Source organism: Gammaproteobacteria bacterium, from assembly GCA_013817245.1.
Classification (GTDB): Bacteria; Pseudomonadota; Gammaproteobacteria; order HTCC5015; family HTCC5015; genus JACDDA01.
This window is the reverse complement of record JACDDA010000003.1, coordinates 115,344-230,686: the sequence shown is the minus strand read 5'-3', so window position 1 is coordinate 230,686 and position 115,343 is coordinate 115,344. Positions and strand designations below refer to the sequence as shown.

Sequence of the window (115,343 nt, the reverse complement as noted above, 5' to 3'; positions counted from 1 at the left end):
TTCGGTAAAACGAGGCCAGGTGCCAAAGTGATGCAAAGCGGCGCCGCCGAGCCCAGAGCCCATGCTTAAATTATGACTGAGTGGATTTTTGCCTTCTGATAATACCGGTGCGCCACGCCACTTTAAGCGGCGCGCCCAAATTTGCGAACTATAAAGATCGGCTGTGCTCCATGCTGGTCCTGCTTCAAGCACAACGACAGTTTTGCCTTGTTGCGCTAGTTGTGCGGCATAAAAACTGCCCAAGGCACCCGCACCGATAATAACGGCATCAATTTTATGTTTGTTGAAAGCGGCTTGTGGCTCATTATTGATTTGATCCATACGTGTTATTCCTCGCCAAGTTTGCAACAATCCGTTGATATTATGATGATGTGGTCCAACAACGGCAGCTGCCTAAGACTACGGCGATTTTTAACACATGACCACCGTTTTTGGCTATTTTATTGCATCCCTGTGTTTCATGCGTTAAACACAAAACCGATATAGGATATTGATTATGCAATGGCGAAATACACCACAGTACTACGGCGCAGTCGCACAATTACTTCATTGGAGCATTGTGCTACTTATTATTAGCCAGTTTGTATTGGCGAATATCTTTGAAGGGATGCCGCTTAGTTTAGAAAAAATCAGTTGGATTGTGAAACACAAAGCGGTGGGCATGACAGTGTTAATGTTAGCGTTGATTCGGCTCGCGTGGCGATGGTCGAGCACGATACCCACATTGCCGAATACCATGAAAACGTGGGAACGTTATTTAGCGAATGGTTCGCATGTGATGTTATATGGGTTGATTTTTGCGTTGCCGATCTCCGGTTGGTTAATGTCATCCGCGGCGAATATTCCGGTGGATTATTTTGGCTGGTTTCATTTTCCTAACATTGTTGATGCTAACCAAGCTTTAGTTAAACAAACCAAGTTGTGGCATAAAATATGTGTGATCGCTTTGCAAGTCGTTGCATTTTTACATATTGCCGGTGCGCTCAAACATCATTTTGTTAGTAAAGATAATGTGCTAACGCGCATGTTGCCCAGTGTTTTATTGCGCAAATAATAACGGAGAGAATAACAATGAAAAATAGACGTGGTTTATCACGGAGCATACTCAGCATTGCCTGCTTGTATTTTATTTCGTCAGTGCACGCCACAACGCCGCCGAGCGCAAAACCTATTGCAGTAAAAAAAGCGGGGCAATGGTCAGCTGTGCCTGCGCAAAGTCAGTTGCAATTTAACTTCATACAAGCAGGTACTAGCGCGCAAGGTGTGTTTAAAAAACACACCGCCGATTTTGTTTTTTCGCCGACTGATTTAGCGAATGCGCGTATTGATGTCACGATTGATATGGCTTCAAGCAATAGCGGCGATAGCGAACGCGATGAACTGCTGCGATCTAAAGATTTGTTTGCGGTGCAGCAATATCCGCAAAGTCGTTTTGTAGCGCAAGGCTTTGAAAAAATCGGCGTGGATCAATATCGCACCCAAGCGCAACTCACCTTGCGCGGTGTTACTAAAACGTTGCCGTATACTTTTACATTGGTGATGGATCCAAAACAAGCCGATCAATTTCAATTAAAAAGTACAACAACGATTAAACGCCTTGAATTTGGTGTCGGTCAAGGCGATTGGAAAACGACTGAGTGGATTCCGAATGATGTGGTGGTGTTAGTGAATCTGCGAGCTAAACGAAATTAGTTATAAGCTTGTAGCCAAATAATCCTTTTCTTGTTTTATATCCATCGTTAGAGTGCGCGCACTTAAAGTGGGCGTGGAGTTATTGTGAAAATTAGAAGTGTTGAGTTATCTGACAGCGAGCTTAGCCAAGAACATGCAGCTTTAGGCTTGCCACCGGTTGAAGAAGTCATTGTTCATCCGGGTGAACATCCCATTTTACGCGCGGCTGTCTGGTTTACGGGCATTGCCTTGTTATTGATTACGATATTTTTATTAGCGCGTTTATTTTATCCGGGCAATACGGCTGGTGGCTGGCAAGCTGTGGAAGCCACGTTATTGGGTAAGGCATTTTGGATCGCAGTGGCGGTGGGTTTTTTTGCGCAAGTCATTGATGGTGCATTAGGTATGGCCTACGGCATTACGGCGACGACTTTTTTATTAAGCACCGGTGCAAGTCCCGCATTAGCAAGCGCCAGTGTGCATATGGCAGAAATTTTCACGACGGGTTTTTCAGGCATTGCACATGCCAAGTTAGGTAATGTGAACAAAGCTTTGTTTGGGCGTTTATTAATACCCGGTATTGTCGGGACCTTAATTGGTGTTGCGGTGGTGACGCAAGTGGATGGTAAGGTTTTAAAACCTTATATTTCGGCTTATTTATTATTGATGGGCATTTATATTTTAAGTAAAGCGTGGCGTAAGTTGCAGGTGCGTAAAGAACCGCCTAAACATGTAGCGAAGTTAGCGTTGTTTGGTGGTTTTGTGGATGCGGCGGGTGGTGGCGGTTGGGGGCCGGTAGTGACAACCACATTAATTAGTTCAGGGCATGATCCGCGTACTACGATTGGCTCGGTTAATTTTGCGGAATTTTTCTTAACCTTGACCGGCGCTGCGGCATTTGCAGCCGTGGTTGGAAGTACTGCCTGGCCATTAGTAATGGGTTTAGTGTTTGGTGGTTTGTTTGCCGCGCCGTTTGCGGCGGTGTTGTGCTCGAAAGTGAGTGCGCGCACCTTATTAATTCTGGTGGGTGTGATTATTGCGATAATTAGTACTTACAATCTTTATCGTGCTTTTGCGTAATCACTTTGCAGCATCGATATAAGTAAAACGTTGTAGGGTTTGGCCGTTGAGTTCAATGTGTTCAGTAAACATACTTAATGGCCGCACCCAATAACCACTGTCATTATAAAGCGGCTTGTAAACCACCAATAACTCGAATGTTTCAGAATGTTGGGCGACGCCAATGACTTCATAATCATTGCCTTTGTAATGTCGATACTTACCAAGTTTTAATTCGTTCATAAATAGTTCATTTAGTGTTTCAGTGTTAGGCAATACGAATTCTAACGACTTTCATGGTTTCAAATTCAAGACCGCCAATTAATTCCGTCTGCGGATAATAGGTTAAATTAACGCGCGCACCTTGCAGATTCTTGTAGCGTTTTTTGCGTTTGAATTTAAACGGCACCTGCCAATTTTCGATCATCACCGTATTCATAATCCATTCGTCTATTTCCCGTTGCACATGCGAGACTACTTTTTGGTCTGTTGAATGCGTCAGCGCGGGATTTTTGATTAGTAATTTATCAACGTCGGATTTCATCAGGAGGATCAGTCTGTCACATAGGGTGGTTAATTATCATAGCAGGCGGCTATGCAGGAATGGCTCAGATATTTCGCGTTTTCTTTTAAGAGAGTCTTGGATAGATCAAAATCAAATGGTTATACTGTGGCATCTTAGCCTAAACTTACCCTAGAACAGCCCACTTAAAGAATTGAGCCCTGTGAATTTTATAATTATCACTCCTTACTATAACGCAGGCGCCTTCATCGGTGAGGCGATTGATTCTATCAAGCAGCAGACCTATCCGCATTTCCGCTGCATTATTTTAGACGACATGTCGACTGATGATAGCGTACGAATTGTGCGCGAACATATTGGTGATGATGCGCGTTTTCAGCTGGTAGTGAATCAAGAAAAACGGTTTGCTTTAGGCAATGTTGCTCATGCTTTAGCGCTATTGCAGCCGCAACCCGATGATGTGGTCATGGTGGTCGATGGTGATGATAAATTGGCGCATGCCGGTGTGCTGGATGTAGTGAAGCGTGTTTATGAAGAAACCGGATGCTGGTTGACGCATGGCAGTTATGTTAATCAATATGGTAAACGTGACTCAATTTGTCGCCCTTACGCACAGTCCATTATTAAGCATAATACTTTTCGTGAGCATAAATGGTTAGCACAACATTTGCGGACATTTAAATATGGTTTATGGCAAAAAATAAAATCCACAGATTTCACAATTACTGAGTCAGAGTTGCGTCGTACTATTTGGCGTGCGTTGCTGAAGGGGCATTTGCGGTCTTGGTACTACTGGCGCAAAATTACACTTGAGCAGTTGTTAACTCCTTCTAAACAGTTTGTGCGGCGCTTATGTGATAAAACCGCTTCTTATTCTATGCTTGAAATGGCGGGGCCGAGAACTCAGTTTATTGAAGAAGTTTTATATAGCCATCGGGTTTATGATAAAACGCTGGATTATCGCGCGCCGCGTACAACAGCACAAATGAATCAAAAATGGTTTACGCGCTGTATCCGTGACATTGTTGTGCATAAACCAAAATATTCGCGGCTTTCGAATTTAAATACCTAGCACTTTGTTACCTATTTGCAATAATAAGCCGCTAATGCATGTCTTGCGGTTCGGTTTTATCGGCTCATTTCATCAAGATTACACTGCTGAAATCTCGTTTTAGGTTGTATTCATCGTGAATAGACACACAATAAGCCTTTGAAATCTGCGGTTTATTCCCCTACGCCTAATAAGGTAGAATACGCGGCCTAAGCTACCGCAAAGCGGGCATTCCTGAACTGTCTGGACGATAAGGACAACAGGTCGCTTTTGCTGGTTTTGTATTGAGCTTCAGTGTGTGAAGCCATTTTGGAGATTACCTAGGTCATGACAGTATCTGGCACTGCCAAAACCACGAATAAAAAATTACTTGCGTGGGTCGATGAGATCGCCGCTTTGTGCCAACCCACGAACATTCACTGGTGTGATGGTTCGCAAGCTGAATACGATCATTTATGCCAGCAAATGGTTACCGCCGGCACTTTCATCAAGCTCAATCCCGCTATTCGTCCTGATTCCTATTTATGCCGTTCCGATCCACGCGATGTTGCGCGGGTAGAAGATCGCACGTTTATTTGTTCCGTCAAACAAGAAGACGCGGGTGTTACCAATAATTGGCGTGATCCCGTCGAAATGAAAGCTGAGCTCAAACGCCTATTTAAAGGGTGTATGGCGGGTCGTACTTTATATGTAGTGCCTTTTAGCATGGGGCCGTTAGGTTCTGATATCGCGCACATTGGTGTTCAAATTACTGATTCGCCGTATGCGGTGGTCAATATGCGCACCATGACGCGCATGGGCACCCAAGTATTAGATGTATTAGCGAATGATGATTTTGTGCCTTGCTTACATTCAGTCGGCGCACCGTTAAAGCCCGGCGAAAAAGACGTTACGTGGCCGTGTAACACCGAAAAATACATTGTGCAATTCCCCGAAGAACATGCGATTTGGTCGTTCGGCTCGGGCTACGGCGGCAACGCTTTATTAGGCAAAAAATGCTTCGCCTTACGTATCGCGTCGGTATTAGCGCGTGAAGAAGGTTGGTTAGCCGAACACATGTTGATCGTAGGACTTGAATCCCCGCAAGGTGAAAAGACCTATCTCGCGGCGGCTTTTCCTAGCGCCTGTGGCAAAACGAATTTAGCCATGATTATTCCGCCTGCTGGTTTTGAAGGCTGGAAAGCGTGGACGGTGGGTGATGATATCGCTTGGATTAAACCGGGCAAAGACGGTCGTTTCTATGCGATTAATCCCGAAGCGGGTTATTTCGGTGTAGCGCCCGGCACTTCGATGAAATCGAACCCAACAGCGATGCACACCTTAGATAAGAACGTGATTTTCACCAATTGCGCGTTGACCGATGAAGGCGATATTTGGTGGGAAGGCATGACCGATGAAGCGCCCGCACATTTAATCGATTGGAAAGGCCAAGATTGGACCCCTGGTTGTGGTCGTCCCGCCGCGCATCCGAACGCGCGTTTCACCGCGCCCGTTGAAAACTGCCCAAGCTCAGATCCTGCGTGGAATGATCCTAAAGGCGTGCCGATTAGCGCGTTTATTTTCGGTGGCCGTTTAAGCAAAACCTTCCCGTTAATTTATCAAGCTTTTGATTGGGATCACGGTGTCTACTTAGCCGCGACCATGGGTTCAGAAGCAACCGCAGCAGCAGATAATCAAGCCGCGATTCGCCGCGATCCAATGGCGATGTTGCCGTTCTGTGGTTACAACATGGGTGACTACTGGCAACATTGGTTAAACATGGGCAAACAATCTAAAACCTTACCGCCCATTTTTCGCGTTAACTGGTTCCGCAAAGACGAGCATGGCAAATTCATCTGGCCTGGTTTTGGCCAAAACATGCGCGTATTAAAATGGGTTGTTGATCGCGTACATAATCGCGTTGAAGCTGTCGAAAGCCCGTTTGGTTTAATGCCGCGTTATCAAGATATCAATTGGCAAGGTTTAGATTTCAGCCAAGCCAAATTCAGCAAACTGATGGAAATTAATCGCCAAGAAGGTATCGCTGAAGCTGACGATCAAAAACTTTGGTTTAATAAAATTGGCTCGCATCTGCCGAAAGCCATGGAGCAACAACGTGAAGCCTTTAAATCACGCATGCAAAATGCACCTGCGGTGTGGGATTTGGCGAGTTAGTGATTTGAGTTTGATGTGTTAACAAAAAAAGCGACTCGATGTCGCTTTTTTTGTGCTTGCTATTATGAATTGTAATATGGGTGATCGCGATAACCTCATGTTGAGGTAGAGCGTCAATAAGCGCTCTGCATTACGCCTAATGTTTTTAGTTTAATTAAAAGCTAAAGTGTTTCGCTCGTCGCTATGCGACTACAGCGAGTAACTTTTTGTCGTAACAAAAAGTCACCAAAAAATACTCCCCTGATGTCTCGCTGCGCGTAAACCACACGCGCAGTTCCTTCGTGTTTGATCTGTTGTTGCGGGTCGCCACGACGCGACATCCCTGTCGCGGCGTGACTAAAACAAACATCCTGTTTGTTTTTCCCGACAACAGCTCAAACACTCGGCGAGCCATAGAGGCATGTGCTTTGTTCGGCTTTTGAAGTGAATTAATTCATAGAAGCGTTTTCAGTTATGAGAAATGCTAAACGAAGCAACCATGCCCGTTATGGTGTGCCGAGAAGTATTTAAGGGATAGCGACACATGAACATGGATGTTCATGTGAGCCGATCGCAACAGGATGTTGCGTGGAGGCGACGCGTTAGCCCTTAAACACTGCGAGGGAATACTTGAATGGAATCGTATTCCATTCAAGTGCACAACATCCGGGCGAGTACTTTTTGGTGACTTTTTGTTACGACAAAAAGTCACTCGCTGTAGTCGCGTAGCGACGAGCGAAACACTTTTATTTGTTATAAATAATTTATGGGAAATCCCCTTGATTTTGCCGAATGTATTCGGTTTCATTCGGGCTATATCCGATATATAAATTATCGCTCGCTAATAACGCTTAAGCTTTGGTGTCTGCTTCAAATAAACCGCGTAATTCCGCCGCGGCTTCTTTGGTAGAGGCGATAAGTTTTGTTTGATCGTCATGAATGGCGAGTTGTTTGTCTAATAATTTCTGATCGAATTCGCGGAAGTATTCCACAGCATCGCTTGCTTGGCTGAACGTTAATCCTAAATTCTGCAAGACTTCACCTGTCATATCTAAGCTAGATAGCAACGTTTCACGAATCACATAATCGACGCCAATGGTCATTAATCTTAATGCGTGTTGCCGATTTCGTGCTCGGGCTAGAATTTTTAATTGTGGAAAAGTTTGCGCGCTAATTGCGCGCAGCGCTTTTGTTGATAGCTCGCGAATGTTATGTTAGCGATCTTACCGATTGAGAGGATGGTTGTGATTACTTTACAGAATATTTTTCTGCAATACGCCAGTAATGCAGGTCAGGTAAATGCGTTGCGTGATGTAAGTTTAAACGTAGCCGCCGGCGAATCGGTTGCTATCGTAGGGCCGTCCGGTTCAGGCAAAACCAGTTTGTTAACTTTGATGGGTGGTTTGGAAAAACCCACGGCAGGGGATATCACAGTCGATGGCGTGAATATCTCTGCTTTATCAGAAGATGCTTTAGCGCAATTTCGGCGTGGCCGCATTGGGATTGTTTTTCAATCCTTTCATTTGATTCCTACTATGACCGCTTTAGAAAATGTCGCGGTGTCATTGGAGTTGATGGGCGATGCAAATGCTTTTGAAAAAGCTCAACAAGAATTGTACAAGGTCGGTTTGGCGCAACGCATCACCCATTATCCTGCGCAATTATCCGGCGGCGAACAACAACGTGTAGCTTTAGCGCGCGCGCTGGTTGCCGCGCCGCGCGTAATATTAGCCGATGAACCGACCGGCAATTTAGATAGTGAAACGGGACGACAAGTAACTGATATGTTGTTCGCATTACAACGCGAACGGCAAGCAACTTTAATCCTTGTTACCCATGATGAAGTGTTAGCTGCACGTTGTGATCGTACTTTGCGTTTAAAAGATGGACAGCTGAGTTAATGAAAATTCCCTTGTTCAATTCTTGGTTTAATAACTTAAGTTTACGTTTGGCATGGCGTGAATTACGCGGTGGACTCAGTGGATTTTATATTTTTTTATTAGCACTAGGTTTGGGTGTGTTTGGCATTGCCGCCGTTAGCGCAGTAACCACCGCCATTCAACAAGCTTTGCAAGAACAAGGTGTGGAATTATTAGGTGGTGATTTAGAAATACGTCGCGGCGGTGGTGATCTTGAACCGGCGGTGCAAGATTATTTACGCGCACATGGCCGCGTGGCAAAAGTCGAAGAATTATTAACCTTGCTGCAATATCCTGCGAAAACACAAATGCACTTAGTCGAAGTGCGCGCGGTTGATACTACGTATCCATTAGTAGGAAAGGTTCAATTTGTTGAACCTGTAAATTTAGTAGACGTATTAAGTTTTCGTCAGAATTATTGGGGTGCCGCGCTAGATCAATCATTGGTGGATCAATGGCAGTTAAAAATTGGCGATCAACTACGCATTGGTAATACGCTGGTAGTGTATCGTGCAACCTTGCTGCGTGAACCTGATCGCGCTTATGAAGGCATCAAATTTGCGCCGCGCGTGTTGGTGTTGCGTGAAGTCGCGACAGTAGCAGGCTTAACAATCACGGGCAGTTTAGTACGGCATCGTTATCGCGTCGTGTTGCCAGAAAAAATTTCAATAGATGAGTGGCAACAGTCTTTTGCAAAACAATTTAATGTGTCTGATTACCACATTCGAACGCGTGATGATCCTTCGCCTGGATTTCGTAATTTTATTGAACGCATTCAAGTGTTTTTAAGCTTGGTGGGTTTAACTGCGTTGTTAACCGGCGGGATTGGCATCGCTAACGCCATGCGCGCTTATTTAGAAAAACAACGCGCCACTATTGCCACTTTTAAATGTTTAGGTGCGAGCGGCGCTACTGTATTGCGGATTTATTTGTGGCAAATTTTATTGTTGTCGAGTTTAGCTATTATTGTTGCGGTGATCTTAGGCGGCACTGTGCCGTATCTGATTAAAGACATGGTGAATGGCGCGTTGCCATTACCGGACGTTATTCACTGGCCTGTTAAAACCAGTTTATACTCCGCGCTGATTGGATATTGGGTGGTTTTATTATTTTCTTTAAATGCCTTAGGCGCTGCGCAAGCAACGTCGCCTGCTACTTTGTTTCGAGTGTATGCGCAAGTGGATAGCAGCATTGCGCCGCGCCGTTATCAATTTTATACGGCTTTGTTGGCGGTTGGCTTAGTGGCGTTTATTTTTCTCACTACCGATTCGTGGCGTTTGATTTTAGGTTTTGTGTTGGGCATTGCAGTCGCTTATGTGGTATTTCGTTTGGCAGCAGCGGCTTTGATTAAAGCGTTGGCTTACATGCCTCATTTGAAATGGCCGTATGCACGTATTGCGCTACGCAACATTCAGCATCAACCGCGTACAAGCACCTTAACCTTGATGTCTTTAGGCATGGGTTTAAGCGTATTGGCGACGATTGCGTTAGTGCACGCGAATGTACAACGACAATTTAATGAAGATGTACCAAAAGACGCGCCGAGTTTATTTTTTATTGATGTGCAGCCCTTTCAAATAGAAGCCTTAAAAACTGCCTTTGCCGGCTTGGGCGGTATTGATAATGTAAAAACGGTGCCGATGATCAGTGGCCGCATTGTAAAAATAAATGATATCCCTGCAGAAAAATGGCCGGATGATAGCGAGCAATTACGCTTTGATCAGCGCATTGCTTTGCAAGCCGAGATGCCGGAAGGCAATACGATTGTTGAAGGCCTATGGTGGAGTGAAAATTCTGATCCGCAAGTGTCGGTGTCTAGTAATGTTGCAGAATCATTAGGCTTAACACTCGGTGATGTTTTAACGTTTAGTGTGGCAGGGCAAGAATATCCTTTGCGTTTAAGCAGTGTGCGAGAAGTGAATTGGGCTTCTATGGGGATTAATTTTCGTTTTGCAGTAACGCCAAATGCATTTCCGAATGCGCCCTATACGTTGGTTACCACAGTTCGTGCAGAGCTAGAAAAAGAAAAAAATATTAATCTATTACTTGCACGAGAGTTTTCGAATGTAGTGGTGATTCCGGTGCGTGACATGATGGCTTTGGCCAGCGAATTTATTGCGAAATTATCCATGGCCGTTAGCGGCGCGGGTTTATTAACTTTGGTGGTGGGTGTCTTAGTGCTGGCGGGCGCTTTAGCAGCAGGTCATCAACGACGTGTCTATGAAGCCGTGGTGTTAAAAGTGCTGGGTGCTAGAAGACGTGATTTATTAGGTATGTATAGTATTGAATATTTGTTATTAGGTTTATGTGCGGTCTTGTTATCTTTAGTCGTCGGTGTGTTAGCGTCGTATGGTGTTGTGGTTGGCGTATTAAAGTTGCAATGGCATTTCTTTTTGGATGTGGCAGCGAGCACGACACTCAGTGGTTTGTTGATTACAGTGGTATTGGGATTGTTTAATGCTTGGCGCGTGTTAGGCGAACGCCCTGCGATACGCTTGCGTGAAGAATAGAATTTTTTATGAAGAAAGTTAGTCAGGCTAATGAAGCGCATTTTCTGGAGCAAATTCCTAATGTAGGTAAGGCGGTGGTGCATGATTTGCATCTGCTGGGTATACAACAGCCGCATGATTTGAAAAAGCGCGATGCTTATCAGTTGTACGTTGCCTTATGTGAAAAAACGCGCCTTTATCATGATCCTTGTATGCTCGATACTTTAATTGCAGCTGTGTATTTTATGGATGGGAAAGGGGCAAAGAAGTGGTGGGATTTTACGATTGAGCGAAAAGCGCGTTTCCATGAAGTCGAAGCGCAAGTCAAAATATTTAAGCGTTAAATTATGAATTTATTTTCTATCTTTAATGAGAAAGCGCAATCTAATCTGGATCAGCCGGTTTTTTATACTGATGAAATTACTTGGACGTATGCTGATTTATATCAATGCGCTGCAAAATTCTCGGCGTGGCTAGCATTTAATAATATTCAAGCAGGCGCACGCGTCATGGTCTGCGCGGAAAAGCGCGTAGAATTAATTGCTTTGTATTTGGCTTGTTTGCAGCGCGGCATTATTTATGTGCCGCTGAATCCTGCGCTGACGGACACTGAATTACACTATTTTATTGAAGATGCAGAGCCTAGCGTGTTGTTGCTGGAATCTTCGCGCGCATTAAAAATTGATGCGCTAGCGTCGCGCATTATTAGCATAAACGAATTTTTAAATAGTCCCTTATCAGAAATAGTAGACAGCGATGTTGTCTTGGATGCGCAAGCCCCCGCCGTTATTTTGTATACCTCAGGCACTACGGGCAAACCGAAAGGCGCTGTGTTAACGCATGCCGGATTGTTAGCCAATGCGCAAGCGTTAACAAAAGTGTGGCGTTGGCGACAAGATGATGTGTTGCTGCATGCATTGCCAATTTTTCATATCCATGGTTTGTTGGTGGCTTTGAATATTGTTTTGTTGAATGGCAGTAAGGCTTATTTTTTGCCGAAGTTTGATGTGCGCAATGTGCTGCATGTTTTGCCGAAATGTTCGGTGATGATGGGCGTGCCGACTTATTATTCACGTTTATTAAATGATGCGATTTTCGGTCGTCAGCATTGTTTAGGCGTGCGTTTATTTATTTCTGGATCTGCACCTTTGCCTTTGTCGCTTCATGAAGCATTTATGACACGAACGGGTTGCGCTTTGTATGAGCGTTATGGCATGAGTGAAGCGGCGATCATTACTGCTCAGGCTTTGCACGATAAACGCAAAGTGGGCAGTGTGGGTAAAGTTTTGCAAGAGGTTTGTATAAGAATTAACAATGACGTCATGCAAACTTCGGTGGCTGATGTGGTGGGTGAAATTTACATTCAAAGTCCTGCGTTGATGCAAGGTTATTGGCGTAAACCAGAAGCTACGCAAGATAGTTTTGAAAAAGCGTGGTTTAAAACCGGTGATATGGGTTATGTAGATAAAGACGGCGATTTGTTTATTGTGGGTCGTGCTAAAGAAATGATTATCAGCGGCGGTTTAAATGTTTATCCTCAAGAAGTAGAGAATGCATTGTTAACTATACAGGGTGTACACGAAGTTGCGGTGTTTGGCTTGCCGCATGCCGATTTGGGTGAAGCAGTTACGGCTGCGATGGTATGTGATGACGCGTGTGATGAACAGCTTATCCGATCAGCATTGAAAGAAATCTTGACGACCTATAAAGTGCCTAAGCGTTTTCTGTTCGTTACAAGTTTGCCGCGCAATGCGCTGGGTAAATTGCAGAAAAATGTATTGCAGCAACAATATACTGATTTGTATCAGAATTTGTATCGACCATAGCATTTTAACAATATCATTATGTCAGGAGATAATATTATGAAGAAATCATTAGCCGTTTGGGTAATGCTCGCGAGTAGTTGGTTGGGATTAACGACTGCTGCGCAAGCGGCACCTGAAACCTATGTGTTTGATAAGTCACATACACGCATATTTTTTGATGTCAATCATTTAGGTTTTTCACAATATCGCGGTATGTTTCATGAGTATGACGGGACGTTTGTATTTGATGCTAAGAATTTGGCAAAAAGCAAAGTGGATGTCACCATTCAAATGACTAGCGCCGATATGTATCATGACAAAATGAATGAGCATTTAAAGGCTGATGACATTTTAGATGTAGCAAAATATCCTACGGCGCATTTTGTTAGTACCGCAGTTGAAAAAACTGACAAGGGTGCAAAAGTGACGGGTAATTTGACGTTGCATGGTGTTACTAAGTCAGTGATCTTAGACGTAACCTTTAATGAAGCTAAACCACATCCGATGAATAAGCAGTTCACCCGCGGATTTACGGCGTTGACGGTGCTGGATCGTGGCGAGTTTGGAATTGGTTATGCAGTGCCGATGGTTTCCAAAGAAGTAAATCTTTATATTTCCGTGGAAGCGCAACGTACGCCAGCTACGGGTAAAAAATAAATGTATTAAATTTATTGGCCGAGTGCATCGAGCAAGATGCGCTCGGTTAATATTTGCGGTAACACGGTGACGTTATCGTTTGCATCATAATAAACATACAACGGCACGCCACTGCGCTTGAATTCAGCGAGATACGCAGTAATCGCTGGATCGTAATTTGTCCAATCACCTATTAAATAAGTAATATTTTTTTCCACAAATATTTTATTCGCGTTATTAGTAAAAGCTACTTTTTCATTGACCATGCAGGTGATGCACCAGTCAGCGGTCATGTTGACGAAGACAGGTTGATGCGCTGCGCGTAAATCTGCCAAGCGTGCGGGAGTGTAAGGTTCAGTTTCAATGCCGGCATGCGCAGTATTAGATGATGTTGCATGTTCAAGCCCCGACGTTTTGCTGACAGAGTGTAAGGCCATAACTGCCGCAACGATGGCTAACACCATGAAGCTGATGCGTAAAAAAGTTTTCCATTGTTTAGTCATAACCCACGTAGCAAAACCTAGCGCCAAACAGCCTAATAAAATAATGCCGATAGCATTAGGCCCGCTTTGTCGTCCCAAGACCCAGATCAACCAGATGGCAGCGAGATACATCGGGAAGGCAAGCAATTGCTTGAAGGTATCCATCCACGCGCCAGGTTTAGGTAATAGACGTTGCGCAGCGGGAATTTGGCAAACTAGCCACAGCGGCAGCGCAAAGCCAATGCCCAATGCTAAAAATACGGCGAGTGCGATACCCATGGGTTGCGTCAGGGCAAAACCTAAGGCCGGCGCCATGAAGGGCGCGGTGCAGGGCGTTGCAACCATGACGGCGAGGACGCCAGTAAAAAAAGTACCCCACGCGCTGTTGTTATGAGCGAACTTTTGACCCACGCCTTGTAAGCCAGCACCGACTTCAAATACGCCCGATAAATTGAGCGCTACTAAAAACAGTACATATATAAGGACGCCAATGACGAGTGGGTTTTGTAAGTGGAAGCCCCAACCAATTTGCGCACCGGCGGCTTTGATAACTAAAAGCGCGCCAGCGACTATTAAGAAACTGATAATAACCCCGGCGGCAAACACCCAGCCTTGGGCACGAATGGCGGCGCGTTCGGCGCCTGATTTACGGGCAATCGCGAGTGCTTTAAGGGATAACACGGGCAAAACACAGGGCATTAAATTCAGAATTAAGCCGCCAAGAAATGCAAACAGTAGTGCTTCAAATAAACTGAGGCTATTTGCCGTAGTGGTAATAGCTACTAACGGTGGAAGTGCGGTATTTAAAGTGGGATTGATCGCCCACGCGGCGCGACCCGTCCCCGTTTCTATCACGACCACGCCGGCTAGATCGCGTGCATCTCGTTGTTTATTGAGTAAATCTTCTGCCACGGTGGGCAGTGTCGGAATTACCAGACCTAAATGGCTTTTCCCAATGGTTAAAGGTTGCGCCGCTGCGTTATTGATGATGTCGGATGCATAAGGAAAAAAGAAAGCTGCCGTAATATTGTTTAGTAATTGAGCGTCTGCCGAGATGCGCAAATCAATTTGGCTGCCTACGTGATCACCCGCATCAGGCGTAGCATGTGAACTTCCAAATTCACTGCTAACCGTTGCTTCTAATGGTGTTTGATGTAGCGCGTCCAGTATAAGGGCCGCATCCGCCGTGGGCTGGCCTTGTTTACCAACTCGAAGCGTTAGAATTAATTCAGCTTGTTCGGGAATACAGACATCTTTACAGACCAACCAACGCGCATGCGCTTTCAAAGTAACGGTATCGGTTTGCAAATCAGCGGGAACGGTAATTTGTACGGGTAATAAAACGTCGGCCGGATAACCAAAACTTACAACGGGTTCAGAAGGTAGTCTTGAAGGCGCTGGCCAATGAATGGCGCTGGCGGTGAATTGCGCGGGCAATGACCATTCAATACTGGTGGCCTTACCGGCATCACCGGGATTGCGCCAGTAAGTATGCCAATCCTCACTAGGTGTTAATGCCAAACCCACCCAAAATGTTTGGCCCGGACTAATTTGTGTTGTTTCACTCATTAACCGTGCATGGGTTAATTCGGTTTGAACTTCTACAGACGTTGTACTGTTTGCCGGAGTTGCCGCATTTGCCACATTTATTAGTGACGGCAGCACTCCTGCGAAAAACATGAATAAACTAATGAATAAGGTATTTGCGGATCGGTAACAATTCATAACATGCTCTTTAAGATTTGAATGAATCGAACCTGGTGCATCTGCAAGCCATGCTTTGGAATTGCTACAGGATCGTGCTTGAGTGCGCAGTACTTAATCCGCACAACATTAGTGCTATTGTAGCCCAGTGAGTTCCCTAGGTTAAAGGCGAAGTATCAGCCAGTGATGTAATTAGCACTTATGACAGGTCTTGCGTGACATGCAAAGCTCGCATGTTATTATAAGCCACCGCACATTCCTGAAGCATTTGTCGTAGCTGCAATGGAGACGTCATCACGATGGATTGATCCGATGATTTGTATTCCAATGTCGAGCGATGGTAGCTGCATTCTGCTATAGGATTATTTGCAGGTTTGAGATTGTGAATAGCGCCAGTAAACCTGTGGAGCTTAGAGCAGCATGATAAATACTTGTTTAGCTAGCAGGAGATAGAGTGAATAGTTCTGTAACTCGTCAGATAAAAATACTAATACCGATGACGGGTATCACAATAGCTTGCGGAATTTTAATATTCGGCTTAACCGCTTTTACAGTTAGCGCAGCTCCTGCGTCTGTTCTGGCACCTGAAGATAATTTAGAAAAATCAAAAGAAATAGTGAAAAGTGCGCAAAGTGAAGCGTCGGTTGATCAAGGGGCTAATAAATCTGTTATTGAAGCGTCAGTAGATGCAGGGATAGCACAAACGACGGCAGTGGATGCGCCACCGCGAATCCCGATTGAACCTCGGATTGATGCGCCGCTTAAAATGCAACAAAGCGCACCACCGCGTTTTGTAATGGATAAAAACTTTGAGCTTAAATTTCAAGAAATTGGTCAAGGAGACAGTAATCTTTTACCCATTGTTACCGTAGCGCCACCGTATCCAGAACGTGCGCGTAGTAAAGGCTTGGAAGGTTACGTGATTGTTGAATTTACCGTGGATAAATCCGGCAACGTCAAAAATCCGAAAGTACTGGAAGCGGAACCTGTGGATTACTTTGAACTTGTGACGTTAAGTGCGGTATTAACTTGGAAATACAAACCTAAAATAGAGAATGGTCAACCCGTGGATGTTGTGGGTGTGAAACAGCGATTTACCTTTAGTGTTGAGCAAAAAAATCAGTAAATGAATATCCCTTACACCGTGAGTGTCATGGGGTTTGATCAAGGAGAGAGAAATGATGTTTAAATTGAACGTTAATCTACAACATATTGCGAGCCTATTGCTGGCAATAATGTTGTGCGCGACTACTGCGCATGCCGCTGAAACGGAGCAATTTAAAAGCTTAGTGCGCGAGGCCTCACAAGATTGTCGTGCGGCAAAATCAGCCCGTCGTACTGACCTTGTATTAGCGAATAAACATTACGAGAGTCATCTTGCTAAAATTAATCAAGCAGCTCAATTGGATAATGCGGCTATTGCAACTGCTCCTAGCGAAGAAACTCAGCGAGTGTTGGATTTTTGCGTAGGCATTAAAAAAGATTTAGATCGAGCCGCTGCCTTACCTTTGTTTGAACAAGGATTGAAAGAATGTTCACTAGCGCGCATTGCCTTAGCCAATGGTGATTTTGATCAAGCGCGTGAAAAACGTAAATTGTATGATAAAAATAAAACCGACGCTTTAGCAATGAGCGGGTCTGTTTTAGATGTGCATGAAAATTCTTATGAAGTACGACTCTGTGATCGCTTAGGGCTGGACATTACGGAAGCGGTAAATAATTACAAACAACAATTAAATTACACCGTCAAAAATGATCGAGATGATTTTAAGCCGGCGTTAGATGCATTTAATCAAGCGTCCAGTCAATGTCGCGGTGCGCGTAACTTGATTAATGACAAAGATAATTATACCAATGGCACTGTGCAGCAAATAAATAAATTAGTCGCCAGCGCGGATAAAACTTACGACAAAGCGAAAGCTGAATTAGCAAAACTTAACGCTCAAGGATTGGCGCTGAGTGCACCACAAGCAGAACGGTTAGAAAAACTTAAAAAAGAATACAGCGGTTGCGTAGAGTCGATACCCGCAGGTCTTACAAAAGTTGAAGCGACTGTCGCAGAAATGGTGAAAACCGATCCTAAATTTAAATTGCTCGATCGTGATATTCGACAAATCGTAGGCGCGCCGGCGGATTATCCAAAACGCGCAGCGCGACGCGGCACTGAAGGCCACGTACTCGTAGAGTTTACCGTAACCAAAACCGGCGATACCGCCAATATTCGTGTGATAGAAGCCGAGCCTGCAGGTGTGTTTGACGAAGCTGTAATTGAAGCGGTGAGTAAATATAAATATCAACCCGCGACTAATAAAAGCGGTCAAGCTATTGATACGCCTGGCAACCAAAAACGCGTGGTATTTAAATTACAGTAGATGTTTGAATTGAGAATGACATGAGTAGATCACCAGCGTCTTTGCCGTCTCGCCTTCACAACAGGCGAGGACGCGTGGATTACATAAGATTTTTATTGCTCGGCGTGGTGTTCGGGGTGTATGTAATTGGAAATGCCCAAGCTCAACAAGTTTCTCGTAATAATACACAGTCCGTTAATCCCAAAATTTATCAAGGCTTAGCGATAGCAGCTGAGTCTATTGAAGCGGGCAGAACCAAAGAAGGCTTGAGTAAATTGCGCAGTATGTTTACTGACAAGCTAAATCCTTATGAAAGAGCGTCTATTTGGAGTTACATCGCGTATGTTTATACAGCAGAAAAAAATTATGGCGAAGCATTAAAATCGTATGCCAATGTAACGGAGCAATCTAATATTCCTGAAGGAATGGCGTTAAGCGCTATTTTTGCGCAAGCGCGCATTCATTTGTTTCAAGAAAACCATGACAAGACGGTAGAGTTAATGCAGCGTTGGTTTAACGTTGCAACGGAGCCGACGGTAGATGCCTATGTCGTAATGGCGCAAGCGCATTATTTTAAAGGTAATTCTGCAGAAGCCGTGGTGCAGCTTGAAAAAGCAATGGTGCTCGTCATTGAATACAATATCCAACCTAAAGAAGCGTGGCTGCAATTATTACGCGCCAGTTACTCTGATGTTGGCAATGTCAGCAAAACGATTGCTACGCTTGAACAATTAATTCGTTTATATCCTAAAGAAGAATATTTCACACAATTAGCGTCGATGTACAGTGAGCCAGGCCGTGAGCAACAGCAGTTGCAGGTATTAGAAACGGCGAACGATGCGGGTTATTTAAAGAATCCTAACGATTTGTTAGTGCTTGTTTCTTTGCTTATGCATAACAACAAAGCGAGCAAAGCGGCTGATATTTTGGAAAAAGCATTGCAAAATAAAACTATTGAAAGCACACCTGATAATTTGCGAAAATTGGTGCACGCGTACCTGCTCGCCAATGAGCCAGAAAAAGCCTTGCAGATATTAACCGACCTCCCAAAGCTTTCTACCGATGGCGAGCTCTATGTTAATTTTGGCGAAGCTTACACCGGTTTGAATCGGTGGCAAGAGGCCGTTGATGCTTTTAATCTGGCGCTTAAAGAAGAGAAGTTAAAACAGCGCGACTATGTGCGAGCATTATTGGCTCAGGCTTTGTTTTATTTAGGTCGTCATCAAGAAGCTGAGAAAATTTTCAAATCATTAACGAAATCGACAGAAATGCAAAGCGTCGCCACTGAATGGTTAAAATATTTAAATACACACCGTACTTAACACTTAGATAACAGCATTGCTGCAACAAACAAAGCGAGAATATAAAGTAAATGTGGAGTGGATTAATGAAATGCCCGAAATGTCATACGGGCGATTTGGCGCCAGTTAATTATAGCCGTGCTTACACGGTGCACCGCTGTAATAATTGTCACTGTTTATGGTTTCCCGAAGAATCTTATAAAGCCCTCAAAAAAGAATGGATGTCGCAAGCCGCGTTAGATATTGGCGACCCTAAAATTGGTCGCGAGTTAAACAAACTTAAAAATATTAAAAGCCCTGTTACTGGTAAGGTAATGAAAACAGTAATAGATGAGCGTCAGCCTCATATTCAATATGAAGTTGATGTTGATGGTTATGGCGCGCTGTTTGATCCAGGCGAATTTACCGATTATGTAGAAGAAAATATTTCTGATTTTTTTCAAAGCTTTATGGCGAATGTGAAGCAGCGCAAAGACAGTAAAGTGAAGTCTGATTCCGCAAGTGTTGTGTCTGTTGTCGTAAACGAAGTTGCTAAAAAAGCAATACGTAAAAAAATCGCTAAGAAGACTATTAAAAAAGTGGCTGTCGCAAAGAAAAAAATCACTAAGAAAAAAGCCACTAATAAAAAAACGACCAAGAAAAAGATAAATCAGAAAAAATCAGTAACCAAAAAGAAGGGTGCTAAGAAACTGCCCGCTAAAAAGAAAGTCATTAAGCAAAGATCAGTTGGTAAAATAATTGCCAAGGTTGCAAAAAAGATGATTAAAAAAACAGCTAAAAAACTCTCTAAAAAGCCCGCCAAAAATATCTCTAAAAAATCAGTGCAGAAAAAATCTAAAAAGAAATAATAAGTTTGTAAGAAAGTTATTTAAACGGGGCAATAATATCCCGTTTAAATATTGGTTGATTAAAGCAATGGTTTTAAAAGTGGCCAGATATTTTCCAGGATTTTGGGCTGCGCTGCGGCAGTAGGGTGTATGCCGTCGTTTTGCATCATTCCCGCATGGCCAGCGATATCTTTTAATAAAAACGGTAATACGCTTACGTGATAATTTTTTGCCAGCTTGTGATACATCTTGTCAAACTGATGAATATAAGCTGTGCCGTAATTCTTGGGTAAGGTAATGCCTAGCAATAATACTTTGGCATTGCTGGCTTGCGTCGTTTCTACCATATTAGATAAATTACGTTCAATCATCTCGACCGGTAATCCGCGTAATCCATCATTGCCACCCAGTTCGATAATTACAATGTTCGGTTGGTGCTGCGCCAGTAATGCAGGTAAACGAGAGCGTGCCGAAGAGCTGGTGTCACCACTGATGCTGGCGTTAATGACTGAATAAGCAGGCGATTGTTGGGCAAGGCGATTGCTCAAAAGATTTGCCCAGCTTGATTCTGTCGCGACCCCATACGATGCTCCTAGACTATCACCGACGATAAGTATTTTTTTGCTCGGTGTTAGTGGTTCTGCAGCCTGTGCGATAGTGCACAGGCCACACCATAAGCCTACGATGCCGATAAGAATATTTTGCCACAGCCCTTTGTTGGCTTGTTTGATGATTCTGTGCAGCTGATAATACGCTGGCCGATAAGGGTGATAATTGATCGAGTTGTGCATATGTCTGATCCGGAATTTGAAAAGAAAGATTTGTCACTTATTGATGTTGCAAAAAGTACCGCGATGTCATTTTTTGGTGTACAGCGTGGTGAAATACGAGAACGTGATTTTAATAAAGGTAAAATATCACATTTCATTATAGCGGGTTTGATATTTACTATTCTTTTTATTGTGCTTATCTATACCATTGTGCGTGTGATATTGCATAACACAGGTCTGTGAAGAATTTATATGCTGTCCGTGCCCCAACGGTTGAAAAGTGAAATCCTGGCGGTTAATGAGTTGCATCAGCAGCTTGCTAAGCAGCCACAATTGCATGCAACTTTTAATAAGTTACGGCATTGGCGCGGGCAGCGCTTTGAACAGCTGCATGCGGATTTACAAAAAGATAAACGTTATCAATTAGCTGTGCATTTTATTGCGCGGGATATTTTTGGCGCTGCGGATATTCAATTGCGTGATCAGCAAATGGCCACGGCATTTAATACCATGATAAAAGTTTTGCCTGAGAGTTTATTAAACACAGTGTTATTGGCGATGCGTTTAAATCATTTGTCGTTGAGTTTGGATGCGGAATTAACTCAGCATTACTTAGCGCAGGAGTATGCTCTAGCAGAGCCTGTTGCTATCAATGAAGCGCAATATTGTCAGGCGATGCGTCAGCTCGATAAAGCGCAGCAGTTACAGCGCATTGAATTAATTCAGCAAGTCGGTATGAATATTGATGCTGTGGTGCGTACGCCTTTTGTAGGCATAGCTTTGAAAATGTGTCGTGCACCTGCACGCGCAGCGAACATATGGGCTTTGCAATTGTATCTTGAGCGTGGCTTCGCTGCGTTTGAACCTCTGCGAGGCGCTAGTATTTTTCTTAATATGGTGCGTAGCCGAGAAAATACTATTATTGAAAATATTATGTTGGGCGCAGATGATTTTCGATATTAAATATTTTCCGAATCGTTAAATAATTAAACGTCGAGTTTTATTAGCTCATCCAAAATAGCGCGGGTCAGCTCACTCGTGCGTGGCTGCATGTTGGCGCTAAGGGCTTGATAATGGCGTTCACCGTTACGCATATGATGGAGCGCGACGCTGAGTTTGCGCATTTCATCGTTAACCATCATGTCATTCATAAATTGTTGCAATAAGCGTTCGCTGTTAGCGTCACCACGGCCGGCAGTGTGAATTAACTGGGCTAAAGAACTGGGTGCGCCGGCAGGATCTTGCGCGGTGTCGAGGCTCGGCAAAGTGTTGGGGTCTTGAATGCCACGTAAAATAGCGGCGACGATTACCGCATCGTCATGATCCATGTTATCGAGAATATCAAGACTGCGTTCACCGTCCAAAATTTTGCGAACCGCATTGGCTAATGCACCCCATCCATTTTGAGTTGCGATATCTAAACCCGAATACAGTGCAGGGCGTTTAGTGGGTTGAGTAATAGCCGCAATGACTTCATGAATTAAGCTGGCATGCAGTGCTACTAATTCACGATTTTTTGGATCATCAAAAATCATTTATAAATTTCGCTTCGTTAGTGTGAAAAGGTATCGTTTATTATTTTATAAAGCCGCTACTTTTTGCGCTTGTTCGCGCAGTAGTTGCAAGGACTGTTCTGCTTGTTGGCGTCTGCCGCGTTCGACGTCTACAACTTCAGCCGGTGCTTTATCTACAAAGCTGGCATTATTTAATTTGCCGTCTAATCTAATAATTTCATTTTGTAGTTTCGTCATTTCTTTATCTAAGCGCGTTAATTCTGCTTGTTTATCGATTAAACCCGCTAGCGGAATTAATATTTGCATTTGATTGACTAAAGCGGTTGCAGACTCTGGCGCTTTTTCTTCTTTACTTAATAAAGTAATATTTTCTAAACGCGCGATAAAACGCAAGCTGGCGCGATGGGTGTCAACGCGTTGTTGATCGGTAGTGTTATAGTTTTGCAACAGAATCGATAAGGGTTTGCCAGGTGAGATATCCATTTCTGCACGAATCCGCCGCACACCTAAAATAAATTCTTTTAACCATTGGATTTCGGCGCTGGCTGCCGCGTCGATTTTAGTATCTTCAGCTTGTGGGTAAGGTTGCAGCATAATGCTGCTGTTGGCGCTTAACGTTTTACCGGCTAAGGGTGCAATTTGTTGCCAAATTTCTTCGGTAATAAAAGGCATGATGGGGTGTAATAAACGCAGCAATGTTTCTAACACGCGCACTAAAGTGCGACGAGTGCCGCGTTTTGCTGCATCCGTGGCTTCTTTTTGTAATACGGGTTTCGATAATTCTAAGTACCAATCGCAGTATTCATTCCAAATAAAATCATAGATCGCTTGTGAGGCTAAATCGAAACGATAATGTTGTAAATGTTGATTCATTTGCTGTTCAAGAGTTTGCAATTCACTAATAATCCAGCGATCAGCAATTGATAATTCGACGCTGGCTTTTGGATCTAAACCAGTGTCTTGATCTTGGGCATTCATTAATACGTAACGGGTGGCGTTCCATAATTTGTTGCAGAAATTGCGATAGCCTTCTAAGCGATTAATGTCAAAACGAATTTCACGGCCCGCTGTTGCAAACGCGGCTAATGTGAAACGCAATGCGTCAGTACCATAATCTGGAATGCCATCGGGAAATTGTTTGCGTGTTGCTTTTTCAATCTGCGGCGCCATTTCTGGTTTCATTAAACCCGTCGTGCGTTTTTTTACCAGTGATTCAAGATCAATGCCGTCGATTAAATCTAACGGATCAATAATATTGCCTTTCGATTTAGACATTTTCTGGCCATTCTCATCGAGAATTAAACCGGTGATATAAACTTCTCGAAAGGGGACGTCGTCCATGAATTTTAAACCGAGCATAATCATGCGTGCGACCCAGAAGAAAATAATATCGAAACCCGTGACTAAAACGCTGGTGGGATAAAACGTTTTTAATTCAGGGGTTTTTTCGGGCCAGCCTAATGTCGAGAACGGCCACAGTGCAGATGAAAACCAAGTGTCTAATACATCGCTGTCTTGTGTCAGTGTAATATTCTCAGCAAGTTTATGCTGAGCGCGAATTTCATTTTCATCGCGACCGACATATACATTGCCAGCATCATCAAACCAAGCAGGAATTTGATGTCCCCACCAGAGTTGGCGCGAGATGCACCAGTCTTGAATATTGTGCATCCAGTGGTAATAGGTTTTTGACCAGTTCTCAGGAACAAATTTAATGCGACCGTCTTCAACAACTTTAATAGCGGCTTGTGCCATGGATTCGGTTTTGACAAACCACTGATACGTTAAATACGGTTCGACAACGGCATTGGTGCGATCACCACGAGGTACTTTAAGTTTGTGTGGTTCAATTTTTTCTAACAGATTTTCTGTTTCTAAATCGGCAATGATTTTTTTGCGCGCTACGTAACGATCTAAATTTTGATATTGCGCAGGCGCGTTCTGATTGATCTGTGCATCATCATTGAAAATATTTAATAACGGCAATTGATGGCGTTGACCGACGGCATAGTCATTAAAATCATGCGCCGGTGTAATTTTTACGCAGCCGGTGCCGAAAGCAGGATCGACATAGTCATCGGCGATAATGGGAATTTGACGATTGCACAAAGGCAGCGTAATCATTTGACCGATTAAATGTTTATAACGGGCATCGTTAGGATGTACAGCCACTGCTGCATCACCTAATAAGGTTTCGGGTCGTGTTGTTGCGACGACTAAATGTTCTTTACCGTTGGCGAGTGGATAACGGATATGCCACATGAAACCATTTTCTTCTGTCGATACGACTTCTAAATCTGAAATCGCGGTGTGTAATACCGGATCCCAATTCACTAAACGTTGACCACGATAAATTAAACCTTCGGCATGTAAGCGCACAAAAGTTTCGGTAACCGCTTTAGATAATTGCGGATCCATCGTGAAACGTTCACGCGACCAGTCGGGTGATTCGCCGAGACGGCGCATTTGTTTGCTGATGGTGCCACCGGATTGTTCTTTCCAAGCCCAGATGCGTTCGATAAATGTTTCGCGGCCTAAGTCGTGACGCGTTTTGCCGCTGGCATTGAGTTGGCGTTCGACGACCATTTGAGTTGCGATACCAGCATGATCAGTACCGGGTTGCCACAGTGTATTGTGACCTTGCATGCGATGATAACGTATCAGTGCATCCATCAAGGTATGTTGAAATGCATGCCCCATGTGCAAGGTGCCGGTGACATTGGGTGGCGGCAGCATGATGCAATACGGTGTGTTCTCGCCTTGTGGCGCGAAGCAGTGATGTTGTTCCCAGTGTTGGTACCAGCGTGTTTCGATCGCTTTGGGTTGGTAGGTTTTATCCATGATGTGAACAGTATCCGGCAAAAGGGGCGACCGCAGCGGGTCTGTAATAAGGAGCCGAATTATAACTGAATTACGCTACTAACTTGCGCGCTGTATAGCGTCGAAAGCGGTGTGATGAATGGGTCGGTAAAATGGGCGGGGAAAATGAGTAGTTAAGATGAGTGTTTATCTGCTTTCAGATCGGGCAAGCGTTCGTTGAGTAGTTTCCGGATATCGGCGATTAGTTCGGGCAACATTGCATCGACTTGTTGTTTAAGGCGTTTACGAATCACCGCTTCTAAGGCTTGATCTAAATCAGTCATTAACGCGTCATTGACCAATTGCGCAACTTCTTCAGGACGCAATAAACCCGCATGAGTAATTTCACTGCCAGCGCGAACCAAATCCGTAAGCGTTGGAATTTGTAACGGCGGTGTAAGATTGCTACTAGTGAGCGAGTTTTTTTTAGTTGTGGCACGCGTCATGATTAAAATTCCTTATGAGGGATTGGTTTACACTTCATGATGATGCAGTTCTACGGCTTGCTCACGATAAAATGCAAATCGTTGGCGACCGAGGGCTTTGCTTTCGGGATCCGCTGGAATTATTTCAGCTAAGCGTGCAAATTGCGCATAATCATCGAGCACGCCATGATGCAAATTAATACATAACTCAAAATCACCCTCGACGGCGGTCCAAGCAATAACCACGGGTACCTTGTTTAAGATCTCTGCACTCGCATTACCTAATTCATGTGGAATAAAACTACCGGGACGAAACGTCCACAGTTTGTCATCCATGCGCGCCGCTTGACGAGCATCACTGGTGCGCACGCAAGTGCGTACACCTTGTTGAAAAGCTTTTTCTATTAAACGACACGCGAATAACTCGCGATCGGTTTCAGTTTGCAAAATATAAAAATCGATTCTCACGCGCGGTCCAAAGTGATTCAGTATTAACTTTTAGTTGGATGATCGTGCACACGATCCAATAAATATTGAGTTAATAAAGGCACGGGACGTCCGGTTGCGCCTTTATCGTTGCCGCTATGCCACGCGGTGCCCGCAATATCCAAATGTGCCCACCGGTATTTTTCGGTGAAGTGCGCCAAAAACGCGGCGGCGGTAATAGTGCCGGCATCGCGGCCACCAATATTAGCGAGATCAGCAAAAGGACTTTTTAATTGTTTCTTATATTCATCCCATAAAGGTAATTGCCAGAGACGATCACCGCTGCGCTGACCTGCATCTAACAGTGAATCGATTAAAGCTTGGTCATTCCCTAAAACACCGCTGGCAACTTTGCCGAGCGCAATGACACAGGCGCCGGTCAAAGTAGCGATGTCGATGACGGTGTCGGGTTTGAAACGTTCGACATAACTGAGTGCATCGCACAATACCAAGCGGCCTTCGGCGTCGGTATTTAAAATTTCCACGGTCGTGCCGTTCATAGTGCGAACAATATCGCCGGGACGCGTAGCCGCGCCGCTCGGCATGTTTTCAGCAGCGGCAATGATGCCGACGACGTTTAAACCGATACCCATTTCACAACAAGCCACCATCGTGCCGAATACGCTTGCTGCGCCACACATATCAAATTTCATTTCGTCCATGGCTGGACCCGGTTTCAAAGAAATGCCGCCCGTGTCGAAGGTGATACCTTTGCCCACGAGGACGATGGGTTTGCGAGTTTTGCTTGTGCCTTGATATTCCATAACAATTAATTTGCCAGGCTGGGCGCTGCCTTGTGATACGGCGAGAAAAGCGCCCATGCCGAGTTTTTTCATTTCAGCTTCACTTAAAACCTGAACTTTGAGTTGTTTGCTGTAATGTTTTTGTAATTGTTGTGCGCGCTGCGCTAAATAACTGGGATGACAGATGTTGGGTGGCAAATTACTTAAATCGCGGGTCAGCGCCATCCCTTTACTAATCGCGAGGGCTTCGTCTAAACCTTGTTGTTGAGCGGCGCTGGGTTTAGTGAGGCTAGCAAATGTATATTTTTGCAGCGTGCTTTTATTTTTTTCACTTTTGTATTCTTCAAAACGGTACAACGCCTCTGCGCTGGCGATCATTGCGGCACGTAAAACAGTTTGTGCATCGTCATGTTCCGTACTTAATTCAGTCAGATAATTATGGGCATGTGTAATGGCGAGTTTGGCGGCTTTTTGTGCCGCCGCGCGATAAATTTTGCGAATGTCTGCAAGACTGAGTTGTTCGCGTTTGCCGCAGCCCATCAGTAAGACGCGCACTGCGCTGTTTTTAGTCGCCAGATTTTTCGTAGTCGCTTCCGGTAAATTATAAAATAATTGGCTGTCGCCGATTTTGCCTTTGAAGTCGCCGGTTTTTAGATAAGCACTAAAAATTCCGTGATGAGCTTTATCGAGTTCCGTGGCGGCCGTGGTTAAACTTAAGTCTTCATAAGCGCCAATAATCATCAAACCTTGGCGTACGGCGGCGGGCGATTGTTGCTTGAGCGTATAGTCCATTGAAGACTCCGAAAGTATGTTAGGCAGAAGTGTAGCAAGGTATTGGATGTGACGCGAAAGCCAGTTAAATTGCAAAAGAGCCGGATTGCAAAGCTGTTAAGATGCGCAATCGAGGCGTAAACACTAGAAGAGGTTTGAAGTGCGCAAATTGGATCGATATTGCTTGCTAGAGTGGTTGGGCAGCAGTGTGGCCGTCTTGGTAGTGTTGATATTGGTTTTAATGGGGACCGCAGCGCTTAAAGTATTGCGTGATGTTGTCGAGGGACGTTTACCCGGTGATTTATTATTGGTGATGATGGGCTGGAATATGGTGACGTCTTTAGATGTCATTTTGCCCTTGAGCGTGTTTCTCGGTGTGTTGTTAGGGATGGGCCGTTTTTATCGTGATAGTGAAATGGCAGCGATGTTAGCGTCTGGTATCGGTTTATCATCGTTATTAAGACCCATGCTGTATTTTGGCGCGTTGGTGTGTTGCGTTTCGATATTCGTGGCGTGTTTTGCGGCGCCGTATGCCTTGCAACAGCGGTATGAATTACAAAAAATAGCAAGTACCCGTTCGGCGTTGTCGGGTATTGCCGCGGGCCGTTTTAATGCATCAAGCGATGGTCAATATACCTTGTTTGTTGAACGCGCCTCAGCCGATAAAAAAGCGTTGGAATCGGTGTTCCTAAATAGTTTTTCAATAGAAGGTAATGGCTTAGTAACGGCAGATAGCGTGCAAGTGTTGCAGCAATCAGAACACGTGCGTTATTTAGTATTTGAACAAGGCCACCATTACCAATTTGATTCAAAAGGCAGCACTCGTGAAGCCGATTTTGCTCGTTATGGTGTCCGTTTAACAGAAAGTAATTCGCCCGTCGGCGAGAATGCACAAAATCAACTCAGCAAAAAGTCTATTAAGCGCCAATCCACTAATGACTTGTGGCGAAACGATAGTGTTATTGCGAGAGCTGAACTTTATTGGCGTTTAAGTACGCCATTATTTTGTGCGATGTTATTGATGTTAGCGCTGGTGTTGAGTGATGCAAAACCTCGTCAAGGACGTTATGCCCGTCTGGGTATTGCCATCTTGGTATACATTGTTTATTCCAATGTGTTGAGCATTGTTAGACTAACTGTAGAGCGCGAGCAGTTCTTAGGTGGATTTAATTTATGGATGGTGCACCTAGTGATGCTCGTTATTATTGGCGTGTTATTTTGGCAACTTGAAACACTAGATGCACCCGCTGCTGCTAAGGCTACTTCTGCATGAACCGTCTTGATCGCTACATTATTCGTGTTTTATTAAGTAGCACGCTACTGGTGTTGTTAGTGCTGCTCGCTTTAAATGTTTTTTTTGCGCTGGTGGGTGAGTTGGATAGCGCCGGTCAAGGTAATTATAGTTATGTTGATATTTTTATTTATGTAGCTTGTAGTTTGCCGCGCATGACTTATGAAATATTTCCTGCGGCGGTTTTAATTGGCGGGTTATTAGGCTTAGGTAATTTGGCGGCGCAACAAGAATTAACGGCGATGCGTGCGGCAGGTGTGTCGGTTCTGCGAATTGCGGGCGCGGCGGTGCAAGCCGGTTTACTAATGATTGTGTTTTCCGTGTTTGTCGGCGAAGTATTAATGCCATTTTCGGCTGAGTACGCTCAAAAAATGCGTCTGAGCGAACAAAACAAACAAGTCAGCGCAGGACGTAGTGGTGTGTGGATGCGCGATGGTAATCGTTTTGTAAATGTACGCGTCATCCATAATGATGGTTTGTTAGAATTTGTATCCGTTATGGAATTTGATGATCAATCTAAATTGCATCGTATGTTGAATGCTCATAAAGCCCAAACTAATAAAAATAATAACACGTGGGTTTTTTCAGGAGTGACGCAAACGCGCTTTGTTGGTGACCGCGTTGAAAAAACATCGTTAGATACTTTTGAATATGTAGATTTTATTAATCCGGATTTTTTGCGCGTGGCGAGTCTTGATCCTCGTTATATGTCGGCATTGGCATTGTGGCGTTATGTGCAATATCAGGAAACTAATCATTTAGATTCAGGTCGTTATCGTTTGGCATTTTGGTTGAAATGGGCGTTACCATTTTCGGTGTTGGCGATGTTGTTAATGGCGTTACCATTTGCTTTTGGTTCGACACGTTCCGGTAATGCAGGGCGCTTATTATTGTTAGGTGTGTTAGTTGGTTTAAGTTTTTATATATTGATGCAAATGACCGCGCATTTGGCGCAAATATATAACATGTCGCCATTTTGGAGTGCTTTTGGCCCGGTCGGATTAGTATTAGGCATTGCGCTGTGGCGTTTGCGAACAGTGCGTTGATTAACGTAATGAGGGAATAATGAAATTATGAATAGCATGCTGCAATGGTTTAGTTCGCGACGTTTGTTTGCGGGTGGTTTTTTGTTGTGTTTATTCTTGATGATTGCGGCGCTGTATATGGAACACTACATGGGTTTAGAGCCCTGTCCTTTATGTGCTTTTCAGCGTTTGTTTGTCATCGCGATTGGTGTTGTCGCTTTATTGGCTGCTTTACATAATCCGCAGCGTGTAGGCCAGCGAATTTATAGCGCGGTGTTGGCTTTATTAACCTTAGGTGGTTTAAGCGTAGCGTTGCGTCACGTATGGTTACAGCATTTGCCGCCCGATAAAGTACCTGATTGCGGGCCTGGCTTAAATTATATTATGGATACGTTTCCGGTTTTCGACGCATTGCGTTTGATTTTTAAAGGTTCGGGGGAATGCGCGGAAGTGTCTTGGCGTTTTTTAGGTTTGTTTAGTATTCCAGAATTAACGGCGGGGTTTTTTGTGGTGATGTTAATCGTGGAAATTTATATTTTCGCGCGTAAAGCCTAAACACGCGCGAGTTTTTATTAGACGTTATAGATAAGTGAGCGTTTAGGATTAGTTTTCGCTTCTTGTTGTGCTACTTTATCAAACGGAAAAACGGCTATACCGTGATTGTCTGGTGCACGTCGCCGAAGTTGTTCTAAGCGGTCATCACCAATCAAGCGTTCTAAGTAGCGCACATTATGTTCAACTTGTTGCATGTATAAATTATCACCATCAAAAAACGCCGCCGCGTAGTGATACAGCTTATTAAAATAAAAATCTAAACGTTTGCGCACATCGACTCGATAAAAGCTCGGTGTTTTGTAAAGTAAATCTAAGGCAGAAGCAAAAACAACCAACTCTTTCCCATCGCTCAAGGTACGGCAGGCAAGCCCGCCTAATACAAACTCTGGGTATAAGCGATCACGGCATTTTTCTAAGTAGCATCGATCCGCCATTTGCGTCATCAGATCCCCCGTGCCGACAATGCAACCAATCAATCGATCACGCGTATCATCGACGATGACCGCATCTGGTTCCATTTCATAACCTGTTAAATGCACGATTTGGCTGGCCACATTGACGTATTCGCCGAGACCTAATTGTGGAAAATGTTGACGCATAAATTGCGCGCTACGAGATACGTGCGTGCTGGTGTATTCGGCGCCATTACTTAAAGTATCGGTGCTGACTTTGCGAATATAGCCGGAGTCATGAAACAAGGCGGTAATGATTCCGAGTTTGGCGCGGCGTGGACCGAGTGCATCTTGTTTGTCGTGTTGTTTTTCATAGCCCGCAATCATGCGCGCAATGCTTAAGGTCATGTCTAGCGTATGTTGGATATCGTGATAGATCGTATCGCAAGCATGATAGCCAGGATAATGGCCTTCATACAGCGCTGCGAACGTATCAAATGCGACGGTAAGTTGTTGCGTATTTTCGGCTGGATAAAGATGGTTAAACAGTGCGATAACCTCACGTTTAACCGCTTGGGGATCGGTTACACGTACCTGCTCGGTGACATCATATTCGTTGAGTTTGTCGTCAATCGTCATGCGTGTACATTTCCCTGTGCGGGTCTATTGTTGTTCCTGATGAACAGTTGCCCGTCTGCTCATGGGCCTATGTTAAGCCCTGTTACGATTTAGCCCAAGCGCGTGACGCATCGCATGTCTTTTTTGTGACCCAGTTCCGTTTTTGGCTGTGTATAAGTTAAAAAAACTTAGCGTCGCAAAGTGCGTGTAGTCGAGATGCGTTCATGATAGGCAAGGCGAGCGCGATTACTGTACATGCTCAGATTCATTAGTCCGAGTAGCGCAAAACTTAAACGTAATATGATGCGCCACCAGCTTAACGTTGTTTGATTGTGGTGAACATAAATACCCCAGGTTTTCATGCCTAACGTTTGGCCACCGTGTCGCCAAAACCAGCCGTAAAACAGCACAATACAACTTAATAAATACAGACGAAATAACCAGAGCCAATACCCCGTAATGTTATTGTCGGTAAGCATAACTACCGGTGCAGCAGCGATAAATAAAATGGCTAATAATAAAAAACTATCGTAAAACATAGCAGCACAACGTCGCCATAGGGGTGCAACGTTGGCATGATGATCAGCTGGAAAAGAGTTCGGCATAACGCTCTGCATATTCAGGGAGTAAAGTGTAAGCGATGTAACGTACGAGTTCGCCGTGATCATTAAGATTTAAGCAATCAATATGATCGGGAAGAATTAAGGGCGAATCGCTCGCGACGGCAATAATCGACGCATCATTGCCAAACATTAAACGGTGATCGTGAGTAGGGCGATGCAGTTCAATGCGCGGGAAACGCCCCGGTGCATGGCTCGCGATTAAAATAAGATCTAAGGTATCGTGTTCAAAATGTGCCAGATGTTCTTCTAAACGCGGTTCATGTTCAAATTCACGCTCGACCAATAATGCCCAGCGCTGCGATGACGTTACCAATAATTGTTGCGCGCCAGCTTGGCGTAAGTCAAAACTATCGCGACCCGGTTTATCGAGTTCGAATTGCGGTTCGGTTTGCCACAGTACTCCTACACATAAACCCCGTTCACATAATAAAGGTAAAAGTGTTTTAACTAATTGGGTGCGATCGTTAGCGCGAGGCGCAGCGAAGCCGAGTACGGGTGTGATAAAAGGAGATACGGTCATGCGGATTCAAGTGGTAGCATGGGCGCTTATTGTAAAGCTTATATTGATAGCTGTCGCCTAATGAGTTTTATGGGTTCTGTCTTTTTATATGATTGATTATTTTATGACTGAAAATCAAACCATCAATCCACCTATTAATCCACACGATCAACAATTACTAGAGCGTTTTATTGATCAATTATGGATGGAGCGCGGCTTGAGTCGTAATACGCTGGATGCTTATGCCAGTGACTTACGTTTATTTACGCTTTGGTTGATGACGCAAAACAATCATTTATTGCAGGTAACGGCTGCTGATGTGCAGCAATATTTAGCATTGCGTATTATTGCTGTCGCGAGTAAACGCACCACCGCGCGTTTGTTATCTACTTTGCGCCGTTTTTATCGTTGGGCAGTGCGCGAACAATTATGCGCAGAAGACCCGACCGCGCGCATCGAAGGACCGAAACTGGGTCGTACATTGCCGCATAGCTTAACGGAGAGCGATGTGGAAAATTTATTAAACGCACCCAACGTGAATGCAGCACGTGGTTTGCGTGATCGTGCGTTATTAGAAGTGTTGTATGCCACTGGTTTGCGCGTCAGTGAATTAGTGACGCTAACGATGGGGCAAATTAATTTTAATCAAGGTGTCGTGCGTGTCATCGGCAAGGGTAACAAAGAACGATTAGTACCGTTAGGTGAAATTGCACAAATGTGGTTACAGCGTTATCGACAAGTCGCACGAATGGAATTGTTAGCAGGGCATGATAAAACTATCGATGCTATGTTTGTTACCCGTCGTGGTGGTGCGATGACACGGCAAGCGTGTTGGCATTTAATAAAGCGTTATGCACAGCAGGCGAATATTGATAAACATCTTTCTCCGCACACGCTGCGTCATGCATTTGCGACCCATTTATTGAATCATGGCGCGGATTTACGGGCTGTGCAGATGTTACTAGGGCACAGTGATTTGTCGACTACGCAAATTTATACGCATATCGCGCGCGCGCGCTTGCAGACCTTTCATCAGCAACATCATCCACGGGGCTGAAGCTCGCGAATTAAATCGGATATTGGGGAATGTTTTGTAAAGCAGCGGGTCTGAGCGTTTGGTTTGTAGTATTAACCTGATATTATGCCGCTATAGTTAGGCTCGCCACGTTAAGAGCATATTGTGAATTTCTTTTTTTGAATGTTGAGGCAAAACGTCATGCGTATGAAACAAAATGTATTACTGACTGTAATGGTCTTGTTGTTAACGGGTGTCAGCACTGTAATGGCAGCGGCTGATCCCAAAAAGACACTCAGTGCCTTATTGCCGGGTGTGCAATTGAGCTCCGTAGTGGAAACGCCAATTCCTGGTTTGTATGAAGTGATTGCCGATGGTGAATTACGTTATATGACATTAGACGCACGTTTTTTGATTGATGGTGTATTAATTGATCGCAAACTCGGTCAAAACTTGACCGCGAATAAACAAAATGAATTATTGCGCGTCGTCTTAAAAGATTTTCTGCAATATCCAAATGATAAAAATACCATCACATTTCAACCCGCAGGCAAAACCAAACACACGTTAAATATATTCACGGATATTAGCTGTGGCTATTGTCGGAAATTACATAGTGAAATGGCGGAGTTAAATAAAGCGGGCGTTAAAGTGCGCTATTTATTATATCCCCGTGCTGGTTTAAGTACCCCTTCTTCTGCTGAGTTAGAATCGGTGTGGTGTGCTGATAGTCGTACTAAAGCAATGGATATCGCTAAAACCGGCGGCAGAGTAGAAGCTAAAACCTGTAGTAATCCAATTAAAGATCATGTGGCTTGGGCCAACAAATTAAGCCTACGTGGTACACCTATGTTAATTACTGATAAAGGCACCGTGATTCCAGGGTGGAAACCAGCGGCTGAATTAATTCAGATCTTAGCTAACGGCGGTTAAACTTCGCTGCTCACGGCTAACGCTGTCCAAACAATTAAAGTTCGGACAGTTTTCGTTGGCCACAATTGCTGCACGCCTTTGGCATAGTGCCGCAATTGTGGTGCATAACGTTTAGCATTTTGAGCAAGGTGGGCAATATCAATATTTTCTTGAGTTTTGTAATCAATAATCCACGCTGTATCGGTAGTCATCACTAGACGATCAATAACCCCGTTAACCTGTTTGCCATCTTCTGAAAAGTAGGTGATCGGGACTTCTTTAAATGCTTTTTCATAGTGTGTTGGATCAAAAATAAAATTAAGCGCAGGCGTGCGAACCAATGTTTCAATTTCATTTTTCCACTCTTGAGAACAATTTAAAGTGTGTAAGTTTTTGTTAGGCGCATAAGGCTCGGTCATAACTTGTAATAAAGCATGTAAGGCAATGCCACGTTCACGTTGTGCAGCGTGTGCTGCAGAATCGTGAGTAGATTCATTGTCATCAGCGTTATTTTTGGAAGGGCTAATATGCGTTTCTATGTTAGGTATAAAAATAGCCGCAGGTTCTTCTTGTTTGTTGATGCTGCTGGGTTTGTGGGTAACTTGCGGAGTTAAATAGATAACTTCTCCTTGTTGAATATAACGCAGCGTTTCTTCATTCGACCAACGATTTTCAAAAGCCTGTTCAAACGCGGCGTACCAACTTTCGCCAAAATTACTGTTGTGTGATTCGCTGCCGCTGACGATTAACATATGCTGCGCGCGCGTTATTGCAACATAAAAAATATTGGCTTCCTCTTGTGTTTGTTGTTCTCGGTGCGCGTCTAAATAATGCAGCGTGGCATTGCATTGCAATGCACTTGGTAAATTTAATAATAATAAATTAGGTTGCGCGGCGTCAGTAGGCCAATCAACTAACACGCGATAACTGTCTTTGTTAGATCCGTTGAGATAACTGCGCGCACTGTCTGCTAAAATCACCAGCGGCGCTTCTAAACCTTTTGCGCTGTGCACTGTCATGAGCTGCACGCCGTCACGGCTGTTGTCGGTGGGAGGCGCATCTAGTTTTTCGTCTGATTCGCGCAAACGTTTTAATTCGGCGAGAAAATGTGTCAGGCTGGGATAACGACCAGCATCCATGCTGAGCGCTAATTCAATAAATTTATTTAAATTACTGCTGATGCGTTGTTGTAACGCTTGCGGTGTTGCGCGTCGATAACGTTGTATCACATCACCTTCGGCATAAATGCGATCTAATAAATCGTGTACCGGCAATAACCCTGACAAGTCATGCCATTCGGTTAGTTTTTGTGCGGCATATTTAAAAACATGATGGCTGTTTGGTTCTAACGCAGCAGCGTTTAATCGCGCTTGCCAAGTACTTTCCGTACGCAAAGCTAATATTTGTAAATCATTATCGTCGCCGCCAAATAAGGGCGATTTAATTAATTGCGCTAAAGCTAAATTATTGTAAGGCGCAATTAAATGATTTAATAAAGCGACCATGTCTTGTATTTCTAAACTTTCGAGCAGAGTGCCGCGTTGTTCGCTAACAAAAGGAATGTGCGCATCTTCTAACGCTTGTTCATAAGAACTCAAATGTGCGCGGCTACGAATCAATAACATGATGTCTTTGTATTGCAGGGTGCGGCTGCCATCAAAACTTAAGCCGGATTTTATTAATTCTTTAATGCGTTCGGCGATGGTTTGACCTTCAAAATAATAAAAATCATCCGCCTCTAGTGATTCGCGCAATGGATCTCGTAAAATTTCGGGGATTGCATTTTTTTCACTTTTGTCGGTCTCCAGTTGGCGCAATATGGGTAATAACTCGATGCGCCCCCAGAATTCTTTGTGCGTTTCATGATGAGCAAAATCGGATAAGTGCGTAGCCCACAGTGTATTTTTAAAAATGGCATTGACGCATTCAATAATTAAAGGCGCGGATCGCCAAGATTTATTTAAAGGAAAACGTTGGCCGTTGAGATGTTTAATCAACCATTCAGTGGCGGTATTTTGCAAAGCAGGATTGGCGCGCCGAAAACTATAAATAGATTGTTTAGTGTCGCCGACAATAAACACGCTGCGCGCGCGCGTTGTGTCGTCAAGATTATTATGTTGTGTGGCCATTTCTTCTAATAATGGTTTTAACAAATGCCATTGAGTAGCGTTAGTGTCCTGAAATTCATCAATTAATAAATGATTAATTTGTTGATCTAGCTTGTAATGTACCCAGGTCAGATTGTCGCCATGATTAAGTAATTGGTACGTGCGCCATTCTAAGTCGGCAAAATCCAATAAGCGTTGCTCTTGTTTAATGCGTTGATATTGTTCCAATAATGCGGTGCCAGCTAATAACCATGCTTTTTGAATACGATGATTGCGTTGTTGTTGGTGTGCGTCGGCGGCACGCTCTAAGCGAGCCACACAAAATTCTAAAGCGGCGTGATACTGCGGCGCTTGGCCACCTAAGTCTTTGAGAATTTTGGCTGCGTAAAACAGTTTTTTGGGCCTGCCTTCACCGGTAAAAAATACTGACCACAATAAATTTATTTTGTATTCAAGATGTTCGGTGGTGAAAGATGTTGCTAGCAAGTCTAATAACTTGTTATTGGTAGCGGTAGGGTTTTTTAATAGGCCTTGCACGACTACTCGCAATTCCTTATCGAGTTCACTGTTTAGATAAACTGCTAAAGGGTTTTCCGGATAATCGTAAATTTTTTGCAATTGTTGATAGGCGTATTCTAATGGTTCAGTTTGGTGTTCCACATAAGCCCACCAATCCGCGCGATGTTTTAAAAAACCATCTTGTAAAGCATTTTGAGTTTTGTCTAAATTACCGAGCGTAATAAATAAAGTGTGTAATGCTTGTGCAAGTTCGCTGCGCGGTTCGCGGGTGGTTAATAATGCCAAGGCATCCCATGCTTGCTCAATGATTAATCCATTGTTTTCGCGTAGCTCATAGCCGGGTGGAACATCGGCTTCTAATGGGAAACGCCGCAGTAATTCTTGGCAAAAAGCATGGAAGGTAGTGATGCGAATTGCGTAAGTAGATAATAGTACGCGTTCGTATAAATGCCGTGCTTGGGCTTTTAATGCGGGTGTAACAATACAATCCATGTCATGTAATAGTTTTTCTAATTCGTTTTCATCCACTGTTGCCAGTTGTTGCAATCTTAAGAGTAGACGCTCGCGCATTTCTGCGGCCGCTTTGCGGGTAAAAGTAACGGCTAAAATACTGGCAGGAGCGGCGTCGTTGAGTAATAAACGCACTAAGCGCGAAATTAGTAAATACGTTTTACCGGTACCGGCAGAAGCAGCAACGGCGGCATTGACGCGAGGGTTAATGGCGGATGGTTGGTCTTGTTGGTGGGGTTGATTTTGCATGTGTTGAGCTTACCGAAAAAATTAAATGAATGCGTGAAAAACTGGTCTTTAAAAAGCACGGTTTTATATTTTTGTAGAATCGTTTATAAAGTAGTTATGGATAAAGACTATTACTGGATTGTTGATATTGGTTCTACCAGCTTGCGTGTTTTTGCGGTGTATCTGGATGGCCGCATGCAGTTGCTCGCGAGTTATCCTTTGGTAACGGAGTTTAACGGTGAGTATGCCGAATATGATGCGCATACTTTGCAAACTATTTTGCAACAGACATTGCAGACATTTCCTAGCCAGGGCGTTGCATTAGCGGCGGGTATAGCGTGTCAACGCTCAACCGTAATGATTTGGAATAAACAATCCGGTCAGCCATTACATGCCGCCTTGAGTTGGGCGGATCGGCGGGCTCACGCATGGATGCAAACGGTCAGCGTTGACCCGCATTGGGTTCGAAGCATTACTGGCTTACGTTGGTCGCCTTATTATGGCATCGGTAAATTACGGTGGTTGTTGCAGCATGTGCCTGAAGCTGAAATTTTAAAGCAGCAGCAGTGTTTAGGCTTAGGGCCTTTAGTGAGTTTCGCTGTGCAACAGCTGACGGGGCAATACAGCGTGGATGAAAGTATTGCAGCGCGCACATTATTATGGAATGTAGTGCAGCGTGGTTGGGAAGCACCGCTTTGCGCATTGGCTCAAATTCCCATGGAATTATTGCCGCCCGTGAAATCCACATTAGCAGACTATGGTTATTTGCATGCGCGTAATATCCCGCTGAAATTAGTGATAGCCGATCAATCGGCCGCGCTGCATGCACTTGATGTTCCGGATGATGCCGTGTTCATCAACATTGGCACGGGCGCATTTATGTTTTGTCGCGCGCCATTAGCAACATGGAATGACGCGGCTTTGCTAAATAGTTTAATAAGCAGTGACGCGAACCAGCAATCATTTGCCATTGAAGCAACGGTTAATGGTGCGGGAGCAGCATTGCAATGGGCCGCGCAGCATTTAGGCCTAAGTGATGCAGAACTTAAAACTTGCACATCCAATTTTGAAAAAATTAAGGCGCCACCCGTATTTATTAATACCGTCAGTGGTTTGGGTTCGCCATGGTGGCAAGCAGGTGACGAAACGCGGTGGTTAGACGCTGAAACGATATCGACGGATGCAAAAATAGCTGGCGTAATAGAAAGTATCATATTTCTTATTGCGCACAATATTGAGCGTATGGCTCATCACCTTCGTTTGCGAGAAATTTATTTAAGTGGCGGCGTATCTAATATTGCAGGTTTTGCGCAATGTTTAGCGAATCTCACGGATATGCCAGTAAAGCTTGCGCAACAAAGCGAAACCACGGTGTATGGGGCAGCGCGTTTGTTGGCCAATAGCATCAATGCAGCATCATTAGCACCGTTGACTTTAAGCGCCGCTTTTATGCCGAGCACTGAATCTAATCAAAGAATAGCGTTACGTAGTCGCTATCATGTTTTATTAAAACATTTACCCGCTAGTGAGCCTGTCTTATGACGCACATTAATCCTAAATCTACTGCGGCGAAGTGGGTAGCGCATCGCGGCTATCCTTATTTATATCCGGAAAATACACGCATCGGTATAGACGCGGCTTTAGCGTTAGGTGCGCTGGCATTTGAGTGCGATGTGCAATTTACCGCTGATGGTGAGCCGGTTTTATTTCACGATGTTGATATGAAACGTATCACCGGTCACAAAGGGAAACTTCATGAACAACGTTGGGAAACTTTACAACATTTTGCGGTGGGCGAACCGAGTCGTTTAGGTCGTCGTTACGAGTCGATATTGATTAGTCATTTATCGGAAGTAGTGGGTTTGCTTAAACAATATCCACAAGCGTACGCTTTTATTGAATTAAAGCCGGAAAGTTTACCTTTGCACAGTGTTGCGTATTGCGTTGATAAAATAGTAGAAACGTTAGCGGCGGTGAAAAATCAGTGGCAGTTAATTTCTTATGCCGAAGTTGCTTTACGTTATGCACGTGAACAATATGATTTGCCAATTGGCTGGGTAATGGAAAAATATAATTCTGCATTTTTAGCTACGCTAGAAGAATTGCAACCGGATATTGCGATTTGTAATATTCGTAAGCTACCACCGCCGGAAAATTTATTACAAGGAAAGTGGCAATGGATGGCGTATGTGATTAATGACGAAGAAACTTTGCAGCACAGCGAGTCGTATGCATTAGCTTATCGTGAAACCGATAATATTGGGGGATGGTTAGCGTGAATGAAGCGCCGCAATTTGATGTTGTTGTAATCGGTGCCGGAATTCACGGCGCAGGTGTGGCGCAAGCAGCTGCGGCGGCGGGTTATTCTGTGTTGGTAGTGGAGCAATATGCTGCTCCTGCGCAAGGCACTTCGAGTCGTTCTTCAAAATTAATCCACGGTGGTTTGCGTTATTTAGAGCGCGGTGCATTGGGTTTGGTTTATGAATGTTTGCGCGAACGTCGTTTGTTGTTACGCAATGCGCCCACCTTAGTTAAAGCGATTCCATTTTATTTGCCTGTGTATACGCACAGCACGAGACCTGCGTGGTTACTGTATATCGGTTTATGGATTTATCGCGTGTTGGCAGGGTGGAGTGGTATTGCGAATTTCAAACGCGTTCCGCAACACGAGTGGTCGCAATTAGATGGTTTAAATACTCAAAATTTACGCGCGGTATTTCAATATTATGATGCGCAAACGGATGATGCGGCATTAACTGCGGCGGTATTAGCGTCTGCGCAAAGATTGGGAGCGGTGATTAAATATTCAACCGTGTGCGAGCGTTTGCAATTACAGTCTGCACATGTTGATGTTGCGATTCGCAATCAAGCGCAGGCTTTAATGGTGCTGATTGAAGCAAAAGTAGTGGTGAATGCAGCAGGGCCTTGGGTGAATCATGTTGCGCGCAAAGTGCAACCGACGGTGCCTGTACATGATATTGAATGGGTGCAAGGCGCGCATATTGTATTACCCAGTTTCTCTGGAGCTGCACAGCAAGGCATTTATTATGTGGAAGCACCTGATGGTCGGCCGGTATTTATTATGCCGTGGCGAGGAAACATTTTAGTCGGTACCACCGAAACCATTTTTCATGGTGAGCCAGCGAATGTAACGGCTACCGAGGTTGAAATTGATTATTTATTAAAAATTTATAATCAATATTTTGGTAAAACCCATCTGCGGCAACACAGTGATATTTTAGAAACGTTTGCGGGTTTGCGCGTGTTACCTAAAGATAGTATTGAAGTTAAAACGAAGAGCGTTGCGCACAATAATTTGAATGCACGTTCGCGAGAAACATTATTTGTGCAAGCACCTGTACAACAGCCGCGATATTTTGCTATTTATGGCGGTAAGTTAACGGCGTATCGAGCGACTGCGGAACAAATATTAAAACAACTTCGACAAACGTTACCGCGTAAATTAGCTAAAGCGAATTCACGTACGTTAACTTTGAATTAACGCCGTTTTTCGGGTGAGGTTTGTAGGAAATCACATTTTATTAATAAAAAAAAGCCCCAGCGGGTGAGCTAGGGCGAGTGTCGTTTCCGTCGGGTGGATCCTGGTGTGGATCCTGGTGTCGTTCCTTGGTCTTGGTGGTGCGTCCTTAGCCGTGAAATCCTTGTCGCCAAATCTAAGGCATGTCCAAAAAACGATTCTTTGTGAAATCCAAGCTAGTTCCATTAATCTCGTTAGTCCTTAACGAGCTGTGCAGAGAGTCGATGGTGAGCGTCCTTACTCAGCGATCCATCGCTGCTCCCTATCCTCGCGGGAGAACATCGGTCTCCATTCGCAGTAACAATCGCATCCATGCGTCCGTGTTATGAAGGAGATTAGCGGAGGCTCTTAGCTAGCGCAAAGGCCACAGGCGTTTACTGGAGTCAGTTTTTTGACGGTCTGATGTGTAGGATAAATCCTACAGCCGCGCTTTTGCGTGGATTTAATGTGAATTTAGCCGTCATGTCGACCTCTCCGAAAACTGACATTCGGCGTTCCTTTCGGCTTTGGGTACAATATATCGCGCTAAATACCTCTACCAAGCACAGCATATAGGGGGTAGGCTTAGCACCGTTAAATCTGTCGTGTAGGACAAGCATGAGCTCGAATTATCAAGCAGCCGATATTGAAGTACTCAGTGGTCTAGATCCGGTGCGGAAACGCCCGGGAATGTATACCGATACCACTCGCCCCAATCACCTTGCCCAAGAAGTCGTGGATAACAGCGTTGACGAAGCGGTCTCGGGTCATGCCAAGCGCATCGACGTCATACTATATAAAGATAACTCGGTAGAAGTCAGTGACGATGGTCGCGGCATGCCGGTGGATATTCATCCCAAGTTAAAAATGTCAGGCGTGGAAGTCATCCTGACGAAATTGCATGCCGGTGGTAAGTTTTCAGATAAAAATTACACCTTCTCTGGTGGTCTGCATGGGGTTGGCGTATCGGTAGTGAATGCTTTATCGAAGCACTTAGATGTCACGGTGCGGCGTAATGGCAAGCAATATCATATGAGTTTTGCCGATGGTGAAAAGAAAACTAATCTAAAAGAAATTGGTACCGTACCCCCTCGGACTACGGGCACCACTGTGCGTTTTTGGCCGAATCCAAAATATTTTGACTCGGCAAATTTTTCTATTCCAAAGTTGTTGCACCTATTGCGCGCCAAAGCCGTGTTGTGTCCTGGTTTGCACGTGACATTTCTCGATGAAAAAACGGGCGATAAAACGGAATGGCAATATGAAGATGGTTTGAAAGATTATTTATTAGAAGCATTGCAAGGTTGGACCTTGTTACCAGCGCAACCTTTCTTAGGCAGTTTGCGCGGCACTCAAGAAATGGTTGATTGGGCAGTGACTTGGCTGCCAGAAGGTGGCGATTTAATTCAAGAAAGTTATGTGAATTTAGTGCCGACAGTACAAGGTGGTACTCATGTGAATGGTTTGCGTACGGGTTTAAGTGATGCCATGCGTGAATTTTGTGAGCTGCATAGTTTGTTGCCGCGCGGTGTACGACTTGCACCAGAAGATGTGTGGGATCGTGTTAGTTATGTTTTGTCGTTAAAAATGCAAGAACCACAATTTGCTGGACAAACGAAAGAACGTTTGTCATCGCGGGAGTCCGCTGCATTTGTTTCGGGTGTAGTGAAAGACTCATTTAGCTTGTGGTTAAATCAGCATAAAGATATAGGCGAAAAACTTGCGCAACTCGCGATTGATTCGGCGCAAAAACGCCTTAAAGCGGCGAAAAAAGTTGAGCGCAAAAAAATTACGCAAGGCCCCGCTTTGCCGGGTAAATTAACCGATTGCACGATGCAAGATTTAAAACGCACGGAATTGTTTTTAGTCGAAGGTGATTCTGCTGGCGGTTCTGCTAAACAAGGTCGCGAACGTGAATTTCAAGCCATCTTGCCTTTGCGTGGGAAAATTTTAAATACTTGGGAAGTAGAATCCGATCAAGTTTTGGCTTCACAAGAAGTTCATGACATTGCTGTTGCGATTGGTGTTGATCCTGGCTCGAATGATATTAGTGGATTACGCTATGGCAAAGTTTGCATACTGGCCGATGCGGATTCAGATGGCGCTCACATTGCCACGTTGTTATGCGCATTATTCTTGCGCCATTTCAAACCTTTGATTAACGCAGGCCATATTTATGTCGCCATGCCGCCGCTGTATCGTATTGACGTTGGTAAAGATGTTTATTATGCGTTGGATGATGCAGAGCGTGCGGGCGTGTTAGATCGCATCACCGCTGAAAAGAAAACCGCCAAAGTACAAGTCACTCGTTTTAAAGGCTTAGGCGAAATGAATCCGCAGCAACTACGCGAAACCACGATGAATCCCAGCACCCGTCGTTTAGTGCAACTTACCTTAGATGAAAGTGAAGACACTTTTAAAATCATGGATATGATGTTAGCCAAAAAACGTGCGTCAGACCGGCGTGATTGGTTAGAAGCCAAAGGTAATATGGCGGAAGTTTGAAACTAATTTCTAACGTAATGTTAACTCCATTAAATAATGAAAGAGCGTAGTAAATGGATATTTTAATCCTGGTTTTATTAATTGTTATAAACGGTTTGTTTGCCATGTCGGAAATGGCAGTAGTGTCTTCTCGCAAAGCACGTTTACAACGGCTTATTGACGAAGGCAATCATCATGGTGCATTAGCCGCATTAAAATTACATGATTCGCCGTCGAGCTTTTTATCGACAGTGCAAGTAGGCATTACTTTAATTGGGATTTTAAGTGGCGCCATTGGTGAAAATGCACTGATTGACCCTTTGTCTCATTGGCTAACCTCTTTCCCTGTGTTGGAAAATTACAGTCGAATGATTGCATTGACCATCGTAGTGATGGGCTTAACTTATTTTACCGTCGTGGTAGGTGAGTTAGTGCCTAAACGTATTGGTTTGTTAGCTCCTGAAAAAATTGCTGCGCGAATTTCTATCCCAATGAATGTGCTTACTAAAGCGGTGCATCCATTAGTAGTGGTCTTATCAAGCTCCAGTAGTTTTCTGATGAAATTAATTGGCGCTCATTCCAAAGATGAGCCACCGGTTACCGACGAAGAAATAAAAGTGTTGATGGGGCAGGGCGCAGAGGCCGGTATATTTCATCATAGTGAACAACAAATCGTATCGAACGTGTTGCGACTCGACGATCAACGCGCCACAGCGATCATGACGCCGCGCGTGGATTTGTATTACATCGATCTAGAAGATGGCGAGGATGAAATTAAAAACGGCATCGTCGATAGTGTTTACTCGCGTATTGTGGTTTGCGCAGGCGGGTTAGAAAATATCGTCGGCATATTAGAGTTAAGCAATTTATTAAAAGCGTCGTTCCAAGGAAATGCTTTGCAAGTGGCTGATATTGAAGCTGTGCTAACACCGCCTTTATATATTCCTGAAAATGTAACCACCACTCAATTGTTAGAAAACTTTCGTCGCTCGCAACAAAATTTAGCCTTGTTGGTCGATGAATATGGCGAGCTGCAAGGTATTGTTACCATTGCCGATGTGTTTTCATCTATCGTTGGCGACTTAACCGCATTACCAGAAATAGAAGAGCAAGATGCCGTGCGTCGTGAAGATGGTTCATGGTTAATGGATAGCAGTATTTATATAGAACGTCTTAAAGCATTGCTTGATATCCAAGAAGGCTTGCCTGGCGAAGAAAAAAATTATTACCACACACTCAGCGGATTTGTTATGCACGTCTTAGGTAGAATTCCGCGTGTTTCCGATCATTTCAATTGCGCGGGTTACCGCTTCGAAGTATTGGATATGGATAAACACCGCATTGATAAAGTGTTGGTGGCGTCGTTAGATTTAAAAAATTATCAAAGTAAATGATCTTGGATGAATATGGCCTCGGCAAAGCAATCTGCAAGTAAGCTTTTAAAAACTTAAACGATTTTAAATATCGAAGAAATTGTATTTAATAAGTGTGAATTTAAAGAGACATTAGATGGCTAAGAAAAAAGATCCAACTATTGAAATAGATTATGAAGGCGTTGAAAAACTACCCTTAAAAGAATTTACTGAAAAAGCGTATTTGGATTATTCCATGTATGTGATTTTGGATCGTGCGTTGCCGCATATTGGCGACGGTTTAAAGCCGGTGCAGCGACGTATTATTTATGCGATGTCGGAGTTGGGTTTAAGCTCGGCGTCGAAGCATAAAAAATCTGCGCGAACGGTGGGTGATGTATTAGGTAAATATCATCCTCATGGTGACTCTGCGTGTTATGAGGCCATGGTGTTGATGGCGCAGCCTTTTGCGTATCGTTATCCTTTGGTCGATGGCCAAGGTAACTGGGGTTCGCAAGATGATCCAAAATCCTTTGCGGCGATGCGTTATACCGAATCGCGGCTGTCTCCGTTTGCAAAATTATTATTGCAGGAATTAGATCAAGGCACGGTTGATTGGAAGCCGAACTTTGATGGTTCTTTAGAAGAACCGATTGTAATGCCTGCGCGTGTTCCGCATGTTTTATTAAACGGCACTACGGGTATTGCGGTAGGTATGGCGACGGATATTCCGCCGCATAATTTAAATGAAGTCGTTGCGGCATGTATTGCGTTGTTGGATGACAGCCAGTTAGAGCTGGATGATTTGTTTAAATTTATCAAAGGCCCTGATTATGCGGGCGGTGCGGATATCATTACGCCGAAAAATGAAATTCGTGAAATTTATAGAACCGGTAATGGTTCGATTAAACAGCGTGCTGTTTATCACATTGAAGATGGCGATATTGTTATTACCGCTTTACCGCATCAAGTATCGGGCGCGCGGATTTTAGAACAAATTGCGCAGCAGATGGTGGCGAAAAAATTACCTATGGTGGAAGACTTGCGTGATGAATCGGATCACGAAAATCCTACACGTTTAGTTATTGTGCCTCGCTCCAATCGCGTTGATCTCGATGAGTTGATGGCGCATATTTTTGCGACGACGGATTTGGAAAAAAATCATCGGGTTAATTTAAATGTTATTGGGCTTGATGGTCGTCCTGGCGTTAAAGGTTTGCGTCAGATTTTAATTGAATGGCTGAAGTTCCGTGTGCAAACTGTGACGCGGCGTTTGCAATGGCGTTTGGATAAAGTTGATCGTCGTTTGCATATTTTGGATGGTTTGTTAATTGCGTATTTGAATATTGACGAAGTGATTCGGATTATTCGTACGGAAGATAATCCTAAGCCCGTTTTGATGAAACGCTTTAAATTGTCGGATACGCAAGCTGAAGAAATCTTGAATTTGAAGTTGCGGCATTTGGCGAAGCTCGAAGAAATGAAGATTCGCGGTGAGCAAGATGAGTTGCGCAAAGAAAAAGATGATTTGGAAAAAACCTTAAATTCTAAAACACGTTTAAAAAATCTCATCAAAAGTGAATTAGAAGCGGACGTGAAACAACATGGCGATGCGCGTCGTTGCAAAATCAAAGAAAGTAAATTGAGCGCACAAGCGATTGATGAAACGGCTTTGATTGCCGTTGAGCCGATTACGGTAATTTTGTCAGCGAAAGGTTTGGTGCGCGCAGGCAAAGGTCATGAAATGGATCCAGCGAGTTTGCCGTTTAAAGCCGGTGATAGTTTGTTGGGTTACGTGCGTGGTCGTAGTAATCAGCCGGTGGTGTTTTTAGATTCGACAGGGCGTTCTTATAGTTTGCCTAGTCATAATTTAGCTTCAGCAAGGGGTTTTGGTGAGCCATTAAATGGTCGTTTGAATCAGCCTTCCGGCGCAGAGTTTGTGGGCATTATGATGGGCCAAGCGGATGATCATTATTTATTAGCGACTGACGCAGGTTATGGCTTCATTTGTAAATTAGATGACATGATGGCGACCAAAAAGGCCGGTAAAGGACTCATTAGTGTACCAGCGGGCGCTAAAGTGTTACCGCCCGTGCCGGTACGTGATTTGCAAGCAGATTGGATTGTAGCTGTCACAGAAGAAGGGTATATGGCTGTTATCAGTCTTACCGAATTACCGCAAATGGCGAAAGGCAAAGGGGTGAAGTTTGTGAACATTCCACCGGCGCGTTCGAAAGATCATAGTGAATATGTGAAGTTTATTGATTTGTTACAAGACGGTGAAAAACTAGCGCTGTTTGCTGGTAAGCAACATAAGTTAATGACCGGCAGCGAAGTGGATGAATACGTTACAGAACGTGCGAAGCGCGGTGCAAAATTGCCTCGTGGTTATCAAAAGATAGACAAAATGGAAGTGCAGAAAAAGGCTTAAGCTGCCGCTAATTGATTATGACGACACCACTTAAAAAGAAACAAAAAATAGGTTTGATTTTATCCGGCGGCGGTGCGCGTGCAGCGTATCAAGTCGGTGTATTAAAAGCGATTGCGGAATTAGCGCCGCATCAATCATCGAATCCGTTTGATATTATTTGCGGAACGTCTGCGGGTGCGATTAATGGCGTGGTATTAGCGTCGCGAGCGGCGTCGTTTCGACCGGCGATTCGCAGCTTAGAAGCCGTGTGGCAAAACTTCACCACCGATCAAGTTTACGAAACTGGTTTGCGTAGTATCTTACACTGCGCTTACGAATGGTTAGGACCGATGGTGTTGGGGCGTTTGGTTAAAGTACATGATTCCGTGTCTTTATTTGATAACTCGCCATTGCGGCGTTTGTTGCGACGTGTAGTACCGTTTGAAAATATTGATTTAGCCATTGAAAAAGGTTATTTGCACGCGATTAGTATCTCTGCGTCTAGTTACACATCGGGACATTCCACTAGTTTTTTTCAAGCGACGCCTGGCACTGTGCAACCTTGGGAACGGGCGCGGCGAATTGGAGTGCCGGCAAAATTAAGTTTAGATCATTTGATGGCATCGTCAGCGATTCCGATATTTTTTCCCGCAGTGAAAATTGGCGATGAATATTTTGGTGACGGCGCGGTACGCCAATTAGCGCCGATCAGTCCGGCTTTGCATTTAGGTGCGGATAAAGTATTGGTGATTGGCGTGAGCGGTGATGGTCAACAATCGAGCACGGCGCCTAAGCGTGCAACCTATCCGACGTTTGCACAAATTGCCGGCCATATGTTGAATAGTGCGTTTATTGATAGCTTGGAAGGTGATATCGAACGTCTGGAACGAGTGAATCAGACAATTGATAAAATCCCCGCACATTTGATTAGTGAGTCCGAAACACATTTACGCAAAGTGGATGTTTTAGTGATTTCACCGAGTGAGGCTTTGGATAAAATTGCCGCCCGGCATGTTAAGGAACTGCCTAAAACCGTAAGGTTTTTCTTAGGCCGTGCGGGTGCTAACCGGACATCAGGTGCGAGCATTATTAGTTATTTGTTATTTGAGCGCGGTTTTACCTCAGATTTGATTAGTTTAGGTTATGCCGATGCTATGCGGCAAAAAGAAAAATTAATTCCTTTTATGGAGTTTCCTTCGGAAACCATGGTAGCGTCCCCGTCGAGTTCTAACGTAGAATCCATCGATCGTGCAAAAAAGCGTGATTTGGCACTTTAAATTCTCTGCACTGTCCATATCAATGAATCCAATATCCTTACAGGAGATCTAAACAATGCGCCGTATCCTTTATTTTGTACTCACCAACTTAGCTATCATGGTTGTGCTGGGTATTGTGTTGAGAATTTTTGGTATTGATGGCCGTATTGTTCAAGAAAGTGGCTTGAATTTAAAAGCCTTATTTATTATTGCTTTTGTGTTTGGTATGGGTGGCAGTTTTATTTCACTGCTGATTTCTAAATGGATGGCGAAACGCAGTACGGGTGCACACGTTATTACCCAGCCTAGCAATGCAACGGAAGTTTGGTTGATTAATACGGTACGTCGTCAAGCCGAAAAAGCCGGCATTGGGATGCCGGAAGTGGCCATCTTTCCAAGCCCAGATCCAAATGCATTTGCGACAGGCGCAAATCGTAATAACGCTTTGGTCGCCGTCAGTACGGGCTTATTAGACAAAATGAGTCGTGATGAAGTAGAGGCAGTATTAGGCCACGAAATTAGTCACGTGGCGAATGGCGATATGATTACACTAACCTTGATTCAAGGTGTGTTAAATACTTTTGTCATTGTATTAGCGCGCGTCATTGGTTATGCCGTTGATAAATTTGTATTTCGTCGCGAAGAAAGCGGTCCTGGTATGGGTTACTTCATTGTCAGTATTGTTGCCGAAATTTTATTAGGTTTCCTCGCAACAATGATTGTTATGTGGTTCTCACGTCAACGCGAATTCCGCGCGGATGCAGGCGGCGCTAATTTAGCGGGCCGTAGTAAAATGGTGAATGCTTTAAAACGTTTGCAAGCGCAACATTCGCCTGCACAATTACCAGAGCAGTTAGCAGCGTTTGGTATTGCAGGTGGTTTAGGCACCGGCTTAAAACGTTTGTTTATGAGTCATCCGCCGATTGAAGAACGCATCAAAGCCCTCGAAGGTTTTAATGCTTAATTGAAGATTAGTAGTTGTTAGAAAAAAGCCGCCGTTATATAAGTAACGGCGGCTTTTTTATTGCGTATAAATAAATAATAATGTTTAAGTTAAGCCAGAAGAAAAATCATAATCCATTGTGTCAGAAGGACCTTGGAAGAAGTTGCCTTGTGTGAAGTTTGCGCCAATGACCCATAACACTGACAAACTCGCCGCATCTTCAACGTGTTGCACGATAGTGTATTTTTTTAATTCTTGCGCTTTAGCCGTGATTTCTTTTAATGTTTCTTGGTTTTGCTCGTTGCGTGACAAGTCTTGCGTAAAGTCTTTATCAAATTTTAAAAACTGTGCAGGCACGAGCGTTAATAATTTAAAGGGATCAGGCCCTTTGCCAAAGTCATCAATAGCAAAACCACAGTGAATGGTTTTAAGCAAGGTCGCAAACGCTTGCGCTAATTTTAAATGGGTAATAACGGCTTCTTCTTTGACTTCGAAAATCAACCTGCCTTTAGGTAAATCAGCCGCTTTGGTTTTTTCACCAATCCAGCGGAATAACTCTTTATCTTCAAGTGAGCCGCCGGTGAGCTTCACAAAAAACACAGTATTCGGACGCGTTTTTAAACGATTGGTTAATTGACCGAGTGCATTACTAATAACCCAACGATCTAACACTTTCGACATTTTAGTGCGTTCGGCCGCGGGTAAAAAGTCGCCGGTAGAGACGCGCTCACCTTTTTCATTGCGCATTTCCATAAAAACTTCATAACGTTCCATTGTGCCGCCATCGAGCTGCACAATGGGTTGATACAATAAATGAAAACGTTTTTCATCGAGCGCAGCTTTGAGGCGCTTAACCCATGCAGCATCCATTTGCTTTTGAGTCATTTCGCCTTCTTTCGGACGATACGTTGCTAAGCGATTGCCGCCTTCTTCTACCGCCGTGTTATAAGCTTTTTCAGCACGCGCAATACCTTCGTTAACATCTAATTCTGCATCGTCCACAATGCTGGCGCCGAGTGATGCATTGATCGTGACAGATTTTGAACCTACCGAACTAATCTGTTCACCGATAACTTTGATAAGCTTGTCGCTGAGCATTTTTAGTTTTGCTTCATTGCCGTGTGGTAATAAAATTAAATATTTACCACCTTCGTGACGACCGGCTAAATCTTGTTCGCTGATATTTCTTTTAATTAAATCCGCAATATCGGATAAGACTTGATCGCTACCGACTAAGCCAATAACTTCTTGGATTTGTTTGAAGTTATCAATGCCGAGCAATGCAAGCGTTAATTGTTTGGTCGCAGTGACTTGCGGAATGACTTTGCCAAATTTTTCTAAAAATGCTTGGCGATTTAATAAACCGGTCAGTGGATCAAGCTTGCTGAGCTTATGAATTTGTTCTTCTAATTCTTTAGAGTCGGTTTGTTGCCGAATAATAATCTGTGTGCAAGGCTCGCCTTCAATGCTGGCAGGGCTGAATTCCATTTTGGCGCGGAACTCATTATTTTGGGTGTTCGTTAAACGTGTTTCGTATTCAATCGCTTTGTCGCTGTGTTCATCTAAACCGCGTAAGAATTTTTTGAAGGTTTCTTGTTGATCCGAAATTACCAAATCCATAATTGGTAAACCTTCGATATCATCAAAGGCGGCGAAGCCCAATAATTCTAAATAGGCTTTGTTTGCATAAACGTGCATACCAACGTGAACATAGGCGATAGCATCGCGAGAATTATCCATTAATGCGTGGTTACGCGCTTCGGCTTCTTTGTAAAGTTTTTCGACAACTTTGAAATCTTTTAATGCGCGTGAGCGTTCAAATTCGCGTTTGACGACCAGCGTTAGATGATCTAAGTCGCGACGAATTATGCGATCACAAGCGCCATTTTTGAGTGCATCAATAATGGATAATTGTTCGGGCGTATCACAAATTACAATGACGGACGCACTGGAATCAGTTTTTTCTAAAGCGACTTTTAACTCGGACAATGATGGAACTGTTTTATTTTTGTAACTGAAGAAAATAATATGCGGTTGATGTTGTTGCAGGACTTCTGCAATTTTATCTTCTGCTCGCAAGGACTGCGGACGCACAGCAAAGCCCACTGACCGTGCTGCTTTTAAAAAGTTTTCGGCTTCATTGGCAGAGTCTTCTATGACCAGTATTCTGACTGCGTTCTCTTTCGCCAACCTGGATTCCTCGAAGTCTTAATGGATGACTTATGAGTAATAAGCACATCTTAAATAGAATGGGTATTCTCTCAGCTTTTGAACATTTCGACCAGTTGGCCAATAGCTGAAGGGGTTTTTCAGCGAGCGACCCACGTTTTGGATAATTCACCCGGAATTTCGCGCACTAAACGAGGCAATAAATAACCGGGTAATTGTGCTTGTAGGTTTTGCCAGAGCGCCAGCGCCTCAGCTTCAGGCACTTCAAAATGTTGGGCACCCTGCACACGATCTAATAAGTGCAGGTAATAGGGCTGTACGCCGTGCGCGAATAGGTTTTCCGCTAAATTGACTTGTGCATCAATTGAATCATTAACGCCTCGTAATAAAACGGTTTGATTGTATAGATGCGCACCCGCATTGCGTAAAGCGCGCAAAGCCAGCACAACCTCATGATTGATTTCATTGGCATGATTGGCATGAATCACATGTACGTGAGTTTTTCCGCTCGCGGCGATCAATTGTAGTAACTCAGTATCAATACGTTCGGGTAACACCACGGCTAAGCGGGAATGCAGACGTAGGCGTTTGATATGCGGGATGGTGGCTAAACCTTCCAATAAAGGTGCCAGTCGTTGATTGCTTAAACTCAATGGATCGCCGCCACTCAGAATAACTTCTTCGATATCGTTGTGTTGCCGCAGGAAGGTGAGCGTGTGTTGCCACTGGGCTTGTGCTGCGTGCTGGTCGTTATAAGGGAAACTGCGTCGAAAACAATAACGGCAATGAATTGCGCAGGCACCGGTGCTGATTAATAAAGCACGACCGTGATATTTGCGCAAAATACCGCTTTGTTGCACTGCGGCTAAATCACCTACTGGATCATTGCTAAAGCCCGGCGTTGTTTCGCATTCGGCGGCCAAGGGTAAAACTTGGCGCAACAAGGGATCGTTGGGATCACCCTTACGCATACGGGCGGCATAGCCCTGCGGGACTAATAAAGGAAATAATTTGGCTGCTTGCCGTGCGGCTAATAAGCGGGCCGGGTCGTTTAATTGCACATAATTCAACAACGCTTCCGGATCGCGAAAAGCTTGATTGAGCATTTTCTGCCAAATAGGTAGTGCATGAGATGCGACGACAGACGAGGACTCAGGTATCATACCGCCCCTTAGAATCAACACCCAGTTGAGACGGAGTGATTGCGTGGCATCATACAGCACTAGTGAATTTAAGTCCGGCTTGAAAGTCTTATTTGATGGTGATCCGGCCAGTATTGTCGAAAACGAAATTGTGCAGCCGGGTAAAGGCCAAGCCTTTAATCGGGTCAAAATTCGTAATTTAAAAACCGGTCGTGTAGTCGAACGCACGTATAAATCTGGTGATTCTATTGAAGCCGCTGACGTGGTCGATACCGATTTACAATATCTCTATAACGATGGCGAGTTTTGGCACTTCATGGATACTGAAAGCTACGAACAATTAGCTGCAGATGAAAAAACCGTGGGTGACGCAAAAATTTGGTTGAAAGAACAAAGCACCTGCCAAGTGACATTATGGAATGGCCAACCTTTATGTGTAACGCCGCCTAATTTTGTGGTGTTACAAATAACCGAAACTGATCCTGGTGTGCGCGGAAATACCGTGCAAGGCGGTACGAAACCAGCCAAATTAGAAACGGGCGCGGTGGTGTATGTTCCGTTGTTTATCGATCAAGGTGAGCTGATTCGTGTGGACACGCGTAATAACAGCTACGTGTCGCGGTTTAAAGAATAAAAAGAATAATTAGTCATCTCAATGACTGAGCAATGGCAGCCCGGAATTACGCAGCACACATTGCGGATCCGGGCTGAATTATTAAAAACCCTTCGAAATTTTTTTGCGGTGCGTGATGTATTAGAAGTACAAACGCCGCTGCTGTCACGCAGTGCTAATCCAGATCCGAATGTCATTCCGCTCACGGCTAAATTGCATTTACGTGGCCAACCTACTGCGCACTATTTACAAACCTCGCCTGAATTTGCAATGAAGCGTTTGTTGGCAGCGGGCAGTCCTTCTATTTATCAAATCGTAACGGTATTTCGTGATTACGATTTAAGTGCGCGACATTTGCCTGAGTTTGCTTTGTTGGAATGGTATCGCATCGACTTTGATCATTACGCGTTAATGAACGAAGTAGAAATGTTGTTACATGAATGCCTGCATATTGTACAGCGTGATTGTCCTGCGGTGCCGCGTTATTCTTATGCGCAGTTATTTCAACAATATGCTGGTTTTAATGCTGATTTTGATCCAAATAACATCAGCGCGGCTACGCTGCGAGAACATTGTGTTGCTGCTGGTTTTGCTATTCCTGATAGCATGTTGGATGCAAATAATGTTTTAAATAATCGCGATGTTTGGTTGGATTTTATTTTGAGTTTGCATATCTTGCCGCAGTTACCCAAATCACCTTTATTTATTTATGATTATCCTGTCTCGCAAGCGGCCTTAGCGCAAATTGTAATGGCATCCGATAAGGTCACGCCGGTTGCCGCACGTTTTGAATTACTGTGGGGTGATCTAGAATTGGCGAATGGTTTTTATGAATTAACAGATGCGATCGAACAACGACAACGTTTTGAATCTGATCTACAACAGCGCGCACAGCGCGGCTTGTCTGCTGTGACGCTTGATGAAAATTTTTTAATGGCATTGCAAATGGGATTGCCGCGTTGTGCAGGTGTTGCTTTAGGCATTGAACGCTTGCTGATGGTGTTGTTAGACGCGACGCATATACGCCAAGTCACTGCATTTGCCGATGACTTTGTAAATGAATAACTGCTTAAAGTGAGGTTATGAATGCGAACAGTTTTTTTGTGCGTAACTATTTTGTTAGGTGTAATAACTTTTTTAGTGGTATTGAATACCCGCAATGAAAGTCGGATTTACGCGAGCATCAATATTCGATTTTTTGCAGCGTGTCCAGTCTTGGTTGTAATGTGGGCGGGGGTGTTTGCATTATTTCCGAATGAAGAGCAGCCGCTGTGGCATTGTCTGTTAATGCTCATTCCTATTTTATTATTTGCTTTATATGGCGCGTGGTTTGAAAGCTCTGCAGAACGCGCCGGCTTGAGTAAACGTGCATTTGCTATTGTGGTAGTCAATAAAAATGGCAAAACCCTTAGCTTTAAACAAGCATGGTCGCGCAATTTTTGGAAATTATTGTTGTTGCCGCTCGCGCCGTTGAGTTTGTATTTAGCGGGACGGGATGCGCGGCGACAAAGCTTGCATGATCGAATGGCCAATACCTTTGTAATGTGGAAAGACCCGCGATTTGATAATAAAGACCAGGAGAGTGGCTATAAAGTCGAATATAAATAGTCCATTGTTGTGCAAGATAAGGTTCTTATCCTCGGTAATTGCTGCAAAATGGTGCGTAGTTCACGGCTTTTTCGCAACCATTGACAGAGCAGCTTTCGCGTTTAAAATGTGCGGCCGCAAAGGGGTCTCTGCTTGTTCAGCGGAACACGTTAGAGCGCAGATTTCACCGCCAACTTAAGAAAAGTTGGGCTGGCAGGCACTTTGCCTTGCTGATGTTACGACCATATGTACGTTAAATGATTTGATTGCAATCCTCCAGGGGGAAACATGAGCGCTCCAACCGCACATATCGACACTTTTGTTCGTGATGGCTTACCGCCCGTCGCTCAGTGGCCAGAGTTTTTATTTGATTTACCCGAACTGCAATATCCTGAAGTGCTTAATTGTGCGACTGAGTTATTAGATAAACATGTGGCGGCTGGCAAGGCCAATAAGGTGGCTATTTATTCGGATAGCGGTAATTGGACTTATGGTGAGTTGTTAAAAAAATCTAATCAAATCGCCAATGTGTTAACGCAAGATTTAGGTTTAGTCGCAGGCAATCGCGTGATTTTACGCGCGGCTAATAATCCCATGTTAGTTGCTTGTTGGTTCGCAGTAGTGAAAGCCGGCGGTATTGTCGTGACGACGATGCCGATGCTGCGTACTTCAGAATTAGAAGCCATTATTAATAAAGGTAAAACCAGCATTGGTTTGGTTGATAGCCGTTTAGCCGATGATTTGCGCAAAGCCGCGCAGTCTTCCAAAGACCTCAAGAAAGTAGTGTCCTGGGGCGATGGTGAATTGGAAAAACTGATGGCGAGTAAATCGGATCAGTTTGAAAACGTAAAAACCTATCGTGATGATCCTTGTTTATTAGCATTCACCTCCGGCACGACGGGTGTACCAAAAGCTCCTGTGCATTTTCATCGTGATGTGTTGGCGATGGCCGATTGTTTTGCGCGTTACACTTTAAAGACCACTGAAAATGATATTTACGCCGGCAGCCCACCGTTAGCGTTTACGTTTGGCTTGGGCGCAGAGTTAATTTTCCCGCTGCGTTTTGGCGGATCCGCCGTCATGATTGAAGCACCTGCGCCAGGTGTTTTATTAGATTACGTACAAAAATACAAAATCACCGGCTTATTCACCGCGCCTACGGCGTACCGTGTCATGACCGCCGACGTGAAGAAATTCGATATTTCTAGTTTACGGTTCTGCGTATCAGCGGGGGAGCCTTTGCCCAAACCCACTTCTGATGGTTGGTTTGAAGCAACGGGCCACCGTATTATTGATGGCATTGGTTCTACTGAAATGATTCATATCTTTATTTCAGCCGCAGGCGATGAGATTCGCCCAGGTGCTACCGGTAAACCCGTGCCGGGCTATCAAGCCTGCGTGTTGGATGATGAAAATCAGCCTTTACCTGCAGGTAGTATCGGTAAATTGGCGGTTAAAGGCCCTACCGGTTGCCGTTATTTGAATGATGATCGCCAAGCAAACTATGTTGCGAATGGTTGGAATGTGACCGGCGATACTTATCAAATGGATGAAGACGGTTATTTTTGGTTTCAAGCGCGGGCCGATGACATGATCATTTCGTCTGGCTACAACATTGCAGGACCTGAAGTGGAAGTGGCGTTGCTAACGCATCCTGCGGTGAAAGAAACCGGCGTTGTCAGTTCGCCTGATGAAGATCGTGGCAATATCGTCAAAGCCTATATTGTGTTGCATGATGATCAGAAAGCGAGTCCGGAGCTGATAAAGATTTTGCAAGATCATGTTAAAAATACTATTGCACCGTTTAAATATCCACGGGCAATTGAGTTTGTAGATAGTTTGCCTAAAACCAATACGGGCAAAGTACAGCGTTTTAAATTGCGTGAAATGGAATTAGAAAAAGCCAAAGGCGCTGCCTAATTTTTTGCGCAGTTAATGTGGTTCAAGTATCGCCGGAGCTAGACTCCGGCGATTTTTTTATGCACGCTTAGTCTCATTATTGATTTAGCCAGGAAAGGAGCACCGCATGGTCAGCGCCGTTGTTTTAATTAAAGCCGAACCACAGATGATTAATGAAGTCGCGGAAAAATTGGCAGCGCTCGATGGTTGCAGTGAAGTATTTTCGGTTGCAGGACGTTATGATTTAGTCGCGATTGCACGTGTGACACGGAATGATGAATTAGCAGATTTAATCAGCGTGCGTATGGCAAAAGTGGGCGGTATCGTCAGTTTGGAAACCTTGATTGCTTTTAAAATGTATTCACGTGATGAATTGGAATCGGCTTTTTCTGTCGGTATGGAAGAATAAGCGTTTAGTAGTTCATTACTCCGAATTTTTTATGAATTAAACCTGCGCTGCTGAAGCGGCGAGTGTTATTACTTTAAGGAGCATCACCAATGACCGATTACATTGCCCCCGTGCGCGACATGATGTTTACCTTGCAAGAGTTGGCGGGTTTAGATGCCTTGAATCGTTTGCCTGCGTATGCAGAAGCGACACCTGATATTGCTGAAGCTGTTTTAACGGAAGCAGGTAAGTTAGCGAATGGTGTAATCGCACCTTTGAATGTTTTAGGTGATCGCGTCGGCGCGCGCGTGGTCGGTGATGCAGTGGTCGTCCCTGATGGTTTTAAAGAAGCGTACGATCAATACGTGGAAGGTGGTTGGCCTGGCATGGCGTTATTTCCAGAATTTGGCGGCCAGGGTTTGCCGCAAATTATTGGCGCGTCGCTAATCGAAATGATTTCATCAGCGAACTTAGCATTTTCATTATGTCCCGTATTAGGTCATGGTGCGGCAGAAACAGTAGAAGCCCATGCGAGTGACGCTTTAAAAGCAACCTATTTACACAAAATGGTTTCCGGTGAATGGACGGCGACGATGAATTTAACTGAACCGAGTGCGGGTTCGGATTTATCTGAATTAAAAACCAAAGCGATTCCGCAAGGCGATCATTATTTAATTACCGGCCAGAAAATTTTTATTACCTGGGGCGAACATCCGCTTACTAATAATATTGTGCATTTAGTGTTAGCGCGACTGCCTGATGCACCCGCAGGCACGCGCGGCATTTCATTATTTTTAGCGCCAAAATTTTTAGTTAATGCCGATGGTAGTTTAGGTAAACGCAATGATTTACGCGTGGTCTCGGTAGAACACAAAATGGGCATTCACGCGAGTCCCACCTGCATCATGAGTTTTGGTGATAACGGTGGTGCGGTAGGCTATTTAATCGGCAAAGAAAATGCTGGCTTAGCGTGCATGTTTACAATGATGAATCACGCGCGTTTGTCCGTAGGTTTACAAGGTATTGGCGTTGCGGAACGTGCTTATCAAAGCGCCGTTGCGTATGCCAAAGAACGTCGTCAAGGTCGTGTGCCGGGCGTTGAAGGGCAAGTCAGCATTATTAAACATCCCGATGTGCGTCGTATGTTAATGACCATGCGTGCATTAACGGAAGCGAGTCGTTCTTTAGCGTATGTGGCGGCAGCTTCTTTGGATTTTGCGCATCATGCCGACGATGAAAAAACCAAAGTCTTTCATCAAGCACGCGTCGATTTATTAACGCCCATCGTTAAAGGTTGGGCCACAGAAATTGCACAAGAAGTTACTTATTGGGGTGTGCAAGTGCATGGCGGTATGGGTTTCGTCGAAGAAACCGGCGCTGCGCAATATTCTCGTGATGTGCGCATTACCGCTATTTACGAAGGCACTAATGCAATCCAAGCCGCCGACTTAATTCGCCGCAAAATTTTTATGGATAAAGCGCAAGCAGTGAATCAATTGCTTGATGATATGCAAAAAACGGTTACTGATTTAGCGCAAGCTGGCAGCAGTTTTGCAGCGACGCATACGGCTTTGAAAAAAGGCGTTGAAGAATTACAAGCCGGCGTGCAGTGGGTTATACAAAACTTTGAAAAAGATCCTGCTGCGATGGGTAATGGTGGTTGGAATTTCTTGATGTTGATGGGCACCGTTACCGGTGGTTGGTTGTTAGCAAAAGCTGCATTAATAGCCGAGCAAAAAATGCCGAATGATAATTATGCCAAAACCAAAAAAATCACCGCACGTTTTTATGCTGATCAAATAATGCCCAGAGCTAATGCCTATTTAGCGGCCGCACAAGCCGGTGCAGAAAGTGTAATGGCGTTTACAGAAAGTGATTTTTAATATTTTTTTAATCTTGATGATTCACGTAGGTGTGATGTAGTTATGTCAAAATTTATCACTGAAACTGTGTTGCATGTGCAGCACTGGAATGAAACCCTGTTTAGTTTTTCTACCACACGGGATAGTAGTTTTCGTTTTGAAAATGGTCACTTTGTGATGATTGGTTTGGAAGTAAATGGTAAGCCCTTAATGCGCGCTTATTCTATTGCCAGTCCCAATTACGCTGAGCATTTAGAGTTTCTCAGTATTAAAGTACCCAATGGCCCATTAACATCACGTTTACAGCATTTAAAAGTAGGCGACAAAATTTTAATGAGCACCAAGCCTACGGGTACCTTGGTCGCACATGATTTATTGCCGGGTAAAAATCTTTATTTGTTTAGCAGTGGTACCGGCTTAGCGCCGTTTATTAGCATTATTCAAGATCCGGATGTGTACGAAAGTTTTGAAAAAATTATTATGGTGCACGGTGTGCGTTATGTCAGTGAATTGGCGTATCACGATTTTATTAGCAAAGAATTGCCCGATAATGAGTTCTTTGGTGAATTAGTCCGCGAAAAATTAATTTATTATCCTACTGTTACGCGCGAGCCCTTTAGAAACCAAGGCCGCCTTACGCAACTAATTGAGATTGGTAAATTATGTAAAGATATTGGTTTGCCGCCACTCAATCCGGTTACTGATCGTGCCATGATTTGTGGTAGCCCTGCCATGTTACAAGATACGCGTAATTTATTAGATGCGCGTGGCTTTAAAATTTCGCCGCAAACCGGCGTGCCGGGCGATTATGTGATTGAGCGTGCGTTTGTTGAAAAGTAGTGCTTACAATGAATTGAAATTTATTTTTTGATTTTTTGTAGGTTTTTTTAACTGGCGTAGTCACGATAATTTTTTAATAAATGTTCGACGCTGCGTGCAGCTAACGCATATAAACTAAACGTCGGACTGACCGCTCCTACGCTAGGAAATAATCCGCCACCCGCAATAATTAAATTAGGAATGTCATGCGTGTGTCCGTAACTATCAGTTACGGAGCTGCGTGGATCCTTGCCCATGATAGTGCCGCCGAGTACATGCGCGGTGACGAGTGGGCCATTCCAACTTTGTTCAGACCCTGCTGCTTTAAAAATTTCTAAACCTTGTTGATTAACTGTTTGCCACAAGTTGGCGCTGTCTTTATGCAAACTGTGCACAACATGCGCACGCGGTATACCAAAAACATCGCGTTCTTTACTGAGTTCCACGCGATTATCTTTTTGCGCAAGCGTTTCATTCACGGAGCTCATGGTGCCCATGTGTTGCGCGGCTTGTTGCATGAAAGTGTGTAATTTTGCACCAAACAAATCTGGCCGTGTCATCGCAATGCCTAATATATCGTTAGGTTTTAATGCGGTGCCAATGCCCCACATGTAACTACCGAAACTATTTTTTTGTTTTTTATTATCGTAATGATCTTGGCAAATTAATTGGCCGGTAGGTACACCCAGATAATTATGAGTTTCATCAGTAAAAATACCGTAGACACTACTAATGCTATGACAACTAAAATAATGGCCGACTAAACCACTGCGATTCGCTAAACCATTAGGAAACTTGTTGTTAGCGGAGTTGAGTAAAATGCGCGGATTTTGAATGGCAGAGGCGGCGAGTATCACGAGTGTTGCGTTAATGTTATGTACGTTGCCGCTAGCATCAAAATATTCTGCGCCACTGACGCGATTTTTTTTATCCATCAAGAGTCGACTAACCGTTACGCCCGTAATAAATTGCGCACCGGCTTTGCGTGCTTGTGGAATATGCGTAACTAAAGGATTCGCAAGCGCTTGAATAGGGCAACCTGCATCGCACCAACCATCATAAATACACGCAGGCCGATCATTATAAGTAGTGGTGTTAATGGCGGCGGGAGTTGCCGCCGTGTGTAATCCTAATTTATTAAAACCACGCGCGATGATGGCGCTGTGCGGAAAATTCGGCATCGGTGGCATTGGATAATCCGCTGCAGGCGGACGCCATGTTTCAGCTTTACTATCACCACTGACACCAATTTCAGTTTGAATTTTATCGTAGTAAGGACGCAGATCTGAATAAGCAATAGGCCAATCTAAACCGCGACCATACGCACTGTGCAAATTAAAATCATTTTCGTGTAAGCGCGGCCAACCTGCGTAATGATGTAATGCAGCGCCTCCTAAACCCCAACCGGTTGCCATGTTATGACCAATCGCATGAGTGCCGCTGCGTTCGACTGCAGGACCGCCCCATTTCAAACGTCGCGCCCAAATTTGTGAACTGTATAAATCACGTAACTCCCACGCCGGACCTGATTCCAATACCGTAACCGTTTTACCTGCACTCGCAAGTTGTGCAGCGTAATACGCACCCGCGGCACCGGCGCCAATGATTAATACTTCGGTTGCTGCTGGATAGAGTGAGGATTCGTTTTTCATGGATCTCTACATATTGTGAGTGGTCTGCACTGACCAAAAAGCGTGTGTCTGTTAAGATAAGCAACGCATATTCGTTAAGCTTGCATCATGCCATGAGTTGATAATGCACTAATCCACTCACCGACTAAAGAGCGTAATTCAAAGAGGAATTGTTATGCCGCATACCGTATTAATTGCAGGAGCAACAGGTCGTTTAGGTGAACCCGTCGCGCGCCGTTTATTGGCCGATGGTTATGCTGTGCGTATTTTAGCGCGTAATACTACACAGGCACGGCAACAATTAGGCGAAGGTTTCGCGTATGTGGCAGGAGACGTAACACAAGCAGAAAGTTTGCCTGCGGCGTTGGTCGGTGTGGATTCAGTTTATATTAGTTTGCGCGGCACCAATACGATTGCCAGTTATGAGCAGAATGAATTATTAGGCACACAAAATTTAGCAAAAGCAGCAGCGCAAGCGGGTGTGCAAAGAATAGTGTATTTATCCGGCGCAGGTGATTTGGCCGCGCATGCCGATTTTCCTGTGGCACGTATTAAGTTGGGCGCAGAGCGTGCGTTAATAGAATCAGGTGTACCTTATACTATTTTACGTGCCACCCATTTCATGGAATTTTTGCCGATGTTTGTGCGTGGCAAACGCGCAACAGTGATAGGCCATCAACCACATGCTTATCATTATTTAGCCGTCGATGATTATGCTGAAATGGTCAGCCAAGCGATAAAAAATAGTGCGGCCGCCAATACAACATTAACCGTGTATGGTCCTAAAGCGTACACTATGCAGGCGGCGTTAGAAGTGTACAAACAAATTTGTGCGCCCAATATAAAAGTAGATAGCTTACCGCTGCCACTATTTAAATTTATTGCGTGGTTAACGCGCAATCCCGATATGCGCTGGGCTGCGATCTTGTTCAGTGGTTTTCAACGGATTGCTGAATTAGGTGCGGCGCAGAGTAAAGAAGCAAATGAATTATTGGGTGAGGCCGGCACGACATTAGAGCAATGGTGCGAAAATTATAAAATGCATTTAAAGCCATAAAAATATTTGTAACCTAAATGTTTTATTCGCGTTACGATATAGTATAAATTAAGCCTATGGGTTACCCGCTACAGAGACGTTCTAACGTCCCGCTTAAATTTGCGTACGTTTATAAAGAACTTCTGCTTAGCATAATTTAACTAATATAAAGCCTACTGTGAATTTTAGGCTAAATAACCGCCACTATAGGGATTTATTAATGAGCGTAGAACGATTGGCCAGTGCTTTGCGAAAAGCGTATCAAAAACGGGAAGCCTTTGAGATAACACCAGAACATATTCCTGCTTCTTTAGAAGAGGCGTATGCAGTGGCGGATGCTCTAGTAGAAGATGCAGTAGTAATCGGTTGGAAAGTAGGTGCGACCACCATTGAAGGCCAAAAATTTCTCAATATTAAAGCTCCCTTTAGTGGCCGCATTTTTGCTCGCACGCTATACCATTCTCCGGCGGTATGGCCCTTGCGCCATGAACCTATCAGTGTCGAACCTGAAATCGGTTTTTTGCTAGGTCAAGATTTAGTAGACCTAGGACAACCTTATGATGTGCACACTATTTTGCCAGCGATTAAAGCCGTAGTGCCAATGTTAGAAGTGAATTGGTCTTGTTATATAGATCCTTTTAAATTTGGTGGTTTGCCCTTAGTGGCCGCCAATGGCGTGAATGTAGGCGTGATTGTTGGGCCAAGTGTTTTTGATTGGGGACCTGAAACCGCGAAACAAGCGAAAGTATTTGTGTCGTGTAATAACAATGTCGTTGAACAAGGCCAAGGCAGTATTGTATTAGGCGATCCTTTGAATGCCTTAGTTTGGTTGGCTAATCATGGCGTGCAAAATGGTCAGATCTTGCGTGCAGGTCAATATATTGCACCAGGCGCGTTAACCCGGCTGGTGCATGTACAGTTAGGTGATCAAATCACCGCCGATTTTGGTGCGTTAGGTAAAGTCAGTGTCACGATCAGTAGTGCACCTTAAATGATGTAAAAGATCACACCGACGATCTTGAAGATCGGCGGTGTGTTATCCGTAATTTCAAAAAGAAAAATACACGTGCTGCAATCTTATTAACGGATCATGTTGTGCGTTGATCGAATAAGGGTAGCGTCTCTTTATTATTACTTTTCCCCGTATCGCCTTCACAATCACCATAAAGACCTGAATTCCGGGGTGGAATACGTGGATTAAGGTGTTTTGTATTGTGCTCCACACTGAAAGTTATGGGGGGCATTCCAAAAAGCATTAGCTATTCGGTCTAGTCGAGACCACCATTTCCTTTAGTATTTGTCCCTTATTGCGGCGCATTGTGTTTCTTAGCCGATATGCCTACGTTTGTTTTCTAGGAGTTCCGTAATGTTGAAAGATCGTATTGAAGGCAAATGGATTGATAGTTTTGTTTACATGTTTGAATGTTGCAACGTCAAAAAAGGCGATGTGGTAGCGATTTTGTCGGAAACCCAATCGCGTGAAATTAACGTGCATTTATCTGAACTCGCTTTATTGCGCATTGGTGCGCGTCCTTTCCATATTATCTTGCCGACATTGCCGCAGGATGCACCCGTGCCGGTGCGTTCAACGGGTTCATCGTATGTGATTGGTGAATTGGAACCAGTATTAAAAGCGTTAACCAGTGTGGGTTTTATTGCTGATTTAACGGTGGAAGGCGTGATTCATTCGCCTGAAACACCGATTATTTTAGGTTCCGGTGCACGCAGTGTTTATATCAGTAATGAGCATCCTGAAGTTTTAGAACGTCTGCCGCCTAATCCTGCATTAAAACCAAAAATTCAAGCCGGCAAAGAAATGATGCAAAAAGCCAAATTGATGAAAGTCACATCAAAAGCGGGTACTGATTTAACCGTTACCATGACGGGTGCACGTGTGGGTGGCAATTTTGGTATTTCAGATAACCCGGGTCAGTTGTCTAGTTGGCCAGGTGGCATTAATAGTTGTTTTCCTGCGGTGCATTCTACTAATGGTGTGCTGGTATTAGATCGTGGTGATATCAATTTAACCTTTAAGCGTTATTTAGAAAATCCTATTAAATTAATTATCGAAGATGATTTTGTTGTCGATATTCAAGGCGATCATTTTGATGCAGAAATCATGCGCAGTTATTTTGCGGCATGGGGCGATAAAAATGCGTACGGTGTATCACACGTTGGTTGGGGCATGAATCCTGGCGCGCGTTGGGATGCGCTGATTATGTATGACAAAGGCGAAGTAAATTGCACTGAACAACGCGCATTTGCCGGTAACTTTTTATATTCCACGGGTGCGAATCCTTCAGCGGGTCGTTACACCTTGGGTCATTATGATTTGCCTGTGCGTAACACCACGATTGATCTCGATGGCAAGATCATTATTAAAGATGGCATATTGCAAGGCGAATTGGCTTAATCCTTTTTTAACTTATCATTGCCGTGTTTAACGCGCGGCAATTTTTTTATTGGCATGGATGTCTTGCGTACCCAACGTATTCAGCGTACGTGTTCTTGCAATCATGACACGAGTTACATCATGCAAAATATTCAAACAATTAAAATTGCCGGCCAGCCACAGATCGCGGTGGATGTTGCAGGTGCTGGCCCTTTATTAATTATGATGCACGGCATTGGTGGTAATAAAACTAATTGGCGCGCGCAAGTGAGTGCATTTAGTGAATTTTTAACGGCGGTTGCTTGGGATGCGCGTGGTTATGGTGAATCAGATGATTACGCTGGCCCATTAAATTTTGCAGATTTTAGCCAAGACTTATTACGCATCATGGATCATTTTGGCGCTCGTAAAGCACACATTATGGGATTGTCGATGGGCGGGCGCATTAGTTTAGATTTCTATGCGCGTTATCCAGAAAGAGTCGCAACATTAACGTTGTGTGATACCAGCGCAGGCTCTAAAAAAGTTGCAAGCGCAGAAGAAGTTGATAAATTTTTAGCTTTACGCAAACAACCTTTATTAGACGGTAAAACGCCGGCCGATATTGCACCCGATGTAGCAAAAAGTTTAGCTGGCGTTTCAGTGACACCGGATAAGTTTCAATTGTTAGTTGATAGTTTGGCCGAGTTACACGCCGAGTCGTATATGAAAACCTTAGACTGTGTAACACGTTATACGTCATTCCCCGAGTTTAATACGATCACAGTACCCACTTTATGCGTGGTGGGTGAAGAAGATCGGATTGCTTTGCCGGAATACGTTAAACATATGGCCGATAATATTCCCGGCGCTATTTTCCGCGAATTACCAAAAGCGGGACACGTCTCAAATGTAGAACGGCCTGAACTTTTTAACGCGGCGGTTTTACCTTTCTTGCAACAACATCGCACATTAGCTATTTAAAATATTTTCCATTCACGCGTTTTTTTATCAGGGATGATGTCTCGTTATGTCTGATACCTGCGATATTGCAATTATTGGTGCGGGTGCTGCTGGCTTGATGGCGGCGATTTGGGCGGCGCAAACTTCGCCTAATGCAAAAATTTTGGTGCTGGAAGGCGCCAAAAAAACCGGCGCTAAAATCTTAGTTGCGGGCGGTGGTCGTTGTAATGTGACACATTGCGAAGTGAATGCTGAAGATTATGCGGGCGGCTCACGCAATATTATAAAAAAAGTGTTACGTCGTTTCGATGTCGCCGCCACCGTCGCATTTTTTAAACAACATGGCGTGAATTTAAAAAAAGAAGAAACGGGAAAATTATTTCCGGTCAGTGATAACGCGCATGATGTGTTAGCGGCTTTATTGCAAGCGCTACAAAAATCGAATGTTAAATTAATTAATCAATACCGTGTGCAAACCCTTATTCGTAATGATAAAGAATTTATTATTACCGGCACCGGTAATTCCGTGCATGCAAAAAAAGTTATTTTAGCGACGGGTGGAAAAAGTTTGCCGAAGTCAGGCTCTGATGGCGCGGGTTACACCTTCGCGCAAAGTTTAGGTCACAGCCTTACGCCAGCCATCTTGCCCGCTTTAGTTCCTTTGTTATTACCTAACACCCATTTTCTGACTACATTGTCTGGACTGACATTGCCGGCAAATTTATCTTTAGTAAATACGGCGGGGAAAAGCGTCATTAGTTTTACCGATTCATTATTGTGCGCGCACTTTGGCTTGTCGGGACCCGTAGTATTGGATGTCAGTCGTTACTGGTTAGCCGCGCAACACGCGCAAGACAATTTAAATTTGCATATCAATTGGCTGCCGCAGATGACGATAGAAAATTTTTCGGCTGCATTACGCGAAGGTGGCCGCAAAACAGTGCGTAATTTTTTAAAAATATATTTACCCGCGCGCTTAGCCGATGCGCTTTGCGAAGAAAGCGGCATTGCTCTTGAAGAGCCCTGCGATCAATTACGCCGCGATGCTCGCCAAAGGTTAACGAATAATCTTTTTACAATGACCGTACCCATTACCGGCAGTCGTAGTTTTACTCATGCGGAAGTTACCGCCGGTGGTATTCCTTTAACTGAAATAGATGTTGCGCGAATGCAGTCGAGGGTATGCCCGGGTTTATTTTTGTGTGGAGAAGTTTGTGATGTAGACGGTCGTATCGGCGGTTTTAATTTTCAGTGGGCATGGGCGAGTGCTTATATTGCGGGCATTTCAGCTGCGGCATTAGAAGCGCCACAAAATTAATGCAGTAGCAATTGCGAGTCTTGCGTTGCTTCTGGCTTTCGCACAGAATGCCTCTTAGTAAAAAGACTTAATGGATGGCGGCTAAAGTCAGGTACTAAATTAACGAGCATGCAGGGAGTCAGCTTGAATATCAAAGTAGTTATTATTCCGTGGATAATTAAAATTATTGTTATTACCGCTATTTACTGCATCTTAGCGGCCTTGTGTTTAAATATTAATATTCCTTTTTCTTATGCTACGTTGCCGTGGTTACCCGTCGGTTTGGCGCTGGGCGTTTTATTAATTTATGGTTATTCCGCTTGCGCGGCGGCATTCTTAGGTCAGTTTTTAATCAGTCTTTATACTTTTTCCAATGCTTCAATTCCTTTGTGGTTGTTAGTGCTTGCTGCGAGTGTTATTGCATGCGGCACAGCTTTACAAGTAGGTGTAGCCGGTTATTGGATTCAGCGGCGTTATGTAGAAACGCCCGCATATTTACAAAGCGAGCGTCAACTCGCTTGGCTCATGTTGGTGTGTGCGCCGGTGACCTGTCTTATTTCGGCGGCATTTGGCACGTTCGGATTATATTTGGCGGAAGCCTTACACGGTAAAGATTGGTTTTATACAGCCATCACTTGGTGGTTTGGCGATAGTTTGGGAATCGCGATTGTTACCCCTTTAATATTGATGCTGTTTGATAAACGCGTGCAGCGTTATCATAAAGCGGCGGTGGTGTTAGCAACGTCAATAGTTTTTGTAGCGGTTATTTTATTGTTTCAAGCGGTGAACAGTCGTAATCAAACGCGCGAAAGCGTGTTGTTTCAACAATGGTCGCAACAAGTAGCCAGCGTACTTGAGCGGCAATTAGATTTATATTTAGAACATGTTTCAGCGGTGGCGAGTTTTTATAATGCTTCCGATCAGGTTACGGCGGATGAATTTAAAGTATTTACAGATTCTTTTGTTACTAAGTATCGCGGCATACAAGTATTAAATTGGGTACCTTTTGTTCGTTTTGAACAGCGTCGTGAGTATGAACGACGCAGACAAATGGAAGGCGTAACCGATTTTGTTATTTGGCAATTCAATGAAAAAGGTAATCGCGAGATTTCTCATAAGCAGCCTTATTATGCCCCTCTCTATTTTACTAATTCAGCCCTTGATACTTCGGCGACCTTAGGCTTTGATGTTTTAAGTGATAAGCGGAGAAGCCGAGCTTTATTACGAGCCGCTACTACGCGAGAAGTTATTATTTCGGAAAAAGTACAGCGAGTTTTAAATCCCAATGAATCAGCAGTTTTGGTGTTCAAAGCGATTTATAAAGGCAGCAGTACTGTTTCGCGTATCAAGCCCGCACTTCCTGATAGCTATTTTCCTGCCAAAGATTTTCAGGGGTTTGTTGTGGGAGCCTTTTATTTAAAAGATACTTTTGCGCCGGTCATTGAGTTGTTAAAAGAGCATAATTTGGTGTTAACAATTACCGATGCAGAAAATGCCGAGTTTATTTTTAATTCTACGGAATATGTTAAAAACCAACCGGTAGTTTTTTCTAGTGGTTATCTAATTAACCACAAAAAATTATCAGTTGCTAATCGAGCATGGATTTTAACAACTAAGCAAGCACGGGTGTGGAGTGAAAATACATTAGAAGCCTGGGGTATTTTGTTGGTTGGTCTGGTGTTTACGGTAGTGTGGGTGTATGTATTATTGGTTTTTATTGTGCAAGGGTTAATTCGTAATAGTTATTCAAATTCTTTAGCTGAAAATAATGAAAAGCTACAACAGCTAGTGTCTGGCTTGGAGCAGTCCAATAACCAGCTCGAGCGTTTTGCTTATATTTCTTCGCATGATATGCAAGAGCCATTGCGCACGGTGGGTATGTACGCCGATATTTTGGCTGAGCATTTGGACGGGAATTTAGACGCAGATGCAAAACGTTACATTGGTTTTATTGTTAAAGCGGCGCGACGTTCGCGTGACATGATAGAAGATGTATTGATCTACGCTAAGCTAAAATCTGTGCAGGATTTTTCTGCGATTGATATGCAAAAATTAATGTACGATGTAATTGATAGCATGCGCTTAATTGTGCAAGAACGATTGGCGATTATTACGTTTGAGAATTTGCCCGTAGTGGCGGGGAATACGACCCAAGTAGGACGTGTGCTGTTAAACTTGATTAATAACGCTATTAAGTTTTGTCCGCACAAAAATCCTGTGATTAAAATAACGGCCAGTCCATTATCACTTTCTCATTTTGAAAATAAAAAAGCCATGAAATACTGGCAGTTTGCGATTACTGATAATGGGATTGGGATTCGGCAGCAAGATTTCGCTAAGATATTTGCTATTTTCGCGCGATTACATGGGCGTGATGAATTCGCAGGTACCGGTATAGGCTTAGCGTTGTGTAAAAAAATTATCGAAAATCATGGCGGAAAAATGTGGGTTGAATCCGAATACGGCAAGGGCAGCACATTCTTTTTTACCTTGCCGCAACATACTTAAATGAGTTCACGTTACCAAGCCGTTGGCGGCATGATATGCGGCATATAAGGCACGCCTAATTTTTCAAAACCTTCAGGGGTGCCGTACACCACGTCCACCGCATCTGCACGCATCACAAAATAAGCAAATGCCGATGGTGGTGCTTGCCAGCCTTCCGGATTTTGTTGCGCAATTTTTCCGACAAAAGCTTCCGCTTCTGCAGCCGTGAATTTGCTCAGTGGTTTTTTTAATTGTTGGCGCGCTGCAAGATCCAATGCATTTAAACAGGCTTTATAAAAACCAACATAAGGCGGCGGTACGTCCATATAACGAATCATTAATAAACAATCTGCGGGTGCGACGGCCAACTGTTGGTCGACAAAATGCGCAATTCCCGCTTTTGCCGCGCCGGGCAGCAGTGCCTCACCAAAAGCCGCTAAGGTATCGGCTTCGCTGTTACTGAGAATTTTGAACGGTAATTTTTTGGCCTGCGCTTCAGCGGGCGTAAGTAGCATCGGTAAGCCGCCCACGGTAAAAGTAAGAGCGCCAATAGCACCCGCTTTTATGCCGGTTTTGAGAAATTCGCGTCGATCAATAGACATGGGTGATTTCCTTGTCGTCTAAGTAAATATCGTCAGGGTTTACGTGCGTATTTTTGCGGCTAAAAGCACCATCAACATTGGCCATCATTCGCTAGCAAGGCTAGTATATGCCCCTGTCGAAGGCAATCCAAAATGTACGTTGAAATCATTAATTGGGGATAACTATGGTCGATTTTACCTTAAGTGAAGAGCAGCTCATGCTGCAAAAAACCGCTAGAGATTTTGCGCAGAAAGAAATTAAACCGATTGTGGAAAAGCTTCATCATTTAGGCGATGACACCGACCCATGGCCTTTATGCAAACCGATGGTACAAAAAGGTGTAGAACTGGGCTTTACTAAATTATTTGTGCCGGAAGAGTATGGCGGTATTGGCGCCACATTATTTGATACGACACTGATTCTTGAAGAATTAGGCGCTGCTGATGTCAGCATTGCCGCCGATTATTTTAGTTTAACGGCGAGCATGGCTTTGTTGCTCATGGTTGGCGGTAACGACGAACAAAAGAAACGTATTTTTGGTCAAATCGATGCATCCGATTGTTTCATGTTTAGTGGTGCACAAAGTGAACCGAACGTGGCGGGTTCAGAATTATTTTGTCCATATCCCGATGCTAAATTTGGCATGAAAACCCAAGCGAAGCGCGAAGGTGATCATTATATTTTAAATGGTCAAAAATCGGCATTTATTACCAATGCGGGTATTTCCGATGCGTATTTTATTTTAGCGCGCACTGATTCAAGCAAACCACAAGTTGAAGGCGTGTCTATTTTTTATGTGCCTGCGAATGCGCCCGGTTTACAAATTGCTAAGCGTACTAAATTAATTGGCTGGCACACGTCTTATCACGCTGAAGTTTATTTGGATAATGTCAAAGTACCTGTCACTGATCGGATTGGTGAAGAAGGTGGCGCATTGATGTTATTCGCGCAATTACCACAAATGCCGGTTTGTTTAGCGGCGTGTTTTATTGGTTTAGCACGTGCGTCGTATGAATATGCACTGCAATACGCAAAAGAACGTAATAGCTGGGGTCAGCCGATTATTGAACACCAAGCAGTTGCGTTGAAATTAGCGGATATGTATTGCGACTTACAAGCTGCACGTTTAATGGTGTGGGATGCGGCAAAAGCGGTGGAAACAAATCCATTTGAAGCCGGTACGTTAAAAGGCCCTGCGGCAAAAACGATGGCGGTAGATGTTGCGATTAAAAATGCAGAACGTGCCATGCAAATTTTAGGCGGTTACGGTGTAGCTAAAGAATATTCTACCGGCCGTTTCTTAAATGATGCATGGGTAGGTTATGCCTGTGACTTTACGCGCGATGTTTTGCGGTTAGGCATGGTGGGTTTTTTGAAGTAAGCGTTTTTTATTTTTCTTAGAATAAAATACAGCACCTTAGTTTAAGCTAGGGTGCTTGTTCTGAAAAACAACATGAACAAGGAGTTTAACAATGAGAGTAATTGTAATTTTTTGGATTATTTTTTCGTCTTGTGCATTTGCTAGTGATTGGCAAGATGTTCGGTTTGTGTCGAATGTTAATCAAGAAAACTGTAAATTTATTAAACAAAATGTGTGTAGTAGCATTAGAAGAAATGGTATCGCAAAATGTCATAATTGGCACAAAAAGAAAGCATATGAAGAAGGTGCGAATGCTTATGTAATATTAAGTTCCGCAAGCGATAAAAATATAACTGCTGCAAATGGCAATATTTATACGGACAATGATACTTCTGTAGTTGCAGACTATTACAAATGTCCCATAGAAAGTAATTAAGAAAAAGATTAGCGTTTTTCTACTGCATTTTTTACTGCTTTAATCAGTGCTTGCGTTGCTGGCGATAACATCGCGCGACTACGATAAGTCGCCGTCACATGAATATCTAAACTTAATGCTTTAACCGGCAATGTTACTAAGCCACTGTCTTTGTCATCCGGTAAGACTTGTTCGGGTAAAAAACTTAAGAAGTCATTGCCCATTAATAAAGACCAGATTAAGGTTGATGAGTTAGAAGTAACATCAGCACGCGGCGGCGTAATACCTTGCGCGATAAAAGTTTCTTCTAATAAACGTCGCCAGCGTTGTGTTTCCGGCGGTAACGCCCACGGATAATTTAGCAATTGCGTCAGCTCAACACTCGTTTGTTTCGCTAGCGGATGATTTTTTCCTGCGACCACCGATACTTTGTCGCTCAAAATAATATCAGCTGCCAAATCAGGATCAGAAACCTGTGGCCATGAACCAATCGCCAAATCCAATTCACCGCGCCGTACCGCAGGAATAAGTTCATCCACTAAACCTTCGCGAGCAGTGATCATGATGTTGGGATGTGTTTTATGTAACTCGAGTAAAGCATGCGGCAATATATTAGTAGCAACGCTAGGGCCTACACCAATTCTGACTTGGCCTTTAGCAGCGCCGCGTAAAATAGCGATTTCATGTTCGGCATTGCGCATTTCTGCACGAATAATTTTAGCGTGTTGCGCAAGAGCATCGCCAAATACAGTGGGAATAACGCCGGTGGGCGTGCGTTCAAATAGTTGCACCTGCAAGTCTTCTTCCAGTTGGCGTATGCTTTTGCTCAGCGCGGGCTGGGTCAGAAAAAGTTTTTGTGCGGCCTGCCCAATGCTGCCCACATCATAGACCGCTAGAAAATTGCGTAAACGTCGAGAATCTAATAAATCCATATCGCTAACTCTCTCGCGGGCTCAAACAGGGTTATCGTTAATAACCCTTATAAAAGTAGGTGTTTTAGCAGCAAATTTGCATAATGTAAAGTTATGTATAGGGCTTTTTGCCTAGCTTGAAATTTATGCTGGCATGCGCGAATATCAACCCATTCTGCGCCACACAGCGGTAGCCAGTATTGTAAATAGTAAGATCCCGCGCTGATTACCATGAGGAATAATGAATGCTCGCTTTGAATGCAGAACACAAAACATACCTCATCAAGGAATTAATTCTCGGCATTTTTATCAACGGCGGGATTAGTGCGAGTTTGGCGTGGTTGAACTTTCATAATCACCCCATGATTTATTTATGGAATGGGTCACAAGGTATAACGCAGGATTTGTTGCCGACCATATTCATGATTACGTTTATGTCGACGATGGCGGTTACCTTAACAACGCGTGGACGTTTAGCAAAAAGCCAAGTAACGCCGCGTGCTTTATTAGCCAGCGAAGCATGGCTGGCAAAATTTCCACGCAATGTTGTGTTGCGCAGCATTAGTTTTGCGCTGTGTTTTGAAGTGTTGTTATGGCCTGTCACAATTGGCTTGTTATATTTGTTTAATATCCACGCGTTATCGTTTATAGATTTTTTTATTTTCAAAATAGTATTTGGCGTAGTGTTAGGTTTATTAGCTACCGTGCCGATTGTGTTGTGTGCTTTAGCTGATAAATATCATTCGCAAACCTAAGAGACAGTCCTTATATGAAATTAGCGCGTTTTACTTATCAAAATAACATTGGCATCGGCGTGGTCGAAGGCCAGCAGTTGCGTAATTTGTCAGCGGTGTGGTCGCAAGCGCAAGGTGATGTCAGCAGTATTTTAAGTGTCTTAGACCAAGTTCCTGCGCACAGTGAAACGGCACCATTAATACCTTTATCGGCAGTAGAATTATTAGCCCCGCTTGCAAATCCGCAGCATTTTTTTGCAGTAGGATTAAATTATGCTGATCACGCCAAAGAAGTCGGCGTGGAACTACCGCAACGGCCTCGTTTGTTTAACAAATTTAATTCTGCAATCAATGCGCCTAGAGGTTATATCGCAAAACCAAATTTTTCCGATACCTTAGATTACGAAGGCGAATTGTGTTTAGTTATCGGCAAACCTTGTTTTCAAGTCAGCGCGACACAAGCAAATCAATATATTGCAGGTTATGTAGTATTGAATGATGTTTCTTTACGCGAATATGTAAATCCTGATTTATTGCCGTTAGGAAAAAACTGTCCCACCTTTGCGCCATTCGGTCCTTGGTTAACTACTGCCGATGAAATTGAAAATCCCCATAATTTAATTATTAAAACGTGGGTTAATGATGAGTTACGCCAACACTCCAATACGCGCGAATTAATTTTTAATTGCTACCAACTGATTGAATGGATTTCACGCGCCATTCCACTGATGCCCGGCGATATGATTACCACCGGCTCACCGCATGGGTCAGGCATTGGTTTTGAACCGAAACGTTATTTACAAGTCGGCGATGTAGTCCGTGTAGAAATTAGCGGCTTAGGTATGATTGAACATACCGTGTGTGGTTGAGTCTAAAAATTTTATATTTTATTAAAGTGGTGCCCCGAACACGATTTGAACGTGTGGCCTTCCCCTTAGGAGGGGGATGCTCTATCCAGCTGAGCTACCGGGGCGTTGGAAGTACGTGGTTAAAGCCAACATCGTTTTGTCAGTATAGCGATTCATTTTGTAAGCTCAAACCTTATGCACTGGTTTGTTGATCCGATGTTTAACTTTAGGAATGTCACATGTCTTATACGCAACACATTATTTTTTCTTTATTGATTTTCACGATAGCAGGTTGTGCATTAAACAGCGCGGATACGCAGCGTATATTGCAAACGGCGAGTGTGGTGATGGGTGAATCGCAAAGCGGGTTGAGTCGTGAAGAAGTTGTTGCGGGTTTGAAACAAGCCTTATCAAAAGGTGCCGATTTAGCGATTCAACAATTAGGTCAACCAGGTGGATTTAATAATGACAAACAATATCGTATTCCTTTGCCCGCACCGTTGCCGGAGTGGCGTGAACGTTTGGCGGTGTTAGGTTTAAGTAATGAATTAAACAAATTAGAGTTAACGATGAATCGTGCGGCAGAGCAGGCAGTTGCGGATGCTGTGCCTATTTTTGTTGATAGCATTACGCAGATGACGATTAATGATGCGCTGGGTATTTTGCGTGGTTCGCCGACGGCGGCAACAGATTATTTTCAGCGTACTGCAGGTGCAAAATTACAAACGCGATTTCGTTCGGTAGTATTAAACGCGACCGCGGATACCGGCGCGGCTGAGCATTACGATAATGTGGTCACGGTGTTCAATCGTGTGCGGCAGTTGCAAGGTGCGCCCGCATTGCCGAGTTTAGATGAGTATGTGGCCAACAAAGCGGGTCAGGCTTTATTCAGTAAAATTGCCCTCGAAGAAAAGCGCATTCGCGCCGAACCTGCAGCTCGCACTACGGCTTTATTGAAACGGGTTTTTGCACCTCAATAACCTTTCTGTTAGATCTCACAAATCCCTCCTAAATGCCTGTGGTATATTTGGCACCGTACTTGCAATATCACCTGTAAGTTTTTGTTTTCTTAGGTAAATTTGGTGCTGATTCGTGTTTTCTGCGATGGTCGGCGCCACTCGGCTGATAAAAGGAATTGAGCCGGAGTCTGTCAGTTTTCTTTATGAGCATGTGCTGCTTTGTATGGAGAAAACTCGACACAATTTGTCATCAGCGTAACGATGTGTATGGAGATACAAGCCTGATGATGCCACGTAACCGTGGGGGAACACGGTTGTGGGGTAAGTCATCCGCGAATTCATAGCGGATCACATTGGGAAGTTAATGACGACAGCAAGCTCGCGATGGGGCGCTGATCGAGTGTTGGACATTGTGCTGTCGAATGCTTCGATCAAAACTACAAATCACGCAATGTGGTGGGTAGGATTTTTGTCGTCTGCGTTTTTCTATTTATTTCTTGGTCAGATTTCAACTGCACATGCTGCCAATATTTGTAACACCAATGGTGGTGCAGGTTGGACGTTAACCACTGGCGCACCGCCCAATAGTGCAACCGTAAATCTTCCTGTCACGGGTGGTAACAGCGGCTACGTGATTGACGCGAATGTGTCCGTCAATGCCACTCACACATGGGTCGGCGATTTGTATGCACGTGTTACATCTCCCACATCAACGAATGTAATTTTGTTTGATCGCCCTGGTGTTGCAACAGATGGTCAAGTGGGTGGCCCGCCATCGGGTTGTGCTCTCGATAATTTTACTACTACATTTGATGATGCTGGCGCACAAACCCTTGAAGCCGCAGCCTGCGCAGGTGGCCCACCTGTTTACAACGGTACTTATAAGCCGCACGCGACACCTGTAAGCAATTTGTTGTCGCTAGTGAATGGCCAAAATCCGTATGGTACTTGGCAAGTATTAGTGGATGATCGCGCCAACAATGACGGCGGAAATGTTAGTCAAGCTTGTTTGAATTTATCGTATGCCGGTGCGCAGCTCGATACATGGGTAAGTACTAACGCGAGTTGCAGCGATCAACAAACTAATCTAACCGTGCAAACTGGCGAAAATGTTTATTACTGTTATCGTTTAACGAATACGGGCGAACAAGCGTTTCAGCTTAGCAATGTTGATGTCAGCAACACTTACACATTAGATTTATCCGGTCTCGCAGGCACCTACGCATTAAATCAAAGTCGCACAGTCAATCGCGGACCGTTTGCGGGTGGTACGGCGAATGCGCCACAAGGTGTGACGACGCCAAGTGCCACGCTGACGATTCGCGGTAACAGTATCCCATTTCCGGTCTCGCAAAATTTTATTGCTACGCGCAATGCAGCGCTCAACGTGATGCCAACTACACCGGCGGGCGGAAACAAGCCTTTATATTTTAATTTGGATGGCGCGGGTTCGCCGTATGATATGTCACGTGTACCGCGGACCAGTGCGAGTACACCTGCAAGCATTAGCATTGCTCGCAACGCAACACCGGTTAGTTGGGAAATTACACCTGTGCTGCAAGCCTCCTTAAGTTTAGCGACAACCCCGATTCCTGTTGTGTTGCAAATGCGTCGTGATAATAACGGCAGCAATCGCATTGTGCGTGCCATTGTGTCGTATACCGTAGGCGTAACAACAACCAACATAGGGTGTACAGATTTAACCATTGCGGGCGCGTCTTTGAGTACGACGATAAGCAATGAATTCACTATTAATGTAGTACAAAACGGCAGCGCGACGAATTGCGCAAATCCTGCATTAGGCACACCGTTTACGTTACCCGCAAATGCGGTTGTGCGCGTTACGATTGATAACTCTCCTGCCGGTGGCGGTGGTCAAAATATTTTGATTTATCCTTACGACACGGTAACGGCGCGCACCTCGCGCATTGTTTTGCCAGCAACCACCGTTATTAATGTTGATAGCGTTAATACTTATAACGCGGCGTATGCCGGTGGTGTAATTACCGGTACATTTTTACTGGGCAGCACCGTGTATGTGCGTGCAGTGGTGAGCGATCCTTTTGGTCAAAATGATGTGAGTGCCGCGCGCGTAGTGATTACCAATCCTAGCGGCGTCACGCAGTTATCGATTGCGATGAATGAAGTTGCGCCTTTATCACCACCTGCGTTAGGTGCAGTAAAAACATTTGAACGTAGTTACACCATTCCGTTGAGTGCGCCGAGCGGTACATGGGGCGTGCGTGTGATTGCGGATGAAGGCACAGAAGGCACAGTATCGGATATTGCTTTAACAACTTTCCAAGTACCAGGACCGATTTTATCTATTTTAAAATTAGTCTCAACGCAAAGCGATCCTGTGAATGGTGTGAGTAATCCCAAAGCCATTCCAGCGGCAATTATGGAATACCGCGTACGCGTAACGAATAGCGGCGCCGCTGCGGATACTGATTCCATTGTTATTACAGATCCGATTCCGTCAAACAGTCGTTTTTATTTTGGTGCGCCATTAAATCCAATCAATTTTATTAATGGCACGCCCGTGAGCGGATTGACGTTTACGTTTACCAGTTTAGCGAGCGTAACTGATGACGTAGCATTTTCTAATAATGGTGGTACTAGTTACGTAACTCCGACGATTGATGGTTTTGGTTACGATACAACAGTACCGCCGATTAATTTCATTCGGATAAATCCTAAAGGCGTATTAAGCGGTGATACCGGAAGTGGTGCACCTTCGTTTGATATTCTGTTTCGAGTACGTTTGCAATGATGCGTCATTTACTCCGCGTGAGTAGTTTGTTGTTACTGAGTGTAACGACAATGCATGCGCATGCACTGGGTACCAAAGCGAATACGGTGGTGAGTTCAACCGCTACTGTGGATTATGTTGCGCAAGGTCAGCCTGGCACTGTTTCGGCGTCAGTGGATTTTTCTGTTGATGAGTTATTGGATGCGGTAGTCGTGTCGTTAGATGCGAGCAATGTAGCGGTGTTGTCGCCCGACACACAACGCGTGTTAACTTTTAGAGTAAGCAACATTGGCAACGGTGATGAATTATTTTTATTGTCCGCCAATGCAGCGTTAATCACCGATGATTTTGATCCTATTAATGTCGCTATTTGGATTGATAGTGATAGTAATGGCCTTTTTAATAATGCGATTGACGTTTTATATAACGGCAGCAATGGCCCATTGTTAGATGGCGCCACCGGCGGTAATGATGACGTCGTGGTGTTTGTCGTTGCGGATATACCGGCAAGCCGCATTGCTGCTGACATTGCTCAAGTGCAATTAACTATAACGTCCGACACTGCAAACACCGCTGGCGCAGTGGGAAATGTTGGCGCTGTTTTAAATGGCGCGGGTGATGGTGGTGTGGATGCTGTCGTTGGTTTTAATGGCGGCACCTACGCACAAACGCATGCGTATGAAGTGATTAACTCGGCAGTCAGTATTGTTAAATCAGTAACTGTAAATGATTTAGTAGGTGGCAACGTGCCGAGTACCGGTGCGACCTTGCGCTACCGTTTAGACGTGTCCGTGAGCGGCGCACAAGCCGTAGATAATTTAATCATTGTGGATGCCATTCCTGCCAACACGACTTATCAGGCGAATAGCTTATTGCTCAATAGTGCCGCGCAAACTGATAGCGTGGATGCGCCGCTGGATTACGCTGATTTTAATATCAGTAACGCGGGCGCTATTACTGTCGATTTAAGCGCCGCTGGCAGCATGAGTATTTCTCCACCTGCAAATTTTGTTATTGAATTTTATGTCGTTATTAATTAAGAGGAAATGTTATGAATAAACTATTGCTTCAAGTAGTAAAAACAGGATTTTTTTTAATGGGCACGTATGCCGTCACTGTGTTAGCGGCTGATAGTGCGATCCAATTAAAAAATGAAGCGTTTAAAGAAATTAAAGTAAATGAAAAAGGTAAAGAAGTTATCAAGCTGGTGCCGCCCGGCGTGGCGTTGCCGAAAGATGAAATTTTTTACATCACGACATTTAAAAACATTAGCAATAAAGCGCTTAGCGATATTGTGATTACTAATCCCATTCCAAATAACTCTGTGTATAAAAAAGATAGCGCTGTTGGTGCCGGCACCGTTATTGAGTACTCGGTTGATGGTGGCAAACGTTATGACAAGCCTGAAAATCTTAAAGTGAAAGACGGCGACGGTAAATTACGTGCCGCCACTATTGAAGACTACACCGACATTCGTTGGCGTTATACGAATGAGTTAAAGCCGCAACAGGAAGCAAACGTAACCTTTAGAACACTTGTTAAGTAGTTTTAGGGTTAAGTAATTTTATATTTAAGTAATTTTATATTTAAGTAATTTTATGCAGTAAGTTTGTTCCGGGGGGAACATGAACCTATTCAAACCACAGTTGCGGCGAATGCTGCAACGCAATATTAATTATAAAAGTCGTTCTCGTGATGGCCCATTGTTTTGCTTACAGGCGAGACACGGGCCTTTATTGTTTTTTGAAAGGGGACCGCCATGAACGCCAGAAATTTTTTAACTTCGGTCTGGGATGACTGCGGTGATTTGAGTGAAGGAAATTTTAGCAATAATCTCCCAAGGAGAAATGTTATGAAAATGATTCAACCCATAAGACAAATAAGTCTGATGTTATGGGGTTCATTAGCGTTTTTGGTTAGCCCATTAGCATTAGCGAATGCTGGCGACACCATTGCTAATCGCGCCACGGTAAATTTTTCCGCGGGTGGTGTAGCACAAACGCCGATCGAATCCTCGCCTACAGGTAATCTTACTGCGGGTATTGGTAATGGTGTAAGTACCACGTTTGTTGAAGATCGCTTGGTTAACTTCGCAGTACTAGAAAGAATTGGTACTTATGTGAATGTGGTGCCGGGACAGAACAACGCTAGCGTGATTTTGACCTTTACTGTTACTAACAATGGTAACGCGGTACAAGACTTTAGTTTGTCCGCATTATTAAATGCAACCGATCCATTCGGTGGCGCTGATAACTTTGATGCAACGGCGGTACAAGTCTTTGTTGATAGCGGTGCTTACACCAATGATGGTTCAGTAGCGGTTAGTGGTTATGTGCCTGCCAGTGATACAGCAACGTTTGTAGATGAGTTAGGCCGCAATCAAACGGCTACTGTCTATATCCGTGCGCAGATTCCTATTGCGCGTCTCAATGGTGATATATCAGCACACACATTAGTTGCGCAAATTGCACAAGGTGGAGCCGCAGCAGTACAAGGCGCAAATATCACTAACGACAATAATGGCAACATTAGTCCTGGTGGTGCCGCGTCAAACATTGCTGACAATACGGCAACAGTACAAGTGGTGTTCAATGATCCTGTTGGTGATTTGAATAGTGCGGGTGCTGCTGATATTGCGCGTAATGGCCAACACTCTGATAGCGGTGCATTTCGTGTGCAAACCGCCACGTTGACAATTTCCAAAGTGATTGATGGAACGTTGGCAACACCGGCGAATTTGGGTGGTGTGATTTGGGATCCAGTGAATGCAAATAGTAATCCCAAAGCAATTCCTGGATCACATATGCGTTATGTTGTGCGCATTCGCAATACGGGCGGCGCTTCCGCAACCTTGACGACTATTTCGGATATTTTGCCAGTAACGTTGGTATTTGATCCGAATTTAATTGCGGCAGGTTGTGTTAGTCCTGCACCTGTAGGTCCCGCTGCTTGCGCTACTGTGAGTGGTGTTGCAGGTAATGGTGTACGTGTGCAATACAACAATGATGGTGCCGGTAATGAACGTGCCACGGTTAATTTTAATTTAACCACTGCCGCAGTTATTATTGGCAATACCTTTAGCGTTGATTTAAGCACGGTATTACCAGCTGATGTGCCAAACAACTATACGGTTGGCGAATTAAAAGCCGGTGAGTCAGTCGACATTATGTTTAATGCGGTTGTGCAATAACGCAACGCTTTATGCAAATGTTGTTTAACAGCAAAAGAACAAAAACAGCGTTGCAAAATGGATTGCAACGCTGTTGGCGTTCGCTTGTGTGCGTTATGCAAAGTAACGCGCGCTTTCTAATGAGCAATGTGCAAGTAATGCGCATTGTTCATTGGAAAGCCCTGTTGATTAAATGTGTGGGATTTATCGCATGTGTTGTATGCGTGAATGCTGCTTGGTCTGTACCCAATGGCACCGTGATTAATAATACTGCGCAAGCGCAATACGACATTAGTGCCGCGCCATTTTTAAATAATAGTAATACCATTTCATTAATTACTAGCGCACCTAGCACAGTTGCCGCGATGGATTTATTGCAATATCGTCCAGGCGGCACAATCAATCAAGCCACGCCGAGTCAATGTCGCAGTGGCGCAGGTGGACCGTTTGTTGTTTCCGCAGATCCCACGTACGTTGATCCAGGCGCAGGCGTTTTAACCTTAGATCCCAATACCGCATTGCCACTCGCAGTGAATAATTTGTTTGCTGCGAATGCACCAATTTTTGTACGCGTGACCGATGCTGATCAAAATGCTAATGCGGCGATTGCGGAAATAATTAATGTAATTGTAACTAGCAGCGTAGGCGATACCGAAGAAATAGAGTTACGTGAAACCGGTGTAAACACGGGTGTGTTTATTGGCTATGTGCAAACCGCAAATGTGGCGGTAACACTGTTTGATTGCGCATTATCCGTGGCCGCTGATAGCGGTGTGAATTTTTCTTACACCGATCCTAATGATGCCAGTGATGTGATTAGCGTGAATACGCTAGTGGATCCTTTTGGTGTCGTGTTTAACAGTCAAACCGGTGCAGCAGTCGATGGTATCGTGGTACGTTTAATTGATAATGCGACGAATCAACCAGCCATTCCGGGCGTGGATATTTTTGGTGATGATGGCGTTAGCGCATTTCCAAATACCTTAGTCACGGGTGATGTGGCAACTGATTCTGGCGGCACGGTTTATAATTTTCCTACGGGTCGTTATCGTTTTCCTTTAGTAGTGCCGAAAAGTTATCGTTTGCAAGTGTTGTCGAGCAGCACGTATTTGGCGCCGTCGCAAGTTGCTATTACTAGTTTGCAAGCCTTACCCAATGCGCCGTTTGCTTTAAATGCTAATGCATCGTACGGCAATAGTTTTACTGTGAATCCAGGACCGCCGCTGCGCGTGGATATTCCGGTTGATCCTTTAACAACGCAACTCGTAGTACAAAAAACGGTTAATAAAGAACGCGTTGAGCTCGGTGATTATCTGCAGTACAACATCAGCGTGCAAAATACAGCGGCTAGTGCTGCATTAGAAGTTGTATTGTTTGATCGCATGCCAAAAGGTTTTCGTTATCAAGCCGGTTCTTTGCGTATCAATGATCAAGTAGTTACGGATCCCATCATTGATAATAAAGGCGAACAGTTACAAATTTTATTGCATGATTTGTCTGCAAATAGCCAAACCCAAGTACGTTATGTTGTTGAAGTAGGCGCTAGTACAATAATTGGTAAAGCGGTTAACAGTGCGTATGCGCAAATATTAAGTACCGGCATTCGTTCTAACCTAGGCCAAGCCGCCGTTAGCGTGACGGATCCTTTCTTACGTAAAGATGGTTATATCGTCGGGCAAGTGATGACGGGTGCTTGTCCCGATGGCATGCCCGGCGATGGTGAGTCACAGTTACAAATGCGCAGTCATTTATCGAATGATTTGGTTGTGTACGAATTAACGGCTACGGTAAAAAAAGTTGCATTAGAAAAAGCGTGGCTTGAATTACGTTTGCCTAGTAATCAAAAATTACAAACAAATTCGGTTAGTGTTAATGACGTTGCATTGCCAGTCACTCAAGTAACGCAAAAAAATGAAGTGTGGTTGTTAGAAGTACCGGCTGCTGCGATCAGTGATAAATTAGCAAACATTAATTTTAGTGCAGCGCTTGATCGTCAACAAGCGGGGCGTTTTGTTGCGGAGGCTAAACTTTTAATAAACACAGATTTACAAAAAAATGCAGAAGGCGCCTTGGCGAAAAATGTGATGCGTCGTCAACCCACACGTTTTGCAGAACGCGAATACGTTTTCAGACCTATATTTGAAACGCTAACTGCGGAATTAGATAATTTAGAACGTGAACAATTGCAACGCATCATTGAAGTCATGCAAGGCAGTGAAGTGGCAACTGTTAGCATCAAAGGTTATGCCGATGCGCGTCCTATAAAAGCCTCGCCACAAGCGGTGTTTGCCAATAATCAAGATTTATCGCGCGCACGCGCAGAAGCCATCGCACCGTATATTCGAGTTGCCTTAGGTTTAAGCGATCAACAAGTGCGCATCGAAGGATTTGGTACGCGTGATCCGGTTGCGGATAACGTCAGTCAAGATGGTCAAGCGATGAATCGTCGCGTGGATATCACAATACGTGCGCGTGTCCCGGTTGAACCTTATGTTGAAGAAATCATTTTAGCCGATAGCGGTGTTGTCACAGGTCAAGTGCGCGGTTATAACGAAACCAGCAAAGTAAGCAATGCGGCAGATTTACCGCAAGGTGTCGAAGGCGTGCGCATTTATATGGAAGATGGTCGTTATGTTACGACCGATGCTAAAGGTCGTTATCATTTCGAAGCAATTCCCGCTGGCACGCATGTTGTGCAAATTGATACTGAAACTTTGCCCGCGCATTATCGTATCGCGCATTGTGGCGGTAATACACGTTTTAGCGGTCGATTACATTCGCAGTTTGTAGAATTACGCGGTGGTGATCTATGGGCGGCCGATTTTTATTTACAAAAAGATGATAAAAGCATTCAGCAAGTATTAGGAAAATTGCATACCTCGTTAAATAACGACGACATAAGTTATACGCTGGATTTTGATAATGCGGGCGCCACTTTAAATAACGTACGGATGACGCTCGTTTTACCTGAAGGCGTGCAATATTCAGCGCAATCGGCTAATTGGAATAATAAAGCGGTAACACCAGAAATAATGGAAAACATGCTGATTTTTCGCGCGGGTGATGTCAGTGGCAAAACACCGCACACATTAACTTTTTCAGCAAAATTATTAGACCTTGCTGCGCAACAAGCCAGCTTGACCAGTCGTGCAAGCATTGTGTTTTCCGCTAATGAACAAATGATTAATATGCCACCTTTAAGCACGATGTTGGTTACTAAGCCCGAAGCGATTAAGCAACAGTCCGTAGAGATCCCATTGAATTTTTCGGCGGGTAAACCTTATTTAACGCCTGATGATAAAAAACGCTTAGATGAAAAATTACCGCTGTTGTTAGAGTTGCATCCGGGCAAAGTCATGTTCTCCTTAAGAGCACCTGCGGATGTTTTATTGAATGCGCGTATGCAAGAAGTACAGCGTTATTTGTCAGAAGGTTTAGGCGTTGCGAATGAACGCGTCATTGCACGTGCTATTACAGAAAATGTTGATCCGCAACACGCATGGTTAAGCATTGCCGTGCAAAGCACTCAAAGTCAAGCATTTTCATTTGCGGCCGTTCCTGATAGTGCGCCAGTGAGTGTTGCGTTAACACCGATTAAAGAACAGCCTAAAAAATTACTTGAGAAAAAAGGCATTGAACAATTCGATGAAGCATGGTTGCAACAAGCAAGCCCTGGCGTTGAATGGTTGTTGCCAGAAGAAAATTTCCAGCCTGCAATACCGGCGTTGAATGTCGCGATTAAGCATCAACCCACAGATCAAATCAGCGCGTTTATTAATGGTGAGCCTTTAAGCGGATTATTTTTCTTTGGCAGTTTAAAAAATACTCAAGGCACCGTGGCGCGTAGTTATTGGCAAGGCATTCATTTGCAAGAAGGTGATAACACTTTGCGTTTTGAAATACGTGATGCCAATGCGAAAGTGATTGTCTTAGAAAAAACTTACCACTTTTCAGGTTTGCCGGTACGGGTTGAATGGGTAGCAGAAAAATCTAGATTGTTGGCGGATGGTCAAACACGTCCGGTGATTGCAGTGCGCTTATTAGATCGTTGGAACAAGCCCGTGCGTAGCGGTCTACGCGGACAGTTTATGATTGCTAAACCTTATTTAAGCGCGCAACGATTTGATGCAATGCAAGCTGATCCATTGGCGGCTTTTGATACTGACAAAGCTTATTATCAAGTGGGCGAAGAAGGTATTGCTGAAATTGAATTGGAACCTACTACTACAACCGGCAAAGCCACTTTGCAATTTGCTTTTAATCAAGCGCAAACTCAAACCAAAATTCAAACGGTCGATGTCTGGTTAAGTGCCGAGCCGCGCAAGTGGATTGTGGTTGGTTTAGCCGAAGGCACGACGGGTGAGAATCATACTAGCGGCGACGATGAAGCGTTAACCTTGCATAACTTACACGATGACGATTCAGCGCGTTTGGCATTGTTTGCTAAAGGCACGCTGGCCAATGATTGGTTGTTGACGACGGCTTATGATTCTAATCGTGATATGGAACAAGCTTTCGGTTGGGAATCAAATCCAGAAGATCATTTTGCTTTGTATGGTGATAAAGCGATCGTGCGCCATGAAGCATCGAGTAGCGATCCTTTGTATTTAAAATTAGAAAAAAATCAGTTTTATGGCTTATATGGCGATTTTGAAACGGGTTTAAATGAAACCGAGTTAACTAAATATAATCGCGCAGTCACCGGTTTTAAATCCGAGTGGCGTGCCGATCAGTTGGGTTATACGGTGTTTGCTACTGAAACCAAGCATCGCTTCATGCGTGATGAAATTCAAGGTGATGGCACGTCTGGCTTATATCATTTAAGTCAAAATAACATTGTGCTGAATAGTGAAACAATTGTTATTGAAGTACGTGATCGTTTTCATTCTGAACAGGTTATTAGTCGCGAAGAATTAAAACGGTATTACGATTACAACATCGATTACTTTGACGGTACGATTTATTTCAAACAAGCCATCGCGAGCCGCAGTGTTAATTTTAATCCTATTTTGATTGTTGCCGAATACGAAACAGAATCGCCCATAGAAGGCGACGTCACCGGTGGTGGTCGTGTGACTTGGTATAGTTCCAATAAACAATTTGAAACAGGCTTGTCACATATTGAAGACGGCACCTATGGTGCGAGCGGACAATTAAGTGGGGTTGATATCACGGTGCGTGAGATTGTCGGCGGTGAATTAAAATTGGAATATGCAAGCTCCGAACAAGATGAAGCAGGTGATCTGCGTGAAGGAGATGCAACTACTGCCGCGTATACATGGGATAACGGCAGTGTGACGGGTCGTACTTATTGGCGCGATCAAGATGCAGGTTTTGGTTTGGGTCAACAAGCGGGCAGTGAAACGGGTTTAACAAAATACGGTGTAGAAGCGCGTTACAGAATTGATAATGCATGGCGCATTGATGGTCAGCATTTTAATGAAACGAATAAAAACACCGATGCTGAGCGTCAAGTCACTGAAGCGTTGGCTCATTATCAATGGCAAACCTATGAAATAAGCACCGGCTTGCGTCAATCGATTGATAAAACAGTATTAGGTGATGAGTATCTATCCGAACAATGGTTAGCCGGTGTGCAGTCACGTTATTTACAAGGTGCGCTACGTTTGCGTTATAACGCAGAATTAGGTTTGAATGGTAAAGATGCAAACCCTGCTTATCCTGATCGTCACATCATCGGCGCTGATTTTGATGTGTTACGACAAGTGACCTTGTATGCAGAACATGAAATTGCGCAAGGTGAAAATTTAGATACACAAATGACCCGTGCCGGTGTGCGCAGTACGCCGTGGCAAGATGCACGACTCAACACCGGCGTAGAACGCGACACTAACGAATATGGACCACGAACTTTTGCCGTGATGGGTTTGATCCAAGGCTTCCGAATTAATGCAGCATGGAGCGGTGATGTACAAGTAGATCGTACTAAGACGATTGAAATGCCGGCATATCAATTTAATCAAAATGCAGTGCCCGCGAGTGGTGCAACAGAAGATTTCACGGCTTATTCAACCGGACTTACGTATAAAATTGACAACGCAACGTTAGTGAGTCGTCTTGAATATCGTGAGGCGGAGACTAGCGACAAACTAGGCGCGCGCATCGGTTGGTTGCACGATAAGCAACAGGCTTTTGGTTATGCGCTGGAAGGTCGTTGGGATCGTACGGATTATGCCGACGCGCGTTTTCAATTAGATAGCTTGGCGCGGTTCTCACTCGTGTATCGTCCCGATGATCGTAGTTGGGTGCATTTAAATCGCTTGGATTATCGTTACAACGAAACTGGTAATCAAACTGGTAATCAAACTGGTAATCAAACTGGTAATCAAACTGGTAATCAAACGGGTGACGATTTAGATAATGTACAGCATGAAAGTAAATTGGTTGAAAATTGGAAAGCATATTGGCGCATGAGCGCACGTAATGAAATGAGTTTGCGTTATGGTTTGAAATGGACTTTGGATCGTTTTGATAACGAAGACTATAGCGGATTGACTCATTATGCCGGGGTTGAATATCGTCACGATCTTTCTGAGCGTTGGGACATCGGCACGCATGGCGATATCTTGTATGCAGATACCGCGAATAACCAAGAATATTCATACGGCGTTTCCACCGGCTGGAATGCGGCGGACAATTTATGGATGACCTTGGGTTATAACGTTGCCGGTTTTAGTGACAAGGATTTTTCATTAGCGGCTTATACGGCGCAAGGTCCTTATGTAAAATTACGCTGGAAGTTTGATCAGCACACCTTACGTTTAGACGATTAATTATTCCTGATACTGCTATCAATATTGACAGTCACTGTGACTGCCGTATAGTCGCCTCGCCCTCTTGTTGAGAACCTCGCATGTCATATTCACGTCTGCAATTAGTTAAAAATAGTGAACGCCGTTTACGGCAAGGTCATTGTTGGATTTATAGCAACGAAGTTGATCGCAAAATAAATCAGCTGACTTCTTTTAGCGCGGGACAAACCGTTGAAGTGATGGACAGTGAAAATCGTTTTCAAGGCATGGCAACAGTCAGTCCGAACAGTTTGATTTGTGCGCGGGTTTATAGCCGTCAAGCGCAACAAGCTTTTGATGCTGAATTTATTAAAATAAAATTACAACAAGCCCACGCTTTGCGTGAGCGGTTAGGCTTAAGTGAATATGGCAGACAATGTTTTGGTGATGCCGATGGTTTATCGGGTTTAGTGATTGATCGTTTTGGCGGCACCTTGATGGTGCAAATCGGCACTGCGGCAGTAGAACAACAGCGCGATATTTTATTACCGTTATTAATTGAGATTTATAAACCCACCGGTATTTGGTGGAAAAACGATTCCGGCGTACGTGAAGTAGAGGGCTTACCTTTATATAGTGAAAAAGCCTGGGGCGACGTGCCTGATATTTTGCCCGTGCGTGAAGGCAATGCCATTTTTGAAGCGTCATTAAGCGATGGCCAAAAAACCGGCTGGTTTTATGATCACCGTGATAACCGCCAATACCTTGCGCAATTTTGCCAAGGCAAACGCGTGTTAGACGTATTTTGTTACGCAGGCGCGTGGGGCATACAAGCCGCATTAGCAGGCGCAAAAGAAGTAGTGTGTGTTGACAGCTCTGCACAAGCATTAGAATTTGTACAACGTAATGCTGCGTTAAACAATCTGAGTGACAGTGTAAAAAGCTTACGAGGCAAAGCCTTAGAAGTACTACGTCAACTGCGTGATAATAATGAAATGTTTGATGTGATTATTTTAGATCCACCGGCATTTATTAAACGCAAAAAAGATCACGCAGAAGGTTTGCAAGCCTATCGCCGTATTAATGAACTCGCGATGCGTTTATTACCCGAAGGCGGTATCTTAGCCAGTGCATCGTGTTCCATGCATTTAAGTCGCGATGAATTAACCGATGCCGTACGTCATGCTGCGGTGCGCAGCCAACGCCAAGCACAAATTATAAAATTTGGCGGCCAAGCACCCGATCATCCTGTGCATCCGGCGATTGCTGAAACCGAATATTTAAAATGCGCGTTTGTACGAGTTTTGTAAATTTTAAGAGTAGGTTGTTTAGCATTTAGCACAGACTAGTCATCATTATAAAAAAACCCCGGCATGCCGGGGTTTTTATTGTTCAGTAATAAAAAATTACTTAACTTTCATGACTAACTTGCCACGCGTACGAGCAGATTCTAATTGTTCGTGAGCTTTGGTGAGTGATGCAGCGTTAAACGGAACCACTTCGTGATGTACTTTGAGTTTACCGGCTTCGTACAATTTATTCAGTTCATCTAATGCGGCGGGCTTGTTGCTGAAAACAACGGTGTGTACATTCACGCCATGTTCTTGGGTAAGACGTTCGCGGTTTTGCATATCGGCTAAGTCGTAACGTAATACGCACAATAAAGTACCGCCACGTTTCAACACTTTATAGGTGTTGAGGTTGGCGTCGCCGCCTAATACGTCAATGGCCACGTCGATGTCTTTGAGTTCTTTACTGAAGTCTTGTTGGGTGTAATCGATGACTTGATCTGCACCTAATGATTTGCAGAACTCAACATTGCGTGTGCTGCAAGTAGTCGCAACCCATGCGCCCATCGCTTTCGCGATTTGAATACCATACATGCCAACACCGCCGGCGCCAGCGTGAACTAATACGCGATCACCTTTTTTGATTTTGCCGAGGTTGACTAAACCAAACCAGGCGGTTTCGGCTGCCATTGGAATGGCGGCTGCTTCTTCAAAACTCATTTTGGCAGGCATAACGCGTAAAAATTCGGATTGTACTGCTACGTATTCTGCTGCAGAACCCGGACGAATCGGTTGAATCATGCCGTACACACGGTCGCCAACTTTAACTTCGTCAACGTCGAAGCCAACTTCAGTAACAACACCGGCAACGTCCCAGCCGATGATTAAAGGTAACTTTAAACCAAAGAAAGGCGCTAATTTGCCGACCCGCATTTTGGTGTCGAAAGGATTTAAGCCCGCCGCGTGGACTTGGACAATGGCTTCATTGTGTAGGGGTTTAGGTGCGTCAACGTCTGCGTCTTTGAATACGTTAGGACCGCCAAATTCATTTATAACAATTGCTTTCATATTAGTTGCTCTCTTTGTTGCTTGTTTTCGCCATACAGGCGGCCAGCCTCCTTGCTAAAGGCTATTTTTAAGCGTCCACGCTCGCCACCTTCCTGTGAATATCCAATAGTAGATATTGCGGCGCCATCTTCCCAAAGCGGGGCATAAGCCGCAACTAAATTCTGGGGTTTGTGCCATTACTTGCTGCTATGGGTGGAGATTAAAACCAACCGAGGATGTCGTGAAAGACGAAGGCAAAAATTTCTAAAGCAATTAGCCAGATGATGATCCATTCTAAAAATGCGGAGTGTTGGTGTTTTTGTTCATCGGCGAGCATTTCTAATAATTCGTGAATGGTGCCGAGTTTTAGCGTCAGCACTTCAATGCGTTGTTTAAGTTCGAGATAACGTGCGGGGATTTCGTAATAAGATTCGAGTTCGGGATATTCCCAGAAAAATTCGGGTGTATCGAGTAAGTCATAGTTCAGCATCACATCCGCTTTTGTTAAAAATAAGCGACCACGAATTTTTGCGATGGCGCGTCGGCTTAAATGTGTGCGACCCGTGCGCGCCAGTGTTTCAGGAATGCCTACGGTGCTAGTGATGGTGTTACGCACGCGCGTTTCGTATGTATTAAGTTTGACCGATTGCGCCAGACCATGTGATAAGGCCAGTCTTTCTTGCACGGTGTCAGTCGTGAGCGTGATGACATCGCTACTCATATGCGTGCGTTCGCCTAATTGAAAGCTGTAACTTTCGCGTTCGGGTTCTGCTAAAGGTTGATCGGTAAAAAGATTAACTTCGGACAATAAATCATCCAGTGCCGTTTTGTTAAGACCCCATGTGACTAAGACACCGTAATGAAAAATAAAAACTGCGCCGTTGGGGACATCAAGATGCAGTGCATCGCGATAACGAGTGCCGCGATGATAACTTAATAAATGTTGGCATAGTGATTCAAACTGAAAACGCTCAGCGATGCATAAAGCGCGACAAATTTGTTGGTTATCATTGTTCATGGCAGATATTTTTTATTGTTGTTGAGATTAAAAATAAACCTGTGCGTTGATTAATTTAGAGTGTGAATAAAATCAGCGATGCCGTTCATAAACATTTGTACTGCAATGACCGTTAACAACATTCCCATTAAACGTTCCATTGCCATTAAACCTTTCCGTCCTAAATAACGATGAAACGCAGTGCTGAAATATAAGATAAGCGCGGCGATGCCCCAAGCAATAATCAACGCGGTTAACCAAATAGTCCATCGCTCGGGTGATTGTGACATAACTAATAAAACCGTCGCAATCGCAGAGGGCCCTGCAACCAAAGGAATCGCTAAGGGTACGATAAAAGGTTCGTCGTCGTTAGTGTCGGGCATATCTTGCAGATGAGGAAATGCCATACGGATTGCAATAAGAAATAACACGAGGCCACCCGCGACTGATAAGGCGGGTTCGCTAATATGCAGTAATTGTAAAAAATATTTCCCAAGTGCCATAAAAAGTAATAACACGAGTAGCGCGATTAATAATTCACGCACAATAATTTGGCGCTGACGGTCAGGCGGTAGATTTTTCAAGATGCTAAGAAACATCGGCACATTGCCTAAAGGATCCAGCACCAAGAAAAACAAAATAATGGCAGCGGTCAGTGTCATGTGCAAAATACTCGTTATTTATATTATATATAGAGTGTAGTTGGTCTAAAGCTTTTCGGCCAATCGCCGCCAACGAATGCAGAAGATCTGGTTTCAAGGAAAGGAATCGTATATGCCAATGGGGCACAGCAAGGACACGCCTGTTAATCAGCCTATATTGTCGGATGCCATGGTGGCGCGCCAACCTATTTATAATAAACAAATGGGTGTGTATGCCTATGAATTATTATTTCGTGGCAATGGTTATGGCATGGAAGATGTAGGCTCAGATACCGCGACGGCACAAGTGATTTTAAATGCATTTATGAATATGGGTTTAAAAAACTTAGTCGGTGATCGTTTGGCGAGTATTAATTTAACTGAACGTATGTTGCCAGAAGCCATTAATTTGCCACTGCCGCCCAAACAAGTCATTTTAGAAATTCCTTGTGACATCGAAATTAACCGCGAAGTAATTGACGTCTGTCGCAATCTACGGAAAAAGGGTTTTACCTTAGCGTTAGATAATTTTAATGGTCGTGAAGATTTAAAAGATCTGTTGCCAAATATTAGTTTGATTAAAGTTTGCGCCGAAGGTTTGAGTGATAGTTATTTACGCACGTTTGTGGCTAAGTTTCGCAAATACAATCATATAAAATTATTGGCGTTACGGGTTGAAAGTTTGGAGCAATATAAATTGTATTGCGACGTAGGCTTTGATTATTGCCAAGGTTTTTTACTCAGCAAGCCACGCGTGTATGCGACGAAAGAAATGCCGGGCAATAAATTAACGGTAATGAATTTGTTGGCGGTTTTGTATAACCCTGATTCTGAATTAATCGATATTGAAAGAATCATTAGTCATGACGTAGCCATGAGTTTCAAGTTGATGCGCTTAATGAATTCCGCATTTTTTGGTTTGCCCAGTCCGATTGATTCTGTTTCGCAAGCGGTGGCTTTGTTAGGTAAAAATCCATTACGTTCGTGGACGTCTTTAATGGCCTTAAGCAGCATGAATGATTGTCCGAAAGTGATGATCGAGCTAGCGTTGATGCGCGCCAAGATGTGCGAAGGATTAGCGCGTGAAGCCCAGCTTAAGCCTTATGATAGTTATTTTACTGCCGGTCTTTTTTCAGCATTAGATATGTTGATGGAATATCCGCTTGAGCGTTTGTTGACGCAGCTGCCGCTGAATGATGCTATTAAACAAGCTATTTTGCAGCATGAAGGCAGTATGGGTGAGGCCTTATGTTGCGTGTTAGCGTATGAAAAATCGGATTGGGACGGTTTGCATTTTGCGGGCTTGGCCCCTGGCGATATTATGGTCGCAAATATGGAAGCGTTTGAGTGGACTCAAGGCATGACAAATATGCTTTAAGCCACTAATAATTTTTGTAGAGATCTCTGCTTAGTTCTTTCCGTCGTGTCACAAAATAGGGTATAAACCTGTGTCATTAACGCTCATTGATGAGCGCTTGCTGCAGGTTGTTTTACGTGAGTGATAATAAGCGCGACCCTTCTAAAAAAAACCGTTCACGCCGTGGCATCGGCCGCGCACGCTCTAGTGACGCCAATGCTTCTGCTGCTAGCCGCAAACGTTCTGTTTGGCCTTTATTTTTAATTACGGCTTTTATTTGTTTGGCATTAGGCGCGGGCTATATCGTTTGGTTAGACGCTTCATTACGCCAAAAATTTGAAAGTCACCGCTGGACTTTACCTGCTCGCGTTTACGCAAGACCTTTAGAATTATTCGTTGGCCAAACGCTTGGCTTGGAAAACTTACGTAAGGAATTGATGCGTTTGCGTTATCGACAAGATGCGCAAGGCCCCGGCAGTTATCGGATTCAAGGTCAGCAAATTATTTTTCATACGCGTGGGTTTACTTTTTGGGATCAGCAAGAAACGCCTAATCAATATCATTTGGTGTTCAATGAAAAAAAAATAGCATTCATGCGCGATGCAAATGGAAAAGCACAATCTTTGTTGCGTTTGGAGCCCTTATTAATTGCTAATATTTACCCTGCGCATACGGAAGATCGTAATTTGGTGCGCGTACAAGATGTGCCGCCAGTATTGCTTGCAAGTTTGTTAGTCGTTGAAGATCGATATTTTAAAGATCATCACGGCATTCAAGTGATGGCTATTGTACGTGCCATGTTTGCCAATTTAAAAGCGGGTGGAACGGTGCAGGGTGGTAGCACTTTGACGCAGCAATTGGTAAAGAATTTTTTCTTGAGTAGTGAGCGCACTTTGCGCCGGAAAGCGTTAGAGGCTTTGATGGCGATATTGTTAGAACTGCACTATAGCAAGTCTGAAATTTTAGAAACGTATTTAAACGAAGTGTATTTTGGACAAGATGGTGAACGTGCGATTCATGGTATTGGTTTAGCAGCTGAGCATTATTTTGGACGAGATTTAAATGATTTAAAAACCGAACACATTGCATTATTAGTTGGGTTGATTAAAGGTCCTTCGTATTATGATCCACGACGCAATCCCAAAGCAGCATTAGAACGGCGGAACGTCGTTATTAATTTAATGCTGCAAGAAGGCTTGGTTGATGCAGTAGAAGCACAACGTGCGCGTTTAAGTTCTCTCGATTTAATTGACAGCAATGATATTCAGCATACGCGTTATCCCGCTTTTATTGATTTGGTTAAGCGTCAATTACAAACGGATTATAGTGATGATGCATTGCGTAGCGAAGGTTTGCGGATTTTTACAACGTTAGATCCACAGGTGCAAGCGGTGACGGAGCAAGTGTTGAGTCGCGGCATTGCTACGCTTAATAAAACCAAACATTTAAAAACTAAAAATCAGTTACAAGCGGCGGCTTTAGTCACCACGGTCAATAACGGTGAAGTGCTTGCGATAGTGGGCAGTGCGCAACCTAATTTCCCGGGCTTTAATCGTGCGCTGGATGCAAAACGTCAAATTGGTTCTTTGATTAAACCGGTGGTGTATTTGGCGGCATTAGAGACGGGACGTTATCACGCCGCTTCGATGTTGCAAGATCAACCGGTTAGTTTGCGAGGTCCGAAAGGACAAGATTGGTCACCACAAAATTATGATAAACAATTTCATGGTGAGGTGTTGTTATATAAAGCATTGGCGCAATCGTATAACGCCGCGACAGTGCAATTGGGCATGGGTTTAGGTGTTAAACGAATCGCAGATTGGATGCACAAGTTAGGTGTGCAATCTAACATACCTTTATATCCTTCTTTATTTTTAGGTGCGGTTGATCTTTCGCCGTATGAAGTTACGCAGATGTATCAAACATTTGCGAGTAATGGTTTTTATACACCTTTGCGCGCGGTGCGCGAAGTCGCCACCGCGAATGGTGCGCGCTTGAAACGTTATCCTTTAGCGTTAAAACCGGTAATTAAAAGCGACGTTGCTTATGTGTTGAATCATCTAATGCAGCGTGTGTTTACAGAAGGCACTGCACAAAGTGTTTATGCGCGCATGGCGGCATTACAACCCGCCGGTAAAACCGGCACCAGTGATACTGCGCGAGATGCGTGGTTTGCGGGCTACACTGGCGAACATTTAGCGGTGGTGTGGGTGGGACGTGATGATCATGGCGCCGCTAATATTAGTGGGGGCAGCGCTGCGTTGCCGCTGTGGACTTCCATTTTTGAGCAGGTAGATTCGACGCCTTTGGAGCGTGCGATGCCGGCCAATGTGCAAGCGCTCTGGGTCGATGCACAATCCGGTGGCTTGAGCGCTGCTAAATGTGACAATGTAGTACAATTGCCCTTTATAATAGGTGTCGCGCCGATAGAAGAAGCGAAATGCCAAGGCCAATCATTTTGGCAACGTTTGTTTAATTGATATTGAATTGATTTGGCGCGAAATTGTTGATGTTATTCGTAAAGTAAAAATAGCAGAATTATTGTGATAATCGGGAGGAAGCGTTTTATGAAGAATGTACTGAAATTCGGCTTGTTGTTCGCAGTGGCGTTGGCATTGGTCGCGTGTGGTTCGCCTCGTAAAAAAGCACCAGAACCGGTGGATTTCGGTCAATCATTACCAGAACCCATCGTCATACAGCCCACGATGACGCAAAATGTTAAACATAATATTGGTAATCCAGCGGTAATGGATTTGTGGAAACAATCAGAAACCGCTCGTAAATCAGGCGATAATGCCGCTGCTGTTATGTATTTAGAACGTGCTTTGCGCATTGAGCCCACCGATGGCGTATTGTGGAGTCGCTTAGCGGAATTGCAATTGCGTAAAGGTGATCCTGCACAAGCTGAAAGCGCGGCTATGAAATCGAATGATATGGCTGGGAGCGATGCAGCGTTGACGTATCGTAACTGGTTAATTATTGGCCGTGCGCGTGAACAAAAAGGTGACATGATCGGTGCTGAAGAAGCGCGTGGCAAAGCCAGCGATGCGCAAACTAACAGCGCACCCGCAGTCGATGCAGGCAATGCGCCGATGGATTTTGAGCCAGCCCCTGAACCGGTTGCTGGTGTGGAAGCAGCGCCATTACGTTAATTATTTTATTGATTGTGAGAGGGTAAGAAGACCGTGTGTTAAAAACGTCTGCGTCTTTATTGCCTTCTGAACTATTGGGAGCCGCTGGACCTTTTCAGCGGCTTCCGCATTTTGCGCCTCGTGCAGTGCAGCAAGCGCTGGCCGATGCGGTCGCCGAAACGCTTGATAATAATAATGTCTTAGTCGCGGAAGCAGGCACCGGCGTTGGAAAAACATTTGCGTATTTAGTGCCAGCGTTGAGTTCGGGTTTGCGCATTATTATTTCTACGGCAACGCGCCATTTGCAAGATCAACTCTTTCATCGTGATTTGCCGAATGTTAAACGTATGTTAGGTGTTAGCGTTGATGCTGCACAACTCAAAGGCCGCGCCAATTATATTTGTTTGCAACGTTTAGAAATGCCCACGCTGGGACGTGATACAGCGGAAGAAACCGCACAGTTATCCACGATTCGCAAATGGTTACCGTTAACGCAACAAGGTGACATTGCCGAATTAGAAAGTATTCCAGAAGCTGCAAGTATTTGGCCGCGTGTTACTTCCACCGCTGAAAATTGTTTAGGCAGTGAATGCCCGCGTTTTAATGATTGTTTTGTTGTCAAAGCGCGTCGTCGCGCGCAAGAAGCAAATATCGTCGTGATTAATCATCATTTATTATTTGCGGATATGGCGTTAAAGGAAGAAGGTTTTGGTGAAGTGCTGCCGAGCGCACAAGCGTTTATTTTAGATGAAGCGCATCGCTTGCCAGAAATTGCCAGTCATTTTTTTGGTAGTAGTTTAAGTACACGCCAATTTAGTGAATGGACCAATGATATTGTTGCAGCGCAATTAAAAGACGCACCGGATGCAGGTGAGCTGCGCGATCATGCGCAACAAGCGATGACGGCGATGCGTGATTTCCGTTTAAGTTTTGGTGCTGAAGAACAACGCGGTTATTGGCAAAGTCCCGCTAAAGGTGCGCAAGCCGATGCGTTGTTACGTTGGCAAAATGCATTGCAAACGTTGGATGATAGTTTGCAAGCGTTTAGTGAGCGTAGCGAAGCGCTGCAAAAATGCGCGTCACGTAGTGATGCTTATTTGCAAAGCCTTGCGGCTTTTAATGCGCCTGCTATAGACGCAGTGCAATGGTGGGAAACGACGCGCCAAGGTATTACCTTGCATCAAACGCCATTAGAGATTGGCGAGATTTTTAAAAACCATCGTGAACGTTATCAAGCGGCTTGGATATTAACCTCCGCGACCTTATCCGTCGCCGGTGACTTTCGACATTTTAATGCGCGTATGGGATTACAAGAACCGCGTTGTGAAAGTTTTGATAGTCCATTTGATTATCCGCAACAAGGTTTGTTATACGTCCCGGAAGCTTTACCGGAACCTAATGATCCGACTTTTTCGGATGCGTTTATTGAGGCCATTGTGCCAGTCATAGAAGCGAGTCAAGGTCGCGCTTTTGTTTTATTTACGAGTCATCGCGCGTTAAATTATGCGGCGCGTGTATTAGCAAAGCGCATTGATTTTCCATTATTCGTGCAAGGCGAAATGCCACGCGGTCAATTGTTGGATGCCTTTCGTGATGCGGGTAATGGTGTGTTGTTAGGAACGGCGAGTTTTTGGGAAGGTGTGGATATTCGCGGTGAAGCTTTATCTTTAGTCATTATTGATAAATTACCGTTTGCGGCACCCGGTGATCCAGTGTTGCAAGCGCGTTTAGAAGCGATTAGACGTAAAGGCGGTGATCCGTTTAATCAATACCAATTACCGCAAACAGCGATTACCTTAAAACAAGGAGCGGGACGTTTGATTCGTGATGTGCATGATTCGGGTGTATTAATGTTATGCGATGTACGCTTAGTGCAAAAAGGCTATGGCAAACGTTTATTAGCTGCGTTGCCTCCTTTTCGCCGCACGCGTTCTTTAACGCAAGTCACGCAATTTTTTGCAAAGTTGAGCAATGAAACTGTTAGCGTTTGAAACCAGCACCGAAGCGTGCAGTGCGGCGTTGTTTGTTGATGGTGTAAAAACCTCAGTATTTGAGCATTGTCCGCAACAACAAGCGCAACGTATTTTGCCGATGATTGATCAGCTGTTAGTCGCAGCGAAGATTAAAGCCAGTGAATTAGATGTGATTGCGTTCGGTGCAGGGCCGGGAAGTTTTACGGGGATACGGATTGCAGTAGGTGTTGCACAAGGTATTGCGTGTGCGTTTAATATTCCTTTATTACCGATTTCAACTTTAAAAATCATGGCAGAAACCGCGTATTTGCAAAATACAGCGCAGTATTCTGCGCGTCACTCTATTTCTTTATTAACGGCGTTAGATGCGCGCATGCAAGAAATTTATTGGGCGGGCTGGCAGTGGCAAGAGAATGATTGGGTAGCCGTGATTAATGAAACGGTGGCGTTGCCTGAGCAGGTGGTTTTACCGAATGCACAAAGTGGTGCTTGGTTAGCGGTGGGCAATGCGTGGTCAATTTATCCAAGCTTGACTTTGCGCGCTAATTCATTGGTTTCAATGATCTCGGTAGATACGCAGACATTATGGCCACAGGCTGAAGCTTTGTTGAATCTGGCTCTGGCGGATTTTGCTGCGGGCAAAGCCCTGCCCGTGCAAGCAGCACTGCCGACCTATTTGCGTAATAATGTTGCGAGCCCGCCGAAAGCGCTTTAGATTTTCCTCAAGTCAGCCTTCAAGATGCCGTTAGCTTGGCTAGCAATTTAATAATTAACTGATACGGAATCCACCATGGACCAGGTGATCGTCGATAGTTTAATGTCGCGTAACATTCGTCATATAACGCCTCAAACTAGCTTAATTGAAATCGCCCGTACGATGCGTGAGCATCGTTATTCGTGCATGGTGGTAGTAGAAAATAATAAACCAGTAGGTATCGTCACTGAACGCGATATGGTGGCATTGTTAAGCGATGTTTTAGAAAAAAAATCGACGGATGTTCTGTGCGCGGGACAGTTTATGTCGAGTCCGCCCGTCACCATTATGCGAGATTGCACGTTGTTTGATGCGTTGGTTATTACTAAATCACGTCATATTCGTCATTTGCCGGTAGTGGATGAGCAGGGCGAGTTATGCGGTTTATTAACATACACCGATTTAGCGCATGCCTACGAAGCGATTATAGAAAAACAACGCGTTCTTATTGAAGGTGAAATAGAAGTTAAAACGCGCGACTTAGAAGAAGTTAATCGTCAATTAGTTGCCTTGTCGATGGAAGATGCATTACTGAATGTAGGTAATCGACGCGCTATGGAAGTTGATGTTGCGTATACGCACAATGTAGCGTTGCGTTATGCGCGACCTTATACTTTGGTGTTATTTGATGTGGATTGTTTTAAACAATATAACGATCACTATGGCCATCAAGCAGGTGATGAAGCATTAAAAGTAGTGACGAATCATATACGCGCTTCTATTCGTAAAGCGGATCGTTTATATCGTTATGGCGGTGAAGAATTATTGTTGCTGCTGCCAGAGACGAGTAATGAAGGCGCGGCAATTTTAGCGAATCGAATTGTTGAGGAACTAGCAGCGCGCAAAGTGCCGCATATAAAAAGTCCGTACTCGGTTTTAACGATGAGTGGTGGTATTGGTTCTTTATATATTAACGATCCCAAAGATTTAGGGTGGCAGATGATAGTCGAGCGAGCCGATCAAGCGTTATATAGCGCGAAACACGCGGGGCGTAATCAAATTGGCGATTACGCCACGGCGCATGCATCCATCAAAGGTGATAATGTCCTAAGGTCTGACCTAGTTTTATAGACTGTCCTGCTTGCAATGCTTCCCATTGTAATTTTTCGTTGCTCAATAATATAACGGTGGAGCCCATATTGAAGCGGCCTAATTCATCACCTTTATTCAGTTGGATATTTTTATCACGATAATTGTAATGTTGTATGCGATTACGATGTGGCGGTGTGACTAAACCATGCCATACCGTTTCAATTGCGGCTACATTAATGGCGCCAACTAAAATAACTGCTAAGCGACCTTGAGCCGTATCAAACAAACAAACCACGCGTTCATTGCGCGCAAAAATACCGGGCAAGGTATTTACCGTAAAGGGCGCTACGCTATATAAACGTCCGGGCACATAAATCATGTCGGTTAACGTGCCATCAATGGGCATATGAATCCGATGATAATCACGCGGTGATAAATAAATAGTGGCGAAATTACCATTTTGAAAGGCTTGTGCATGTTGTTGATTGCCGCCAATTAATTGCAGCAGTAAATAATTAATGTGTTTAGCTTGAATAATACGATCTTCACTAATTGCAGCTACTTCGCTAATAGTGCCGTCTACGGGGGAACTTAAAATATTCGGCGCTTTGTCAAAGTGACGTAAACCTGGTTTTAGTTCCCGGGTGAAAAATTCGTTAAAACTAGCATAGGCATTGATGTCTTGATGTAACGCTTCCGACATGTCGACTTTAAAACGTTTAATGAACCATCGCACAAAAGGATTTTTCCAAGGGCTCTTTATACGAGTGACTAGAAAAATAAAACGAGAAACAAGATGTTGTGGCAAGGAATATACCAGCCACATTTTTAAATAATCACGATTTGTGGGAGTGGGCATATAAATCCTGAGTTATGCGAAAAAAATCGAGTGCTGCGAATCTGCGCGTTTATTTGTTGTGAGCGCCAATACGTTTAACCTGTGCATCAATGAGATGAGTGGTGTTGTTTTGTTCGGTAAATAATATTTCTACGGAGTCGCCGGCTTTAAGTGCGCGTTTAGGGTTAATCAACATAATGTGCAAGCCGCCGCTTTTAAGAATGACCTCGCTATTGGCAGGAATGCTTAAATTTTTCTGCTCCGCCATATGCATAACCCCGTTTTCCATAGACATGCTGTGAATTTCTACTTTTTCAAAATCTGGGCTGCTAACGCTAGCAAGTGCCGTATCATTATTGCCCAGGTTTTTGATTTGCACGTAGGCTGCTAATGCTTTTGCATTAGGTGGTGCTTCTGCTACGTAAGGATTGATAAACCCCAGCGGTAAATTCAGCGCGTAACTGTTAGTGATAAATCCTATGCCGACGATGCTAACTAAACTTAATAAAATATTTTTCATGGCTGCTCCAAAATGGTGAGAATGTTGTGCGTGAGTTGGGTGGCATCATGTGGCGCTTGTAGTAAAGCGTAAGGTTTGCCTTTCGGATTAATCATAAAAATGCCCGCTGAATGATCCACATTATAAACATCCGGATTTTCGCCGATGGATTCGGTGTCTTCTTCTGCAGGTGCAAAATAGGCGCCGACACTGCGAGCAAGTTGTTGCAGTTGCGTAAGATCGCCAGTGAGACCGATAAAGCGCGGATCGAAATAATTTAAATAACTGCTGAGAACCACTGGCGTATCGCGCTGCGGATCGGCGCTCACTAAAATGATTTTTACGTTCGCGTTTAATTGTTGCGCGTCTAATTGAGTTTGGACTTCTTTTAAAACATGCAATGTCATGGGACACACGTCAGGGCAATGTGTATAGCCAAAAAATAATAAATGCCACTGACCTTGTAATTGTTTTTCGGTGAAAGCTTGTCCGTGTTGATCAACGAGGTTAAACGCCGGTATCGCAGGATATTCTGCGGGGTACCACATGGTTTGAGCTAATTCGGGCGGTGCAGTGTTGTGCTGTAAATAGCTGAAGTAAACGCCACTGGCCAGGGCTATAATGCCAACGCTGGTAATTACTAAGACAAGTATTTTTTTCTGAATATTGAACAACATGAAAGTGCCTACGCATGAAACCAAGCAGGTGCGCATGATCGCACCCGTGTTGGTATCCTGCAAGGCGCAGTAATCTGAATAGCTAAATTAAGTGTGGATAGTGTGAGCGAAACAAAAACATTAAATGATTGGGTGCAAACGGTAGCCGCGGAAATGGTGGCTGCCCAGTTATATTTTGGACATGGTACGGATAACGCCGTCGATGAAGCGTTTTGGTTGGTGCTGCACGCCTTGCAACGTTCGCCGCAAGAATCGGTAGAGGATTTGCACGAAGCATTAAGTGCCGCACAAGGCGCGGCGATTCAGGCTTTATTGCAACAGCGAATTAGTACCCGTAAGCCTTTGGCGTATTTAACCGGAACGGCATGGTTTTGTGGCTTGCCTTTTCAGGTGGATGAGCGTGTCTTGGTGCCGCGTTCGCCTTTAGCAGAATTAATTATGGTAGGTTTTGAGCCGTGGCTATTAGATGTGCCTAGCCGAATTTTAGATTTGTGCACAGGCAGTGCTTGTATTGCCATTGCCTGTGCGTACGCCTTTCCGGAAGCCTTCGTTGACGCCACTGATATTGATGCGGGAGCTTTGAGTGTGGCGCAGGCCAATGTGCAGATGCATGATCTGCATGATCGTCTGCGCTTATATCAGGCCGATGTGTTCACAGGTCTGCCGCCTCAACGTTATGACTTAATCGTTAGCAATCCACCGTATGTGGATGAAGACGACTTTGCCCAGATGCCGACTGAATATCATCAAGAGCCGGTGTTGGGTTTGATTGCTGGCGCCGATGGTTTGTTGATTGCACGGCAGATTTTGCAGCAAGCGAGTGATTTTTTAACACCGGAGGGTTGGTTGGTAATGGAAGTGGGTAATAGCATGGAGGCTTTAATCAGGGCTTATCCGGATGTGCCTTTTATATGGCCGGAGTTTGCTGAAGGCGGGCATGGTGTCTTGATGATCTCTGCTGCTGATTTGATGACTTTTTTTGAATCCTCATATTCGTAAAATTATTTTGCTGCCGCTAATCGCAAAGATTTGAAAATACCTCTGAACGAGCCGTTTTTCCTTGTTTTATTAGGTTTTGAATCCCCATCCACGCACTCATTTAAGGCATTTTTGCTTGCGTACAGCGCAAAGATAATTGGCTTATCCTGTCTGACCGACGACGACTGCTTTGTTCGGGATACGCGCTATGGTTATATCAAGGTAGGTCTTCGCAGGTGAATAACACTCAAGTTGCCGCCGGTGATGCCGTTATGTTTGATGTTTTCAGCGTTTGTACGCCAAGGATCGGCTTATGTTGGGGAGTATTTTAATGGACAAACAAGTACCCATAGATTCCGTCACCATGTCGGTGCAGGAGTTTTGTCAGCTGGCGAATACGCTGGATGCTGATGATCTCGCGGCGATTCCGATTGATGCTTTACCTGAATTAATGCCAGAAAATATTCTCGATTTAATTCCTTCGCATAATCGTTCGGTCGTGGAAAATATTTTATTTGAAATTAATGCGCGTGAATTAGATCAGCGCGTGGAAATGACGGTTTTGTTTAATGAAGAAGTGGTTGAGGCCTTGATGGCCAGTAAAACCCATGGCGGCCATATGCCCGCGTATAAAAATTTTAAACAACGCGTTGCAGAATTAATTGTTTTATACAATCGCTGGGAAAAAGGCCGTGATGCGCAAGTGCGGCAATTTTTATTACCTAAAATTCGTGAAGTGGATGATTTAGTTAAAGAGTTTCGCCGTGAAAGCAAACATGTGCTGCATGGTAAATTAATTTTAGAAGATTGGTTGGAGCGAGCTGAACAGTACCGACCGCAATTTGAACATGCGATTGAACGGCTAGCTGCACAATGGAATGAGCTTGAAGGTTCGTTGGCGCGGTATTTTTATTTGCGCTTAGCAATTGTTGGTACTGAAATGGAAGCCATCGAAAAACGCATCGTCGAAACCAAACAATTAACCGAACAAGTGCAAGCTAAAATTGATAGCGTGCATCGTGATTTAAATGCGTTAACCGCAGCCACCGGCGGGAAAGCGCAGCTATTATCACAAGCCGCACAAATAAAAGTTGAACAATTTAGAAAACAAATCAGTTCTTTATTAGAAGATAAACGTGCAGCCGAAGTATTGATTTCTGAAACCGATTTAACTAATTGGCTAGACGTAGTAGTGGACGCGAGCATCAGCCCTACATCATTTAAATACGTCAGCAAATATATGGATCAAGTACGCACGAGTTTGTTTGGTTTGTTGAGTCATTATTGTTTATTGCAAGAAAGCTCCGCATTGCAAATTGCGCGTAATCCCTTTTCGCAAATAGATCCACAAAGCACGATTCGTTTCATGATTAAATCAGAACAATTTATTTTGGATTATTTTGCGAAAAAGAAAAGTCAGTTGATGGGTTGGTTGGGGCAGGCGGCGGCTGATAAAATTCAAGGTTTGGATGGTATTGAAAAAGAATTATTAGCCGAACTTAAAAAACATATGCCGATGCACGATACACCTTTAAAGCGTCCGTAGTTTTTTAAAACTCTATAATTGCAATCGAAGCATTGTCACAGTAAGCGCCGGTTTTTTGCATAGCGCTATCTATTAAATCTGATATCTGAGCTACCGCTTGTTTTAATGTGCAATTAATAATGGCGCCAGTGACTTCATGTTTCTTTAAATGATTGCCAACACCATCAGAATAAATGGCTAAACGCCAGCCGCGTTTTGCAAATAAATGGGTTTCAGTTAATACGCCGAATTTATGCCAGCCAGCGACGCGATGTGATTCGGTCGTTGAGCGCGCAATAATGGCATTAATTACTTGGTGGCCAATCGCTTCATCAACGGACTCATATTTTACATCACCAGTATTATCGACTAATAAGGCATGCACATCGCCCGCTTGCGATAAATGCACTTTGAAAAATTGATTTTCGCGTCGGACTTGCGCCGACAAGACGCAGACACCGCCTTGTGGAACTTTCATTTCGTCATAGGCTATTTGTGTCGCGAGCGCGGTAGCCTGAATATCGCCGGGATTTTTTAGTAAGTGTTCGACAAATACATCACGCATTGCCACACCATTACCGTAGCCGCCCATACCATCGATGACAGTAATTTGATCATGCGAGGGTATTAGTACGCTGGCATCTTCATTGTGAGTGCGGCCTTTGCCCACATAAGAAGATGCGGCGACTTTGATGCCGCTGGGATAAGCTTTTAATACTAGATTGTCGATCAGTAATGCCGCCGTTTCGTCTTTTAATACGATGGAAGGCAGGCCGGTAGTCGGTGTAACAATAAAGGGGGAACTCTGATCGAGTGCAGCTTCAGAACGAGCATCGGCATTACGAGTAGTAATATCTTCTTGGATTTCTTTAGGCGCGGTTTTGGTTTTCTTCGGCGCTTGTAACGCTATGCCATTAGCGCTGTTAACTAATATAAAGGCGCGGCCGTCCGCACTGCAAAGCTCATTCAAACTCGCTGTTTCTTTAATATGACTTTCTGCCGGCAAACTGCGCAGTAGGCGATTTTCGTAAACAATTAATTCTTCGATATCGGCATAACTGAGTTTGTTCGCATCGGCTTGCAGTTTGCGAATAATGTAGTGATGAATATAAGGGAATTGAGCTTCGGGACTATCAGGATCAAATACGGGATCGTAGTCCGCAGATTGTCCTGCTTCCATTAACACGTAAGTTAATACGGTGAGAATTTTTAGTTGTTCTATTTCTAAATCGGTTTTGGTTTCTTGATCAGCGAGCTCGCCTGCTTGCGAGCGGAAAGTTTCGAGATCATCGGGAGTAATAATAGAATCGTCAGTTAGGCTAATGAGCAAGCCATGATGCACACGAAAACGTGTTAATAGCCGTTGTTTGGCTTTTTCGACGTCTTGCTGCGTGAAATGTTGCAGCAAAATGTCATTATTGTGTTCTAAGTTGTCAGGGTCAAATAGGGACATAGGGTGCCTTTGTAGTCAGTATTATATGCTGCAAAATCATTCAGCGCTAAAAACCGCAGGATTTATTCTAGACTTTGGATTGTTTAATGATCAGCCGCAGACATGACGTATTTTTTTAATGGTGTTCGGTAATATTCCTGTCGATGGCCTAGGTGTAAATCGCGTTATCCCGTAAAATAGCGGCCATGTCAGGAAATAGTTTTGGAAAACTTTTTGTAGTCACCAGCTTCGGCGAAAGCCATGGGCCCGCTATTGGCTGTATTGTTGATGGTTGTCCGCCGGGTTTGAGTTTAAGCGAGGCTGATTTACAGCCGGATTTGGATAGACGCAAACCAGGTACTTCTCGTCACACGACACAGCGTCGTGAAGATGATGTTGTCCAGATTTTATCGGGTGTATTCGAAGGTAAAACGACCGGCACACCGATTGCGTTATTGATTCATAACACCGATCAACGCTCTAAAGATTATGGCGAAATCGCGGATAAATTTCGTCCGGGTCATGCCGATTACACCTATACACAAAAATATGGCACACGTGATTATCGTGGCGGCGGTCGTTCTTCTGCGCGTGAAACGGCTATGCGCGTTGCAGCCGGCGCAATTGCGAAAAAATATTTAGCCGAAAAATTTTCGGTCAGTATTCGTGGATATGTTTCACAAATTGGCGATATTAAAGCGCAAGTGCACGATTGGTCAGTGGTTGAACATAATCCGTTTTTCTTTCCAGATGCGCAGCAGGTTCCCGCGCTAGAACAATTGCTGGATGATTTGCGTAGCGCCGGTGATTCGATTGGCGCACGGATTAGTGTGCAAGCAGAAGGTGTACCGCCCGGTTGGGGTGAACCTATTTTTGATCGGCTCGATGCGGATATTGCGTCTGCGATGATGGCGATTAATGCGGTTAAAGGTGTAGAAATCGGCGCTGGTTTTGCTGCCGTTGCACAAAAAGGCTCTGAGCATCGCGATGAAATAACGCCGCAAGGTTTTTTATCTAATCATGCGGGTGGTGTGTTAGGTGGAATTAGTAGTGGCCAAATTATTGATGTGCATATTGCGCTTAAACCTACATCTAGTATTCGGGTGCCGGGTCGTACGATTAATGCGCAAGGTGAAGCTACCGACATTAGCACCAAAGGTCGTCATGATCCTTGTGTAGGGATTCGTGCGGTGCCGATTGCTGAAGCGATGTTAGCTTTAGTATTAATGGATCATGCATTACGGCATCGTGCACAAAATGCGGATGTAATATCAGGAGTACCTGTTATTCCTGCGTATGTTAAATAATCAAAGTAATTTTGCCCCCGCGCCTTATTGGCGACTCTCTAGTTGTTATTTTTTTTACTTCTGCGCGTTAGGCGCAATGGTGCCTTATTGGGGACCTTATCTTAAAAGTTTAGGCTTTGATGCAATTGCCATTGGTCAATTGATGGCGGTGTTAGCGAGCACCAAAATTATTGCGCCTTATCTCTGGGGTTGGTTGGCTGATCGGGTGGGTTATCGCTTGCGCATTATTCAAATTACCACATTCATTACCATGTTGTGTTTTGCTGGCGTTTTGTTAAATCAAAGCTGGTGGTGGTTTGCGTGTGTGATGTTTTTATTTGGATTTTTTTCTAATGCAGGTATGCCGCAATTTGAAGTAATGACGTTGTTGCACCTCGGCGATGATCATCATCGTTATAGCCAAATACGTTTATGGGGTTCGATTGGTTTTATTATAACCGTGTTGTGTACGGGACCTTTATTAACATGGTGGGGGCAAGCGGTATTGCCATATATATTGTTGGTATGGTTTGGTCTCGCATGGTTGGTAACTTTGTTAATGCCGGCCGCGAAAGAACAGGTCGTTGATAATTATTCTACTGTGAGTGTGTGGTCGATATTTAAGCAACCTGCGGTGTTGTTGATTTTTGTTGCGGCTTTTTTAATGCAAGTAGCGTATGGCCCTTATTATTCATTTTTCTCGATTTATTTAGAAGCGCATGGTTATAGCAAAACCCAAGTAGGTATTTATTGGGCGGTAGGCGTTATTGCGGAAGTGATTGTATTTTTTTATATGAATCGTTTATTGCCGCGTTATGGCGCGGTCGTGTTAATGCAGTGTTGTTTAGCTTTTGCGGTATTGCGCTGGGTATTAACAGCCGTGTTTGTAGATCAACCGGTGATATTGTTTTTCAGTCAAACATTACATGCATTTAGTTTTGGAATGTTTCATGCGGTGATGATCAATCATGTACATCGTTATTTTACAGGCTCTTTACACGGCCGTGGCCAAGCCCTTTATTCTAGTATTACCTTTGGCGCTGGCGGTGCGTTAGGGTCTTGGTTAGCGGGTTATAGTTGGGACAGTTGGGGCGGCTCTGCGACTTATCTTGCGTGTGCTGTGATTGCCGCGGTTGGTTATTTAATTGCGCGCACCGAATTAAAAACCTTTCAGCGTTACAGTCCGATTTAAAATAAAATAATCAGATGGTTTTAGTTCTTAAATAATCTTCGTAATTGCCTCGGAAATCTACTATACCTGCAGGTGTTAATTCTAAAATGCGAGTAGCCAGTGATGAGACAAACTCTCTGTCGTGACTGACAAAAAATAAAGTACCTTGATAATGTTCTAGCGCAAGGTTTAACGCTTCGATAGATTCCATATCTAAATGGTTAGTTGGTTCATCGAGCAACATGATGTTGGGGTCATGCTGCATTAGTTTACCGAATAACATGCGACCTTGTTCACCGCCGGAAATAATTTTCACGGATTTATTAATGTCATCTTGCGAGAATAATAAACGTCCCAAGGTCGCGCGAATGGTTAAGTCATCGTCAGAGGGACGACGCCATTGACTCATCCATTCAAATAAAGTCATATTTTTAGCAAAATCGCGCGCGTGATCTTGCGCGTAATAACCGAGTTCCGTATTTTCTGACCATTTGATGGTGCCTTGATCAGGTTCGACTTCATTCATTAAACAGCGTAGCAAGGTACTTTTGCCGGCACCATTCGGACCGATGATGGCCACACGCTCGCCCACTTCGATTAATAAATCTAAATTTTTAAACAGCGTAATGTTGTCATACGCTTTAGTTAAACCTTTAACTTCTAGCGCATTACGATAAAGCTTTTTCTTTTGATTAAAACGAATGTAAGGACTGACGCGGCTGGAAGATTTCACTTCATCTAATTGAATTTTGTCAATTTGCCGCGCGCGCGATGTGGCTTGTTTCGCTTTAGACGCATTCGCAGAAAAACGACTAACAAAGGCTTGAAGCTCGGCGATTTGCGCCGATTTTTTCGCATTGCCTGATAATAATTGGTCGCGTACTAAGGTAGCAGCCGTCATGTATTGATCATAATTGCCGGGATACAAACGTAATTCGCCATAATCTAAATCAGCGATATGCGTGCAGACACTATTTAAAAAATGTCGATCATGCGAAATGATAACCATCGTAGCGTTGCGTTCATTGAGTACATTTTCTAACCAGCGAATGGTATCAATATCGAGGTTGTTGGTAGGTTCGTCGAGCAGCATGACGTCGGGATCAGAAAACAATACTTGCGCAAGTAATACGCGTAATTTCCAACCCGGTGCGATTTCGCTCATCGGGCCGTTGTGTTGTTCTAATGGAATACCGACAGCTAATAATAATTCAGATGCACGTGATTCTGCCGTGTAGCCGTCGAGTTCCGCAAACTCGCCTTCGAGTTCCGCTACGCGACTGCCTTCTGCATCGCTCATTTCGGGGAGTGCGTAAATGCGATCGCGTTCTTGTTTAATCGTCCATAGCTCGGTGTGACCCATGATGACGGTGTCAATTGCGGTGAAATTTTCGTAAGCAAATTGATCTTGTTTTAATTTTGCGACGCGTTTGTTGGGATCGTAGGACACGTTACCGGAGGAAGCTTCTAAGTCGCCCCCTAAAATTTTCATGAAGGTGGATTTGCCGCAGCCATTGGCACCAATAAGGCCGTAGCGATTGTTATTAGCAAATTTAACGGAAACATTTTCGAACAGCGGTTTAGCGCCGAATTGCATGGTGATATTAGCTGTCGTAATCAAGAGAGGGTATCCACGCTATTGAAGTATTGGTGAGCAGCCGGGGAGAGTCGATTCCTGAGCCGCAGCTTACGGGCGCGGATTATTTCATCAGATGGGTCAATTCGCCAGAAAAATTCCTAAATAATGTGGGGGATAGGCCCCTCACAAGGGCGAGTAAATTGTCGATCTATGTTCGCTGGCTCGCTTTTCTGCCTAAAAGTGCGTGTTATGATGCGCGCCCCGATTTCTTTATGGACTAAGCTTTATGACGACGCCAACGATGGATGCACCTTATCGTAAGATATTTATTTTGCTAGTCACATTGGCATTGGTGGCGTTGTTTGCATTCATGGTGCGGGATTTTTTAATAGCCATTATGTTGGCCGCTATTTTCACGGCATTTCTTTATCCTTTATATACTCGTTTGTTACGCATAACTTTTTTCCAGCGTCGTCCTATATTGGCGTCCGCAACTATTGTATTGTTATTGTGTGCGGTGGTAGGGATTCCTTTGGCGGGATTTATTAGTTTATTTAGCATAGAAGCGATTGAGCTTACTAAAAATATAACGCCTTGGGTTACTGAGCAATTACAGGCGACTGCGCGTTTAAGACGTATTCCCCGTTGGGTGCCATTTGCAGATGTATTAGCACCTTATAAGCACAGCATAATAGGAAAAATTGGTCAGCTTATGAACTCGGCTGGCAATTTTATTATGCAAACGTTGTCTTTATTTACGCGGGGTACCTTTAGATTATTGTTAGATGTTTTTGTCATGTTGTATGCCATGCTTTTCTTTTTTGTGTGCGGTCCTGTTTGGCGCGAAAAGGTCGTTGCGTATCTACCTTTGACGGATCTAGAGTTTAGTACGGTTACCAATAAAATATTGGTGGTGACTAAAAGTGTTTTGAAAAGTATTTTAATAATTGGCGTTGCACAAGGGGTGTTGATAGGACTTGCGCTGGTGGTATTAGGTGTTCCAGGTGCGCTTTTTTTTGGTGGGATGGTTATCTTGTTGTCTGCTATTCCAGCCTTAGGTGCGCCGGTTATTTGGTTGCCAATCTGTGTTTATTTGTTAGTCACAGGGCAGGCCACAGAAGCGATTGGTTTGTGTGTATGGGGTACATTGTTGGTCGGTAGTATTGATAATGTTTTGCGACCTTATATTGTAGGTAGTGAGTCTGGCATGCCAGATTTATTGATTTTAGTTAGCACCTTAGGTGGCATCGCGTTATTTGGTGCGGTTGGAATTATTGTCGGTCCTATTATTTTAGCGGCACTGGTAACTTTGTTAGAGATTTACCATCAAGCCTATCGTAATAGTTTGCCGAATTAATATTCAGTTTAATTTTGTAAGGAAAATAGTGTGCGTGCTTTGTTATTGGGCTGTTTATTGATTGTTGCTGGTTTTATAGCGCAAATTGTTTTAATCGTAGTGAAGTTGGCGGGTGCTACTGACATAAGTTGGTGGGCGGTCATGTCACCTTTGTTATGCGCTTTGGTTTTATATTTTATATTGCGGATTGTTGGAATAATGAGTGGTCGCTTATTGTTAGGTCGGATGGCGGTGGCAATGAGTCAAAACTTTCAGAAAAATCGTTCTAGGGCGCGCACGAATATTAATGATGCGCGTGTGATTGAAGGTGAAGTTTTAAGTAAAGATGAAACGCGTTGATGATTACTGTACGGATATTTTAATTTCTTGTAATAAAGCATTAGCTGCATTTGATAAAGTTCGTTGTTGATGCGTCGCTACGCCTAAACGCCTTACGGCGATATTTTCCCCAGCACTAATAATACGCAAACTATTATCAATCATCGTGTTGGGCAATACACTCCAACCTAAACCCGTGCTTACTAACATTTTAATGGTTTCTAAATAATTAGTTTCCATGCTGACCTGACAATCAATTCGCTGTTTTGTTAAGCGTTGTTCGATAAGTCGACGCGTAAAAGTATTTTTATCGGGAAGAATGGCAGGGTAATGACTAAGTTCGAGCAAGGTCGCATTGGTTTTTAAAACATGGTGTGGCGCAATCACAATACTGAGTGGATCTTCCCAGATAGGTAATAAACTCAGATGAGGTTTGTTGATATCCGGTAACGTAATGATGGCAAGCTCTAGCGTGCCATTTTCAATTAAGGCGCAAGCTTCTTCCGAATCCATAAAACGTATATCTAACGTTACTTGCGGATGCTGTTGGTTATAACGTTGCAGAATTAAGGGCAAACGATGCAAACCAATGTGATGACTAGTCGCAATTTTTAGTGAACCTTTGATGTGTTGATCAAGATTCGCCATGGCGCGTCGACTGTCTTCCATGTCTTGTAAAATGCGATGTGCATGTTCGTAAAGAATGGTACCGGCTGGGGTGAGTTGGATTTGTCGTCCAATGCGATCAAATAACCGGGTATCCAGCTGACTTTCTAAAGCCGCAATGCGTTTGCTAATGGCGGGCTGGGTTAGAAATAAGCGTTCTGCTCCCATCGAAAATGAGCCCGTATCGGCGACGGCTAAAAAGGCTTTGAGGTTGTGCGTATCCATATCTGCTGGCACCGTCATGTATTCTTAATTGGAATGCAATAAATGAAAATTATGAATTGGAGTAATTCTAGTCTTATTACTACACTTTGCCCATTGTTGAATCAGTAAGAGGAAGACTTGTTATGGCCAAAACGCTTTACGATAAATTATGGGATGCACATCTTGTGCGCGAAGATGCCGATGGTACCGCACTCTTATATATAGATCGGCATTTAGTCCATGAAGTGACGTCACCGCAGGCTTTTGAAGGTTTACGTTTGGCCAATCGCAAGCCTTGGCGCGTGGATTCTATTTTAGCCGTGCCGGATCACAATGTGCCGACCACCAAACGTAGTGAAGGGATTAGTGATCCTATTTCAAAAATTCAAATTCAAACCTTGGATGACAATTGCAAAACGTACGGCATCACAGAATTTCGTATGGACGATATTCGTCAAGGGATTGTGCATGTGATTGGGCCTGAACAGGGCGCAACCTTGCCCGGCATGACGGTGGTGTGCGGTGATTCGCATACCTCTACCCACGGCGCGTTTGGTGCATTGGCATTTGGCATTGGTACTTCGGAAGTTGAGCATGTGCTTGCTACGCAATGTTTGGTTTTAAAAAAATCTAAAAATTTATTAATTTCTGTTGATGGTGAATTAGGTGTAGGTGTTACGGCTAAAGATGTTGTGTTAGCGATTATTGGACATATTGGCACAGCAGGCGGCACGGGTTACGCGATTGAGTTTGGCGGTAGCGCGATTCGCAGTTTGAGTATGGAAGGCCGCATGACGATTTGTAATATGGCAATCGAAGCGGGCGCAGGTGCTGGCATGGTTGCAGCAGATGAAAAAACCATCGCCTATTTCAAAGGTAAACCTTTCGCACCAACAGGTACACAGTGGCAAGCAGCCGTTAATTACTGGCAAACATTACACAGCGATAACAACGCGCAATTTGATCGTGTTGTTCATCTCGATGCGGCAACGATCAAACCCCAAGTTACTTGGGGTACATCGCCGGAAATGGTCGTCGCGATTGATGAGCTTGTGCCCAATCCGGAACATGCTAAAAATGAAGTGCAGGCTATTGGTATGCGCAATGCTTTGAAGTACATGGGTTTACAAGTAGGCACTGCGATAAGTGATATTCAAATTGATAAAGTATTTATTGGCTCATGCACTAATTCGCGCATTGAAGATTTACGTGCAGCAGCAGCTGTGATTAAAAATCGTAAAGTGGCGAATAATATAAAACTCGCATTGGTGGTACCAGGTTCGGGTTTAGTAAAACAACAAGCGGAACAAGAAGGCTTAGATAAATTATTTCTTGCTGCGGGTTTTGAATGGCGCGAACCCGGTTGTTCAATGTGTTTAGCCATGAACGCTGATCGTCTTGAACCTTTCGAACGTTGCGCTTCAACTTCCAATCGGAATTTTGAAAGTCGCCAAGGTTTAAACGGGCGCACGCATTTAGTGAGTCCAGCCATGGCAGTTGCGGCGGCTATTGCAGGGCATTTTGTTGATGTGCGAAATTTCTAAATTATTTTATAGGTGAATTAATATGCAAGCATTTACGCAAGTAACTGGCATTGTCGTGCCGCTTGATCGCCCCAATGTTGATACCGATGCGATTATTCCTAAACAGTATTTGAAATCGATTAAGCGCAGTGGATTTGGTCCAACCTTGTTTGATGATTGGCGTTATCTTGATGCGGGCGAGCCCGGTATGGATCATTCGCAACGCCGAATCAATCCTGATTTCGTGTTAAATCAAGGACGTTACCAAGGCGCGAATATTTTATTAGCACGCGATAATTTTGGTTGTGGTTCATCGCGCGAACACGCCGTCTGGGCTTTGGATGATTATGGCATTCGCGCAGTAATTGCACCGAGTTATGCGGATATTTTCTTTAATAACAGTTTTAAGAATGGTTTATTGCCGATTATTTTGTCGATTGACATTATCGATCAATTGTTTGTCGATGTTGCAGAAAATGCAGGCTATAAATTAACGATTGATTTGCACGATAAAAATATTATGCAACCTAACGGTGAAAAAATAGCC

96 protein-coding genes and 1 tRNA gene (2 of these 97 cut by a window edge) are annotated in these 115,343 nt (G+C 44.1%); 67 read left to right on the top strand and 30 right to left on the bottom strand.

The genetic code is table 11. The features are described 5' to 3' along the window. A protein-coding gene (locus H0W44_05610) for a GMC family oxidoreductase (protein MBA3581916.1) crosses the window boundary here: on the bottom strand, positions 1-321 show its 5' portion. It extends 1,275 nt beyond the left edge of the window; 321 of the gene's 1,596 nt are visible here — the first part of the coding sequence; the start codon lies at positions 319-321; its stop codon lies beyond the left edge, outside the window. 175 nt (positions 322-496) lie between these two features. On the opposite strand from H0W44_05610, the gene H0W44_05605 reads away from it, so the two are divergent. The 3 genes from H0W44_05605 (at position 497) to H0W44_05595 (ending at position 2,751) form a co-directional block, all read left to right on the top strand. After that, the gene (locus tag H0W44_05605; protein MBA3581915.1) at positions 497-1,054 is read left to right on the top strand and encodes a cytochrome b; all 558 of its coding nucleotides are present in this window, start codon (positions 497-499) and stop codon (positions 1,052-1,054) included. Between the two features lie 17 nt (positions 1,055-1,071). Continuing rightward, on the top strand, positions 1,072-1,692 hold the full coding sequence (locus H0W44_05600) for a polyisoprenoid-binding protein (GenBank protein MBA3581914.1): 621 nt from the start codon (positions 1,072-1,074) through the stop codon (positions 1,690-1,692). Between the two features lie 84 nt (positions 1,693-1,776). Further along, positions 1,777-2,751 (top strand): sulfite exporter TauE/SafE family protein, encoded by a 975-nt coding sequence (locus H0W44_05595; GenBank protein ID MBA3581913.1) that lies wholly within the window; start codon positions 1,777-1,779, stop codon positions 2,749-2,751. Here H0W44_05595 and H0W44_05590 read toward each other — a convergent pair whose 3' ends face one another. Next, positions 2,752-2,973 (bottom strand): DUF1653 domain-containing protein, encoded by a 222-nt coding sequence (locus H0W44_05590; protein ID MBA3581912.1) that lies wholly within the window; start codon positions 2,971-2,973, stop codon positions 2,752-2,754. It abuts the gene before it with no gap. A gap of 25 nt (positions 2,974-2,998) precedes the next feature. Further along, on the bottom strand, positions 2,999-3,274 hold the full coding sequence (locus tag H0W44_05585; protein ID MBA3581911.1) for a hypothetical protein: 276 nt from the start codon (positions 3,272-3,274) through the stop codon (positions 2,999-3,001). A 181-nt stretch (positions 3,275-3,455) separates the two neighbouring features. Between H0W44_05585 and H0W44_05580 the strand changes: the two genes are divergently transcribed. Together H0W44_05580 and H0W44_05575 are read left to right on the top strand one after the other, a co-directional pair. After that, positions 3,456-4,325 carry a glycosyltransferase family 2 protein gene (locus H0W44_05580; GenBank protein ID MBA3581910.1) on the top strand — a complete coding sequence of 290 codons (870 nt, stop codon included), beginning with the start codon at positions 3,456-3,458 and terminating at the stop codon, positions 4,323-4,325. 306 nt (positions 4,326-4,631) lie between these two features. Beyond that, positions 4,632-6,458, top strand: coding sequence for a phosphoenolpyruvate carboxykinase (GTP) (locus H0W44_05575; GenBank protein ID MBA3581909.1), 1,827 nt, complete (start codon positions 4,632-4,634; stop codon positions 6,456-6,458). A gap of 830 nt (positions 6,459-7,288) precedes the next feature. On the opposite strand, the gene H0W44_05570 is transcribed toward H0W44_05575, so the two are convergent. Further along, positions 7,289-7,540, bottom strand: a complete 252-nt coding sequence (locus tag H0W44_05570; protein ID MBA3581908.1) for a hypothetical protein — start codon at positions 7,538-7,540, stop codon at positions 7,289-7,291. A gap of 135 nt (positions 7,541-7,675) precedes the next feature. Here H0W44_05570 and H0W44_05565 point away from each other — a divergent pair, with 135 nt between their 5' ends. From H0W44_05565 to H0W44_05545, 5 genes are read left to right on the top strand one after another with little or no spacing between them, the layout of a single operon-like run. Continuing rightward, positions 7,676-8,338, top strand: a complete 663-nt coding sequence (locus H0W44_05565; GenBank protein ID MBA3581907.1) for an ATP-binding cassette domain-containing protein — start codon at positions 7,676-7,678, stop codon at positions 8,336-8,338. Then, positions 8,338-10,866: an FtsX-like permease family protein gene (locus H0W44_05560; GenBank protein ID MBA3581906.1), complete on the top strand. Its 2,529-nt coding sequence runs from the start codon at positions 8,338-8,340 to the stop codon at positions 10,864-10,866. Before H0W44_05565 ends, H0W44_05560 begins: the two co-directional genes overlap by 1 nt. 8 nt (positions 10,867-10,874) lie before the next feature. After that, positions 10,875-11,189: a helix-hairpin-helix domain-containing protein gene (locus tag H0W44_05555; protein ID MBA3581905.1), complete on the top strand. Its 315-nt coding sequence runs from the start codon at positions 10,875-10,877 to the stop codon at positions 11,187-11,189. A gap of 3 nt (positions 11,190-11,192) precedes the next feature. Continuing rightward, positions 11,193-12,671: an AMP-binding protein gene (locus tag H0W44_05550; GenBank protein MBA3581904.1), complete on the top strand. Its 1,479-nt coding sequence runs from the start codon at positions 11,193-11,195 to the stop codon at positions 12,669-12,671. Positions 12,672-12,707: 36 nt separating this feature from the next. Next, positions 12,708-13,307, top strand: coding sequence for a polyisoprenoid-binding protein (locus H0W44_05545; protein ID MBA3581903.1), 600 nt, complete (start codon positions 12,708-12,710; stop codon positions 13,305-13,307). An 11-nt stretch (positions 13,308-13,318) separates the two neighbouring features. Here the strand turns inward: H0W44_05545 and H0W44_05540 are convergent, their stop codons facing one another. Further along, a complete protein-coding gene (locus H0W44_05540; protein ID MBA3581902.1) occupies positions 13,319-15,337 on the bottom strand; it encodes a thioredoxin family protein in 2,019 nt (672 codons plus the stop codon). A gap of 589 nt (positions 15,338-15,926) precedes the next feature. Here H0W44_05540 and H0W44_05535 point away from each other — a divergent pair. The 4 genes from H0W44_05535 to H0W44_05520 all read left to right on the top strand — a co-directional run bounded on the left by H0W44_05535 (position 15,927) and on the right by H0W44_05520 (position 19,972). Further along, complete coding sequence (locus tag H0W44_05535) at positions 15,927-16,598, top strand: energy transducer TonB (GenBank protein ID MBA3581901.1); 672 nt, start codon at positions 15,927-15,929, stop codon at positions 16,596-16,598. 52 nt (positions 16,599-16,650) lie between these two features. After that, positions 16,651-17,844 (top strand): energy transducer TonB, encoded by a 1,194-nt coding sequence (locus H0W44_05530; GenBank protein ID MBA3581900.1) that lies wholly within the window; start codon positions 16,651-16,653, stop codon positions 17,842-17,844. Positions 17,845-17,918: 74 nt separating this feature from the next. Then, a complete protein-coding gene (locus H0W44_05525) occupies positions 17,919-19,145 on the top strand; it encodes a hypothetical protein (GenBank protein MBA3581899.1) in 1,227 nt (408 codons plus the stop codon). Positions 19,146-19,210: 65 nt separating this feature from the next. After that, positions 19,211-19,972 (top strand): zf-TFIIB domain-containing protein, encoded by a 762-nt coding sequence (locus H0W44_05520; protein ID MBA3581898.1) that lies wholly within the window; start codon positions 19,211-19,213, stop codon positions 19,970-19,972. A gap of 59 nt (positions 19,973-20,031) precedes the next feature. Here H0W44_05520 and H0W44_05515 read toward each other — a convergent pair whose 3' ends face one another. Next, positions 20,032-20,742: an arylesterase gene (locus H0W44_05515; protein ID MBA3581897.1), complete on the bottom strand. Its 711-nt coding sequence runs from the start codon at positions 20,740-20,742 to the stop codon at positions 20,032-20,034. On the opposite strand from H0W44_05515, the gene H0W44_05510 reads away from it, so the two are divergent. Together H0W44_05510 and H0W44_05505 are read left to right on the top strand one after the other, a co-directional pair. Continuing rightward, complete coding sequence (locus H0W44_05510) at positions 20,743-20,964, top strand: DUF2970 domain-containing protein (GenBank protein ID MBA3581896.1); 222 nt, start codon at positions 20,743-20,745, stop codon at positions 20,962-20,964. It begins immediately after the preceding gene. 9 nt (positions 20,965-20,973) lie between these two features. After that, positions 20,974-21,684 (top strand): hypothetical protein, encoded by a 711-nt coding sequence (locus H0W44_05505; protein ID MBA3581895.1) that lies wholly within the window; start codon positions 20,974-20,976, stop codon positions 21,682-21,684. Positions 21,685-21,707: 23 nt separating this feature from the next. On the opposite strand, the gene H0W44_05500 is transcribed toward H0W44_05505, so the two are convergent. From H0W44_05500 to H0W44_05480, 5 genes are all read right to left on the bottom strand, one after another. After that, positions 21,708-22,256 (bottom strand): hypothetical protein, encoded by a 549-nt coding sequence (locus H0W44_05500; protein ID MBA3581894.1) that lies wholly within the window; start codon positions 22,254-22,256, stop codon positions 21,708-21,710. Positions 22,257-22,301: 45 nt separating this feature from the next. Beyond that, entirely contained in the window at positions 22,302-25,076 is a 2,775-nt protein-coding gene (locus H0W44_05495; GenBank protein MBA3581893.1) for a valine--tRNA ligase, read from the bottom strand. A 152-nt stretch (positions 25,077-25,228) separates the two neighbouring features. Then, entirely contained in the window at positions 25,229-25,540 is a 312-nt protein-coding gene (locus H0W44_05490; protein ID MBA3581892.1) for a hypothetical protein, read from the bottom strand. Positions 25,541-25,567: 27 nt separating this feature from the next. Next, positions 25,568-25,987, bottom strand: a complete 420-nt coding sequence (locus H0W44_05485; protein ID MBA3581891.1) for a DNA polymerase III subunit chi — start codon at positions 25,985-25,987, stop codon at positions 25,568-25,570. Positions 25,988-26,010: 23 nt separating this feature from the next. Then, positions 26,011-27,540 (bottom strand): leucyl aminopeptidase, encoded by a 1,530-nt coding sequence (locus H0W44_05480; GenBank protein MBA3581890.1) that lies wholly within the window; start codon positions 27,538-27,540, stop codon positions 26,011-26,013. A gap of 139 nt (positions 27,541-27,679) precedes the next feature. Here H0W44_05480 and lptF point away from each other — a divergent pair, with 139 nt between their 5' ends. The 3 genes from lptF to H0W44_05465 are packed head-to-tail and all read left to right on the top strand — an operon-like array spanning position 27,680 to position 30,390. Next, the gene (gene lptF, locus H0W44_05475; GenBank protein MBA3581889.1) at positions 27,680-28,792 is read left to right on the top strand and encodes an LPS export ABC transporter permease LptF; all 1,113 of its coding nucleotides are present in this window, start codon (positions 27,680-27,682) and stop codon (positions 28,790-28,792) included. Continuing rightward, positions 28,789-29,856 carry an LPS export ABC transporter permease LptG gene (lptG, locus tag H0W44_05470; protein ID MBA3581888.1) on the top strand — a complete coding sequence of 356 codons (1,068 nt, stop codon included), beginning with the start codon at positions 28,789-28,791 and terminating at the stop codon, positions 29,854-29,856. The genes lptF and lptG overlap by 4 nt, the downstream gene beginning before the upstream one ends. A gap of 36 nt (positions 29,857-29,892) precedes the next feature. Beyond that, complete coding sequence (locus H0W44_05465; GenBank protein ID MBA3581887.1) at positions 29,893-30,390, top strand: disulfide bond formation protein B; 498 nt, start codon at positions 29,893-29,895, stop codon at positions 30,388-30,390. 17 nt (positions 30,391-30,407) lie between these two features. On the opposite strand, the gene H0W44_05460 is transcribed toward H0W44_05465, so the two are convergent. From H0W44_05460 to H0W44_05450, 3 genes are all read right to left on the bottom strand, one after another. Beyond that, positions 30,408-31,421 carry a hypothetical protein gene (locus H0W44_05460; protein ID MBA3581886.1) on the bottom strand — a complete coding sequence of 338 codons (1,014 nt, stop codon included), beginning with the start codon at positions 31,419-31,421 and terminating at the stop codon, positions 30,408-30,410. 167 nt (positions 31,422-31,588) lie between these two features. Beyond that, positions 31,589-32,005 carry an RDD family protein gene (locus tag H0W44_05455; GenBank protein MBA3581885.1) on the bottom strand — a complete coding sequence of 139 codons (417 nt, stop codon included), beginning with the start codon at positions 32,003-32,005 and terminating at the stop codon, positions 31,589-31,591. Continuing rightward, positions 31,983-32,543: a molybdopterin-guanine dinucleotide biosynthesis protein MobB gene (locus tag H0W44_05450; protein MBA3581884.1), complete on the bottom strand. Its 561-nt coding sequence runs from the start codon at positions 32,541-32,543 to the stop codon at positions 31,983-31,985. The genes H0W44_05455 and H0W44_05450 overlap by 23 nt, the downstream gene beginning before the upstream one ends. 103 nt (positions 32,544-32,646) lie before the next feature. On the opposite strand from H0W44_05450, the gene xerD reads away from it, so the two are divergent. Then, the gene (xerD, locus tag H0W44_05445; GenBank protein ID MBA3581883.1) at positions 32,647-33,579 is read left to right on the top strand and encodes a site-specific tyrosine recombinase XerD; all 933 of its coding nucleotides are present in this window, start codon (positions 32,647-32,649) and stop codon (positions 33,577-33,579) included. Between the two features lie 159 nt (positions 33,580-33,738). After that, the gene (locus H0W44_05440) at positions 33,739-34,470 is read left to right on the top strand and encodes a DsbC family protein (GenBank protein MBA3581882.1); all 732 of its coding nucleotides are present in this window, start codon (positions 33,739-33,741) and stop codon (positions 34,468-34,470) included. Here the strand turns inward: H0W44_05440 and H0W44_05435 are convergent. After that, entirely contained in the window at positions 34,467-37,835 is a 3,369-nt protein-coding gene (locus tag H0W44_05435) for a UvrD-helicase domain-containing protein (GenBank protein MBA3581881.1), read from the bottom strand. The genes H0W44_05440 and H0W44_05435 overlap by 4 nt on opposite strands. Here H0W44_05435 and H0W44_05430 point away from each other — a divergent pair. From H0W44_05430 to htpX, 8 genes are all read left to right on the top strand, one after another. Further along, positions 37,812-39,356 (top strand): hypothetical protein, encoded by a 1,545-nt coding sequence (locus H0W44_05430; GenBank protein MBA3581880.1) that lies wholly within the window; start codon positions 37,812-37,814, stop codon positions 39,354-39,356. The genes H0W44_05435 and H0W44_05430 overlap by 24 nt on opposite strands. Next, positions 39,353-40,093 carry a hypothetical protein gene (locus H0W44_05425; GenBank protein MBA3581879.1) on the top strand — a complete coding sequence of 247 codons (741 nt, stop codon included), beginning with the start codon at positions 39,353-39,355 and terminating at the stop codon, positions 40,091-40,093. Before H0W44_05430 ends, H0W44_05425 begins: the two co-directional genes overlap by 4 nt. Continuing rightward, the gene (locus tag H0W44_05420; GenBank protein MBA3581878.1) at positions 40,081-41,316 is read left to right on the top strand and encodes an FAD-dependent oxidoreductase; all 1,236 of its coding nucleotides are present in this window, start codon (positions 40,081-40,083) and stop codon (positions 41,314-41,316) included. The genes H0W44_05425 and H0W44_05420 overlap by 13 nt, the downstream gene beginning before the upstream one ends. Positions 41,317-41,949: 633 nt before the next feature. Further along, positions 41,950-43,836, top strand: a complete 1,887-nt coding sequence (gene parE / locus H0W44_05415; GenBank protein ID MBA3581877.1) for a DNA topoisomerase IV subunit B — start codon at positions 41,950-41,952, stop codon at positions 43,834-43,836. 53 nt (positions 43,837-43,889) lie between these two features. Beyond that, positions 43,890-45,209, top strand: a complete 1,320-nt coding sequence (locus tag H0W44_05410; GenBank protein ID MBA3581876.1) for an HlyC/CorC family transporter — start codon at positions 43,890-43,892, stop codon at positions 45,207-45,209. 115 nt (positions 45,210-45,324) lie between these two features. Then, positions 45,325-47,598 carry a DNA topoisomerase IV subunit A gene (parC, locus tag H0W44_05405; GenBank protein ID MBA3581875.1) on the top strand — a complete coding sequence of 758 codons (2,274 nt, stop codon included), beginning with the start codon at positions 45,325-45,327 and terminating at the stop codon, positions 47,596-47,598. Positions 47,599-47,615: 17 nt separating this feature from the next. After that, positions 47,616-48,854 carry a patatin-like phospholipase family protein gene (locus tag H0W44_05400; protein ID MBA3581874.1) on the top strand — a complete coding sequence of 413 codons (1,239 nt, stop codon included), beginning with the start codon at positions 47,616-47,618 and terminating at the stop codon, positions 48,852-48,854. A gap of 55 nt (positions 48,855-48,909) precedes the next feature. Continuing rightward, entirely contained in the window at positions 48,910-49,797 is an 888-nt protein-coding gene (gene htpX, locus H0W44_05395) for a protease HtpX (protein MBA3581873.1), read from the top strand. Positions 49,798-49,881: 84 nt separating this feature from the next. On the opposite strand, the gene H0W44_05390 is transcribed toward htpX, so the two are convergent. Then, a complete protein-coding gene (locus H0W44_05390) occupies positions 49,882-51,966 on the bottom strand; it encodes an EAL domain-containing protein (GenBank protein ID MBA3581872.1) in 2,085 nt (694 codons plus the stop codon). A 119-nt stretch (positions 51,967-52,085) separates the two neighbouring features. After that, positions 52,086-53,108: an EF-P beta-lysylation protein EpmB gene (gene epmB / locus H0W44_05385; protein ID MBA3581871.1), complete on the bottom strand. Its 1,023-nt coding sequence runs from the start codon at positions 53,106-53,108 to the stop codon at positions 52,086-52,088. Positions 53,109-53,151: 43 nt separating this feature from the next. Here epmB and efp point away from each other — a divergent pair, with 43 nt between their 5' ends. The 7 genes from efp to H0W44_05350 all read left to right on the top strand — a co-directional run bounded on the left by efp (position 53,152) and on the right by H0W44_05350 (position 60,276). Continuing rightward, positions 53,152-53,721 (top strand): elongation factor P, encoded by a 570-nt coding sequence (gene efp, locus H0W44_05380; protein ID MBA3581870.1) that lies wholly within the window; start codon positions 53,152-53,154, stop codon positions 53,719-53,721. 21 nt (positions 53,722-53,742) lie between these two features. Further along, positions 53,743-54,765, top strand: a complete 1,023-nt coding sequence (gene genX, locus H0W44_05375) for an EF-P lysine aminoacylase GenX (GenBank protein ID MBA3581869.1) — start codon at positions 53,743-53,745, stop codon at positions 54,763-54,765. A 21-nt stretch (positions 54,766-54,786) separates the two neighbouring features. Further along, a complete protein-coding gene (locus H0W44_05370) occupies positions 54,787-55,308 on the top strand; it encodes an RDD family protein (protein ID MBA3581868.1) in 522 nt (173 codons plus the stop codon). A gap of 267 nt (positions 55,309-55,575) precedes the next feature. Further along, complete coding sequence (locus H0W44_05365) at positions 55,576-57,207, top strand: benzoate-CoA ligase family protein (protein ID MBA3581867.1); 1,632 nt, start codon at positions 55,576-55,578, stop codon at positions 57,205-57,207. 106 nt (positions 57,208-57,313) lie between these two features. Then, positions 57,314-57,595, top strand: coding sequence for an Lrp/AsnC ligand binding domain-containing protein (locus tag H0W44_05360; protein ID MBA3581866.1), 282 nt, complete (start codon positions 57,314-57,316; stop codon positions 57,593-57,595). An 89-nt stretch (positions 57,596-57,684) separates the two neighbouring features. Next, positions 57,685-59,457, top strand: coding sequence for an acyl-CoA dehydrogenase (locus H0W44_05355; GenBank protein ID MBA3581865.1), 1,773 nt, complete (start codon positions 57,685-57,687; stop codon positions 59,455-59,457). Between the two features lie 42 nt (positions 59,458-59,499). Beyond that, positions 59,500-60,276 carry a ferredoxin--NADP reductase gene (locus H0W44_05350; protein ID MBA3581864.1) on the top strand — a complete coding sequence of 259 codons (777 nt, stop codon included), beginning with the start codon at positions 59,500-59,502 and terminating at the stop codon, positions 60,274-60,276. Between the two features lie 47 nt (positions 60,277-60,323). Here the strand turns inward: H0W44_05350 and H0W44_05345 are convergent, their stop codons facing one another. Beyond that, positions 60,324-61,907, bottom strand: coding sequence for a GMC family oxidoreductase (locus H0W44_05345; protein MBA3581863.1), 1,584 nt, complete (start codon positions 61,905-61,907; stop codon positions 60,324-60,326). A gap of 154 nt (positions 61,908-62,061) precedes the next feature. On the opposite strand from H0W44_05345, the gene H0W44_05340 reads away from it, so the two are divergent. From H0W44_05340 to H0W44_05315, 6 genes are all read left to right on the top strand, one after another. Beyond that, a complete protein-coding gene (locus tag H0W44_05340) occupies positions 62,062-62,943 on the top strand; it encodes an NAD(P)H-binding protein (GenBank protein MBA3581862.1) in 882 nt (293 codons plus the stop codon). A 199-nt stretch (positions 62,944-63,142) separates the two neighbouring features. After that, complete coding sequence (locus tag H0W44_05335; GenBank protein ID MBA3581861.1) at positions 63,143-63,913, top strand: hypothetical protein; 771 nt, start codon at positions 63,143-63,145, stop codon at positions 63,911-63,913. Positions 63,914-64,288: 375 nt separating this feature from the next. After that, positions 64,289-65,335, top strand: a complete 1,047-nt coding sequence (locus tag H0W44_05330) for a peptidase M29 (GenBank protein ID MBA3581860.1) — start codon at positions 64,289-64,291, stop codon at positions 65,333-65,335. A gap of 120 nt (positions 65,336-65,455) precedes the next feature. Then, positions 65,456-66,277, top strand: a complete 822-nt coding sequence (locus H0W44_05325) for an alpha/beta fold hydrolase (protein ID MBA3581859.1) — start codon at positions 65,456-65,458, stop codon at positions 66,275-66,277. A 46-nt stretch (positions 66,278-66,323) separates the two neighbouring features. After that, positions 66,324-67,574, top strand: coding sequence for an aminoacetone oxidase family FAD-binding enzyme (locus tag H0W44_05320; GenBank protein ID MBA3581858.1), 1,251 nt, complete (start codon positions 66,324-66,326; stop codon positions 67,572-67,574). Positions 67,575-67,697: 123 nt separating this feature from the next. Then, positions 67,698-70,061 (top strand): CHASE domain-containing protein, encoded by a 2,364-nt coding sequence (locus H0W44_05315; protein ID MBA3581857.1) that lies wholly within the window; start codon positions 67,698-67,700, stop codon positions 70,059-70,061. An 11-nt stretch (positions 70,062-70,072) separates the two neighbouring features. Here H0W44_05315 and H0W44_05310 read toward each other — a convergent pair whose 3' ends face one another. Beyond that, positions 70,073-70,642: a gluconate 2-dehydrogenase subunit 3 family protein gene (locus H0W44_05310; protein MBA3581856.1), complete on the bottom strand. Its 570-nt coding sequence runs from the start codon at positions 70,640-70,642 to the stop codon at positions 70,073-70,075. Positions 70,643-70,806: 164 nt separating this feature from the next. Here H0W44_05310 and H0W44_05305 point away from each other — a divergent pair, with 164 nt between their 5' ends. Together H0W44_05305 and H0W44_05300 are read left to right on the top strand one after the other, a co-directional pair. Beyond that, entirely contained in the window at positions 70,807-72,003 is a 1,197-nt protein-coding gene (locus H0W44_05305; protein ID MBA3581855.1) for an acyl-CoA/acyl-ACP dehydrogenase, read from the top strand. A gap of 91 nt (positions 72,004-72,094) precedes the next feature. Next, positions 72,095-72,418, top strand: coding sequence for a hypothetical protein (locus H0W44_05300; GenBank protein MBA3581854.1), 324 nt, complete (start codon positions 72,095-72,097; stop codon positions 72,416-72,418). Between the two features lie 8 nt (positions 72,419-72,426). Here H0W44_05300 and H0W44_05295 read toward each other — a convergent pair whose 3' ends face one another. After that, positions 72,427-73,329, bottom strand: coding sequence for a LysR family transcriptional regulator (locus H0W44_05295; GenBank protein MBA3581853.1), 903 nt, complete (start codon positions 73,327-73,329; stop codon positions 72,427-72,429). A gap of 224 nt (positions 73,330-73,553) precedes the next feature. Here H0W44_05295 and H0W44_05290 point away from each other — a divergent pair, with 224 nt between their 5' ends. Together H0W44_05290 and H0W44_05285 are read left to right on the top strand one after the other, a co-directional pair. Continuing rightward, on the top strand, positions 73,554-74,063 hold the full coding sequence (locus H0W44_05290) for a hypothetical protein (GenBank protein ID MBA3581852.1): 510 nt from the start codon (positions 73,554-73,556) through the stop codon (positions 74,061-74,063). Between the two features lie 14 nt (positions 74,064-74,077). Beyond that, complete coding sequence (locus tag H0W44_05285; protein MBA3581851.1) at positions 74,078-74,911, top strand: fumarylacetoacetate hydrolase family protein; 834 nt, start codon at positions 74,078-74,080, stop codon at positions 74,909-74,911. A gap of 27 nt (positions 74,912-74,938) precedes the next feature. On the opposite strand, the gene H0W44_05280 is transcribed toward H0W44_05285, so the two are convergent. Continuing rightward, a tRNA-Arg gene (locus H0W44_05280) sits at positions 74,939-75,015 on the bottom strand. 114 nt (positions 75,016-75,129) lie between these two features. On the opposite strand from H0W44_05280, the gene H0W44_05275 reads away from it, so the two are divergent. The 7 genes from H0W44_05275 to H0W44_05245 all read left to right on the top strand — a co-directional run bounded on the left by H0W44_05275 (position 75,130) and on the right by H0W44_05245 (position 89,832). Next, the gene (locus H0W44_05275; protein ID MBA3581850.1) at positions 75,130-75,870 is read left to right on the top strand and encodes a DUF4197 domain-containing protein; all 741 of its coding nucleotides are present in this window, start codon (positions 75,130-75,132) and stop codon (positions 75,868-75,870) included. A 343-nt stretch (positions 75,871-76,213) separates the two neighbouring features. After that, positions 76,214-78,622 carry a hypothetical protein gene (locus tag H0W44_05270; protein MBA3581849.1) on the top strand — a complete coding sequence of 803 codons (2,409 nt, stop codon included), beginning with the start codon at positions 76,214-76,216 and terminating at the stop codon, positions 78,620-78,622. Then, the gene (locus H0W44_05265) at positions 78,619-79,641 is read left to right on the top strand and encodes a hypothetical protein (protein MBA3581848.1); all 1,023 of its coding nucleotides are present in this window, start codon (positions 78,619-78,621) and stop codon (positions 79,639-79,641) included. The genes H0W44_05270 and H0W44_05265 overlap by 4 nt, the downstream gene beginning before the upstream one ends. Before the next feature lie 11 nt (positions 79,642-79,652). After that, a complete protein-coding gene (locus H0W44_05260) occupies positions 79,653-80,147 on the top strand; it encodes a hypothetical protein (GenBank protein ID MBA3581847.1) in 495 nt (164 codons plus the stop codon). A gap of 306 nt (positions 80,148-80,453) precedes the next feature. Beyond that, positions 80,454-81,791 (top strand): hypothetical protein, encoded by a 1,338-nt coding sequence (locus tag H0W44_05255; protein ID MBA3581846.1) that lies wholly within the window; start codon positions 80,454-80,456, stop codon positions 81,789-81,791. A 119-nt stretch (positions 81,792-81,910) separates the two neighbouring features. Next, positions 81,911-88,564, top strand: a complete 6,654-nt coding sequence (locus H0W44_05250) for a DUF11 domain-containing protein (protein ID MBA3581845.1) — start codon at positions 81,911-81,913, stop codon at positions 88,562-88,564. 80 nt (positions 88,565-88,644) lie between these two features. Continuing rightward, entirely contained in the window at positions 88,645-89,832 is a 1,188-nt protein-coding gene (locus tag H0W44_05245; GenBank protein MBA3581844.1) for a class I SAM-dependent rRNA methyltransferase, read from the top strand. Positions 89,833-89,928: 96 nt separating this feature from the next. Here H0W44_05245 and H0W44_05240 read toward each other — a convergent pair whose 3' ends face one another. From H0W44_05240 to H0W44_05230, 3 genes are all read right to left on the bottom strand, one after another. Next, positions 89,929-90,879: an NADP-dependent oxidoreductase gene (locus H0W44_05240; GenBank protein ID MBA3581843.1), complete on the bottom strand. Its 951-nt coding sequence runs from the start codon at positions 90,877-90,879 to the stop codon at positions 89,929-89,931. 199 nt (positions 90,880-91,078) lie between these two features. After that, entirely contained in the window at positions 91,079-91,876 is a 798-nt protein-coding gene (locus tag H0W44_05235) for an RMD1 family protein (GenBank protein MBA3581842.1), read from the bottom strand. 50 nt (positions 91,877-91,926) lie between these two features. Further along, a complete protein-coding gene (locus tag H0W44_05230) occupies positions 91,927-92,517 on the bottom strand; it encodes a MarC family protein (protein MBA3581841.1) in 591 nt (196 codons plus the stop codon). A gap of 112 nt (positions 92,518-92,629) precedes the next feature. Between H0W44_05230 and H0W44_05225 the strand changes: the two genes are divergently transcribed. The 6 genes from H0W44_05225 to H0W44_05200 all read left to right on the top strand — a co-directional run bounded on the left by H0W44_05225 (position 92,630) and on the right by H0W44_05200 (position 100,782). Beyond that, the gene (locus H0W44_05225; protein MBA3581840.1) at positions 92,630-93,874 is read left to right on the top strand and encodes an HDOD domain-containing protein; all 1,245 of its coding nucleotides are present in this window, start codon (positions 92,630-92,632) and stop codon (positions 93,872-93,874) included. A gap of 116 nt (positions 93,875-93,990) precedes the next feature. Beyond that, positions 93,991-96,333 carry a penicillin-binding protein 1B gene (gene mrcB, locus H0W44_05220; GenBank protein MBA3581839.1) on the top strand — a complete coding sequence of 781 codons (2,343 nt, stop codon included), beginning with the start codon at positions 93,991-93,993 and terminating at the stop codon, positions 96,331-96,333. 87 nt (positions 96,334-96,420) lie between these two features. Further along, complete coding sequence (locus tag H0W44_05215) at positions 96,421-97,005, top strand: tetratricopeptide repeat protein (GenBank protein ID MBA3581838.1); 585 nt, start codon at positions 96,421-96,423, stop codon at positions 97,003-97,005. A 59-nt stretch (positions 97,006-97,064) separates the two neighbouring features. Further along, entirely contained in the window at positions 97,065-98,975 is a 1,911-nt protein-coding gene (locus H0W44_05210; GenBank protein ID MBA3581837.1) for an ATP-dependent DNA helicase, read from the top strand. Then, positions 98,956-99,672 carry a tRNA (adenosine(37)-N6)-threonylcarbamoyltransferase complex dimerization subunit type 1 TsaB gene (gene tsaB / locus H0W44_05205; GenBank protein MBA3581836.1) on the top strand — a complete coding sequence of 239 codons (717 nt, stop codon included), beginning with the start codon at positions 98,956-98,958 and terminating at the stop codon, positions 99,670-99,672. The genes H0W44_05210 and tsaB overlap by 20 nt, the downstream gene beginning before the upstream one ends. A gap of 75 nt (positions 99,673-99,747) precedes the next feature. Continuing rightward, entirely contained in the window at positions 99,748-100,782 is a 1,035-nt protein-coding gene (locus H0W44_05200) for a GGDEF domain-containing protein (GenBank protein ID MBA3581835.1), read from the top strand. On the opposite strand, the gene psd is transcribed toward H0W44_05200, so the two are convergent. From psd to H0W44_05185, 3 genes are read right to left on the bottom strand one after another with little or no spacing between them, the layout of a single operon-like run. Next, entirely contained in the window at positions 100,742-101,602 is an 861-nt protein-coding gene (gene psd, locus H0W44_05195) for a phosphatidylserine decarboxylase (GenBank protein MBA3581834.1), read from the bottom strand. The genes H0W44_05200 and psd overlap by 41 nt on opposite strands. A gap of 49 nt (positions 101,603-101,651) precedes the next feature. Continuing rightward, positions 101,652-102,101, bottom strand: coding sequence for a copper chaperone PCu(A)C (locus H0W44_05190; GenBank protein MBA3581833.1), 450 nt, complete (start codon positions 102,099-102,101; stop codon positions 101,652-101,654). Then, positions 102,098-102,757 (bottom strand): SCO family protein, encoded by a 660-nt coding sequence (locus H0W44_05185; GenBank protein ID MBA3581832.1) that lies wholly within the window; start codon positions 102,755-102,757, stop codon positions 102,098-102,100. Before H0W44_05185 ends, H0W44_05190 begins: the two co-directional genes overlap by 4 nt. Before the next feature lie 78 nt (positions 102,758-102,835). Between H0W44_05185 and prmB the strand changes: the two genes are divergently transcribed. Next, positions 102,836-103,756, top strand: coding sequence for a 50S ribosomal protein L3 N(5)-glutamine methyltransferase (gene prmB, locus H0W44_05180; protein MBA3581831.1), 921 nt, complete (start codon positions 102,836-102,838; stop codon positions 103,754-103,756). A 292-nt stretch (positions 103,757-104,048) separates the two neighbouring features. Further along, positions 104,049-105,281 (top strand): hypothetical protein, encoded by a 1,233-nt coding sequence (locus tag H0W44_05175; GenBank protein ID MBA3581830.1) that lies wholly within the window; start codon positions 104,049-104,051, stop codon positions 105,279-105,281. A 4-nt stretch (positions 105,282-105,285) separates the two neighbouring features. Here the strand turns inward: H0W44_05175 and H0W44_05170 are convergent, their stop codons facing one another. Continuing rightward, a complete protein-coding gene (locus H0W44_05170) occupies positions 105,286-106,713 on the bottom strand; it encodes a hypothetical protein (GenBank protein ID MBA3581829.1) in 1,428 nt (475 codons plus the stop codon). 185 nt (positions 106,714-106,898) lie between these two features. Here H0W44_05170 and aroC point away from each other — a divergent pair, with 185 nt between their 5' ends. After that, on the top strand, positions 106,899-107,999 hold the full coding sequence (aroC, locus tag H0W44_05165) for a chorismate synthase (GenBank protein ID MBA3581828.1): 1,101 nt from the start codon (positions 106,899-106,901) through the stop codon (positions 107,997-107,999). Further along, positions 107,989-109,170 (top strand): MFS transporter, encoded by a 1,182-nt coding sequence (locus H0W44_05160; GenBank protein ID MBA3581827.1) that lies wholly within the window; start codon positions 107,989-107,991, stop codon positions 109,168-109,170. Before aroC ends, H0W44_05160 begins: the two co-directional genes overlap by 11 nt. A gap of 10 nt (positions 109,171-109,180) precedes the next feature. On the opposite strand, the gene H0W44_05155 is transcribed toward H0W44_05160, so the two are convergent. After that, on the bottom strand, positions 109,181-110,770 hold the full coding sequence (locus H0W44_05155; protein ID MBA3581826.1) for an ABC-F family ATPase: 1,590 nt from the start codon (positions 110,768-110,770) through the stop codon (positions 109,181-109,183). A 244-nt stretch (positions 110,771-111,014) separates the two neighbouring features. Here H0W44_05155 and H0W44_05150 point away from each other — a divergent pair, with 244 nt between their 5' ends. Next, positions 111,015-112,085 carry an AI-2E family transporter gene (locus tag H0W44_05150; protein ID MBA3581825.1) on the top strand — a complete coding sequence of 357 codons (1,071 nt, stop codon included), beginning with the start codon at positions 111,015-111,017 and terminating at the stop codon, positions 112,083-112,085. A gap of 30 nt (positions 112,086-112,115) precedes the next feature. Then, a complete protein-coding gene (locus H0W44_05145; GenBank protein MBA3581824.1) occupies positions 112,116-112,424 on the top strand; it encodes a hypothetical protein in 309 nt (102 codons plus the stop codon). A gap of 3 nt (positions 112,425-112,427) precedes the next feature. Here H0W44_05145 and H0W44_05140 read toward each other — a convergent pair whose 3' ends face one another. Then, positions 112,428-113,294 (bottom strand): LysR family transcriptional regulator, encoded by an 867-nt coding sequence (locus H0W44_05140; protein MBA3581823.1) that lies wholly within the window; start codon positions 113,292-113,294, stop codon positions 112,428-112,430. 122 nt (positions 113,295-113,416) lie between these two features. On the opposite strand from H0W44_05140, the gene leuC reads away from it, so the two are divergent. Both leuC and leuD read left to right on the top strand, forming a co-directional pair. Next, the gene (leuC, locus tag H0W44_05135; protein MBA3581822.1) at positions 113,417-114,817 is read left to right on the top strand and encodes a 3-isopropylmalate dehydratase large subunit; all 1,401 of its coding nucleotides are present in this window, start codon (positions 113,417-113,419) and stop codon (positions 114,815-114,817) included. Between the two features lie 22 nt (positions 114,818-114,839). After that, positions 114,840-115,343, top strand: the 5' portion of a protein-coding gene (gene leuD / locus H0W44_05130) for a 3-isopropylmalate dehydratase small subunit (protein ID MBA3581821.1). Its footprint extends 135 nt past the window's final position; the window shows 504 of its 639 coding nt (coding positions 1-504); its start codon is at positions 114,840-114,842; its stop codon lies off the right edge, out of view.

Bases quoted from the DNA above. Each gene is read 5' to 3' on its own strand.
- H0W44_05605 (MBA3581915.1), top strand. From the start codon at position 497: ATGCAATGGCGAAATACACCACAGTACTACGGCGCAGTCGCACAATTA.
- H0W44_05600 (MBA3581914.1), top strand. From the start codon at position 1,072: ATGAAAAATAGACGTGGTTTATCACGGAGCATACTCAGCATTGCCTGC.
- H0W44_05590 (MBA3581912.1), bottom strand. From the start codon at position 2,973: ATGAACGAATTAAAACTTGGTAAGTATCGACATTACAAAGGCAATGAT.
- H0W44_05585 (MBA3581911.1), bottom strand. From the start codon at position 3,274: ATGAAATCCGACGTTGATAAATTACTAATCAAAAATCCCGCGCTGACG.
- H0W44_05575 (MBA3581909.1), top strand. From the start codon at position 4,632: ATGACAGTATCTGGCACTGCCAAAACCACGAATAAAAAATTACTTGCG.
- H0W44_05570 (MBA3581908.1), bottom strand. From the start codon at position 7,540: ATGACCATTGGCGTCGATTATGTGATTCGTGAAACGTTGCTATCTAGC.
- H0W44_05565 (MBA3581907.1), top strand. From the start codon at position 7,676: ATGGTTGTGATTACTTTACAGAATATTTTTCTGCAATACGCCAGTAAT.
- H0W44_05560 (MBA3581906.1), top strand. From the start codon at position 8,338: ATGAAAATTCCCTTGTTCAATTCTTGGTTTAATAACTTAAGTTTACGT.
- H0W44_05555 (MBA3581905.1), top strand. From the start codon at position 10,875: ATGAAGAAAGTTAGTCAGGCTAATGAAGCGCATTTTCTGGAGCAAATT.
- H0W44_05550 (MBA3581904.1), top strand. From the start codon at position 11,193: ATGAATTTATTTTCTATCTTTAATGAGAAAGCGCAATCTAATCTGGAT.
- H0W44_05545 (MBA3581903.1), top strand. From the start codon at position 12,708: ATGAAGAAATCATTAGCCGTTTGGGTAATGCTCGCGAGTAGTTGGTTG.
- H0W44_05540 (MBA3581902.1), bottom strand. From the start codon at position 15,337: ATGAGTGAAACAACACAAATTAGTCCGGGCCAAACATTTTGGGTGGGT.
- H0W44_05530 (MBA3581900.1), top strand. From the start codon at position 16,651: ATGATGTTTAAATTGAACGTTAATCTACAACATATTGCGAGCCTATTG.
- H0W44_05520 (MBA3581898.1), top strand. From the start codon at position 19,211: ATGAAATGCCCGAAATGTCATACGGGCGATTTGGCGCCAGTTAATTAT.
- H0W44_05515 (MBA3581897.1), bottom strand. From the start codon at position 20,742: ATGCACAACTCGATCAATTATCACCCTTATCGGCCAGCGTATTATCAG.
- H0W44_05510 (MBA3581896.1), top strand. From the start codon at position 20,743: ATGTCTGATCCGGAATTTGAAAAGAAAGATTTGTCACTTATTGATGTT.
- H0W44_05505 (MBA3581895.1), top strand. From the start codon at position 20,974: ATGCTGTCCGTGCCCCAACGGTTGAAAAGTGAAATCCTGGCGGTTAAT.
- H0W44_05500 (MBA3581894.1), bottom strand. From the start codon at position 22,256: ATGATTTTTGATGATCCAAAAAATCGTGAATTAGTAGCACTGCATGCC.
- H0W44_05495 (MBA3581893.1), bottom strand. From the start codon at position 25,076: ATGGATAAAACCTACCAACCCAAAGCGATCGAAACACGCTGGTACCAA.
- H0W44_05490 (MBA3581892.1), bottom strand. From the start codon at position 25,540: ATGACGCGTGCCACAACTAAAAAAAACTCGCTCACTAGTAGCAATCTT.
- H0W44_05480 (MBA3581890.1), bottom strand. From the start codon at position 27,540: ATGGACTATACGCTCAAGCAACAATCGCCCGCCGCCGTACGCCAAGGT.
- lptG (MBA3581888.1), top strand. From the start codon at position 28,789: ATGAACCGTCTTGATCGCTACATTATTCGTGTTTTATTAAGTAGCACG.
- H0W44_05465 (MBA3581887.1), top strand. From the start codon at position 29,893: ATGCTGCAATGGTTTAGTTCGCGACGTTTGTTTGCGGGTGGTTTTTTG.
- H0W44_05460 (MBA3581886.1), bottom strand. From the start codon at position 31,421: ATGACGATTGACGACAAACTCAACGAATATGATGTCACCGAGCAGGTA.
- H0W44_05455 (MBA3581885.1), bottom strand. From the start codon at position 32,005: ATGCCGAACTCTTTTCCAGCTGATCATCATGCCAACGTTGCACCCCTA.
- H0W44_05450 (MBA3581884.1), bottom strand. From the start codon at position 32,543: ATGACCGTATCTCCTTTTATCACACCCGTACTCGGCTTCGCTGCGCCT.
- xerD (MBA3581883.1), top strand. From the start codon at position 32,647: ATGACTGAAAATCAAACCATCAATCCACCTATTAATCCACACGATCAA.
- H0W44_05440 (MBA3581882.1), top strand. From the start codon at position 33,739: ATGCGTATGAAACAAAATGTATTACTGACTGTAATGGTCTTGTTGTTA.
- H0W44_05435 (MBA3581881.1), bottom strand. From the start codon at position 37,835: ATGCAAAATCAACCCCACCAACAAGACCAACCATCCGCCATTAACCCT.
- H0W44_05425 (MBA3581879.1), top strand. From the start codon at position 39,353: ATGACGCACATTAATCCTAAATCTACTGCGGCGAAGTGGGTAGCGCAT.
- H0W44_05420 (MBA3581878.1), top strand. From the start codon at position 40,081: ATGGTTAGCGTGAATGAAGCGCCGCAATTTGATGTTGTTGTAATCGGT.
- parE (MBA3581877.1), top strand. From the start codon at position 41,950: ATGAGCTCGAATTATCAAGCAGCCGATATTGAAGTACTCAGTGGTCTA.
- H0W44_05410 (MBA3581876.1), top strand. From the start codon at position 43,890: ATGGATATTTTAATCCTGGTTTTATTAATTGTTATAAACGGTTTGTTT.
- parC (MBA3581875.1), top strand. From the start codon at position 45,325: ATGGCTAAGAAAAAAGATCCAACTATTGAAATAGATTATGAAGGCGTT.
- H0W44_05400 (MBA3581874.1), top strand. From the start codon at position 47,616: ATGACGACACCACTTAAAAAGAAACAAAAAATAGGTTTGATTTTATCC.
- htpX (MBA3581873.1), top strand. From the start codon at position 48,910: ATGCGCCGTATCCTTTATTTTGTACTCACCAACTTAGCTATCATGGTT.
- epmB (MBA3581871.1), bottom strand. From the start codon at position 53,108: ATGATACCTGAGTCCTCGTCTGTCGTCGCATCTCATGCACTACCTATT.
- genX (MBA3581869.1), top strand. From the start codon at position 53,743: ATGACTGAGCAATGGCAGCCCGGAATTACGCAGCACACATTGCGGATC.
- H0W44_05370 (MBA3581868.1), top strand. From the start codon at position 54,787: ATGCGAACAGTTTTTTTGTGCGTAACTATTTTGTTAGGTGTAATAACT.
- H0W44_05365 (MBA3581867.1), top strand. From the start codon at position 55,576: ATGAGCGCTCCAACCGCACATATCGACACTTTTGTTCGTGATGGCTTA.
- H0W44_05360 (MBA3581866.1), top strand. From the start codon at position 57,314: ATGGTCAGCGCCGTTGTTTTAATTAAAGCCGAACCACAGATGATTAAT.
- H0W44_05355 (MBA3581865.1), top strand. From the start codon at position 57,685: ATGACCGATTACATTGCCCCCGTGCGCGACATGATGTTTACCTTGCAA.
- H0W44_05350 (MBA3581864.1), top strand. From the start codon at position 59,500: ATGTCAAAATTTATCACTGAAACTGTGTTGCATGTGCAGCACTGGAAT.
- H0W44_05345 (MBA3581863.1), bottom strand. From the start codon at position 61,907: ATGAAAAACGAATCCTCACTCTATCCAGCAGCAACCGAAGTATTAATC.
- H0W44_05340 (MBA3581862.1), top strand. From the start codon at position 62,062: ATGCCGCATACCGTATTAATTGCAGGAGCAACAGGTCGTTTAGGTGAA.
- H0W44_05335 (MBA3581861.1), top strand. From the start codon at position 63,143: ATGAGCGTAGAACGATTGGCCAGTGCTTTGCGAAAAGCGTATCAAAAA.
- H0W44_05330 (MBA3581860.1), top strand. From the start codon at position 64,289: ATGTTGAAAGATCGTATTGAAGGCAAATGGATTGATAGTTTTGTTTAC.
- H0W44_05325 (MBA3581859.1), top strand. From the start codon at position 65,456: ATGCAAAATATTCAAACAATTAAAATTGCCGGCCAGCCACAGATCGCG.
- H0W44_05320 (MBA3581858.1), top strand. From the start codon at position 66,324: ATGTCTGATACCTGCGATATTGCAATTATTGGTGCGGGTGCTGCTGGC.
- H0W44_05310 (MBA3581856.1), bottom strand. From the start codon at position 70,642: ATGTCTATTGATCGACGCGAATTTCTCAAAACCGGCATAAAAGCGGGT.
- H0W44_05305 (MBA3581855.1), top strand. From the start codon at position 70,807: ATGGTCGATTTTACCTTAAGTGAAGAGCAGCTCATGCTGCAAAAAACC.
- H0W44_05300 (MBA3581854.1), top strand. From the start codon at position 72,095: ATGAGAGTAATTGTAATTTTTTGGATTATTTTTTCGTCTTGTGCATTT.
- H0W44_05295 (MBA3581853.1), bottom strand. From the start codon at position 73,329: ATGGATTTATTAGATTCTCGACGTTTACGCAATTTTCTAGCGGTCTAT.
- H0W44_05290 (MBA3581852.1), top strand. From the start codon at position 73,554: ATGCTCGCTTTGAATGCAGAACACAAAACATACCTCATCAAGGAATTA.
- H0W44_05285 (MBA3581851.1), top strand. From the start codon at position 74,078: ATGAAATTAGCGCGTTTTACTTATCAAAATAACATTGGCATCGGCGTG.
- H0W44_05275 (MBA3581850.1), top strand. From the start codon at position 75,130: ATGTCTTATACGCAACACATTATTTTTTCTTTATTGATTTTCACGATA.
- H0W44_05270 (MBA3581849.1), top strand. From the start codon at position 76,214: ATGACGACAGCAAGCTCGCGATGGGGCGCTGATCGAGTGTTGGACATT.
- H0W44_05265 (MBA3581848.1), top strand. From the start codon at position 78,619: ATGATGCGTCATTTACTCCGCGTGAGTAGTTTGTTGTTACTGAGTGTA.
- H0W44_05260 (MBA3581847.1), top strand. From the start codon at position 79,653: ATGAATAAACTATTGCTTCAAGTAGTAAAAACAGGATTTTTTTTAATG.
- H0W44_05255 (MBA3581846.1), top strand. From the start codon at position 80,454: ATGAAAATGATTCAACCCATAAGACAAATAAGTCTGATGTTATGGGGT.
- H0W44_05250 (MBA3581845.1), top strand. From the start codon at position 81,911: ATGAGCAATGTGCAAGTAATGCGCATTGTTCATTGGAAAGCCCTGTTG.
- H0W44_05245 (MBA3581844.1), top strand. From the start codon at position 88,645: ATGTCATATTCACGTCTGCAATTAGTTAAAAATAGTGAACGCCGTTTA.
- H0W44_05240 (MBA3581843.1), bottom strand. From the start codon at position 90,879: ATGAAAGCAATTGTTATAAATGAATTTGGCGGTCCTAACGTATTCAAA.
- H0W44_05235 (MBA3581842.1), bottom strand. From the start codon at position 91,876: ATGAACAATGATAACCAACAAATTTGTCGCGCTTTATGCATCGCTGAG.
- H0W44_05230 (MBA3581841.1), bottom strand. From the start codon at position 92,517: ATGACACTGACCGCTGCCATTATTTTGTTTTTCTTGGTGCTGGATCCT.
- H0W44_05225 (MBA3581840.1), top strand. From the start codon at position 92,630: ATGCCAATGGGGCACAGCAAGGACACGCCTGTTAATCAGCCTATATTG.
- H0W44_05215 (MBA3581838.1), top strand. From the start codon at position 96,421: ATGAAGAATGTACTGAAATTCGGCTTGTTGTTCGCAGTGGCGTTGGCA.
- tsaB (MBA3581836.1), top strand. From the start codon at position 98,956: ATGAAACTGTTAGCGTTTGAAACCAGCACCGAAGCGTGCAGTGCGGCG.
- H0W44_05200 (MBA3581835.1), top strand. From the start codon at position 99,748: ATGGACCAGGTGATCGTCGATAGTTTAATGTCGCGTAACATTCGTCAT.
- psd (MBA3581834.1), bottom strand. From the start codon at position 101,602: ATGCCCACTCCCACAAATCGTGATTATTTAAAAATGTGGCTGGTATAT.
- H0W44_05190 (MBA3581833.1), bottom strand. From the start codon at position 102,101: ATGAAAAATATTTTATTAAGTTTAGTTAGCATCGTCGGCATAGGATTT.
- H0W44_05185 (MBA3581832.1), bottom strand. From the start codon at position 102,757: ATGTTGTTCAATATTCAGAAAAAAATACTTGTCTTAGTAATTACCAGC.
- H0W44_05175 (MBA3581830.1), top strand. From the start codon at position 104,049: ATGTTGGGGAGTATTTTAATGGACAAACAAGTACCCATAGATTCCGTC.
- H0W44_05170 (MBA3581829.1), bottom strand. From the start codon at position 106,713: ATGTCCCTATTTGACCCTGACAACTTAGAACACAATAATGACATTTTG.
- aroC (MBA3581828.1), top strand. From the start codon at position 106,899: ATGTCAGGAAATAGTTTTGGAAAACTTTTTGTAGTCACCAGCTTCGGC.
- H0W44_05160 (MBA3581827.1), top strand. From the start codon at position 107,989: ATGTTAAATAATCAAAGTAATTTTGCCCCCGCGCCTTATTGGCGACTC.
- H0W44_05150 (MBA3581825.1), top strand. From the start codon at position 111,015: ATGACGACGCCAACGATGGATGCACCTTATCGTAAGATATTTATTTTG.
- H0W44_05140 (MBA3581823.1), bottom strand. From the start codon at position 113,294: ATGGATACGCACAACCTCAAAGCCTTTTTAGCCGTCGCCGATACGGGC.
- leuC (MBA3581822.1), top strand. From the start codon at position 113,417: ATGGCCAAAACGCTTTACGATAAATTATGGGATGCACATCTTGTGCGC.